This is a genomic window from Chitinimonas violaceus (assembly GCF_052601015.1).
In genome coordinates, this window is the sequence record NZ_JBQXDJ010000015.1 from 1 (window position 1) to 86537 (window position 86537).

An 86537-nucleotide genomic window follows, 5' to 3' on the forward strand; every position below is an offset into this window, starting at 1 on the left:
TATGTTGTATCGCGCGACGGGTTGCCGGTGTCGTTGTGGCGCTTCCATGTAGAACCTGTCCCATAGCTCATCCTTTCGTAGCTGGCTAAAGATTAGACCAGCATACTGTGGGACTAAACATCTAAGAGCAAAACATAACCGTATGCACCCCAATCGGCAAAGGTATGGGTACCTACAAGAAGGAAAAGATAGGAAGAATCAGGGCGCAACAGATAAACCTTAGAACCTGTTTATGATCTGTCGTGAGCAGCTATCAGCAGGACGCAGAGCAGCGCAGAAACCGGAATGTACTTGAGTACATGAGGATTTCGAGCAGCACATAAGCTCTGATCATGGCTGCGCAGCAAGATCTTAAACAGGTTCTTAATCGCCAAATACAAAACGCATCGATAAATCGATAGCTTGTATATCCTTGGTCAATTTGCCTATCGAAATCCGGTCCACACCGGTCTCGGCAATCGCACGCACCGTATGCATATCCACGCCACCACTGGCTTCCAAGGCAGCCCTGCCTGCACTACGGCGTACCGCTTCGGTCATATCAGCCAGGCTCATATTGTCGAGCAATACCGACTTTGCACCGGCACTCAGGGCTTGATCGAGCTCAGCCAGGTTTTCCACCTCAATCTGGATACTGACCCCTTCAGGCGCAAGTTTGAAAGCGGCGGACAATGCCTGGGAAATACCGCCCGCAGCCGCGATATGGTTTTCCTTGATCAGGATGCCATCGTAAAGACCAATACGCTGGTTCTCTCCTCCCCCGACCTTTACCGCATATTTCTGCGCCAGACGCAGGCACGGTAGGGTCTTACGGGTATCGTGGATCTTGGTATTGGTCCCTGCTACCGCTGCCACATAGCGGTGGGTCTCTGTCGCAACCGCAGACAGCATCTGCAGGAAGTTCAAACCACTACGTTCTGCCGTCAGTAACGCACGGGCAGGACCGGTGATTTCGCACAGCACCGTATTGGCTGCGACATACGTACCTTCATCGACCTTCCAATCAATGCTGACACTGGCATCGACCTGACGAAAACATTCCGTGAACCATGGTAAGCCACATACCACAGCATCCTCCCGTACCAATACAGTCGCACGCCCAGGGCGTTCGACAGGGATCAACATGGCTGTCCAGTCGGCACGGCCAATATCCTCGGCTAAGGACATAGCAACTTGTTGGGCAATCAGGTGGGGGGCAGGCAACATCATGAGGACCAGATGAATCAGGATGGAGCGGTGATTGTAACCCGGCTGATAACCTGTTTACGATCTTGCCGCGCAGCCGTGATCGGGGCTTATCTGCTGCTCGAAACCTCATGTACCCAGTACATTCCGGTTCCTTCGCTGCTCTGTTCCCCGCGGACAGCTACTCGCGACAGATCGTAAACAGGTTCTAGAAAACCGATTCACGCATCAAGCAAACATTGCATCCGCTTAATCCATGAAAATCATTGCCGCGCCCATCGCAGCTAATTAGCTGCTTATCTTGCCGGTACTATCAAGTATGGTGATGTCAATAAAGCGAGAACCACTATGGTTCGAATTGGTGAAATTGACTTTGAAACCGCCAAGATCATAGTCACTCATACCCTCCAGTGCATTGACAAGCTTGTCACGGGTCAACTCACGCCCAGCACGCTTAAGACCCTCCACTAATACGCGGGCTCCAATGTAGCCCTCCATGCTTGGGTAATCCACACTAGTGATGCCCGCAGCCTTCATGGTTTTCTTGTATTCCTGCGCGACTATCTTGATGGCGCTGTATGGCGACGGCACGACCTGAGTAACAATCACGCCTCGGGCATCATTTTTTAGTTCGTTCACCAAGGCTTCGGTACCGACAAAGCTGAGGTTATAGAATGGGCCGACTGAATTAAGCGCCCGTGCCGCTGTAATAAATGCTGCGCTGCTCTTGTAAGCAGATACGATGAAAACTGCATTCGCGGGCTTTTTAACAATCAATTCCTCTACCGCATTGGCCACGTCCACAGTATTGCGCTTCACCGTCGCCGTGGCACCGATCGTGAGCTTGTACTTTGCTGCAGCCTCCTGCATGGCTTTGAGCCCCGCAGCACCATAGGCATCGTCCTGGTAAAGGATATTGACTGTCTTCATACCCACATTGACGATGGACTTGGCAATAACGTCAGCCTCGTCACCGTAACTCGCGCGGACATTGAATATGTTCCGGTTGAATGGTGCGCGCAAACTAGCAGCACCGGTAAAGGGGGCAATAAATGGCGCACCGACTTCTTTTATCTTTGGCAGAGAGGCATTCGACGTCGGCGTACCTACATAACCCAGCAGCGCGAAAACCTGTTCCTTATCCAGCAGCTTTGCCGTATTGGCGACAGCACGGTCTGGCTCATAGCCATCATCCAGCGTCACCAAACGGATTTTCCGCCCGTTCACACCACCACGCTTGTTGATCTCGTTAAAGTAGGCATTCGCCCCTCGACTGACGCCTTTGCCCAACTCGGCAGCCGCACCACTCAACGCTGCCGACTGACCAATGACAATCTCACTGTCTGTCACCCCTACTTCCGCCTGCGCAAACATAGACAGAATGACCAGGCTCGTCCGCCATAAATGTCGCATCACTTAACGCTCCAGTAGACTTTGGTGTTACTGCATGACAGCAGGTTTTTCAACAGAAGACAAGCCGCCAGACCGGTAAGTTCGCTGCTAAGAAACGACTGAACGACAGAATCGAAAAGCTTAGCGTCACTCATCCGAACAGGTGCTACTGACTGGCCTTGAAGCCAAATTGCCGGCTCCAGGACTTACGCACTGCCAATTTCATACTTTCGCTCAGGGGCACATACCCAAGCTCGCTGGCAGCAGCATCTCCCTGTTTAAATGCAAAAAAGAGGAATGTAAATATGCGCTCGGCTTGTGCCGACTCTTTAGGGATCATGACAAAAGTCGCCGTCGCTAAAGGCCATCCGGCATAGGTATCGTTATCCGCCAGCACCAGGTAGAAATCAGGGTCGGGGGTGTAAACCAGCTTTTCCTCATTGAATTTTGACGTTGCCAGTATCGACTCAATGCCGACCTTTATAAATGCCCCAAAATGGTTCGGTAATTGGACAGCGTTAAGTTGATCCCGTACCACCCGACCAAAATCGACATAGGCTATTGAACCCAAGGTTTTCTTGAGCAGATCCACCACGCCGCTGGTACCCTTGGCTGTTAGCCCACCTGCCAATCCCTGCATCGTGCTGCCCACACCACGTGCTTTTTTCCAGGCAGCAGACCGACCGCTGAGGTAATAGGTAAACGCGAATGTCGTACCAGAGCTGTCCTCTCGCGAAATGGGTTTGATCGGCAGATCGGGCAGTTTGGCACCCACCACTTCGTTTATTTCAACAATCTGCTTGTCGTTCCAACGGGTGATCTGCCCTTGATAAATCTTGGAGAGCAATTCACCGTTGAGCTTAAGTGCACCGGCCGGTATGCCCGGTAGATTCACCACCGGCACGACAGCCCCCATCGCTACCGGGTACTGACGCAAACCCTTCTCTTCCAATTCAGTGCGCTTAATTGGTTCATCCGAAGCACCAAAATCCACCTGTTTCCCTAATAATCGCTTGATACCTTCGCCAGAACCCACAGCGTCATATCTGATTTCGGTGGCTCCATCCTGCTTTTGATAAAGCGCAGCCCATTTCTTATATAGCGGTTCTGCAAAAGTGGACCCCGCCCCCGACAACGGCGCCGCCATTAACGAGTAAGCGCTCATCCAACCTAGACAAAGAAGGAATACAGACTGCATTGATAGTATTCTCATAGCGGCTCAACTCCCTACATAATTGATTCAATATAAATGATAAGCGCTGAGAATATAAGGAACCATGCAACGCCGAGCGCTCAGTTCCTGTAATTACTGGTTTAAGGAGTAAAAAAACAGGTATCCCGCCACTGGCAACTGTTCACTTAGATCCAGAACAAATTCTTAATCAAGTAACTTGCTCTCTTGCACGGCGATACCCTCTCGGCAATGAAGAACTTCGGAATTATTACTTAAGTCCGTCAAATAGCATCCGCATCCATATAACGAGAACATTCCCATATAGAGTGACAGAAATTGGTAACGAGCAAACTACTAATAAACAACTACTTCGCTATTCAAACAATACCGCAGCCAGCACGCGCCTATCTTCTGCTACGAGGATATTAAAAGTGCGGCACAGAGCTGATACATCCATTGCATCAACGCCGATTTGCGCTTGCATCAACGTACGCGTTAAACGTGGATGAGGGAATTGCAAGCGGCTACCGGTACCAAGCAATACCATTTCTGGCTTATGTTCAAGCATAGATGCAAAGTCTTCTTCTTGCAGATCTGCAAAGCTTGTAGGCCGCCAGGGGAAGATCCCCGTCGGGAGCACCAACAGGCTGCCGTTCTGGCGCTGCTGGTTGACGCTGACGAAATCAGCGCCATAACCGGTAAAGACATTCAGATGGGTGGGCTTGTCCGCATGTAGTTTCATGGTAGTTCATTCGCTGATTCAAGCCGCCATTTTAACGCCCGGAACCAAGAATAAGCGTTACACGCAAAGCGAATATTGCACGGCAGGAATCTTTGCTACTATCGAACGCTCCCCCCACAACTTTCAGTAACACATATCCAAGATGCGCCCGGTAAAGAAATCGCAAAAGCTCGACAAGGTCTGTTATGAAATCCGTGGTCCCGCCATGGCCCGGGCAAAACAGATGGAAGACGAGGGCCAGCGCATCATCAAGCTCAATATCGGCAACCTTGCGGTATTTGGCTTTGAGCCGCCAGAAGAGCTGATCCACGATGTGATCGCCAACCTTCCGCATTCCGGCGGGTATACCGATTCGAAAGGTATCTTCCCTGCGCGCAAGGCCATCATGCATTACGCCCAGCAAAAGGGCATCAAGGGTGTCACCGTTGAAGACATCTACATTGGCAATGGTGTTTCGGAATTGATATTGCTGAGCATGAACGCCCTGCTCGACAATGGTGACGAAGTGCTGGTGCCCGCGCCGGATTACCCACTCTGGACAGCCGCGGTGGCGCTCTCAGGCGGTACGCCACGTCACTATACGTGTGACGAGGAAAATGAATGGCTGCCCAACCTCGACGATATTCGCGCGAAGATCACTGAAAACACCCGCGCCATCGTCGTCATCAACCCAAACAACCCGACCGGGGCGCTTTATCCGGACGAAGTATTGCAAGGTATCCTGCAGATCGCGCGTGAACACAGCCTGATCGTGTTCGCTGACGAAATCTACGACAAGATGCTTTACGACGGTCACCAGCACACCAGCATTGCCTCACTGGCTGAGGACGTGTTCTGCGTCACCTTCAACGGTCTGTCAAAAAACTATCGTGCTTGCGGCTATCGTTCTGGCTGGATGGTACTAAGCGGTGACAAGCGCCATGCGCAGGACTACATCGACGGTCTCAATATCGTCGCCTCGATGCGTCTGTGCGCCAATGTCCCCAGCCAACATGCCATTCAGACAGCCCTCGGTGGATATCAAAGCATTGAAGAACTGATCGGGCCAAATGGCAGGTTGACGCGCCAGCGTGATACGGCCTGGGCGCGGCTGACTGCCATACCTGGCGTCAGCTGTGTCAAACCCAAGGGAGCGCTTTATCTCTTCCCCAAGCTGGACCCGAAGGTATACCCGATCGCCGACGACCAGGCATTCATCACCGAGCTGCTGGAGGAAGAGCGGGTACTGCTCGTACAGGGAACAGGCTTCAACTGGCACTCACCCGATCATCTGCGGGTCGTGTTCCTGCCCCATATGGAAGAGCTCAACGAGGCGCTTGACCGGTTTGAACGGTTCCTGGCCAATTACCGGAAACGCCACGCTACCTAGAACCCATAGCAGGCAATGCGCTTGACCTGTTCACGATCTATCGCGAGCAGCGTGCTTAAGCTGTTGTCTACGGCGAAAATCATGAACAGGTCCCAGATCCATGCCCCAAATCATCGCTATCACCAACGACCAACACGAGATTATCGAGCCTGTTTGGCTGGCGCGTGCCGAAAACGTGCATCGTGAACTGCGCCCCCAGCTCGATGCCAACTATGCGGCGCAAATGGCCGCTATCTTTGCCGATGGCGCAGGGATGATTGTGGCGGTGGAAGAAGAAACGGTTGTTGGTGTAGCGGTATTTCGGCAGTATCGCAATACTTCTTGTGGTAACCAGTTCTATATTGATGATCTGGTCACCACTTCTCAGCGGCGCTCACAAGGTGTCGGCAAATTACTGCTGGACTGGCTAAAACAGAAAGCCGGTGATGGCGGCGCAAAAGTATTCAAGCTGGATTCCGGTACGCAACGCCAACAGGCGCACAAGTTCTACTTCCGTGAAGGGCTTGTGATCAGCTGCTTCAATTTCACCCAAAGTTTGTAAGGCTGTCTATGAAACCGATTCAAATTGGCTTATTGGGCTTTGGCACCGTCGGCTCTGGTGTTGCCAAGGTACTTGTCCGCAACGCCGAAGAAATTGGCCGTCGTGCCGGTCGCGCCATTGAAGTAAAGCGTGTTGCTGTGCGCAATATTGAAAAAGCCCGTGCGGCCGCGCCAGCTGCCGTCGTCGATGGCTTGACTTTCGGTAATGACATGCTGGCCGTGGTGAACGACCCAGAGATAGATATCGTTTGCGAGCTCATGGGTGGCACAACCCTGGCCAAAGACCTTGTATTACGCGCAATCGCTAATGGCAAACACGTTGTCACCGCCAACAAGGCGCTGCTGGCCATGCACGGCAACGAAATTTTCGCTGCAGCCCAAAAAGCTGGCGTAATGGTGATGTTCGAAGCCGCTGTCGCTGGCGGGATTCCCATTATCAAGGCTCTACGCGAAGGTTTAACGGCAAACCGTATCGAATGGCTAGCAGGCATCATCAACGGCACGTCGAATTTCATCCTGACCGAAATGCGAGACAAGGGCGCCGCGTTTGCCGATGTGCTGGCCCAGGCCCAAAAGCTTGGTTACGCCGAAGCCGATCCGACCTTCGATATCGGTGGACACGACGCGGCCCACAAGCTGACTATTCTGGCAGCGATCGCTTTCGGCATCCCAATGCAGTTCGACAAAGCCTACCTGGAAGGCATTTCTACACTCACGCGCGAGGACATCGCCTACGCCGAGGAGCTAGGTTACCGGATCAAGCTGCTGGGCGTCGCCAAACGTCGCCCGAATGGCATCGAATTGCGTGTCCACCCTACTCTGATTCCGGCCAAACGCATCATCGCCAATGTCGACGGCGTCATGAATGCCGTAGTTGTACAGGGTGATGCAGTTGGCCAAACCTTGTATTCCGGCCGGGGCGCAGGGTCCGAACCCACCGCTTCGGCTGTAGTTGCCGACTTGGTTGACGTCACCCGTCTCTTAACCGCCGACCCTGAGCACCGCGTACCTTATCTCGCCTTCCAGCCAGACCGCCTGGCCGACCTGCCTATCCTGCCGATCAGTGAAGTCGAGACATGCTACTACCTGCGCCTGAAAGCCCACGACCAACCTGGCGTCATGGCTGATGTGACGCGCATCCTGGCCGATGCCGGCATCTCGATCGATGCCATGATGCAAAAGGAACCCGCGGAGGATGAAAAGATCGTCGACATCATCATCCTGACGCACGTGGCGGTGGAGCGTAGCGTCGATACCGCAATCGATCGCATCGAAGACCTGAATACCATCGCAGGCCGCGTAACTAAACTACGCTTGGAAAATCTGGACAAGTAGAGGCGTTCCCATGCATTACATCAGTACCCGTGGCGGCATGGCCCCGCAAAACTTCTGCGACATCCTCGTAGGCGGCCTCGCACCTGATGGGGGCTTGGTTGTACCGGACGAATACCCACAAATCGATAGGTCAACGCTGGCAGGCTGGCGCTCGTTGACTTACCCCGAACTGGCATTTGAAATCGTTTCGCGTTTCGCCACCGATATCCCAATTGCAGATGTTAAGCGACTGGTCGAAGCCGCTTACACAGAGCAGGCTTTCGGTAGCAAAGCCATTACACCGCTGAGCGAACTGGAAGAAGGCCTGCACCTGCTGCATTTGTCCAATGGCCCTACCCTGGCGTTCAAAGATATTGCCATGCAGCTGCTTGGGCAACTGTTCGAATACGTGCTGGAAAAGCGTGGCGAAGCGGTAAACATTGTGGGCGCCACTTCAGGTGATACAGGATCGGCTGCCGAATACGCGATGCGTGGCAAGCGTGGTGTCAATGTCTTCATGCTGAGCCCGCATGGCCGGATGAGTCCGTTCCAACGGGCGCAGATGTTCAGCCTGCAGGATGCCAATATCCACAATGTCGCTATCGAAGGCACCTTCGATGACTGCCAGGACATTGTCAAAGCCATCAATAATGACGCTGCCTTCAAGCAAAAGTACAAGGTCAGCGCAGTCAATTCCATCAACTGGGGCCGTATCGTCGCCCAGGTGGTGTATTACTTCCATGCCTATCTGCACGCTGCCAAACAGATTGGGGATGAAGTCGACTTTGTGGTGCCATCAGGTAACTTCGGCAATATCTGTGCGGGCCATATCGCACGCCAGATGGGCCTGCCGGTTGGCAAACTGGTTGTGGCCACGAATGAAAACGACGTATTGGATGAATTCTTCAAGACAGGTCGTTACACCATACGTGGTGCCAAGGATACCCATGCCACCTCCAGCCCTTCGATGGATATTTCCAAGGCATCGAACCTGGAACGTTTTGTATTTGACCTGATCGACCGCGATAGCAAAGCACTGGCCAAGCTATGGAAAGAGGTCGACAGCACAGGCGGGTTCGACCTCGGCAAGACACCTTTCTTCGCCCGCATGGTGGGTGAATTCGGTTTCAGCTCGGGCAAGAGCACCCATGCCGATCGCATCGCCACTATCCGAACAGCGAAAGCAAAATGGAACGTGGTGCTCGACCCACATACGGCAGATGGCGTCAAAGTGGCATTGGAAGCGCGTCGCCCAGGTGTGCCCATGGTGACGTTGGAAACTGCGCTGCCCGCCAAATTCGAAGGCATCATCCTGGAAGCCCTAAACACCGTGCCGCCACGGCCAGCCCATTTGAGCAACCTGGAAAGCCTGCCGCAACGCAGCGAAGTGCTGCCGAACAATGCTGAAGCCGTTAAACGCTTTGTGGTGGATGCGTTGAACTGACCCAATGCATAGGCTGACTTGCAAGTAGACAAGCACAGCGCAACAAAAAAGCGTCCTATTTAGGGCGCCTTTTTGTTAACCACTCTGTTGTCACACCATTAACCTGTCTTGCCAGAAAACGCTTCCTGCATGGCTTTGTCACGTTTCGCCTGCGCAGATAGCATCAACCGGTTGGACACCACCACAAAGACGGTAACTACGACGATCACCACGGTTGCCAGTGCGTTCACTTCAGGCGTCGGCCCAATACGTACCGAAGAGAAGATCCACTGTGGCATGGTGGTGGAACCCGGTCCAGACAGGAAGGCAGTCAGTACATAGTCATCCAGGGACAACGTGAAACTGAGCAACCAACCTGACACCAAAGCCGGTGCGATCACCGGGATGGTGATCACGAAGAAGACCTTGAACGGGTGGCACCCGAGGTCCATTGCGGCATCCTCAAGCGATCGGTCCAACTCCTTCAGACGGGACTGCACCAGTACCGCCACATAGGCCATGCACAGCGTGGTATGACCTAGCCAGATCGTGACCATGCCGCGCTCGCCAAACGCCCAGCAGCCCATCCGACTCAACAGACCCAGAGGTTCATCTGCCGAGCAACCCAGACCGGACTGCAGCGAAACAAACAGCAGCAGCATGGACAAGCCTACAATCACCTCGGGCATCACCATAGGTGCGGATGTCAACCCAGCGAACAATGACTGACCTTTGAAACGGCCAAATCGCGCCAGTACAAAGCCCGCCAAAGTCCCCAGCACCACCGCCAGGGTTGCAGACAGGAAGGCGATCTTGAAGCTGAGCCCTGCGGCATGCAGCAGATCATCATTGCGGAACATCTCGCCATACCACTTTAACGAGAAGCCGCCCCACACGGTGACAAGCCGGGACTCATTGAATGAGAAGATGACGAGACTGGCGATAGGGATATAGAGGAAGCAGAACCCCACCAGCATGAACAAACGGTTCGCAATCGGCATTCTGGTCATGCTGCCTCCTGCTGCTTTTGTTCAAAGCGCTGGAACCACACGATCGGTGGAATCAACAACGCCAACATCACCACTGCAACGGCAGCTGCTTGCGGCCAATCGAGATTCGGGCCAAAGTCATCCATCAACTTGTTACCGATGAACACCACGTCACCGCCCCCCAACAACGCCGGAATCACGTATTCCCCCACCGCCGGAATGAACACCATCATGCAACCTGCGATGATGCCAGCCTTGGACAAAGGCAAGGTGATCTGGAAGAAAATGGTCCATTTATTGGCTCCCAGGTCAGCCGCCGCTTCAAACAGGCGGCCATCCAGCTTGGTGAGGTGGGCATACAGCGGCAAAATCATGAACGGCAGATAGTTGTAGACCATGCCCAGCAACACCGAGAACGGGGTGTAGAGCATCTGCAATGGCTCATCGATCAACCCCAAGGCCATCAGCATATTGTTGATGATGCCGTTATCTTTGAGAATGCCAATCCAGGCGTAGACCCGCAGCAGGAAGGACGTCCAGAACGGAATCATCACCAGCATCAACAGGGTATTACGGGTCGCCTCGTCCGCACGCGCAATGTTGTAGGCCAGCGGATAGCCAATCAACAACGTGCAGATCATGGTGAAGAAAGCCAGTTTGATAGCGTTCCAATAGGCGATCACATACTGGCTTTGCTCGGCAGCCTCACTCCAAGACTCCGTACCGAAGGACTTCACCTCATCCAGAATCGTGCTGTACTTGCCGGTGTTGAGCGTAACCGTGGTCTTGCTTTCCTCGTGGGTTACCAACGGCGTATAGGGCGGCTGGGCGATGTCGGGCTCGGCAAAACTGATCTTGAGCACGAAGAAAAAAGGCAACGCGAAGAAAAACAGCAGCCAGACGTAAGGAATGGCGATAACGCCGACCCGCCCTGCTGGCAAATATTTGCTCAGCCACTTCTTCATGATGTCAGCACCACGCCGGCATTATTGGACCACTTGACCACAACCTCATCACCCCAGGTGGCGGGCTTGGCGTCACCCCAATGGCTGGTCGGCACATTCGCCATCACCACGCGGCCCGAAGCCAGCTTGACGTGATAGACCGAATGCGACCCCAAATAAGCGATGTCGTGCACCTTGCCATCCACCCAGTTGTACTGGGCATTAGGTTTGTCGCGGCACAAGGTGACATCTTCGGGGCGGATCGAATACCAGACTATCATGCCTTCAGCACCGGTGATACCGTGGTCCACATAGATGCCGCGCTCAAGTGCCTGGCTTTCGATGACGATATGGTCAGGCTCATCCACTGCCAACCGGCCTTCAAAGATATTGGTCGAGCCAATAAATTCGGCGGTGAAGCGGCAGTTGGGGTATTCGTAGATCTCACGCGGGCCGCCAACCTGCATGAGCTTGCCTTCGGACATGATGGCGATACGGCTCGCCATGGTCATGGCTTCTTCCTGATCATGAGTCACCATGATGCAGGTCACACCCACTGTCTCAATCACATTCACAAGTTCAAACTGCGTCTGTACGCGCAGCTTCTTGTCCAACGCACCCAGGGGCTCATCCAACAACAATAGCTTCGGGCGTTTGGCCAGTGAACGTGCCAATGCCACACGCTGCTGTTGCCCGCCGGAAAGCTGGTGGGGTTTACGCCGTGCGTATTTCTTCATCTGCACCAGGTCAAGCATCTTGCCGACACGCTCAGCAATCTCATCACGGGGCAGCTTGTCCTGCTTCAAACCAAAGGCAATGTTTTGCTCTACCGTCATGTGCGGGAACAAAGCATAGCTTTGGAACATCATATTCACAGGCCTTACATAGGGCTGCAGGTCGGTAATGTCCTGGCCATCCAGGACGATGCGCCCCTCTGTGGGCTTTTCCATGCCAGCCAACATACGGAGCAAGGTGGACTTGCCGGAGCCGGAGCTTCCCAACAGTGCAAATATCTCGTTCTTCGGGATAACCAAGTCAACATCATCGACTGCGTAAAAGTCACCAAACTTCTTGGTAACGCCCTTAATTTCCAGGTAATTCTTCTTGCTTTCGTCGGCCTCGGCCGAGCTCGGTGTTACCGCCACGATAGAAACTCCATGCAGGTTCGATCATTGCCAAATCAAACGCGTATTTTGAAGCAAATAGGCGTTTGATTTGATAACGATTTAGCGAATTTTTGCAAAAAAAAGCCGACAAGGCTGTCGGCCAAGGACTGGACGGCTTATTTAGCCGCTTTGAACTGATTGAAATATCGGGTGATCAACTTCTGGGAAGCCGTATCAATCGGCTTCTTCGCCTGCAATTTGGCCAGACTTTCCTGGCTCATGAAAATCTTCGGGTCATCGGCGATCTTCTTGTCCACGAACGCAGCTGCTTTCAAATTTGGGTTGGCGTAGTTCACGTGGTTTGAAATCTCAGCCACCACCTTCGGGTCGAGAATGTGATTGATCCATTTGAAGGCGTTATCCACATTCTTGGCATCCTTCGGGATTGCCATGTTGTCGATCCAGAGCACGGTGCCTTTGCTGGGTACGATGTACTCGATCTTCTGCCCATTCTTGGCTTCCTCTGCCCGATCCTTGGCAATATAGGTATCACCATTGAATGACATCGCAACGCAGACGTCACCATTGGCCAGCAGGTCGATCGGGGAGGAATTAAAGACGCGTATATCCTTGCGTACCTTCTTTAATACTTCGGTGGCGGCTTTCAACTGCGCCTCAGAATGATCGTTGGCCTCTTTGCCCAAATAGATATTCACCATCGAATACACGTCGCTGCCAGTGTCCATGAATGAGATACCGCAGGACTTAAGCTTTTCGGTGTATTTAGGGTTGAAGATCAATTCCCATTCATCGGCTGGCATAGGCTCGCTACCCAGCGCCTTTTTGACCTTATCGACATTGATGCCAAACGCCGTGGTGCCCCACATATAGGGTACAAGGAACTTGTTACCAGGGTCCGCCACTTCTGCCTTCTTGAGGATTTCCGGGTTCAGGTTGGCATAATTGGGAATCTTGGATTTATTGATGGGCATAAAGATGCCCGACTGTATTTGCTTGGCGGCAAACTCAAGCGAAGGTACGACAAGATCGTAACCAGACTTACCCGTCATCAACTTCGCTTGCAATGTTTCATTGCTGTCGTAAACATCGTATTTAACCCGGACGCTATTCGCTTGTTCGAACGTGTGCAGGGTATCGACGCCAATGTAGTCGTTCCAGTTGTAAACATTCAGCTTGCCTGCGGCAGTGGCCTGAAGCGAGATAGCCATAAGCGCGGCGGTCAACCCTGTAACTGCAAACTGCTTCGTTGCCATCGAACCTCTCCTTATTGATTAAATTTGTTGGAAATTGCGCTTCTGACAACTGAAACATGAAGACACGATGCCTGTCATATCTTCTAATAAGCCCGCTGACGATCTGTCGTACGCAGGCCTCACAGCAGGCCAAACCTCCAAGACACCAGCATGCGTTTGCATGCTGGCTTGTTGCGCTTCAACAAGACGACGTTGAAAACGCCCCCGGAATGCTCATCGACTGCTTGGAAGCCTGCCTTCTAGAACGTTTTCGCCTTACCTCACCCTTTGAACTGGTTTCTAGATGCTCAGCCACGTTCAAACAGATTCCGTGATCCCATCAAGCCATGCCAAGATCACGAGCAGTCAGGCCAATGCAATGGGCAGCTTTCTCAACCAGCTCATCAATTTCTGTTTTGTTGATCACCAATGGTGGGCTCAACAACATGCGGTCCCCTGTCGCACGCATGATGAGATTGTTCTTAAAGCAGTAATCGCGACACTTCAAGCCGATTTCGCCACCATTTGCAAAACGTTTGCGGCTGGCCTTATCCTCGGTAAACTGAATACCTGCAACCAAGCCAGTACCCGCTATCTCTCCCACCAAGGGAGAACCTGCCAATGCATCGCGCAAAGCTTTCTGGAAGTAAGGCCCGGTCTCATTCTTGACCTTGTCGATGACGCCACCCTCACGCAGGATCTTGATATTTGCCACAGCAACGGCCGCTGCAACCGGATGGCCCGAATAAGTAAGGCCATGGTTAAAGTCACCAGCAGCAATCAGTGCATCCGCCACCTTCTTGCGAATCGCAACCACGCCCATAGGCACATAACCGCTGGTCAAACCCTTGGCCAAAGTCAGCGTATCCGGCTCAAAACCAAAATGCTGATGGGCAAACCATTCACCTGTACGACCAAAGCCGCCAATCACCTCATCTGCACACAACAGCACATCGTATTGGCGACAGATACGCTGAATTTCCGGCCAGTAGGTTTCCGGTGGGAAGATCACACCGCCAGCCCCCTGGAAGGGCTCACCAATAAAGGCCGCAACATTTTCCGCGCCCAGCTCCAGAATTTTGGCTTCAAGCTCACGGGCGCACTTCAGGCCGAATTCGGCTGGGGTCAGGTCCCCACCATCGCCAAACCAGTAAGGCTGGTTGATATGGACGATATTCGGCACCTGTGAAGGCATCTGCTCATGCATATAGTCCATGCCGCCCAACGAGCCGCCGGCAATGGTAGAGCCGTGATAGCCATTCTTGCGCGAGATGATGTAACGCTTCTTCGGCTGCCCTACCGCAGCCCAGTACTGATGCACCACACGTAAAACGGTGTCATTGCCTTCAGAACCGGAGTTGCAATAGAAGAAGTGTTCGAACCCTTCAGGCGTCACTTCGCTTAGCAATTTTGACAACTCGATCACCGGAGGATGAGTCGTCTTGAAGAAGGTGTTGTAAAACGGCAATTCGAGCATCTGCTTGTAGGCGACCTCGGCAATCTCACGCCGGCCATAGCCGATGTTCACACACCAAAGCCCAGCCATGCCGTCGATAATCTTATTGCCATCCGAATCCCACAGATAAACCCCCTCAGCCTTGGTAATCACACGGCTGCCCTGCTTATTCAACGAGCCCATGTCGCTGAATGGATGCAAATGGTGGGCAGCATCGAGCTGTTGCCATTCCTGGGTGCTGCGCGCAGCAAATACGCTGCCGCCAGCCTTGTGTGCCTCGGCATAGATAGCAGGGCGATTAACAAACACATTGCTCATGAAATTCTCCATACCAGCCGTTTATAGACAGCCAAGGATTGCTGAAATAATTGAAAAGCCTACGGCAGCTCGTTTAGAACCTGTTCGCGTCAGACAAGGCGGCATCCAAAAACCGATAACACAGCCCCGTTGCACCTTATTAATCCAGGCTGCTGCCTCTCCTGCATCGGAGTAAGGCTATCGAGATATGCCCAATGCGGCTTGGAAACCGGTTCCCCGGCGCGCTTTATACATTAAGCAGCAGGTGGCTGCGTTCCCATGAACTGATCACCCGGAAGAAGGTGTCGTACTCCTTCTCCTTCACAGCACAGAAGGCGTTCACGAAGTCTGCGCCAAAGACATCGGCGATATCGGCCGAGTCGCGCATGGCTTCGATGGCGTCTTCCAGATGCCGCGGTAGATCGTAGTCCAGGTCATACCCGCTTGTGCTCATAGGCTCTGTGGGTTTGAGTCCCTTGACCATGCCGAGATAACCACAGGCCAGGGTTGCCGCCATAGCGAGATAGGGATTCACATCCACCCCCGGTACGCGGTTTTCTATCCGACGGGCATCCGGGCTGGAGTTGGGTATGCGGATACCCACTGTCCGGTTGTCGTATCCCCACTGCAGATTGATCGGTGCTGCAGTAAAGCGCGACAGGCGACGATAGCTGTTCACAAAAGGCGCCATGATCGGCATCACCGCCGGCATATAGCGTTGCAACCCTGCGATATAGCTGAGGAAGAGTTCAGAAGGGCTTCCATCTGCATTGGAAAAAACATTGTTGCCCTGCCTGTCCACTACGCTCTGGTGAATATGCATGGCACTGCCCGGCTCTTCCTGCATCGGCTTGGCCATGAAAGTGGCGTAGATGTTGTGACGCAGCGCTGTCTCACGCACAACCCGTTTGAACAGGAAGACACGGTCGGCCAAGTCAAGCGCATCGCCATGGACGAAGTTGATCTCCATCTGGCCGGCGCCCACCTCATGAATCAACGTATCCACATCCAGGCGCATCGCGTCGCTGTATTCGTATACGTCTTCGAAGTAAGGGTCGAACTCGTTTACGGCATCGATGCTGTAGCTCATACGACCGGTTTCAGCGCGGCCAGTACGCCCGATTGGCGGTTTGAGCGGGATATCGGGGTCGATATTACGCTCGACGAGGTAGAACTCCAGCTCTGGGGCTACAACGGGCTTCCAGCCGCGGTCTTCAAACAGCTTCAATACCTTGCGCAGCACATAACGTGGTGAAATCTCCACGGGGCTGCCATCGAAATTCGCACAGTCATGAATCACCAGGGCTGTCGGATCTGGCGCCCAAGGCACCATACGCAACGTATTCAAGTCTGGCACACAGATAATGTCCGGATCAGTCGGACCCGTGATGTTGTCATCGTCAGGCCAGTCGCCTGTCACGGTCTGGATCAGCACCGCCTTGGGCAGACGCATATTGGCAGAGTTGAATTGGCTTTTAGGCAGAATCTTGCCACGCGCCACACCTGTCATATCAGGGACGACACACTCAACTTCGGTAATGCCATTTTCACGGAAAAAATCTTGGAACTGGTTCATAGCCATACTGTATTTCGCCGCACTGCGGCGAACCTCCGGTTGTGAACGAGCATAACAAGGTAGGAAAGCGCGACGAGGCGGATTCCTCGTCGATTTCCAACCTTGGGTCAGTCATTTGAGGCCTGTTATCTACCTTACCGAGCAACTGCAGCTAAACATGCATGTACTACCCAACAGTCCCTGGAGGGGAGATGCCGAACTAACGGCTGGTAGAAACAGACCTTCCGAACTAACGGCTCGCTTGATACCGCCGACAATCCTCACCAAACGCCTTGAACAGGCTGGTAGAGAGTGGATTGCTGGCGTATTGCCACTCGGGGTGCCATTGCACCGCAAGCGCAAAAGCTTTAGCGTCTTGCACAGAAAACGCTTCAACAAGTCCATCCGGCGCTATCGCCTCCGCCACAAGGCCCTCGCCCAAACGCTCGACCCCCTGGTTATGGATCGAATTGACCTGATATTCCTCCAACCCGCTGGTTCGATGAATCAGACCACCTTGGCTGAACCTGACCGGGTGTGCCGGTCCATACTGGACCTCCAAGCTGGCCGTACTGTCTTCGCGGTGGTCCATCATGCCCGGCGTTTCATGCACTTTTTGCAGCAGTGAACCGCCAAACACCACATTCATTTCCTGAAAACCGCGACAAATCGCAAACACCGGCATGCCGCGTGCAATAGCCGACTTCATCATTGGCATAGCGGTCTGATCACGCGCGGTATCCAGATACTGGCCTTCAGGCAATACGGGGCCGTTGTAACGCTTCGGGTCCACCATCGATGCACTGCCGGTAAACAATAAGCCATCAACAAGGTCGAGTATCGCTTCGGGGTCCTGTTGGTCCCCCAATGCAGGAACCAGCATCGCCAAGCAATCTGCCCCGCCTATCACCGCGGTAATGTATTTCTCACCCACGCAATGGAACGGGTGCAAACCCAGCTGCTTACGATCCGCCACCAGGGCGACCAGAGGTTTACGTTTCATGCTGTTGCTGCCTTTTTCTGCGTGCTCCAGGTCAAACCCCGGAGCACGGCACTACCTGCTGTTAGAATCAGCTCACGATCTTACTGCGCGGCTATGGCCAGGCCTAATGTACTGCGCTGCACCCTGTTGACCGCTGCTCGTGGCAGATCTCAAACAGATTCTTGGATCAGTCAGCCCAACAAGGCGTCAGCTGGTACATAGGCATAGCCCAGATCATTGGCCACGGCCTCGTAGGTGATCTTGCCATTGCATACATTCAGGCCATTTTTCAGATGCACATCGTCCCGCATTGCCTGTTGCCAGCCCTTGTTTGCAATCGCCACAGCATGCACCAATGTCGCATTGGTCAAGGCAATGGTCGACGTACGCGCCACCCCACCAGGCATGTTGGCTACGCAGTAGTGCGTCACACCATCCACAACATAGGTTGGTTCTTGATGCGTTGTCGCCCGGGAGGTTTCAAAACAGCCGCCCTGATCGATCGCCACATCCACCAGAACAGACCCGGGCTTCATCAGTTTCAACATCGCCTTGCTTACCAGCTTAGGCGCTGCTGCACCAGGAATCAGCACCGCACCGATCACCGCATCAGCCTGCTTGAGCTCGCTCTCGATCGCATCCTGGGTTGAGTAAAGAGTCTTGATCCGGCCGCCAAAGGTTTCATCGATTTCCTTGAGGCGCGGTAAAGACCGGTCAAGTATCGTCACATCGGCGCCAAACCCGGCTGCCATACGCGCCGCATGCGTACCCACGACGCCGCCGCCAATCACCGTAACGTGCCCTGGTGCCACACCTGGAACCCCACCCAGCAACACGCCAGACCCACCGGCAGACTTCTCGAGACAACGCGCCGCGGCCTGAATCGCCATCCGACCGGCGACTTCCGACATCGGCGCCAGAAGCGGTAACCCGCCACGGCTATCGGTAACCGTCTCATAAGCAATCGCCACACAACCGCTCTTCACCAAAGCAGCAGTCTGATCAGGATCGGGAGCGAGATGCAGATAGGTATATAAGATCTGTCCCGCGCGCAACATGGCGCATTCCACCGGCTGCGGTTCCTTGACCTTGATGATCATGTCCGCACGCTTGAAGATCTCTTCTGCAGTCGCGATGATCTGCGCCCCGGCAGCCACGTATTGGTCATCAGGGAAACCAATCGCCGTACCGGCATTGGCCTGCACAAGGATGTCGTGGCCATTACGCTTCAGCTCTTTGACGCCGGCAGGGGTCAAACCCACGCGGTACTCGTGATTCTTTATTTCTTTGGGTACGCCGATCAGCATGTTGTTGTCTCCGTTCTTATTTATATGTGCTCAAGGCACCATCCCCATCAGTCCGATGCGTCAAACATTCTCAACGCTTCATCTCGATACGATGTCAAACATATTAGACACCAGCCATTAAACACAGCACAAGAAAGATCGGTTGTGCGCCGCAATAACCCTAATATCAATGACTTCGTCCTAATCGTGTCTGCCAAAGGGCGTAAGGCTGTATAATTTCCGCTCACGCAAGTGTTCACAATTTTGGACACTTTCAACTATCGTGCCGCAAGGAAAATGTTATGACACTGGAAGTCAGTACCCGGCTCAAAATGGTTCGCGAAAAGCATGCGTTATCGCAGCGCGAACTGGCCAAGCGCGCTGGGGTGACAAACAGCACCATTTCATTGATCGAACAGAATCGGGTCAGCCCGTCGATCTCATCCTTGAAAAAGGTACTCGATGGCGTGCCAATGAGCTTGGCTGAGTTCTTTACGTTTGACATAGAAGAACCAGCCCGCCCCTCCCCATTTTTCGAACGTGACCAGATGCCGGATATCGGAGGGGAAGGTGTCAGCTTGTTTCTGGTGGGCCACGGTGTTCACAATCGACATATCACGATGCTGCGGGAAGTATATGAACCCGGTGCAGATACAGGTGCCGAGATGTTGAGCCATGCAGGTCAGGAAGTCGGTATGGTGATACGAGGTGAGATTGAATTGACTGTTGCCGAACAAACCCGCGTGTTGGTTTCTGGCGAAGGCTATTACTTTGACTCGACATTGCCGCATCGATTCCGCAACCGTGGCCAACAGCAAGCTGAGATCATCAGTGCCAGCCTGGTCAGCCCTACTAGTGCACCTGGTTTCTAGGTCTTATTGAAAATAAGGTTTATGCATTACCCGCTGGCCACCAAGGTCAGACGCTTCCCTTCCAGCCATACTTAAATAATTAACGCTTTGGAGAGCGCACTCATGCAACGCTTCGACAAACTATTTATCAACGGCGAATGGGTCCCCCCCCACGGCAGTGGCCACACCACCGTGTTTAACCCTGCGACAGAGGGAGAAGTCGCGCAGGTCTGCAATGCAGACCTGGACGACGTGAATGCCGCATTTGCCGCTGCACGTGCTGCTTTCCCAATCTGGTCCGCCACCAGTGCTGCTGAACGTGCAGACTGGATACGCAAACTGCATTCAGCACTGGAACGGCGTAAAGATGATCTCGCCATGGCGATTACCCAATCGATGGGCTGTCCACTGGAAATCGCCAAAATCATCCAGGTGAACTGCGTCAAAGCCCTCGAGAAATTTGCCGGCCGCGCCTATGAAATGGAAGTGGAGAAACGGATAAACAACTCGTTGGTGGTGCGGGAAGCGGTTGGTGTATGCGCCTTCATTACGCCATGGAACTACCCCCTGTACCAGTTGATCGGCAAGGTTGCGCCTGCGCTTGCCACAGGCTGTACCATGGTGCTCAAGCCCTCCTCTGTTACTCCCTTGCAAGACATCATTTTTGCCGAGGTGGTCGCAGAAATCGGCTTGCCTAAAGGCGTGTTCAATCTGCTTACTGGCAAAGGTGGCGTACTGGGTGATGCGATGGTGACCCACCCTGAAGCCGACATGGTTTCCTTTACCGGTTCCACCGCTACGGGGAAACGCATCCAACAATTGGCTGCAGACAGCATCAAGCGCGTTTGCCTGGAGTTGGGGGGAAAATCTCCCTTCATCATCACTGAAAATGCCCCGTTGGAGCAGGCTGTCAGCTTCGGTGTAAAAGATGTGATGATCAATACCGGCCAGACCTGCATCGCCCTGACCCGTATGCTGGTGCCTGCCAACAAGTATGAAGAAGCCACACAAATCGCCAAGAAGGTGGCTGAAAGCCTTAAGGTTGGCGATCCGCTAGCCAAAGACACCTACGTCGGGCCCATGAGTTCGATGAGCCAACGCGAAACCGTATTGAAATACATCCAGAAGGGCCTTGATGAAGGCGCCAAACTGGTCACTGGCGGCCTGGAACGGCCGAAAGGTCTAACTCATGGCGCCTATGTGAAGCCCACCATTTTCCGGGATGTGCACAACAAGATGACGATTGCCCAGGAAGAAATCTTCGGCCCCGTCATTTGCATGATTCCCTACAACACTATCGAAGAAGCCGTTTCCATCGCCAACGACAGCATCTACGGCCTGTCAAGCGGTGTCTGGGCCGGCACACAGGAAGAAGCCATCCGCATCGCCCGGCGAATTCGTGCTGGCGGCTGTTACGTGAATGGCGGCGACTTCAACTACGACGCCCCATTGGGTGGTTACAAACAGTCCGGTAACGGTCGTGAATGGGGTGAGTTTGGCATTCATGAGTTTTATGAGATCAAGTCTATGCAGCTGTAAGCATTACTTTTGCCATTCTAAAAAGCCGTTTTAAGTAGTGTTAGGCCTTGGCGATCACCAAGGCCTTTATTCAGTTAGGCATTCACTGTGCTGCACAATTGGAGCTACGGACCATTGAGTCAAATAGCCTCTACCTAATTCAGCTGATGGATACACGCCGAATGAGTTGGCGATACAGCGACGGCCACAGTCGCCCTATGGTGGCAGCCCAAATCTCCGCGCCTCCTACACAAAACTCAACTTGTTCCCCATCTAATCCACGCATAATCTGCGCCACACACTTATCTACCGGATATCCCTGGCGCGACAGTGCGTCCATCCGTCCTTGAGGGGTACCATCCGCAAGAAGGGCTGCAGACGGCAATGGTGTTTGGATAAAACCTGGGCAAACCAAGGTAACGCAGATACCTTCACGCCAAAGCTCGGCACGCAGAGAATCAAAAAAGCCATGAAGCGCATGCTTGGCCGCTGAATAAGCAGTCCGGCGTGGTGTCCCCACTTTGCCCATGACACTGCTGATGACAACAAAATGTCCTGCGCCACGAGCCAGCATTCCAGGGAGAACCGCCTTGGTCAGTGCTACTGGACCAAAGTAATTGATCTCCATCAAGGCGCGATCCACTTCTATCGGCGTTTCTCGCGCATAGCTTCGTTGCGCAACTCCGGCGTTATGAATCAGGGTATCGATGCGCCCAAATTTCGCTTCTACTTCAGCTACCGCCCCGCCGAAGTCCGCTGGTTTGGTCAAATCCAATGGCAAAACCATGGGCCGACTCATCCCGCTACAAGCCGTACAGACCCGTTCCAGTTCATTTATGCGTCTGGCAGACAATACCAATTGGGCACCACGTTTTGCCAATGCATGCGCGAGCCCTTCACCTATACCACTGGATGCACCAGTGATCCATACGACACGATTACGGTAGTCCATTGAAGAGAAGTGCAACCTAAATTTTGGAGAACTGACTTTTGCCAATGTAGCGAAGCTTCTTGCTTAGCCCAACCCAAGGAGATCATTGAAAGTTGCTGAGTCACCCACAAAGGGAAAACCCCAATTCAAAACAGGCCGATATTTTGTTGGCCAAACACGACAACACGGCATGTGAAGATTATCGACTCAATCATGGTGGCTTCTATACGGTCTCCCCCACACAGCACGCTAAAACCCAATATATCGCAGGCATTTCGCTAGCCAAGTTATCAGCAGCACGCCGCCTTTCCTACGCGACATCTACCGTACTTAATGCCAGCAGCCATATGTTTATTCAATCCTGATTGACGTCAGCGTAACTCAGGCGCTACAAACGGGCATGCGCAGCCTCTACGTCTGCCTTTACAACAAAATAAATGGAGCGAGACATGATCCCAACCGTAAAGCTACTGATCAATGGTGAGTTTGCAGAATCCCGTACCCGGCATTGGCAAGATGTCTACAACCCCGCTACACAGGAGATTCTTGCACGCGTGCCAATGTGTGGTCCGGATGAGGTAGCGCAAGCTGTATCTGCAGCCAAGGCAGCCTTTCCCATGTGGCGTGCCACACCGATTGCCGAAAGAGCCAGAGTTTTTCTGCGCTTACAGGCATTGATTCGCGAACAGATTGATCTGTTGGCCAATACCCTCACACGCGAGCAAGGAAAAACTTTGCTGGACGCAAAGGGGGATGTATTTCGTGGCTTGGAAGTAGTCGAACACGCTTGTTCCGTGGGCAGTTTACAGCTGGGTGAGTTCGCCGAAAACGTGGCGGGCGGTGTGGACACCTATACAATCCGGCAACCACTTGGTGTCTGCGCGGGTATTACCCCTTTCAACTTCCCGGCAATGATCCCCTTGTGGATGTTCCCGATGGCATGTGTAACCGGCAACACCTTTGTCCTTAAACCCAGCGAGCAAGATCCCTTGACGCCGATGATTCTGGCGGAACTTGCTCAGCAGGCTGGCTTACCACGCGGTGTGCTGAACGTGGTACATGGCGGTGTGGAAGCAGTCAATGCGTTGTGCGACCACCCTGATATCAAAGCCATTTCCTTTGTTGGCTCGGTAACTGCCGGCACCCATGTCTATCGGCGTGCCAGTGAACATGGAAAACGGGTGCAGGCCATGCTCGGCGCCAAGAATCATGCGGTCTTTCTGCCCGATGCCAATAAAGAACAAGCTCTTAATGCCTTGGTTGGTGCCGCATTCGGGGCAGCCGGCCAGCGTTGCATGGCTGCCTCTGTAGCTGTTCTGGTCGGCAAGGCACGCGATTGGATACCCGAAATTGTTTCGCGTGCACAAGCACTCAAAGTGGATGCTGGCCACAAAGCCGGTGCCGATCTTGGTCCCCTCATCAACCGTCAGGCCCTCGAACGTGTGGAAAAACTGGTTGGTCAAGGCATAGAGCAAGGTGCGAAGCTGGAACTGGATGGCCGCTATCCAAAGGTACCGGGTTACGAGCAGGGTAACTTTATCGGCCCTACCATTTTCTCAGGGGTCACTGCCAGCATGCATATCTACCAACAGGAAATCTTCGGGCCCGTATTGTGCATTGTGGAAGTCGATACGCTGGATGAGGCTATTGCCTTCGTCAATGCGAACCCATATGGAAATGGCACCGCGCTATTTACGCAAAGCGGAGCCGCAGCCAGACGCTTCCAACATGACATCGATGTAGGTCAGGTTGGCATCAATGTACCGATTCCCGTCCCCGTCCCCTTCTTCAGCTTCACCGGTTCACGCGGTTCCAAACTTGGCGACCTTGGCCCTTATGGCAAAGAAGTCGTCCGCTTTTACACTCAGACCAAAACAGTGACTTCACGATGGTTTGATGACCAAGTCACCGCTGGTCCCGTCAATACCACGATCACACTACACTGAGCTTTCACTAGCGCCTCTTCAAAGGCTGTGCCTGCGATGCTTATTACAGCTAAAGCCGGGTGTTTGAGACCACAAACCTCCTCACCCCGCTCTGGCCATATGGCCATACAGCTGCTTTCCAGCAACTTTTGGCCGTATCGCATAGATACGCTGGACAGTGAGCCGTTCTAATCAGTGGCTTACCAAGTACAAGTCCGCGCTCAAGCTGACTTAAAAAAATAATATGGAGACAAGCATGTCCGACATCACCTTCATTGGGCTTGGCCATATGGGCGCACCCATGGCTGCCAATCTACTCAAGGCCAATCTTCCACTGAAAGTCTTTGATCTGACCCCCGCAGCTATTCAAGCCGCCGTGCAGCTAGGGGCCAAAGCTACCCCCAATGCACTACATGCGGTAGTGAACGCCGAAGTCGTCATCAGCATGCTGCCGGCCAGTCAGCATGTCGAGGGGCTCTACCTTGGCGAGGGCCGACTAATCCAGGCTATACCGCCCGGTGCATTGGTACTGGAATGCTCAACCATCTCACCGGAAGTCGCACGCAAGGTCCATGCTGCTGCCAAAGCACGGGGTATCCAAATGCTTGACGCACCAGTATCCGGAGGGACTGCTGGAGCTGCTGCTGGTACACTCACTTTTATCGTGGGTGGGGAGAACACCACATTGGAAAGAGCAAGACCCATCCTCGAGAAAATGGGAAAGAACATCTTCCATGCCGGTGGCCCAGGAGCAGGCCAAGTAGCCAAGATTGCCAACAATATGCTGCTCGCGATTCATATGATAGGTACTGCAGAAGCACTCAACCTGGGTGTAGCCAATGGTCTCGATCCCAAAGTGCTCAGTGACATCATGAAAGTCAGTTCCGGCGGGAATTGGAGTTTGGAGAAATACAATCCCTGGCCTGGTGTCATGGATGATGTCCCTGCCAGCCGAGATTATCAGGGGGGCTTTGGCGTCGACTTAATGCTCAAAGACTTGGGCTTGGCCATGGAAGCCGCGCTAGCTACCCGTACCAGCACACCACTGGGGTCAATCGCACGCAACCTATATGCCCTGCATACTAGCCAAGGTAAGGGCACATTGGACTTTTCCAGTATCCAGCAGCTCTTCAAACGGCCGAGTCAAAACCCTGCATAACTACCAACCTAAGACAGCAATGTTCTTTCACAATAAAATAAAGCCGCCAAATTATTCAGCGGCTTTATTTTTTATGTATTTCAAAAAATACCAAGCTAGTTTTCCCATATACGCAGAAAATACTATGAAACTCTATTAAGCCATGCGGACATGCGAAACTTTACGCGTACAACGGCTTACACCATTGATCTTATCCAGATCAATCAGATCAGTGCTGAATCTAAATAGCAAGGGATCAGCTGGACTATTTTTCGGGACAACTAAACTACTCGAACCCAATACCAAACTATCCCTTTTTGAAAGGTATCGAACTTCTTTTTTACTCTGCTCTATCTTCTTGCCAACCACATTAATACAGGCATCAGCCTCTGCTTGATCCATAAGCATCTGTTTTTTATCCAACACAGAATGAGAATGTCCGCGCACATTACTCTTAGCACGTATTACATTCCATTCATTAGGCCTGGAACAATTTAGTCCCTCACCGGGGTTAGAGGTGCTATTCCATGTGTAAACATCAAATGCTGCCTTTTTGGGTAAGCCATCACCCTCACTAGAGTACTGCCCATTTATAGTTTGCTGTAGGCTAGGTATCAGTGAGTATACGGCGACACTGGCAGATGAACACAAGCCTATCAAGCATGTATAAAAGAAAAATTGATGTGGCTGCATTTTATAATTCTCAAAGAGTATCAATAGTCATCAAAAAGCAAACTACTTCGCAATACTTTCTCAGACCCAACAAGCTCTGAACAATTGCTTAAATATCTTAAAAATAATTTAATTAGAATTTACTTATTATTAAGGCCGTAAGTAAGCTTTAACAACTCTATTGCTACTAAGTATGCCACTTAAGAAAAGTAAACTAAATCAACTATTTTTCAAATCTTACTTGAATAAAAGTAAATCATCTCTAAGAGATGTATTTATTCACTTATCTATAAATGACTAACAATAATTTTTCAGACTCGATAGTAGGTAAAATAATGCGGAGGACCTAACTACATCTACAAAAAAGTTAGCACTTGTGCGTAAAATTAGTAACTCCCTATAACAAACCTTCGTATCAAAGCAGTATTTTTATAAGAATTAAGAGATTCAATAAAAACTGTCAGTCGCAAAAACTTATTTTTGCTAATTAACTAAGATATTCGCGTATAAGAAGCTTGATGGGTGCATCGAGTCATTTCACTATTCTCTTGCAGATCAATTAATTCAATGCTGACATTCAGAGAAGATGTATCTGTCTTCTCATACTGATCGGGCAATACTGCACTCAATCCAAATGTCGCCATATCCTTTTCTGAAAGAAACCAGAAATCTTTCGCTCTTGGCGCTACTCGTTGCCCAACCACAGTAATGCATGCATTCACACCCATTTTATCAAAGAGCGCTTTTTCTCTTAGCGCGTCAGCTTTAGCTTTTTCGAGCATTGTGTTTGCAACATGCTTCATATTCCATTCAGCACCTTGCTGGCAGTTCACTTTTCCATCTGGATCGTGCATAGCATTTGATGCACAGACGTTGTAATAATAATCTTTTGCTCTAGATACAGCTTTATCTAACAATTTTGCATAATAACTACCAGACATAGCAGAACCATGCCAAGCCACTATCGACCCTTTCGCTACCTCTCGCTTTCTACCTGCTGGAAATACATAATTTGCGCAAGAAGAGAAACACCCTTTACCGATCACCTTTACGTTTAATTTTTTTTCCAGGACCCATTCAGCCAGAGTCATACCATCGACAATATCTCCACCACTTGATTCGATATACAACCATGTGGCTTTATTTGGCATATTATTATACTTTTGTTTAAGCTCTGCTATGCCTCTAGGCGTAATTTGGTTCCGTACATAGCGAGCCTCCCCCATCGCTTCTTTTAATGTGGGTATAAATGTATAAGTAATAACATCTTCCTGATTTCCATTACTACAAGAAGTAAGTAAAGTTATCAGCAAGAAAAACAGCGCGAGTTTAGAAAATAACATAGATATGCTCAAAAAATATTAGGCATACGCTACTAATACCAAACTAGCATGCCTATCACAGGTAATTAAATTCAAGCTAACTAGAAAACTATTCAATACCAAGTCACTTTAGATTTATAACTAACAGGTACCCAAAAAAGCTTCGGCAGGTAAATAGAGCCACAAATAACCCTACTGAAGTTTTACTGGGTACCTTACTATCTATACAAATCAGAACTTGTACTGTACACCCGCAGAATAAGTGTCAATATGTTGGGAACGGCCTCCCGATGTAGCAATTTGGCTATAACCAGTTTTCATACGGTCATAGTCAACCCGAACTGCCAGATTCTTGTCCACTGCGTAACTGGCACCCAAGCCATAAGTCACACCATCATTGTTACTATTGTTATGCGCCCCCCATCCCAGCTTTCCGAATACCTCGATATCCGAGCTGACGGGCAAGATACCTACTGCACTGGCACGCAGATTCTTATTCGCCATGCTGGTATGACGGTTCTTCAAACCGGTATAAGCGCCTTCCACTGCCAGATTCTCCATAATGCGGTAGCCCACACCTGCACCAAGCCCATTACTAAGATTTTTGATACCTGCAGTCTCTCTGGCATGGGTCACTTGGCCGAATACGTACGTCCCAGTCGTAGCGTCAGCCATGGCCGGTGCAGCACTTAGGCCGGCAATCAATGCACTCAGCACAATGGTCTGTTTGGTCATGGTCATGATGAATTCCTTTACGTGAAGAAAAGAACCGAGCCTAAGCCCGTATGTCGCAGTACTTGCGGCACGGTTCACATTCTGCCGTTTGACCAAATCAAGATAAACAATCAAGTTTTCAACAAATAGTTCTATAATTTAGAACAATATGAGGGGAAGGCCTTACCATGGATCGTTTCCGTGCCATGCAAACCTTTGTTCGGGTTGCTGAACTGGGTAGCTTTGTCAGAGCAGCTGACACACTAGGGTTGTCCAAAGCATCTGTTTCACTGATTGTGTCGGAACTGGAACGCGAGCTAGGTGCGCGCCTTATACAAAGAACAACACGAAAGCTTTCGCTGACAGAAGCAGGGCAAACCTATCTGGCACGATGTCAGGACATCCTGGAGGCCGTAGTCGATGCAGAAAATCTACTTAGCGAGAAGCAGGACCAGGCTCGTGGCGTCTTACGCGCTTATGCCCCTCTGGGTTTCGCCCAACATCACTTGACCCCCGTTCTGCCTGCATACCGTGCGGCATTTCCTGATGTTGCAGTGGAATTGGTGCTTGGAACCCGATCGATCGATCTTGTAGAGGAAGGGTTTGATCTCGCCCTGATATTTGGTCACGAGAAAATGGCCAGCAGCCTGGTCGCACGCAAGCTGGCTTTCTCTGAAATGATTTTGTGCGCAGCACCCCAGTACCTTGCTAGGAGTGGCGTACCAGAGCGGCCTGCCGACTTAACGAAGCATGCCATTCTACAAAGCAATAACAACAAAAACCTGGATCGCCTTTTTCGTGGCGAAAACGAAGCCGTTGCCGTAACGTGGCCCACGCCTGCACTTAGCTGTAATGCATTGGAAGTACTACGTGCATGTGCACTGAATGGCATGGGAATCGCCCTACTACCCTCTTATGTAGCAAGCGAATCCCTGCGTGAAGGCACCCTCGTCAGGGTACTGCCAGAATGGCGAGCCGGCCAATTCGACCTTTATATGGTCTACCCCAGCCGTCGGTTCTTATCCGTTAAAGTCCGGGCAGCTGCGGACTTTATTATCGAACGCTTCCAAACCTTCGCTGCCGACCCTAGCCGGGACCCTTGGCTAAACTATCAGCCGCTGAAGTAACTGAGCTGCCTTGATCGCATTTCCAATAAGACAACTGTTCCATTGCCCATAATCGTGGCCAACACAGTGGAAGCATATCTGGCTCCAAGCGGCCCCTTACGGGGCCTTTAACCGGCACACTCGGTATCAGTCGCTTTTCAGAAGCCGCCATTAATGTTCAGAAAAATACGCGCTTTTTTGTTATCACCGTAACCTACGGCTAAATATGCAGGGCCAATACGCGTATCACTCCCAACAAACAATGCTAAGGACTGATGTGACTCCGATGAAGACCTAAGTTGATAGCCTCGTCGATAATCCTCGTTATCCCAAATGCGATACCTATCCCAGATTCTGGCACTCTCCAAGGATATTCCAATAAAACCCGCATTGCTAAACATGGAAGAAAACTTAACCAAATCCCGTGAAAGTCGAACTTGAGTGCGGATTATTCTTTGCCCACGAAGCTGATCGTCAGCGTAACCCGACAGGTTGAATAGCCCCCCCACTGAAGGCATTAAATCAACTTGCTCATCACTACTAATTGCACTACCACTCATACCTACCAGTAATGACCATTTACCAGCTCTAAAAGCCTGCTTCAAATCTAAATTAGCTAGGTAAAGCTTACTTCCAGTGCCAATATCATGCATTGAGCGAAATGCCTCGAGATGGGCATAGGTACCCGAACGTGGGTATTGTGCGCTATCCAGTTGGTCGTAACCAAGACTCAACCGTATTCCCCCATCATCTTGGGTATTCTTAATGCTCCTTGGATCAATACTAGAAGCTAAATCCGGGATCAAACGAGCTATTGTGAAACGCGACTTGGCACGTTCCACGCCCAGCCGGACTTCCCCCCAGCGCCCCCATGTGGAACCAATATCAAAACGGATAACCCGGCGCGTTTTTCGTATGCCAGCGATCTTGATTTCGTCGTCAGAATATAGAGGTATCGACCTGCTATTCACACTCCCATTCAATGCAATGAATAGTTCACTATTCAACGCAAGCGGTTGGTAGAACTCACTAACTATCCCCCGCTTTTCTCCAATCAAGACCCGGGTCTTCCAATCCGCACCTAGCGAATTCATCCACGTTCGCTTGTATTGGGCTGATAACAGAAACCCCGATTCATCTTCAAAGTCGGTACGCAATCCTAAGCCCAAGTCCAGATATCGAGGACCCCAAGGCTTTTCCCTGGCCGACAAACTGATTGCATGACCGTCCTGGGCAGGTACAAGGTGGTAATCAATCTGCTCGAAGTCGTCACGGCCATACACATAGTCAAGCCGCTGCTCCAGCGCATCTACATCCAGGGGCTTACCCAGCTTTACATCCAGCAACTCACGCAATATCTCGGGGTTAACAAAACGCGTCGGCTCAACATCCACAGATCGGATCAATCCAGGCTTGAATCGCCGTGAATCAATCTTGGTACGCCAAGCCGCATAGTCTTCCTCACTCATACTCAATGACTGCAACTTGGGTAACAGGTCACGCGCCGCGCGCTCACCAACCTGCTGTGCAGTTTCAACTTCTGTAAAACTGGAGGACGACATCGTGCCAAGACTGGGACGGATTAAGATATCCCGCTGGGTCAGCTTTCGGACCTGCTCATCCACATTACGCTGCGTCAATACCCGCATGGTCTGGTCGGAAATCGCCAGCACATCGCTCGCTTCTTTGCGGCTCAGCAAGGGCGAGCCAACATCCACCGCGATCACGACATCGCCACATACACCTCGTGCGACATCCACTGGCAGATTGCGTGCAATACCGCCATCAATCAACACACGGGTGTCCCGCTCCACGGGCGGAAACACACCCGGCACGGCCATGCTGGCGCGCATCGCTGCAGACAAGTCTCCGCGTGATAACACAACCATGTCCCCACCTTCCAGGTCGGCAGCGACAGCCCGATAGGGCATGGGCAGATCATCGAAGTATTCCACCGTTGCACCTTGCACGAGGCGCCGGATCAATAGATCCACCTTCTGGGTACCCAGTGCACTCTTGGGAAACAGCAATTGCCCGTTATCAGACAGACCCAACTGGAACCCTGCCAGCCCAACCCAATCATCCTGCTTATCGTGGTAACGACGTTGCGCCCGATTAGGCCGGTCATTCAATACATCGTCCCAGTCAATCGCTTTCACATCGGTGCTGATTTCACCCGCTGTCCGTCCCGTCGCATACAGACCGCCCACCAGCGCCCCCATACTGGTTCCCACCACACAATCGACTGGAATGCGTGCTTCTTCGAGTACTTTCAGTACACCAATATGCGCCAAACCCCGGGCGCCACCGCCCCCCAATACCAATGCAACACGAGGACGTTCAGGTTCCGCTGCGTCAGCGGCATGTACCGTCAAAAGCCCTACAAGAACAGCAAGACGAATAGAAAACAGCATTAAAAATTTCCGAATAAAAATATAGCAATGCGATCAGTTAAGAACCTGTTCACTAACTTACTGCGTAGCTGTCATCAGGGCTTATGCGCTGCTCGCAATCCTCATGTACCCAAGTACATTCCGATTCTGGCGCTGCGCTCACCCTGCTGACAGCTGCTCGTGACAGATCTTGAACAAGTTCTAGGATTTGTTATCGCTTATCACACTGCGGACTGTACCTCCGTCTTTAACCAGTCGATAAACACTTGAAGAACCGGACGATAGGGAGGTGGGCCAGCAGTAACGAGCCAATAAGACCAATGAGAGGGTAGGGTTAGTTCAAACAATTGTACTAACCGACCGGCAGCCAAGTCATTTTGAACCAACGAACGGCGCGCTAATCCGATCCCCTGCCCTTCTACCACCGCGTGTACCAAAAGCCCGGAGTCGTTGAAGATCAAGCCTTGATTGGGTTCTGGCCAGTCCAACCCAGCCAACTCAAACCATGGCCGCCAGGGCTCACCAACCGATCGTAACAAATTCCTGCCCGCAAGTTCTGCAGGTGCCGAAGGCAAGCCATTTGGCAAGTGTGGGCTCGCTACCACCAGGAAGTGTTCATCAAAAAAGTGCTCGGCATGCAAGCCAGGCCAGCTCCCGGTCCCCATCCTGATCGCCAAATCAATGCCACTTGGTCCACCAAGCTTTTCCAAGGTAGCCGATGGCTGTACCCAGAGCTCAACATCGGGGCGAGTCTGAATAAATCTCCCCAGCCTGGGAGTCAACCAACGCGCAGAAAAAGACGGCAAGGCAGTCAATGTAATTCGAGGCCGCTCATGCTCACGTTTGATATCAGCCAGCTCCTGCCCTACCCCTACAAGAAAACGGTTAAGACAGATAGCCAGGCGCTTACCCTCAGGTGTCAAGGTAAGCCGCCGTCCTTCGCGTACAAACAGCAGATAACCTAACTGGGCTTCGAGTGCTTTTATCTGGTGGCTGATTGCCCCCGGCGTAACAAACAGCTCTTCTGCAGCACGCACACCCGAACCCAAACGCGCCGCAGCTTCAAAAGCTCTTAATGCAGGTAAAGAAGGCAACCGCCCAGGCGAAGAAACCAGTGAGTCTATTTCAATCATTTGATGAAAAAGCGTCGATTGTGTGACTGCATACCCAGCTCCCAGAATCTTATCCGTCGAGAAGGGCCAAGCACATGTGGAATGAGCAAGAGGAACACTAAAAATGTTTAATAAGAATTTCATTAAATACGAACAATCGCTCCAACGCAATCAGCTGTATGCTTTGCATAGCAACCAATGCGTGTGCATAACATGCCGTAAGGGGGATGCATGGATTACCGAGGCGAATGGCATTGACATCATTTTGCTTACCAACGAACAGTACCAAACCCAGTGCAACGGCTTGGTTATCATTGAAGCACTGAGCGATGTACAGCTGCAGTTACAAACCATACCCACCAGAAGAACTTGGCTTGCACGCATGGGCAATGCCACGCAAAAGCGTCTGCGATACCTATTCCACGCAGCACCCCACTAGCCATTTTTTAGGTTGGCAAGTAGTGGTTTCGCTGTTTGCCTTCGGACAACAATGGCAAGGGCAGATGGACCTCTTGCAGGTAGTATCGGCCTGGAAGTCCCGTCAGTGGTTTAGCTAAAACCTTACTATCTGGTCGGTGAGATCGACAATTTCAAAGTCTCACCATTCGGCCGCAAAACCGGCAAAGGTAAATAGCACCGTCTTAAATTCGATTAGCCGTTGTGACTTGGATTTGCGTTCCGCAAACTCCCATAAACTGTACAAAAATCCGTATCAGGAGGCCGCCAACCGCGGGGATACGGTGCATCAGGACCAACATGTAGGCAATACATGAAGCCTGAGCACTGTGCCATCGGGGCTCACGACCGGGGTACGGCTTTGCCAACAGTTTTGGAAGGTCAGTAGACACTTGCTATGGCGAGCACTGCTTTACAGGATGAGAGAGTTAACTGGGCAGGAACCGGACTAGCGAGCATACCTGCTGGTTTCCACCCTTACGCTCATTCTGAAAGGATCTCATCACAACAAGGAGGCACTGTTCAATCTAACGGCTGCTTTGTAGCACGATCCCTTGCTTATGCTGAAACACACAGGAGTTAGCACGATGAGCGCCTACTTTGAGTTCGATAGCGCCCAAGCCCGTGATCGTGCCGATCACATCAGCCGTTATGATGACATGCTGGAAGCCGCAATCCTGCTTACCATTGCTTTGGTGCTGCTGATTGGCTTCTTATTCCATTAACCTCACCAACCTAAGAAACTAAACGACTCCACGCCAGGTTTGCCAGCTGGCGTGGATCAATTGTTCCTTTCACCCATTCCCTGCCATGATCCAATTACACTTTTATCCAAGCACTGCGAGTATGGCGCCTCACATCCTGCTCGAAGAACTGGCGGTACCCTTTGAATTGGTAAAGATAGATAAGGACAATGGCGCACTGAACTCTCCCCCATACCGCGCACTCAATCCGAACGGGCTGATACCCGTGCTGATTGATGGGGAGACAGTGCTCTATGAAACCGCTGCCATTTGCCTGCATTTGGCTGACACCCATCAAGCGGCAGGACTAGTCCCTCCATTAGGTAGCGCTGAACGAGCCCACTGCTACAAATGGTTGAGTTGGCTCTCCACCACACTGCAGCAAGCGCTTATCGTCTACTTTTACCCGGAGCGTTGGGCTGACGACGCAGATGCGATCAGCCAGGTCAAGCAGCGAGCCCAAAACAAGGTTTTGACCCTTCTTGAGCAAATCGACCAACAATTGGCGAATCATAGCCAGAACTGGCTGCTCGGTGCGCAATATAGCCTTGTCGACCCGTATGCCATGATGCTGTGTCGATGGACGCGCAATTTTGATGGTCTCAAGGCACGGGACTTCAGGCACATCGGTCCTTGGCTGCAACGCATACTGGCTCGGGCTGCTGTGCAAAAAGTGCTCGCCAGAGAGCAATTGGCGCAGCCCTGGGTATAAGCTTGGCATACAACTGCTTAGGCACCGGAATGAAGGCATCTCCTCAAAATCTGTTCAAAATCTCGCGGGCAAAAGCAAGACAAGGCGAACATCCGAGGAAGCCGAATTCACGCGTGGTAGATGTGTATTCCGAGGCTGTTTTTAACGCGGTATTGCTGACAAACAGCAGACTTTGAACAGGTTCTCATATGCAGCTCCTTGCCCATCGCGGCTATCACGCCGTTTGCCCCGAAAACACACTGGAAGCCTTTGCAGCTGCTTTACAGCTGGGTTTTGCCGGCATCGAAACCGATGTTCGGGTCAGTGCAGACAATGAAGCCATCCTGTTTCATAACAGGGTGTCAAAGGCGGGTGTACCGGTAGCGGCGCTGACCCGCAAGCAGCTATCGGAAAGCTGCGGTTATACCGTTCCCACGCTTGCGGAAGCCCTGCATGCATTCCCCAACACTTTATGGAATATCGAAATCAAAACGCCAGCTGCTGCCAGTTTGGCCTTGCCTATGCTCAGTCAGTACGAAGAAAGCCACCAGTTGCTGGTCACCTCTTTCCGTCATGAGATTGTGCTCGCCGCAGCAGAACAATTGACAGTGGATTGCGGCTTTCTCAACGCTCACCGCCCCGCCACTATCAATAGCTTGGTGCATACAGCCATGTACCATCACAATTTACGTACACTGGTGTGGGACTGTGAAATCGTGGACCCGGATATCCTGCGTCAAGCCAATACGCTCGGATTCCATAACGCGGTTTACGGTGCCAATACGCCCTACGAACACTCACTGATGCGTGAATTTGGTGTGCATACGTTGATTACCGACTTTCCCCAGCACATCGGGCTACTGAATGCCTGAAACCAGTGCATCCGAAAGGTGTTCATAAGCTCTTTTTATCCTGCAATATCTGTAACAGCCGCATATTGCTCCCACCAATTTGATTTACTGATACCTGCCCAAAAGGGCCCAACAAAAATTTCCCGTCGGTGGAACTGAAATAGGTCGGCGTAGTCCCTACATCGGCCCGGTCGATTCGGTTAGAATCGCCGTTTTCCCCTTCCCGTTCCACGGAATTTCACCATGTTGACAGGTAGTCTGGTTGCACTTGTGACCCCGATGTTCGAGGACGGCAGCCTCGATTTCGCGAGCCTTGCCAAGCTCGTCGAATTTCATGTCGAAGCCGGTACCGCCGGTATCGTCGCCGTTGGTACAACCGGTGAATCAGCCACCGTGGATGTGGAAGAGCACATTGCCATCGTGCGTAAGACGGTTGAGCTGGCACGGGGCAGGCTTAAGGTGATTGCTGGCACAGGCGCCAACTCCACCAGCGAAGCTATTGAACTGGCGAGCCTTTCCAAGGAAGCCGGAGCCGATATGACGCTCTCCGTGGTGCCCTATTACAACAAGCCCACCCAGGAAGGCATCTATCAGCATTACAAAGCCATCGCTGAAGCCGTGGCGATCCCTACCCTGCTTTACAATGTGCCCGGCCGTACTGTTGCTGACATGAGTAATGACACAGCGCTGCGCTTGGCCCAGATCCCCAATATCGTGGGGCTGAAAGACGCCACCGGCGATATTGGCCGCGCTGCAGACCTCTTTTTGCGCGCCCCGAAGCACTTTGCACTGTATTCCGGCGATGACACCACTGCCATTGCCTTCATGTTATTGGGTGGACATGGTGTGATCTCCGTTACTTCCAACGTCGCACCCAAGCTGATGAGTGAGTTGTGTGCGAGTGCATTGCGTGGCGATATTGCAGCAGCCCGGGCAGTTAATGACAAACTGCAAGGCCTGCACAAGCAGCTCTTCATTGAAGCCAACCCCATTCCAGCCAAGTGGGCAGTAAGCAAGCTGGGCCTGATGCCTGCGGGCATCCGCCTCCCGCTGACACCGTTGTCTCTGTCCGCCGAAGAACCCGTACGTGCAGCCATGCGACAAGCCGGCATTGCGATCTAATGGAAGCCGCAGCCCCTATGATTCGAACTACCCGTATTACAGCGTCCCTCGCACTGGTCACGTTGGCTGCAGGTTGCACCAACCTGCCATTCATTGGTGATGACACACCTCAAGCGCCCGAATACACCAAAGCACGCAGCGCTATTCAAACTCGTAAGTTGGAAGTCCCGCCAGACCTCGCTGCACCCAATGCAGCCAGTACCTATAGCATCCCTGGCATTACCCTGAGCGCTAACGGTAAACAGATCCTGGCTTCAGGCGCTGTGTTGCCTCAGTTCGACAAAGCCCATATGGAAAATGATGGTAATCAGCGCTGGCTGGTTGTAGCTGCCCCGGTTGACACAGTGTGGCCTCAGGTAAGGCAGTTCTGGCTGGACCAGGGTTACAAGCTGACTGTTGACAATCCCATTGCTGCCCTTTTGGAAACCAACTGGCAGGAAGAACAACCCAAGCTCCCCCTGGGTACCATTCGTTCTGCCCTTCAGCGCGGTATGAAGTCCTCATACAACAGCGGGATGGCTGACCAGTACCGAATGCGTCTGGAACGTGGTGCTGATGGCAAGAGTACTGAGATCTATATCGCCCATCGCCGCATGGAAGAGGTGTATATCGCCGCGGACAGAAGCGATACCCGCTGGACACCCCGTCCCAGCGACCCCGAGCGTGAAATCGCCAAGCTCAAGCAATTGCTGGTGCGTTTCGGTGTCGCTGCGGATGACGCTGACAAAGTCGTCGCGGCAAAACCAGCAGATCCTGCTACGTCAACCAGCACCAGTAACCGTGCTCAGCTGATTACACAAGCCGATGGCAAGCATGCCATCCAGGTGGAAGAAAGCTTCGATCGTGCTTGGCGACGCATTGGTCTGGCACTCGAACGTGCCGGTTACAATATCAACGACCGTGATCGTTCGCTCGGTATCTACTACATCAGCGCGGGTCAGATTCTCGCTGCCAAGGAAGAAGGTTTCTTCGACTGGATGGCCTTCTGGAAGAGCGACAAAAAGAAAGAAGAAAATCGGCCTCAATACCAGGCCATGGTAGCCAGCAAGGATGCCCAGACCATGGTGCAGGTCAGTGGCAAGGATGGCGCTGCCCTGACTGAAGCACAGACCAAAGCAGTGCTCGACCCGCTATTGGCCGAACTGCGTTAAGAACCCTTACGATCTTACTGCGCAGCTGTGATCAGGGCTTATGTGCTGCTCGAAATCCTCATGTACCAAAGTACATTCCGGTTTCTGCGCTGCGTTTCACCCCGCTGACAACTGCTCGTGACAGATCGTAAACCGGTTCTTACGCAAAGCAACACCACAGCCGCCCGAGCAATCCGGCGGCTGTTTTGTATTCCAGCCACCGACAACAACGCAACAAGACGATTGAAGCTTACCATGAATCCATTAAAACGACTTTTCAGCTACGCCAGCCGTTATCGGCGTGACTTCCGCCTCGCAACAACGTATTCGGTACTCAACAAATTCTTCGACATCCTGCCCGAGGTACTGATTGGGGTGGCCGTGGATGTGGTCGTCAAAGGAGAGGAAAGCTTTCTTGCAAAGAGTGTGCTGCAAGGACTAGGCATTACCGACACATGGCATCAGTTGCTATTTCTGGGGTTCATCAATGTCCTGATCTGGGGCGGCGAGTCCCTGTTTCAATATTTGTATGAAGTGAAGTGGCGGCAACTTGCACAGGACATTCAGCACGACTTGCGTCTTGATGCCTACCAGCATGTCCAGAAATTGGAGATGGCTTATTTCGAGAACCAGCGTACCGGCAATCTGATGTCCATCCTCAACGACGATGTGAACCAGATGGAACGCTTCGTCAATGGCGGCGCAAATCAGATCATCCAGGTGTTCTGCTCGTCCATCATGGTCAGTGCCGTGTTCTTTGCCTTGCAGCCAGGCGTGGCACTGATCTCGCTGATACCGGTACCTGTAATCCTGTTCGGTGCGTTCTGGTTCCAAAACCGGCTTGCCCCCCGCTACACAGAAGTGCGCGAAGCAGCAGGCGATGTTTCCGCCCGGCTCAATAACAATCTGCTGGGATTAGCTACCATCAAGAGCTTTGCTGCCGAAAGCTTTGAAGCAGCGCATATCGATGCAGCCAGTCGTAACTACCGCGCGGCCAACACACGCGCAATACGTATCAGCGCCGCCATCACCCCTGTCATTCGCATGGCCATTCTGAGCGGCTTTACCGCCACCCTCATCTATGGCGGGTGGCTGACTATTCATGGCGAGCTCGCAGTAGGTGCCTATTCCGTTCTGGTCTTTCTCACCCAGCGGCTTTTGTGGCCCCTCACCAGCCTTGCCGAAGTCGCCGATATGTACCAACGCTCAATGGCAGCGATCGACCGGACCATGAACCTGCTCGACACGCCGATCAATATTCCTTACGAGGGCCGTCACTTCCCAGCCAACGCAGCCAAAGGGGAGCTACGCTTCGAGCACGTCAACTTCAGCTATGGTGGACAACCAACCCTACAGGACATTGATCTACAGGTCCCAGCCGGGAAAACCGTGGCTTTTGTTGGCTCCACGGGCTCGGGTAAGTCCACGCTCATCAAGCTGTTGCTGCGTTTCTATACCGCGCAATCGGGCCGCATTCTGCTTGACGGTCATGTGATCGACGAGTTGAACCTGCAAGACCTGCGACGCACCATCGGCTATGTCGCACAAGACAGCTTCCTCACCGATGGCACAGTGGCGGAGAACATCGCTTATGGCGTCCCCAATGCCAGCGATGCCGGCATTGCCGCGGCAGCACAGTCAGCGGAAGCCACTGAGTTTATCGAGAAACTGCCGCTTGGCTTTGCCACACGCATCGGTGAGAGAGGCCAGAAACTATCGGGTGGCCAGCGTCAGCGGCTGGCTCTGGCACGCGCCATTCTGAAGAACCCACCCGTCCTGATCCTGGATGAAGCCACCAGTGCTGTGGATAACGAGACGGAAGCAGCAATCCAACGCAGTCTGGATGTCGTCAGCCGCAACCGCACCACACTCATCATTGCCCACCGGCTCTCCACAGTACGCCAGGCCGATTGTATTTATCTCCTGGAAGGAGGACGCATCGTCGAGGCGGGCACCCACGAACAGTTGCTGGAAAGAAACGGTGGCTATGCCTCACTGTGGCGTTTACAGACTGGAGAACGTGTAGAAGCATAGTTTTTGAGGGCCCTGGCGGCGCGACGGAATCGGCCTCTGCTACAGTTGCTAGAATCAACAAGATGCGAGGAGACAAGCATGACCAACTGGAAAGCCGTTCCCCAGGACACCAGCAGCTATCACTATGAAGGTGACAAGCTCTGGAAGAATTGGGAGCGTTTACACGCCGGCGACCAGGAACCCTGGCCGGAAGATGAGGCGAGCCAGGATGCATGGCGCGCCTACCACCGGGGTGATTTCCAGACTGCCGTCGCACTGGGTTTGAAAGCCGAAACCGCATCGGGCATGAACGCCGCCAATAAGGCGCAAAGCATCTACGCAACCTATCTCGTCGAGGATGAAGACGAGAAGATGGAGTTGTTTGAAGAGGTGGCGGAACGCGCCGATATTGCCGCCCAGGAGAACCCGAACAATATCAACGCCTACTACCAGCATGCTTATGCATTGGGGCGTTACAGCCAGACCATCTCCATCGCCAAAGCACTGGCGCAAGGGCTGGCTGGCAAGTGCAAAACCAGCCTCGACAAAACTCTGGCGCTGGCCCCGGAACACGCCGAAGCCCATGTTGCACTTGGAGCCTACCATGCCGAAATCATCGGCAAGGTGGGCAGCATGGTCGGTTCGCTGACTTATGGGGTTTCCAAGGAAGCTTCTGAATCCCATTATGAAAAGGCACTAGGGCTGACTCCACATTCGGCCATTGCCCATATTGAATATGCCAATGGCCTCTTGACCCTTTACGGAAACAAAAAGATCAAGGATGCCACCCGCCTGTACGAAAAAGCTGCTGCCTGTACCCAATGCGATGCAATGGAAGCGTTGGATGTGGCTTTTGCCAAAGCGGAGTTGAGCAACGACTAACGACGCATTTTTCCGCGACAGGTCATAGCACCATGAAACGGGCTGAAATACTGCAAGCATTACAAGCCACCATGCATGCGTATATTCAGCAGCAATGGCCTCAGCTGCTGAGCGAAGTAGCAGCTGAACTCATGGACCAGGCGGACCGGGCATCATCAACACATGATGCCCGGATCATGTTCGATGCCCGCGCCACCTGGCTGGCTTTCGATACCGAACTACGCAGTGCATGGCTGGCACATCTACAGCGTCTACTCGAACGCAGCCTGGTCACCGCCTTCCGGCGGGAAAAGCGCAGCTTCAATCAGGCGCCCCGGCACAACCTCAGTCTGCGTGACCTTGCCGAGATAGAACAGGAACTTGCCCTGGAGCGGCGAATTGCAAACTTTCGCAGTGCAGCCGGCAGAACGCTGACCGACCTCAATGCGCGGATCGCCAATCTCTACCATCAAACAGAAAGTACCGAGCGCGAAAACCCATTCCGCCCCTATGTGATTTGCGGCAGTCTGGCATTGGGTATCAGCGAACTGGACCTCTTGGAAGATGTCAGCGAAGTCTTGCAGAAAGCAGCGGCCCATTGCCTGAGCCGGCGGGTAATTGACCTTTATCAGCAACTCAATACACAGCTCGATAGTTACGGCATACCAGTGAAGCTGCCGGCACAGACCAGTAACAAGAACGAGAAAAAGGTCAGTAAACCACGCCGATCCCCCTTGCTTGACGCACCCTCTCCCACGCCGGTGATTCCTGCCGGCTTGGCTGAGCAAGCCCGACAACTTCCACGTACCGACCTGCTGATGCGCTGGATACAGATGAAAACCAGCCCTGATGCGGTCGACCTCCCACCTGAGACCAGTTCCCCACCCTACTGGCTGGATACCCAGGTCAACGCAGGCCAATTACTGCGGGAACTGTTCGGAACGTTCCCAGCAGGTCGTCAGAATGCACCGGCAAGCTTCACTACTTTCGCTGGCAGCACTGTGCTGGCAGGCAGTATTGCCGAGCTGGAATTGGAGGCCACAACACAATACAGCACTGAAAGCGGAGAAAGTGACGCATCACTCCGCAATCGCATTCTGGAAAACCGTGGGCGACTAAACAGCCAGGCACAGGACCCAAGCGAACGTATGGTAGTCGATGTCGTCGCGATGTTGTTCGAGTTCATGCTGCGTGATGGCAAAGTGCCTGGGTCGGTACGCAGCCAATTGGGACGGCTTCAATTCCAGCTGCTCAAGCTTGGCTTGTTTGATCCCAGTCTCTTTGCTGAACAACGCCATCCCGCCCGCCAGCTATTCAACCGTATCGGTTCCATTGCGGTAGGGTTGGGGGAAAAGGATGCGATAGCGATGGGTTTGACTGCTGAAATCCAGCGACTCATTGATATCGCCGTCGCTGCGCCAAGCAGCGACGCTGCATTATTCAATAACCTGCTGTCCCAGCTGGACCATTACCTTGCAGGCCCGCTCGCTGAACAAGATACACATATGGCGCGTGCTGCCGCTGCAATTACAGAAGCCGAGGGAAGAACCACCCACTACCTGCAGGCGGTCTCTGCCATGCGGGAGACCCTCGAAGGCATCGATCTGCCCACCCGCCTTCGAAACTTTCTGCTCGGCACCTGGCCTTTGGTCATCGAACATGTGGAGCGGGAAGATGCCAACAAGGCACATCAATGCCGGCGGATCGTTCCCAAATTAGTATGGAGTGTGCAGCCTAAAACCAGCAATGCCGAACGGATGCAGATGCTGAAAGCACTACCAGAACTCGTGAATCTGCTGGCAGGCAATCTTGCGTTGGCTCGCCTTAGCGATACAGCTCAACAGGACTTCATGGACTGGTTGGTGGAGGCACATGTCGAGGCGCTGAAGGAAGGTCACCATGACCCTTCCACGTCCCTTGCAGACATGGAAACGCATTTTGCTAACTATGCACAAGGGATGTGCACTTCATGCCCCACAGATTGTACTGAGTACGATACCCATTTTATCGCTGAAGCCGCTGCGGAATTCGATGAGTCTCTGGAACTGCTGGATCAACAATTCAGTGAATTGGTAGAGGATGACGACGAAGCCGCCATCGACTTGGCAGAGTCAGATGAACTGAAGGAAAAAGTACTCAAGCAGCTACGCACCGGTGTTGTGGTGGAAATTGCCTTTGGCGGCAGCTCACGCCGCGCCCGTCTTAATTGGATCAGTCCGAACGCTGCATGTCTATTGCTCACGATTTCCGACCTCGGAAAGCCTGCTGCACTAAGCGTACAGTTGTTCCGCCGGTTATTGGCGCTGGACCATGTACGCTTTATTGAAAGCGAGCCCTTGTTTGAACGAGCAGTGATCGCCCTGTTGCGCAATGTGGATGAGATGGAGCAGTGGTCGGAACAAGCCAATCTGACTTAAGACCTGTTTACGCCTCATCCGTAATTTGGATAGCAGCGCCATCCATTCACTTTTCAAAGAAAAATCGTCTTTCTGACGATGCAACCCCTCTCCCACATCCTCAATTGCTGACTCGACCACAACTCGCCAACACCTTGGTATAGCTTATCTACACAGGCTTTGGCCATTGAACTTGGTACGTATATCAACGCCAAACCCTGCTGAGATCGTAAAAAAACATCAATAAAAACAATTGAGTAAAAGCTGGAAATTCTTCGCAAATGTGAAAGTCGATGGGCTGGGTAGCCGTTAAGCTTTCTACATGTTTTCCCAAACCAGCAATCAGATATCAATTAATGTTTGGGATCTATTCATGCGCTGTCGCGAACAGCTGTAGATGAGGGCAACGCAGCCTATGCATCTCGTTACGGCTCTCGTAGCAAGGCTTTGAATGGATTCTGACTCTTGACTGTGCAACGCGGAGATTGGATGTCATGTTAATACCAATACCAGCTTTTTTTAACATCTCGAGAGCCAACATTGAAAGTACGGCTACTAACGCCCCTGACAGTGGACGCAGCAAGTTTTATGTTGCCGGCAATGCTCCGGCACCAAGAAAAATCGAGATCGAGGTGAAACAGACCTCGCAACCTATCGACATCATATCCAAGCTCAAACAACTCCTTGGTTTAGGGGAGCAGGCTCCCCCAAAGGTATCGTCGCACTCCTTACGTACACTGCTTGAGCTACAACGTTTCCAGATCGATTCAGCACAAAAAGCTTTGAACAACCTTGGTCTGGCTGCCAGCACCGATGCGTTGGCACTTGGCAGCCTGTCCAAACAGCTGGACGCTACCTCCCTCATACATCAGGACCGCGAGGCAACCAAGGCTGAGATGCGTAGAAGCAAGCATTTGGGCAAAGACCTGACCAACTTGATCGCGAATGCATTCAAACGTGAAGGCATTCCCACCAAAGAAGCAAAGCGGGAAGCCAAAGCTGCGTTTAGCCAAGCAAAGCTGGACATACTCAACGGCAAACAATGGGAAACTGTCGAAACCCGGTTCCAGCATGAGGGTCGTACTTATATCAGTACACAGATACCCGCAAGCCGGATGAAATTGGGTAACGACGATATCTTCCCCACAAGCTACGCAGGCAAAGGTGTGTGTTCGAGCTCAACAAAAGAGACGACACATGCGGCCAACCTATGGACTTCCGAGCTACGTACCGATGACGGAACCGTCTTATACAAAGGCATACGCCACGGCATCCTGTCGCCATATGGGCTGGATAATCGCCCTGCAGAGCGCCAGCAAGGCGCACAGAATCGTGCACGTGAGGTTGTGACCGCTGCACTGTTCTCAAAACTGTTCTCAAAACCGGAAACCTTACAACGGGCCTTGCAAGGTGAACCGGTGGACTTACACCTCACATCCACAGCATTGGTCACCCCAGGTTGGGGACGTGAAGGCAAGATGCTGCATGATCAGATCACCGCTTGGCGTGAACTTTCTTCACAGCCCCAGCCAATCAGCCTACAAGTACGTAATGAAGCGGGTGAACTATGCACCGTGAAAGTGAATTTGAAAGTGGCGGCGTTCAACTTCGGTGTCAATGAGCTCGCACTTAAGTCGAAATTTGGCCAAAAACAATCCGACGAGTACAACGCGGTCGCATTACGCCAACTACTGGGTAATGACCTGAGACCTGATGCCGAACCAGGTGGGTGGGTTGGCGAGTATTTGCGGAGCGATCCCCCGAACAAGGAACGTGTGCAGGAATTAGCACGCCAACTAAAGACAATCTGGGCAGAGAAGTCACATCACAAGGATGGGCACGAGCCATATAAAGCTGCAGAACGCGTTGCCAGCCTCACCTTTGAGATCGGCGCCGTACCCTGCTCGAACTGCAAGAGTGGTAAAGACAGAACCGGCATGCTTGACGCCGAACTGAAGCGTGGCGCAGTAACACACCACCAAGGACGTGGCTTGAGCCTGCCAGGTACTCGTCTTGACCAGACAAACCGCGAATTGATGCAAACAGTTCTTAAGCAGAGCGGTAATCTGGAGATACAAGCGTACAACACTGGTGCGCCAGGCAACAAAGTCATGAAGAACCTGGCCTTACCGATAATGAATCTGTCTTATAGAGAACGTATCGGTAGTTCAGATGCTTGGTTGCAAACACAGGGCCTTTCTGGCCTGGTCAAGTCATAAAGGACGAATTCATGGAAAATCTGCTGTTAAGCCTGTATGACACGCTGGGGCTGGAACTGGATGCTGAAGAACCGGTACTGTGGGTAGAGGAAGACCTCGCGGTTTACTTTGAGGAAACACCGCTGGGCCTGGAAATGATCTGCCCGTTGGGTGCACTGCCCAATGAGGTTGCCAAGTTGCAGCAACTGCTACAGCACAACTACGCCAGCCCGATCGTATTGGCAGCTGACGCAGACAATAGTCTGTTATTGGCTTTGCTACGTACAACAGACGAAAGTAGCGGGACAGACTTATTGGCCAAATTGGAATTGCTGATCAGTTCGGCCCATGAACTGCGGAAGATGCTAGGTTTATCAGGACCACAACAAACTACGCCTAGCGAACACTATACCGCCCTGCGTAATGAGTTTAAGAACAAACCCGGACTGGCTGGCATGCTGGCCTAAAGTGTCCGCATCTGCCCAATAAAAAGCCGCTAATAGCGGCTTTTTATTGGGCTTAGCAAATCTTAGAACCTGTTCAAAGTCTCGCGAGCTAAAGCAAGACAAGGCAAAAGCCCACGAAGAAGCGGGGTTTACATAGGGTAAATAATCATTCCGAGGATGTTTTCAACGCTGTATTGCTCACGCGCAGCATGCTTAGAACAGGTTCGTAGTATCAGATATGGGCACGAATGACTTCCGCCAACGTCTTCACACCTTCCTCGATACGTTCAGGCGAAGCATGGCTGAAGTTCAATCGCAGTTCGTTGGATACCCGCTCGTTGGCATAGAACGGCTTACCCGGCATAAAGGCAACCTTGCGTGCCAAGGCTGGCTCCAAAAGTGCATAGCTGTCGATATTCGCCTTTAGCTTGACCCAGAAAAACAAGCCTCCCGGTGGTACAGCCCAGTCCGCAATATCATGGAAGTGCTTGTCCAGCGCCTGGGCCATCAGATCCCGCTTTTGGTGGTAGAACTCACGAAGTCGGGCAATATGCGCCGAATAGTCAGTCGAGGTCAGCAGCTGATGCATCGCCCACTGGCCTTGTCTGTTGGTGTGCAGATCAGCCGCTTGCTTGAGCTTATAAAGATTCGGCATCAGGCTTGGATGGCAAGCCAGATAGGCCACGCGTAAACCTGGAATAGCCGTCTTGGAGAACGTACCGAAATGCACCCACGCCGCCTTTGTGAGGCGTGAACAGATAGGTGCACGATCACACTTATCGTAGACCAGCTCACGGTAAGGCTCGTCTTCCAATAGCACCACATTATGCTCGTCAAACAACTCGGCAACGCGTTGACGCGTCGCTTCGTCGTAACAAACACCCGACGGATTCTGGAAGGTGGGAATCAGATAAGCGAAGCGGGGCTTCTCCTCCTTCAGCTTACGCTCCAACTGCGCCATATCTGGTCCGTTGGGTGTCAACCCCACTTCCACAAACTTGGCGCCATATAGACTGAAGCACTGTACTGCTGCCAAAAAAGTCGGGGCCTCTACCACCACTGGTGTGCCAAGGTCGACAAACAACTTGGCTGTGAGGTCCAACCCTTGCTGTGACCCCGTCAGGATCAGAATGTCACCGGCTGTAACCGATACCCCATTCTTGCTCATCTCAGCCGCCACGGCTTCACGCAACCATAACTCACCTTCGCTCGGACCATACTGGCTCAGAGTGGCGGGTAAGCCTGTGAAATCAAGTGCTGGCATAGCTTGCGGAGCAGGCAAGCCCCCCGCGAAGGAAATCATGTCAGGCTGGTTGGCTACGGCAAGAATCTCGCGCACCAAGGAGCCTTGCAGACGGGAAATACGTTCAGAAAACATGGGGGGTACTCCAGCAGATCAGGCACGTACGGTGGCAAATAGTCGACATAAATACCAGATACAGCAGGCTATTGGTCGTGCTAACCGTACTGGTATTTGAATCTGTTTAAAGTCTGCTGCGCATCAACAATACGGCGGCGAAAACTCTTCGGATGCTCTAGCTCGCGACAGATCGGGAATCCAGCAGAACATCAAGCTCACGTACGACTCCAAACCAAGGCCATGGAGATCATAGGGCGGCCAAAACCATTGAGGTACAGACTCTGGTACCTTCAGGTCAGCCAGCCCTGTATTAAATGGCTATACCAGTGCCTGCATACGCAGTACCGCCAAGTGCAGCTCAGCAAGCTCCGGGTCGGGCGGGCCATCTACGGTATGCATCAATGTTGCCAGCACCAGCTTCTCAAACTCTGCATTGAAATAATCGATGATCGTCGCCGGGTCCGGTACCAGTTTTTTGTCCGTCATCACACCAAAATTCACCCTGTCGTTGTAACTGAGGATCGATACCCCCATGCCAATCTCACCCGATTGCGGTACCCAGAATTGAAGGTCCTGTACCTTGCTGCCTGCCAAATAAATCGGCTCGCGTGGTCCTGGTACGTTCGTCATCACCGCGGTGGACTTGGTGCTGAAGAATTCGATCGCGGGTTGCTCGATCATGTTCGGCAAAGAGCCCACCACACTGAGTAAGCCCAGGGTGATGATGGCATCGTACCCACCCTTGATGTCCTCCATGCGCCGCTTGACCTCGTAGACGCGTTCGATCGGATTGGCCACACCGATGGGTAAGGGCAGGAACACCAAACCAAAGTAATTGCCCAGCTTGTCGAGCTGATTTTCGGGCCGAAGATTGACTGGCACCGAGGCGCGAATCGTCAGGCCATCGACGGCTTCACCATGCTCAACCAAATAGGCACGCAAAGCCCCTGCGACACAGGAAAGCAGCACGTCGTTTATCGAGCAGTCGAGCGCCTTGCCCACATGTTTGACCTCCGACAACGGCAACGACTCGGACCAGGCAATGCGCTTGGTGGTGGAAAGCTGGCCTTTGAACTTGGTGCGCGGATCGGCTGCCATGGTTGCCATCCTGGCAATGCCTTGGCTTACCCCCACCCCGGCACTGGTGTACTCGGCAAGCTTGGTAGGGTTGGTCATCAGGCCATAGCCAGTACCCAATACCTTGGCGTAGCTCTTGAGCATACCGGCGTAAACTTTGGCCACCGGCCGATAAAGCCGCATGAAGGGATCATTCGGCTCGCGTTCATCCGCGAGAAACTGGGGCTTCTTGGGCTTGACGGTGTCACTGGCATGCTGCTGTTTGTCAGTCAAAGACAGCAGTACCTGAATCAAGGCGATGCCATCGCCAATGCAATGATGGATGCGTGCAACCAGCACACTACCCCCCTGGTAGTTCTCGACTACATAGAACTGCCAAAGTGGTTTGGAGAAATCCATGGGGATGGAAATCAGGTCGTTGACCATGGTCTCCAATTCGGCTTTGTTCGCCTTACCCGGTAGCGCTACCCGGCGCAAATGGTGGGCAATATCAAAGTCAGGGTCATCCTCCCACGCCGCATTCGCACCAGTACGGACTACTCGCTGTTTGAAGCGTCCGTATTTCAACAGCCGTGACTGCATCACCTGCTGCAGGCGTTTGTAATCGATATCCCCCTCGAAGAACATGATGCCCGTGATGACCATCAGATTGGTCGGTCTATCCATACGCAACCATGCTGTGTCAACTGCTGACATGGATTCGCGTTCGGAACCAAACAGATTCAACAACATATTTTCATTCCTAGCCCCAACCTGTGGTGGTTTTGCACGACCTATCGGTCGCTAGCTTGACGTTACGAATTGGGAATTATAGAACACACCCTCTTGCCAAGCGCCAGCACTGGTGCGGCTTACAGGCAAGTTGACCACTGCAGAATGCATCAATACAACGAGGAACACGCTCCATGACTTACTTCGTGACCGGCGCAACCGGTTTTATCGGCAACAACCTCGTTCAGACCCTTCTGAACAAACGCAAAGGCAAGGTATATGCGCTTGTACGCAAGGAATCCATGGAGAAGTTCGATAAGGTTAAGCAGCGCTGGGGCAAAGATGCCGAGCGTGTGATCCCGATCGTGGGCGAGTTAGGCAAACCCACCATGGGCATCGCCGAGCAGGATATCGCGAAGCTGAAGGGCAAGATCAAGCACTTCTTCCACTTGGCTGCGCTTTATGACTTAAAAGCCAGCGCCGAAGACCAAGTTGCCGCCAATGTGACCGGTACATGGCATGCCCTGGAATTCGCCGAAGCCATTGAGGCCGGTGTCTTTCACCATACCAGCTCCATTGCCGCAGCCGGCCTTTACGAAGGCGTGTTTTCCGAGGATATGTTCAAGGAAGCAGGCAAACTCAATCACCCCTACTTCCGAACCAAGCACGACTCGGAAGCACTGGTACGCGAAGAATACTCGCGTCCATGGCGGGTTTACCGGCCCGGCATCGTGGTTGGCAGCTCCAAAACCGGTGAAATCGACAAAATCGACGGTCCGTACTACTTTTTCAAAGTCTTGCAAAAGATGCGCAAGATCCTGCCGCCCTGGATGCCCGCCATCGGCATCGACGGAGGCCGCATCAATATGGTGCCAGTCGACTACGTTGTCGAAGCCATGGACTATCTTGCTCACCTGACTGGGCATAACGGCCAATGCTTCCATCTGACCGACCCGGATGCAAAACGCGTGGGGGAAGCCCTCGCCATCTTCGCCGAAGCGGCACATGCCCCTAAACTGACAGTACGGATCAACCCCTCGGTCTTTGGCTTCATACCAGCCATGGTGCGCCATGCACTGGCTTCGCTCACCCCTGTGCGCCGCGTGCGCAATGCGGTGTTGAAAGACCTGGGTTTACCACCCGATATCATGAACTTTGTTTCCTACCCGACCCGGTTCGACAGCCGCCAGACCCAAAAGCTGCTGGCAGGCACCGATATCAAGCTCCCACCGCTGGAAGACTACGCCTGGAAGCTATGGGACTACTGGGAACGCCACCTTGATCCCGATTTGTTCATCGACCGCACACTAAGCGGCGTATCGCGCGGTAAGCAGGTACTGATCACAGGGGGATCATCTGGCATCGGCCAAGCCACGGCAATCAAGCTGGCAGCAGCCGGTGCGCACGTCATCATCGTGGCACGGGACCTGGAGAAACTGGCTGCCACACAACGTGAGATCGAAGCCAACGGTGGCAAGTGCTCGATTCACAGCTGCGATCTGACCAATATCGAAGCCATTGATGAACTGGCACGCACCGTCCTGGAAACCTATAAGCATGTGGACGTGCTCATCAACAATGCGGGCCGCTCGATCCGCCGCGCCGTGGAGAACAGCTATGACCGGTTCCATGACTTTGAACGCACGATGCAGCTCAACTATTTCGGCAGTCTGCGCCTTACACTGGCGCTACTACCCGGCATGAGCGCACGCAAATCCGGCCAAGTCATCAATATTTCATCTATCGGGGTACTGACGAATTCTCCGCGATTTTCGGCTTATGTCGCCTCCAAGGCGGCGCTGGACGCATTTACCCGGTGTGCGGCAAGTGAATTCTCGGACCGTGGCATCTATTTCACCACGATCAACATGCCGCTGGTGCGCACACCCATGATTGCGCCAACCGATATCTACAAGAACATGCCCTTCATCATCGGCCCCGACGAAGCGGCCGATATGGTGGCGCAGGCGATTATCTATAAGCCGGTACGGGTCGCTTCAGGGCTGGGTATTTTTGGCCAAACCGTCCATGCATTGGCACCACGGGTAGCGCAAATCATCATGAACACAGCCTACCGGATGTTCCCAGACTCGTCCGCGGCCAAAGGAGACAAGGAGGCTGGCAAAGCCCCTGAGCTGAGCGCAGACCAACTGGCGTTCATGCAGATAATGAAGGGTATACATCTGTAACCGATACCCAAAGTCAGTTAACCAGCTCAAAGTTTGTCGAGCTAGAGCAAGACAAGGCAAAAACATCCAAGGAAGCAGAGTTTACAAGTGGTAAATGAGCATTCCGAGGATGTTTTCAACGCCGTATTGCTGGCGCGCAGCAGACTTTGAACAGGTTCTCAGGCAAAGTTTTCATTAAGGAACTTCCGAACCTCTGACTCAATACGTGGCTTAAGCGCAGTAAGCAGAAAACCTAACTTTGCTTCAACCAGAACCTCTCCTGGCACCACGCTGAGCTGACCAGTTACACCACTACGCTCGAAGTGCAATACATCGCCTTCCCAGCGGTAGGTCATACTGAATTCACGGCTCATCTCGTCCGCTACCTTTTCGGCCAGTTTACGGGCCTCTTCCTGCGGTTTGCTGTGCGGATAACGAATACTAATCGACATAATCGGACTCCAATTTCTTTTTTAATTGAACAGCTTGCCACATAGGCTGCTAGATAATCCCAAGTCTACCTTGTTGGCTTCGCAACCAATACAACCCCAACAAGTGGACACCGAACAACTTCCCGGTCAGCAGGGAAAATCTGCAAAAGGATTGGCTCCACCAGCATAGATACGGTCGAGCAACGCCATCTCTCGATCTCTGACTGTATTCAGAAAATATTCAGCCCCCTGCATATGTAGAAACGCGGCCACGCCTCGTTCCAAGAAGTCCTGCAGCTCTCCTAAACCCGCAAGATGTGCAGGACCACGTGCCAAACGTAACGCCAGCTGCACCATCGGTTTTTGCACCACGATGTCGAGCTCGCTGCCTAACTCATGGACAAGCCTGATCTGCTCACAACGCTGCACATAGTTATCACAACGCCGGTAGGCTTCTGCGTAGTGAACAGCGTCGATGGTCTGCACCTTCATCTCACTGAATAGCATCTCCAAGAGCTGATTATCGAGCATCTGGGTAAGCCGGTTCAGATGCATGGCGTCCTCAATTGCTCCCATTGCCCGTTTGGGCAGCAAGCTTCGCATCTTCCCCACGACCCGTTCGCTATCCGCGTCGCGCCGGGAAAAATCAGTCGGACCATAGATATCAGATAGGAAAAAGGTCGTTGCCAAGCCATAGCGTTCACTGCCCGCCAAATCAGCATAACTATGCGCCAACCGCCTCGCTTGCCAGTCGGCCAATAGGTAACGTTCACGGCTAAGCCCGCTCTGGGCAATGGTCTTACTCAGATTCTCGTCCATAGATGTCGTAAAAATGGGAAGGGCAAAAAAAGCACACGCAGATGCAATACAACAGTGAGAAGGCGCGCCAATCCATGTGGACATAGCCGACTGACACATTCCTGCAACGTAACTTTCATACAACAGTGTGGCTACACAACAAAATGACTTTGAAAAAGCCAAAGCAAAACTGGCACTTAGCGAAACAGGGCAACCATAATTCACTCAACGGTCGGACTGTTTCAGGTACTGCAAAACACCGTAAGACTGAGCAACTGTCCAAAAGAATTAGGGATACGACCCTCTTCCTTCAGTAATACACCGGGAGCCAGTAACCACTCTTAATTCATGCTGTAAAGGCTACCTGCCAAACAGCGCATTTTAATTCAGGTAGGTAGTGACTGGAGGCAATGGTCGTGCCTAACTGAGAAAAAGCGTACGGCTTCACCAACCGCTGGTCTGCAAATCGATACACAAACGCGAAGCATTGCACCCACGGATAGACAAACACCCTTTCACTTTCATTACCGAAGGAGCCCATCATGGCCAAGTCACTGAAGAAAGCTACTGAAGAAAAGCAATACGCCCATGTCATCCTGGAATCCGCCAATCAAATCTGGTTGGCCGGACTGGGTGCATTTGCCAAAGCGCAAGGTGAAGGCATAAAGGCGTTTGATCACTTGGTTGAAGCAGGCAAACAAGTCGAAGAAAAGAGCAAAAAAACAGCAGAGGAGAAAGTTGTGTCCGTAACCAGCAAAGCTACTGAAACCTGGGACAAGCTAGAACAAGTGTTCCAGGACCGTGTTGCCCGTGCATTGCATACGCTGGGCGTCCCAAGCAATAAGGACTTAGCTGACCTGAACAAGCGTATTGATGAATTGAACAAAAGCGTAAGTGAGCTGGTGAAGAAGCAAACCGCAAAACCTGTAGCCGCCGTCGCCGCAAAAGTAGAAGACAAGGCCGAAGCCAAGACCACGGCTAAAGCAGAAGCCAAGCCAGCAGCCAAAGCATAAGTAGGGCAAGTTCTAGGTGGGTTTACTGACCCACTGCCAACACGCTGTTTACATGTAGATCGGCAGTGGCTCAGTATGAAATTGTAAGAACCTGTTCAAATAAGATTATGAGCAGGTTTCCCCGATAGCGATTATTGGTCAGTGCGCCTTTGCTTGCGACTACCATACCTTGTTATATCAACCTTGCGGCTGTGGCCAGCCAAGCTAGGGTACTGTTATCCATCCCTGTATCCTCAGGAGTCGCTTCCCATGCCACGAGCCAAGCGCAAACGCTCTCAATCGTGTATCGGCCTGAATCTCGCAGCGGGCGGGCCCCTAGGCGCCATTTATGAAGTAGGCGCGCTGTGCGCATTAGAGGAAGCGCTACAAGGTATCGAGCTTACCGACCTTGATATTTATGTCGGCGTCAGCGCTGGTGGCTTTATTACAGCAGCCCTGGCCAATCAGATTACGCCGAGAGAAATGTATGAGATCTTCATCACGAATTGCTCGAAAACGATCCCCTTCGAGCCTAGTCAATTCCTACGACCAGCCTATCAAGAATATTTCGATCGGATCCTGACAGTTCCCGAACTACTGTTGGATGCCTTCTGGGCGTTCGTTACCCACCCACAAGAGGTAGGCCTGACTGGGGCTTTTATGCAGCTCGCGCATGCTATCCCTACAGGCATATTCGACAACAGTGAGATCGACCGCTTCCTTAGCCAGGTATTTACCAGCGGCGGTCGTACAAATGATTTCCGCGAGCTACGGCATAAGCTCTATATCGTCGCCACCGACCTTGATACCGGTTGCTCAGTAAAATTTGGTGGCGACGGTCATGACCATGTCCCCATCTCCAAAGCTGTACAGGCTTCTTCTGCTTTGCCAGGATTGTTTCCCCCGGTAGAAATAGACGGTAACCACTATGTGGATGGGGCGCTCAAGAAAACCCTGCACGCATCGATCAGCCTCGATGAAGCAGCTGACTTGGTGATCTGCATCAACCCTATCGTCCCTTTCGACGCCCGTGTCTCCCCTTCCTACCAGTCCAATACACGCGACAAACTTATGCGCGGTGGTTTACCAGTAGTGTTATCACAAACGTTCCGCTCCATCATTCACTCGCGCATGCGGGTAGGTATGCAACGCTACGCGAGTAGCTACGCAGATACAGATATCGTGTTGTTTGAACCCAGCCATGGGGACAAGGAAGTCTTTTATTCAAACGTCTTCAGTTACGCCGACCGTGAAAATATGTGTGAACACGCCTATCAGCACACGCGCGCAGACCTGCTTCAACGGGCGGACGAACTGGAACCGATTCTGGCACGACATGGCATTCAATTGGACAGATCGGTATTGCGCGAACCAAGCTGCTTATCCGATAAGGCACATGCACGCCATTTACGTAAACGCACCGTACAAGCAAAGCCCGACACCCCAATGAATCAACTCCACACCACATTGGATACGCTTGAGCAGTGGCTGCATACCATGCAGGCATAAATATATCGAGGATTCATCCAACTCGTTACAGCTTGATTGCCAAGCCGTAACGGGTACTCAGTCCTTGAAATGCGTCTCGATGAAATTCACATAACCCGCATGACGGGTTTCAAGCAAAGTAACCAATCGGTTCATATCACGCTTACGTAAAGCTTCCAGGTACTCATGCCGGCTTGGGAGCGGCAGCTGCTTACCATCCAACCGACGCATTACCTCTGCATAGTACCGGATTGCGCGCTTCAGATTGGTCTGGATCATCTCCAATAACAGCGGCCGTTGTGCCTTGGCTAGCAGCACTGCGTAGTAGTCAAAAATTTTGACCATAAAGTAAGCTGCATCGCTCGCCTGCGGCGACTCCAATTCATCGGTTAATGCCGCTAGTCGGGCGAGTTGTTCATCATCCAACGTGGGCAATGCCATTTGGAAAGCGAGTGGCTCGAGTACATTACGTATACCCACAATGTCAACGATCTCACTCTTCTTTGTCCGAGCCACAATAGCGCCACGGTAAGCGAAATATTCCACCAACCCTTCCACCTGCAGACGCTGCAACGCTTCGCGCAGAGGTATGGGACTTACCCCATAGCGGTTTGCTAGCTCAACCTGTTTTAATGGCTCCCCTGGTGCGAGATTGCCGTTGTAAATATCCCGTCGTATTGCCTGGACGATCTTGTCAACCAATGTACTCATCGAATTCGATAGCCGCTAGAAATCGGCCCGCCACAAGTGATTGAGAGCTTTTGATCTTAACAAATGCCAAAGGATGCTAAGACGACCCGACGTAAGGGATTACCCAAATTCAAGGAAGGAGTTATCCCGAACAACACACGTCATTAGCACGATGTCATCATCAAAAAGCGATCAGTGCCTTGCTGAGCCTACGTCTTAGGCTAACGACCTTTGAACCTACTTAGAGAAACTTTGTCACTTTTTCACAATCTCAGCCTACACAAGCTAAGTAAAAATCATGAAACTGACCAATTGCAGTGCAACATGCCTCGCGCATACGCTGTAAGCGAAGTAATATTGCACTTGTTTTGAGTCTTTCTGATTTCTTGGCCTGTCTATGCGAAGCGAAGGAGGAAACGCTCACAGACAGGACGGGAGTACCATTCGGCATAGGCGAACTGGATGGACATCATGACAGGATGATAGTCGCACACGCCGCGCGAGAAGCAATTATGAAAATTTTTGAGAAAATCTTTAATCCCCGCGACGTACGTCGCAAGCTTGGTCTGAACCAACAAGAGTTCTGGACCAAAATCGGTGTCACCCAAAGTGGTGGCTCACGCTACGAGAGTGGCAGAAACATGCCAAAACCCGTGCGCGAGCTGTTGCGTCTGGTGCATGTAGAGCAAGTTGATCTGAGTCGCGTTCGTCGCGAGGATTTCGAAATCATCGAATACCTCCGCGAGAACCATCCTGACCTGTATAAAAGCCTGCAGAAAGCAGTTAAGGCACAGGAACTGGAAAACAAAGACCAGCACCAAGACCAAGAAGCTGCCTGATCGGGTTCCGTGTTCGATCAATATCGATCGAGCATTGAAGGCCCATGTAAAACGCGCACCAAAGTGCGCGTTTTACATTGTGCATCGCCGCAAAGCCAGCAACTCAGAGACCCAGCACGTTCTACTACATAGGCGTGACGGGTTCGTGCGTGCATCGCAAGCTACCTTCGTTCTTATACGACGACAGCACATATGGGCATCGCTGCGCTACGCCAGATTAATTCACCGCCCGCGACACATCTGTGGCAGCAACTAAAGGCTCAATTTCACTGGCAACCCAAATGCTTCGATGCGGCCGGCTAACGCACGCATCCAATCATCCGGTGCCTTCGCTAAGCGTGGCGCTTCTGCTTGAGTAGAAGGCCGGGCAAGACCATAAAGCAACACACCTTCAGGCCGTGCGCCCCCCTCCATTGCTTCACGTAATAAATCAAGCCATGCCGTAATCTCTTGCTCGCTAGGCAAAGCTCCATCCACCATAAACATGCAGGTTTGCAACCAAGTGGGGCAATGTGTGGTGGCAGCTAGCAAATGACGTCTGACTTGAGCCGGCGTCAATGCAATCTGGTTAACGAAACTATGGTTGTCAATCGGAGCACGGTCGTATTTGAACCAAACCTCGCCATTCAACGCGCTTAATCGACCAAGCGCGCTTTGTATTGCCGGCTTATACAGCTGGCTGCCGTTGGTGATCAAAACAAACTTGATCTGCCCCAATAGCCCAAAGTGCCTCATCTGCCTTCCAACCAAGTCTACAACCTCACCGAACTGGCGACTGGAAGTGGGCTCTCCGTTACCCGACAAGGCAATATCATTAAGCCGCCTCACATCTTCGGGTACATTGCGCTGCATGAAATCGCCATGGACGATATCTTCAAGCATGGCGGCAAGTTCAGCCTCCAAGCATGCCAAATCCAACTTCGGCGCATTACCGCGGATCAGATCAGGGACTTGGCAATAGATACAACGCCAGTTGCAGGCATTGTTGGGATTAAGGTTGATACCTACCGACACGCCCCCCGCCCGCCGCGACACCACAGGATAAACATACTGAAAACCAAGAATATCGCGGCGATGATCGGTAACTGCCAGAGGGATCAGGGATTTGAGTTTGCTTTCAGGCACAAATTTCCACTTTGAAACAACTTATTTCTTACGTTTTATCGGAATGATGAGAACAGGTACGGGTGCATGCCGAACCACACCTTCCGCAACACTGCCCAGCAATAGATGATCCAACCCGGTCCAGCCGTGGGAACCCATCACCACAATGTCGGCAGGCCAATTGGTTGCATCCTCGATGATTGCGCTCGAAATCGTACCACCCCAGATTTCAATCAGCGACGTTTCAGCCTCTACGCCATTTTCCTTCATCAACACTGCGGCGCTTTCCAAAACCTTCCGGCCACCTTCGCGCAGATTACTTTGCAGTTCGCCCACATCGACAAACTCTGCGCCGCCCCAGGTAAACTGTGCCAAATCAATCACATGAACCAACCGGGTTTTGCCGTGTTGGTCGCAACAAAATCGGGTCACTTCTCTCAAGGCTTGACGAGAAGTTTCGCTGTCATCAACAGGAACCAGAATACGTTGGTACATGATGCATTCCTTTTTTCATATCGACGGAACCCTGCAATCCGGCAACAGCCTGAGTCTACTATAGCTGCCAGGTTGCCCAGCAGGTCCGGCGAGGCTTACACTGACCACAAATGAGCAGCCTACAACCACAATACATGGCACGCATCAAACTCGACTTACCTGAATACTTCCCATTTCGTACCGAAATATCAGTCGGTATTGGCCTCATCAATTATGGGGGCCACTTGGGAAATGACTCAGCACTGACGCTGGTTCATGAAGCGCGGTTGCGATTTTTGCAGTCGCTCGGTTTAACAGAGTTAAATATCGGCGGCCTTGGCATGATCCTTACCGACGCCGCACTGGTCTTCAAAGCTGAAGTATTTTGGGGAGAAACCTTGGTTGTTGAAGTCGCCAGCACCGAGTTCAATAAATATGGCTGCGATTTATTCTATAGGTTCCGTAAGCAAGCCGATAATCGCGACGCGCTGCACGCAAAGACAGGCATTTTGTTTTTTGATTTCACCACCCATAAACCGGCGAAGGTGCCGGTTGAATTTCTTAGCGCACTAGGCATGCAGGAGACTCCAATATGATGAAGAAATACCCCGCCAACAGTCCCGAAGCCATGGCTCGCCTGCTGGTGATGCTGATGATGAGCGACGGCAATATGGACCCACGTGAAATCGACAGCCTGGAAACCCTTCATATCTATGAAGCGCTTGGTATCACCCGTACTGGTTTTATCGAAGTGCTCCACGCTTACTGTAACGATTTGAGCGATGAAGCCGACGAAAATGGCAGCATCAAGCTTGTTGACCGGCAGCGTATCGACGACCTGCTGGATACGGTTACCGAGCCAAAGAAACAGCTGTTGGTTGCAACCCTTGCCCTCGATATGGCCAAGGCCGACAAGGTGATTTCTGAACCCGAGCTTGCTGTCTACAGCCGCATGCTGTCGCGCTGGCACCTGACTCTGGAAGATATTGAAGCGACTTACGCACGTTGATCGCTGGTCAAGAGTGCCGTATTAACCCTTAACAAGCTTGGGTACGCTCGGTTGAATGCGCCGCAGTGAAGACATGCGCGCTGCCTATCGTCGGTAGCTACACCTACCTTGGGCCAAAAGGCACGCAGCAGGCTTTGCCCAACCCATAGGCAGTTAAGATCGTGTTGTTTGTCCTCCTCACAAGAGAGGAATCAAACAACCGAGGTATTTCGCACCAAGTAGTCGCAGCTTCATGTATGCAGGTACACCCTGGAGTCCAGCGTTGTGCTCTACTCTACTGACGCCTGCTCGTAACGGATTGTGAACAAGCCTCAGGATCACGTTGCTTATCAAGCGCAACAAGCATTTGCTTGGTTAGAATCGAGCATTCGACGAGGATGCCCCTATGAACCAAGCCAACCAATTCACGAGTACTGATCACTACATTGCCACACCTGATCTTCTGTTGGCTGTCAATGCAGCCATCACCTTGCAGCGTCCGCTGTTGATCAAAGGTGAACCCGGTACCGGCAAAACCCTCCTTGCCGAAGAGGTTGCCCGTAATCTCAATGCGCCACTGATCAGCTGGCATATCAAGTCCACCACAAAAGCCCAACAAGGCTTATACGAATACGACGCAGTATCCCGTCTGCGGGATGGCCAGCTGGGTGATGAGCGCGTCAACAACATCAGCAACTACATCGTACGCGGCAAGCTATGGGAAGCCTTTGAAAGCGAGCAGCGCGCCATCCTGTTGATCGATGAGATCGACAAAGCCGATATTGAATTTCCCAATGACCTGCTGCGTGAATTGGACCGCATGGCTTTCGATGTCTATGAGACACGTCAAACGGTAACTGCCCGCCACCGGCCTATCATCATCATTACCAGCAACAACGAGAAAGAACTGCCGGATGCATTTCTGCGCCGGTGTTTCTTTCACTACATCCGCTTCCCCGACAAAGACACGATGCGCCAGATCGTTGCGGTGCACTTCCCCAAATTGCATGAGGAACTGCTGGCGGAGGCGCTTGAGCTGTTTTACGCCCTGCGCGACTTACCTGGGCTGAAGAAAAAGCCCTCAACATCGGAGTTGATCGACTGGATCAAGCTGCTATTGGCCGATCAAGTCCCACCTTCCGCGCTTAAGGCGGGAGAAGGCCTCCCTCCAATGTCGGGGGCATTACTAAAGAACGAACAGGATGTCAGCCTATTTGAACGGTTGATCAAGATGGTACGAGCACGTCAGGGGCACTAAGAGTCGCTAACAAAACCCTTCCGGTGTTGTTGCGCAAGCTTGCCGTACCTACGTACTGTCTATGCTTGCGCGGCTAGCCAGCATCGCTTCGCTGAGTTTTGTTAGAACCTGTCTAAAGTTTGCTGTGCGTCAGCAATACGGCGTTGAAGACACCCTCGGAATGCTCATTTACCATGCGTAAACTCCGCTTCCTCGGCTGTTTTCGCCTTGTCTTGCCCTAGCTCGCGAGACTTTAGACAGGTTCTTAGAACCTGTTCAAAGTCTCCGCAGAAGAAGAGTCAGAAAGGCAAACTGAATGAATTGCAAGCTGGTGTCGAGCTTGCGTTCACAGTTCTTCCACAATCGACGGCACTTCTCCAACCACGCAAAAGAACGCTCCACTATCCAACGCTTCGGCATCACCGCAAACCGATGCAGCTCACTACGCTTGGCTATTTGCACTGTCGCCCCCACGCAAGCTTGCACACCCTGAGCAAACGGCTGACCCGTATAACCACTATCTGCCAGCACACTCAACACGCGACTCAAGTCAGCATGGCTGCCTTTTAGTGCTTCCAATGCACCACTTCGATCGGTGACCTCTGCCGTCGTTACCGCAATCGCATGGGGCAAGCCCAGCGTATCAACAGCAATATGTCTTTTGATCCCTGATACCTTTTTGCCTGCGTCATAGCCCTTCTGTCCTGCTGTGTCCGTATTCTTCACACTTTGTGCGTCCACGATCAATAGCGACGGTGAGTCGTTGCGCCCCTGTTTCACGCGGGCCGCGCCAACCTGATTTTTTTAATGCCTGTGTCAGCAGGCTACCGTCCTTACGGGGTTCACTCCAGATGCTGAAGTAGGCGTGGACGGTACGCCACTTTGGAAACTCGCTGGGCAACATACGCCACTGGCAGCCGCTCTTGAGTAGATAGAGGACGGCACAAAATACGTCGTATAGGTCGACTCGGCGAGGACAGGTTTTCTTACGGGCACTTTCCAGCAGTGGGCGAATGGTTTCAAATTGTTCGCGACTGACGTCGCTGGGGTAAGCGGTTCTCATTGGGCAAGCATCGCCGGTTTGGGGCTAGATGAAAAGACTTTGAACAGGTTCTTAGAAGCTGTTCAAAGTCTCGCGAGCTAAAGCAAGACAAGGCGAAAACAACTGAGGAAGCGGAGTTTACATGAGGTAAATGAGCATTCCGAGGGCATTTTCAACGCCGTATTGCTGACGCGCAGTAGCCTTTGAACAGGTTCTTAGTCTTGGGCTAAAGCATGGCTTAGTCCAGTTCGTGTGTACCTTCCATTTATTCTCCAGGTCCCTTTCCTGGCAGGGCATCGCAATAGTAAGTCATGCGTTTGCGAGGATTCAGGTAGGCAAACACCTGCTGAGGCAGCTGAGCCGGCCGGATGCTTTTGACGATATTGAGTTCCTTCTCCTCTTCCAAATCCAGGATCACTGCCTCGTGCTTAGGGACGCTGGGGTCGTAGATGAGTACGGTCGGTTTAAGCGGCTTGCTTGAATTGACTGCCATGACGAGGCCCAATGCATTATTGGAGAGTTGTACCAGCGTTCCTGGTGGGTAAACACCCATGCACCGTATGAACAGCCCCAAAGGATGGCTTTCAAAACGGGCGCGCAGTTGCGAGAACATCAAGGCCAGCGCTTCGTATGGTGTAAGTGAATCCCGAGGGTTTGGCCTGTTGCATAGGTTGTCGTAGGTATTGACGATACAGATGATTTTGCTGAGCGGCAGGATGCCTTCACCTCGTAAACCATGTGGGTAACCACTGCCATCGACATGCTCGTGGTGCTGGAACACGATGGCGAGCGCTTCTGGCGAGAGATTGAGCTTTTTGCCGATGTCCAGCCCGTACTGGCTATGTTGCATCAACAGATCCTGTTCACTGGGCGTCAGCGGCTCTGTCTTCAGCTGTATCTTTTCGGGAATATCGACCTTACCGATATCGTGAAACAGTGCGCCCATGCCTAGTTCGGTCAGGGCTTCTCTTCCTAGCCCAAGCTGCTTGCCCAGCATCATCGCCAGTACTGCGACATTGAGTTGATGGTAGTAGACATCCTCATTCGCGATCTTGTCGTTCATGAGGTGAATGGCGATGTCCCGGTCGGTTAGCATGGAGCTGACCAAGTCGCCAATAAGTGCAGATGCTTCTTTCATTGACTCTTCAGGTCGGGCGAACAGATTGCGGGTGATCGCCTTCACAGCCCGGCTGGCGCCGACGAATTTTCGCTCACAGTCATTCAACGCATTGCGATGCTGGGTGAGCTTCTCAATACGTGCTTTCTTCGCTGCAATAGCAGCGAGTTGTTCAGGGCTGGGACCACTGGGCAGCGTGGTCGGGGCATCTGGTGGCGGTGGAAGCGGGACTACATCACTGCGCTTCGGGTCATAGCGAATACGTTCCAGGCCCAGGGAGCGTAGCGTGTCGATCTGGTCCTGACTTTTGATCTTGAACTGACTGAAGGTGAAGGGATGTGCCGTCCAGTCGAGTTCAAGACGGATATACAAGCCAACACAGAGTTGATCAGGACTGATGTAGTTCGATTGAGCCGGCGTCGTCATAAGTGGATACGCATCGGGGTAGTGAACCAGTCGGACGTGAAAACTTGTTTACGTTCTTAGCTGCGCAGCGATGGACAGGGCTTGTGTGTTGTTCAGAAGTCCTTATGCACCCAAGTACGTTTCGGCTCCTGTGCTTCACCCTGCTGCCTGTTGCTCGCGACAGATCGTGAACAGGTTCTTAGAATAGCAGCCGGGATGCCTTGTTCGCCTCCTCACTTTTATTCTGGATTGCACAATGTCGTCTGACACCAATACCGTTATCGCCGATACCCGCGCCTGGTTGGAAAAAGCCGTGATTGGCTTGAACCTTTGTCCCTTCGCCAAGGGGGTCTATATCAAGAATCAGGTCCGTTTTGTTGTGAGTGAGGCGACCACTCTCGACCAGCTGATGGATGACCTCGATAGGGAGCTGTTGTTATTGGCTGAGGTGGACCACAATGAGATTGACACCACATTGCTGATTCACCCGAAAGTACTGACGGATTTTCTCGATTTCAATGACTTCCTGGACGTGGCGGATGGTGTCGTGGTGGAACATGAGCTGGAAGGCATCCTGCAAGTGGCAAGTTTTCATCCAGATTACCAGTTCGCCGATACTAAGCCTGACGACATCAGCAATTACACCAACCGTGCGCCTTACCCCATCCTGCATTTGTTGCGGGAGGAGAGCCTGGACCGTGCAGTGGCTGCGTTCCCGGACGCTGCCGACATCTTTGAAAGGAATATCCAGACCATGCGCCAATTGGGGCATGCCGGATGGGTAGCATTAGGGTTGCCGCAGCAAAAAGCTTAATTGGTGTAAAAACATCAACCATAAAAATTTGTTTGCAAAGTCGCTTTTATTCGCGTAAAACACGCACCGCAGGCATTTCAAGTAGTAGGTTTCAGGCCGTTCTCTGTACCAAAAACGGTACGCCAATTCGCCACCTCCTTTGTTTGAGCGTCCGCATTTCATTTTTTTATTTCCAACAAGGAAAAGTATTATGGCAACCGGTACCGTTAAGTGGTTCAACGATTCCAAAGGCTTCGGCTTCATTACCCCTGACGAAGGTGGCGACGATCTGTTCGCGCACTTCTCGCAAATTCAATCCAACGGCTTCAAGTCGCTGCAAGAAAACCAAAAGGTTTCCTTCGATGTGACTACCGGCCCGAAGGGTAAGCAAGCTTCCAACATCAAGCCTGTCTAATCGACCCGCTTTTTGTAGCTTGTTATGAAAAAACCCGACTTCGGTCGGGTTTTTTATTGTCTGTAGCTCTGTAGTAGTTGCATCAAGGCTATGAAATGTAAAAGCCCCGCCAATACTTAGCGGGGCCAAAGCGGATTGATAAACTATTACTTAGGGCCTTTCTTCAATAATGCACCTAGCAGCCCCTTTGGTTGCTGAGCAACTTGTTGACCACCTGACTGCTTGCCAAAGCGGTCGGGGATATTGGTCTTGGCGAGTTTCTCGTTGATCTTCAAGCCGCGTAGTTTTTCCAGATCGGTTTTCTTCATAACTCACTCATTTAATGGTGACGACCAGTAGGCCGACGACCTACACCCGGCCCGCGACTATTGTGGTTACCTGCCTGCGACACAGGTTGGCGTGCTTGTGGCTTACCTTGTGATTGACGGCCCTCGCTAGCATTTCCTGCGGGCTTACGCGGTGGGCCACCTCTGCCTTGCCCCTGACGAGCGCCACCGCCTGATCGTTGCTGAATGGGTTCAGGCTTGATGCTGGGGTCTGGCTCAAAACCGGGTATGACCACTTTGGGCAACTCGCGCTTGATCAGCTTCTCAATATCGGCCAACAACTTCTTTTCATCCACGCACACCAGGGAGACCGCTTCGCCCTCAGCCCCGGCGCGGCCAGTACGGCCGATTCGATGGACATAATCTTCCGGTACATTGGGTAGTTCGAAGTTGACCACATGTGGGAGCTGATCGATATCGATACCGCGGGCAGCGATGTCGGTGGCAACCAGCACCTGCAGTGAACCATCTTTGAATTCACCCAGCGCACGGGTCCGCGCCCCCTGACTCTTATTGCCATGGATGGCCATGGCGCTGATGCCATCTTTAGCTAGCTGCTCGGCGAGCCGATTGGCGCCATGCTTGGTACGGGTGAAGACCAACACCTGGAACCAGTTGTGTTCCTGGATCAAATGCGCGAGCAACTGGCGTTTCTTATCGCGATCAACCGGATGTACCTTCTGCGCAATGGTATCGGCAGTGGCGTTACGCCGGGCAACTTCAATCAGTTCGGGTGACTTGAGGAGGCTGTCTGCCAATGCCTTGATTTCGTCGGAGAATGTGGCCGAGAACAGCAGGTTTTGCCGATCGCGTGGCAACAGCGCCAGGATCTTCTTGATGTCGCGAATAAAACCCATGTCCAGCATGCGGTCTGCTTCGTCGAGCACCAGGATTTCAATCTTTGACAAGTCCAACGTGCCTTGCTGGACATGATCAAGCAAACGCCCTGGTGTTGCGACGAGGATATCAACCCGGCTGCGCAGCTGTTTGATTTGCGGATTGATGCTGACGCCGCCGAACATGGTCATCGATGTCAGCTTGAGATACTTGCCATAGTTTTTCACTGACTCCTCGACCTGTGCGGCTAATTCGCGCGTTGGGGTCAGGATCAAGGCGCGTACAGGGGGACGCCCTTCAGAAGGTCCTTTGGCGGTACGATTCGATAGGCGGTGCAGGATGGGTAGGGTAAAGCCAGCGGTCTTGCCGGTGCCGGTTTGCGCGCCGGCTAACAAGTCACGCCCGGTCAGAACGGCGGGGATGGCTTGCAGTTGAATAGGGGTGGGCTCGGTGTAGCCGAGTTCGGCCACGGCACGGACGATATCGTCCGATAAGCCCAGAGAGGCGAAAGACATGCTGAAACTCCTGCGGGCATCGGCCCTGCTCATGAGAGCAGCAGTCTGTGGCGGATGACGGAACAAAAAAGCAGAAATGATAGTGGGCGCGAAGACTGGAGCACGCTCATGTCCGTCATTGTAACAGTATGTTGTGATCTGACCTTCCTGGCATTGGAACAATACTGTAAAATTAATGGGTTACGTTTCATTTCGTAACGAAAGCGCGGCGCCATCAGGGTGTCGTGGGCCGGAGCAGGCGAAGTTTCACATTAGCTATGTGCCTGTGGCCGGTGGTTGTCAGTCAAAATATGGCAAGGGTTGCAACCGCCCGCGTACAGCTACCGTTCTGGTTTTATCGCTAGCAACGGGATGCCGAAATTGAAGGGAGCGTTCAAATGGGTTGGCTTCTCTACCTATTCCGACGTTAAGTCGTCTTCTTCCTGCGTCAGCAGGGGTTCCGACAGAAAGCCGCGAGCATTGGCCCGCGGCTTTTTTTGTTGGAATGTGTTCAGTTTATTTCCTCGACAGGTTTTGCCACAGCAGTGGAATGTAGCTTGAAGCGCTTACTAAGCCAGACCAGGAAGTCATCCACATAAGTGAACACGACAGGGATGACCAATAGGCTCAACAGTGTCGAAGTCAACAGACCACCAATCACAGCAATCGCCATTGGCGAGCGGAAGCTTGGGTCTATGCCCAAGCCCATGGCAATCGGCAGCATGCCGGCAGCCATGGCGATGGTGGTCATCAGAATGGGGCGAGCTCGTTTATGGCAAGCGTCCAAGAGGGCATTCCAACGGTCCATGCCATGTTCGCGGCGTGCCATCACTGCATATTCAACCAACAGGATGGAGTTTTTGCTTACCACCCCCATCAGCATCAATAGCCCAATGATTGACGGCATCGAGAAGCTGTTGCCGGTAAGTAGCAAGGCGAGAAATGCGCCGCCAACACTGAGTGGCAGTGCCGCCAGGATGGTGGCCGGCTGCAGGAAGTCATGGAACAGCAATACCAGTACGACATAGATGCACATGACGCCGATCAGCATGGCCAAGCCAAAACTATTGAAGAGTTCGGCCATGTGTTCCGCATCGCCAGATACCTGCTGCTTTACATTAGCGGGTAGTGAACGCAACGAGGGTAATGCATCGGCTTCCTTCATTACTTCGCCCATATTGCGGCCATTCAATTCCACGTTGATGGTAATCTGGCGCAGACGGTCCTGTCGGTTGATCTGGCTAGGGCCGCTGCCTAGCTTGATATCGGCAACGCTACTGAGTGTGACTTCGCCTTTGGCGCCAGCCACACGGAGCTGGCCTATCGCATCCAGGTCTTGTTTGGCGCTGTCTGCCAGTCGTACCCGCAGATTCACTTGACGTTGCGGCAGGTTGAGTTTGCTTAGCGAAGCAGAAAAGTCGCCATAGGTGGCCATACGTACAGCGTCGGCCAACTGGGTACTGGTCACCCCCAGGTCTGCAGCGCGCGCATAGTCGGGTTTGATCTGTAACTCCGGTCTTTGCAAGCTTGCGCCTGAGGTTACCGCGCCGATCCCTTTCAAGCCGCGTAGTTCGCGCTCGACAGCTTTACTGGCAGTTTCCAATGCTGTTGCATCGTCACCGACAAGGGCGATTTGCAGTTTCTCGCTTGAATCATTGGTGCCGACGCTGACGCGTGCGCCAGCCAGCGGCTTGAGCGCAGCCCGGATCTCATTATCAATGGCTGATTGTTTGTAACTGCGCTCGCTCCGTGGTGTCAGTTTCAGGGTCAATGTGGTAGTACGTACATCGCTGTTATTGCCTGAATCCATGGGACTGCCAGTAGGGCTGGCAGAGCCAACCAAAGTAAAAACCTGTTTCACATCCGTGACCTTGGCAAGCAGCAGGCGCGCCTGCTCGGCTACCTCGCGGGTTTCGGCGAGGCGGCTGCCGGGAGCCAATTCGATACTGACCTGGGTACGGCTATCGTCATTGGCCGGTACAAACCCCGTAGGCAACAAGGGGATGAGACACAGCGAGCCGACAAAGAAACCCATTGCTGCGGCGGTTGTTGTCTTACGATGGGACAGACACCACTCAACCCAACCGAGGTAACGCACCATCAGCTTGCTTTTTTGTTCGTGCTTTTCACTGGGTTTGAGTAAGTAGGCAGCCATCATCGGGGTGAGCAGCCGAGCCACCAGCAGTGAAGCCAATACAGCTACTGCGGCTGTAATGCCGAATTGACGGAAGAACTTGCCGGGGATGCCGCCCATAAAGGCGGTAGGCAGGAACACAGCCACCAGGGTCAGCGTGGTTGCGATGACGGCAAGACCGATTTCATCCGCAGCTTCCCGTGCTGCCTGCAGGGGTGTCTTACCCATATTCAAGTGGCGGACAATGTTTTCCACTTCAACAATGGCATCGTCGACAAGAATGCCGATCACCAGCGCCAATGACAGGAGCGTCAGCACATTCAGGCTGAAGTCCAGGAAGTACATGGCGGCGAAGGTGGGAATGATGGACAAGGGAAGCGCAATGGCCGAGACGACAGTGGCGCGCCAGTCCTTTAGAAACCAGAACACCACCAATATGGCCAGCACTGCACCTTCCAGCAGCAGATGCATCGATCCTTCGTAATTATCTTCAATCGGCTGGACCGTGTTGTAGGCTTCAGCAATATGTACCAACGGATAGCGTTGCTTCAGCTGGGTAATCGTTTCGCGAACCGCCTTGGCAACCTCTACCTCGCTTGCCCCTTTGATGCGCATGATCTGAAAACTCAGCACCGGCTTGCCATCGAGCATGGCAAAGGTGGTGCGCTCGGCATGGGTGTCCTTTACGCTGGCCAACTGGTCCAGGCGAACATGGCGGCCATCGCCCAACGGAACCGGTAGCGCCGCGATTTCCGCCACCGAGCCCACTGCGCCCAGTGTACGTAACGACTGTGTCTGGCCCCCTAATCTGCCTTCGCCACCGGAGGCGTCTTTCTGCACAGCCTTGAGCTGATTGGCGACGGTGACCGCGTTGATACCCAAGCCACTGAGCTTGGCTTGATCCAATTCAATCAGTACCTCCCGGTTCACGCCACCGAGCCGGCTCAGCTTGCCGACCCCGGTAGCGGCCAGCATGGCCTTGTTGACCTCGTTGTCGATGAACCAGGACAGGGCTTCCTCATCCATGCGGTCTGATTGCACGGTGTAGGTAAGAATGGGTTCGCCCGTGGTGTTGATTTTGGAAACCGTGGGTGTCGCCATCTCTGCCGGTAGCTCAGACTTGATGGCATCAACGGCATTGCGCACCTTGTTCAGTGCTTCCTCGCTGTTTTTCTCCAGCTCGAACTGCACGGTGGTGTTGACCGACCCATCGGTGATGGTGGTATTGATGTGTTCCACCCCACCGAGTGAAGCGAGCTGATCTTCGATTTTTCGCGCCACCTCGGTTTCGAGCTGGGCGGGTGCTGCGCCTTCCAACGAGGCGCTGACCGTAACCGACGGTAGTTCGATATCCGGGAAGTTCTGTACGCCCAGTTTTTGAAGGCAGATCAGACCCATGACGGTCAAAACCACAAAGAGCAGGAGTGCAGGTACCGGTTTGCGTATTGCCCAGGCCGAGAAATTCATACTGCCTCCTTACTGGCAACGGCCAGCCGCACCGTATCGCCATCATTGAGGAAAGTGCCACCGCTACGAACGATACGGGTGTAGAGGGCCAAGCCGTGGGTGATTTCCGTTTGTGCACCCTGGCTGCGGCCGGTGCTGACTTTGTGTTGAATGACTTTTTGTTGCGCATCGATTTCGAACACATAGCTATGCCCATCGCGCACCGTAATGGCCGTCGTAGGCACCGTCAGGGTTTTGCGCTGCCCCAATTCAATCTGCCCCTGTGCATACATGCCGGCTCGTGCACTTGTCTGGCTGCCCAGATCCACATAAGCGATTGCAGTACGGGTCTCACTGGTCAGGGTGGGGGCCAAAAGGCGTACCTTCCCTTGAGCCGTCTCTCCATTGGGTAAGGTAATGGTTGCAGATTGCCCTGCTGTAAGTACCGCCATCTGCTGGGCGCTGACTTCGGCGCGCCATTCCAGCCGTCCTTGCCGCAGTAAGCGGAACAGCTCGCTGCCATTGACCACGCTGCCGAGCGTGGCTGTGCGGCTGGTGATGATGCCGTCATCCACTGCCACGATCCGGGTCTGAGCCAGTTTGATGCGGGCATTGCTGAGTGCCGCCTCGGCAGAGGCCAGATTCGCGTCGGCGATTTTCTCGGCAATCAGATACTGTTCTATCTGTTGGTTCGAGAGCGCACCACTGCCTTTCACTGCCTGACCACGCTGGGCGTTGTTCTGAGCCTGTAACCGATTGGCCTGTGCCAGGGCTACCGCAGCTTCGGCTTGGCGGACCTCGGCCTTGATCGTGTCATTGACCAGTTCAGCCAATAGCTGGCCACGTTTCACCTTGCTGCCGACATCGGTATGCAATGCAGCAATCCGCAGCCCATTGGTTTCGGCGCTGATACTGGCCTCCTGCCAAGCGGCCAATGCGCCATTAGCTTGCAGAGTTTGCGACCACATATTGAGTTCGGGTTGTACTACTTCCACAGTCAAGGCTGCATGGTCGGCAGCCGGTTTGGTACTGCTGGCCTGCACCGATGCAGGCTTGAGGAACAGCGTCATCCATCCCAAGCCAAGCAGGACGGCGGCACTGATGAGTCCCAGGCGTGTCTTCGATTTCATAGTGAAGTTCCGATAGTGGAGGAGGGGGCATCAGTGCCGGCTTGCCAGCCGCCGCCGAGTGCCTTGTAAAGGGCAATGCCGTACAACACGCGGTCACGTCGTACTGTGATCAGGCTTTGTTCCGCACCCAGTGCTTCGCGCCGTCTTTGTTCCAGGTTGAGTAGGCTGCTGCCGCCGGCCTGCCAAAGCTGCTCGCTGGCGGTGAAGTAGTGCCGATATCCCGCTGCACTGGTGGCGATGCTGGCCTCACGCTGGCTGGCGCTGTCCAGTCTCACCATGGCTTGTTCCACCTCCTGCACGGCTGTACGTACTGCCTGCTGGTAGGTGGCAAGGCTGCTGGCATAGTTGGCCTCAGCCTCACGGACCTTGGCCTTGCTGGCGCCACCATCGAACAGTGGCAGGTTCAGCGACGGTCCGAACGACCAGGGCGCGGTTTCCAAGCTTTTGCCATTGCTTTGGGTACGGGTCAGGGAAATCGAACCGAGCAGCGATAGTCGGGGGTAACGATTTGCTTCGGCCTGCCCGATTTGTGCGCTGGCGGCAGCAAGCTGGCGTTCTGTAGAAACCAGATCCGGCCGTTGGCTTAGCAGCTGTAAAGGGACGCTGGTGACGATAAGGTTGGCGGGCTGTGGCAGTACGGGCTCGTCTGCCGCCAGCTGTTTGCGTAAAGCGGGTTCCGTTATGCCGGTGAGTGTGACCAGGGACTTGATGCTCAGATCGCATTCGGCCTGCTGTTGGGTCAGCCCGGCTTTTGCATTGGCTACGCTGGCCTGTGCGAGCGAAGCATCGGCAGGTGGGGTCAGTCCGGCATCGACTGCGCTGACTGTGCTATGGGCGGTTTGCTCCAGCGAATGCAGGTTGTCCTGATAGGTGGTTGTCAGCAATTGGCAAGCGCGGTAGCGCACATATTCGCTGGCAACCTCGGCCGCCAGGGAAACACGTGCGTCATGCCAGCTGGCTTCTTTGGACTTGGTCGTGGCTTGGGCCGCTTCCTGGCTTCGCCGTACCGCGCCAAACAGGTCGATTTCCCAGCTTGCATCGAACATGCCTGACTTTGTGGTAGTGCTGTCTTGGTTCTCTGATTTCGAAGTACCGGCGCGGCTGATTTTGGCATTGGCGTTGAAACTGGGCAAAGCACTGGCGTCGCTTACACCTTGTTGGGCTCTGGCTGCCTGGATATTCGCCATTGCCTTGGCCAAATTAGGGCTGTCGGTTTCAGCACTACGCAATAGCGTGCTGAGTGTCGGGTCATTGAAGCTATGCCACCACTCAACCAGTGTTGTGGTGCTTCCACCGTGTGGCAACGCTGCCTGCCATTGTTCGGCCAGCTGGATCTGAGGAGAGTTGTAGTTGGGACCGACACTGGCGCAACCGGTGAGGAGCAAGCCTAACAGCAGGGTTGGGCTGACTTGGTAGACTGAGAAAGAGCCAAGTGGCGGCATGGTTATATACCTGGTAGTGGTGTAACCGTATGCTCGCTCCTGGACAGGTTAAGTGCCGTTAAGCCTTGGTAAAGATGCGTAAAGCTGGGGGAGTGATAAAGCTGTTTATGGCTGTTGTGCTAACGCAGCTATGTATATAGGCGCGGCAGCTTTACGCCACAACACCACAGGATTTCTACCAGTGGCGCTCTGTAAAGACGGGTAAAGATTGCAGGATAGTGGTGCTGGCACCGCTATCATGTTGCAAAGTTTATTTCCATTGGTCCCCCTCAATGACACGCGTCCTTTTGGTTGATGACGATGCCGAGCTTAGCGCCATGTTGGCGGAATACCTGGAGCAGGAAGGGTTTACCGCGCATGCCGTTTACGATGGCGAGGCTGGTGTGGCAGAGGCGCTTAGCGGCCGCTATGACATTGCGGTGCTGGATGTCATGATGCCGCGCATCAATGGTGTGGAGGCACTGCGGCGTATACGTGCAACCAGCCGTCTGCCAGTGCTGATGCTGACGGCGAGAGGGGATGATATCGATCGTATCCTTGGCCTGGAGCTGGGGGCAGATGATTATGTTCCCAAACCCTGTACGCCAAGGGAGTTGGTGGCCAGATTGCGCGCTATCCTGCGTCGTGGTTTGCCTACCGAGTCGGCCCAGTCCAGCAGCGATAGCATCTGTGTAGGTCCGTTGCAGTTATGGCCGGCACGCCTTATAGCGCATTGGCAGGATGAGCCATTGATGTTGACCGGTTCGGAATTCCGCTTGCTGGAAGTGCTGGCGCGTCAGGCCGGGACGGTAGTCAGCAAGGCAGCACTATGTGATGGTGGCTTGGGTCGGCCATTGGCGCGTTTTGATCGCAGTATTGATGTGCACATCAGCAGTATCCGGCAAAAGTTGGGTACGACGGCAGATGGCCGCCCCTGGATTCAGACGGTGCGCGGTCAGGGATATCTATTGGTCAAGGAGTAGATCCATATGCCGGTGTTAGCTTGGTCCTTTACAGATTGCCCCTAGGTATGGGGCGCCTTTTCTGGAAATTCTTCGCTGTTTTCTGGCTGGCATTGATGTTGACCATTGTGATGGTGATATTCATTGCCTGGTTGCTACGGTGGGTTGACCCACCCGAGCAGCGTAGCTTCGAAGCAGAACGACTGAGTTTGATGCTTCGAAGTACAGCCAATGTACTGGCACAGGGTGAGTCGGCTGGTGCCAAGGCGATGTTGCGGGATTGGCAGTCCCGCAAGCTCGAACCGACTATTTATGTACTTGGCCCGCTGGGGCAGGAGTTACTCGGCCGCAGTCTGCCCGCAGATGAGCTGGCCGCTTTGCCAAACAGGGCCCAACAGGTTGGCGATGCGATTCAGACAGTAATCACTTCCAATGGCCAGCGTTACTGGGTGTTCGCTCGGGAAGCGGAGATAACCGATTTTATGGCGGACGAAAGACCCAAGCCCCCATCCATCGTGGTGCCAATCGCGGTTTCTGCATTGGTGAGTCTTTTACTCAGTGCATGGCTGGCCTGGTACTTTTCCAAGCCGATACGCAGCTTAAGTTGGGCATTGCATACCGTTGCTGAGGGGAAGTTGGAAACGCGTGTGATGCCGCAAATTGGGCTGCGCCGTGATGAGATTGCCGACCTGGGGCGCGACTTCGACCGTATGGCCCATCAGCTGCAGCAGTTGGTGGGGGCGCAGAACCGGCTTTTGCATGATGTGTCGCATGAATTACGCTCACCTTTGGCGCGTTTGCAGGCGGCTATCGGACTGGCGCGCCAGCGGCCCGACAAAGTGGATGCCAGCCTGGAACGCATCGAACGTGAAGCAGTACGGCTTGATAGCCTGGTGGGCGAGTTGTTAACTCTGGCGCGATTGGAAGCGGGGTCGACAGAAATCAAACGGGAACGACTGGATTTGGTGGAGTTGATAGCCGCGATTGCCGATGATGCCCAATTCGAAGCCCGCTTGGCGGGGCGAGATGTTCAGCTGCAAGCGAGCGGTGAGTTTGTTGCCGAGGTGGGGGCGGAGTTGCTGCACCGCGCTTTTGAAAATGTCATCAGGAATGCCGTGAAATACACCGCGCCGGGTACCACGGTGGAGGTGACGGTAAGGACCGATGAGCAGGGATTACAGGTAGAGGTGGCAGACCGTGGGCCAGGTGTGGCCGAAGATGACTTGGTGCGGATTTTTGAACCGTTTCGCCGCTTGGCTGAAAGCCAGGGTGTGGCTGGCTTTGGTTTAGGGCTTGCTATCGCCCGCCGCGCTATCGAATCGCACGGCGGTGAAATCATTGCCAGCCCGAGAGAGGGCGGTGGGTTGTGTCTGAGGCTATGTCTACCGGTACAAATACGCTAGTAGCTCCTGTGGGGGCGTACTATCTGCAAACTGCTTATCAGTTTGGGTTCTCCAATTCGCCCGTCTCGGCCAGTTCGCGTATCCAGCGAATTGCATCGACATCGGTTTCCCGGTAGGCCTTCTTCACATATTCAGTGAAGTATGCATCGTTCGCTGTGGTATCCCCCGGGCTGGGTTCTGGCAAGGGTGTGTGGTAGCTGAAACGCACAAACAAAGAACCAGGCTCAGGCTCGTCTATCTGCATGGTAAAGCTGCCCCCGTGATGTTGATCACTGGGCGCAGTATCGAAATGCACGCGTTGCTCAATTTCCAGGGTGATGTGATCTTTGACAGTAAGATTCCCCAGCAGCATCTCGCGTTTGAGCCATCCCTCACCACGTTCCACTATCTTAACCGACACGACACCCACCAGGAATTCCGCAGGTTGTTCCACCCTGCGTATCAACCCTCGCCAAAGCTGTGCGCGGGTAAGCGGGGTCAATAGTGGGTCATTCGGGTCGTTGATCTGGATCAGGTGTTCGTAATGCACAGTATTCTGCCGGGCTAGGGTTATAGGCAGCAATTATACGCCTAGCTGCTTACTTGGCAGATGAACTCCTCAAAGCCTGTCACGATTGTGAGCAGGCTTTGTTACTAGCTGCTGAATGTTTATCAGTTTATGAGGGAAGCAGCTTGTTTTTGGCATTCTGTACAAAGCGCCAAGGCGCCGGTATCAGCATAGGCACTTGTTTTCTATAGGTCGCGTAGTCTGGGCCAATATGTTTCAGCAACTCTTTCTCTTCGTAATACACCCCGATGAAGATATAAGCCGACATACCTAATGCAAAGACAAAGTGCGTCACGGTCATATTGGGCGTGGACCAGAAGGCGAGTAGAAAGCCACTCATCAATGGGTGGCGCATCATGCGATAAAGTCCTCTGATGACAAAAGGCGTGGGATGGTAAGGCTTGCCTTGGAATTGCAGCCAGCCTTGGCGTAGTCCAAACAGTTCGGCGTGGCTTAATGTGAAGCTGGCGGCCAGAACCAAGGCCCATCCGCATAGAGAAAGAACGATGAGTAATGTGGACCAGGGTTGGGCTTCCACCAACCATACTTGGCCAGGCATCGGCTGCCATTGCAAACAGACAAGCAGCACAATCAAGGCGGAGAGTGCAACAAATAGGCTGCGCTCTATGGCTGGCGATACACCCATCCAGTCTTTGAACCGTTGCCGCGCCATTACGCTGTGTTGAATGCCAAATAGTGCCAATAAGCACAGGTTGATTGCCAAACTCTCAAGTAAAGAAGCGCTGATATCTGGATTAGCCATGATAGGCAGAAAGTGGTGATCGAGAAAAAGCCCTAGAGTAACCAGGGCTGCCCCGGTCATGGCATAGCTGATCAAGCTGAAAAGAAAAATTGCCCAGCGCTTCATGCTTTGCTCCAATTGTTTGGTGGGAAGCTGCACCGGTTTTTTATAATATTTGCCAAATCGACAATATCCGATGCATGTTTAAACCAGCAGCGCTAACTTAGCATGCAACAATTTGGAGGAACAAATAAATCAATGGTAGTAAATTAGATTATTACTTTAATTTGTGTTGGTTGGGGTGATGATTTCGATTTACCATCTTTACGCTGTATTCCGTGAATGCTTGTTTTTAAAGTACGAAATGTCTGGTTGGATTGAGATTGCAAGTAAACACAGTATATGGCGCTGAAAGGCAGTGGGTTTTCAATTTTTCTTAGTGTACCAGTCCGTATATATTTATTTAAGAGAATGAAAAACCGGATCGGTACAATATGTACTGATCCGGTTTGCTAAGTCGCTTCCAGATTGTACCGAGTTGAGTATTGGCTGCTAAATAAGCAGCCAATACTATCTTGTCTAGAGCGCAAGCTGATTCTTCAGTTCACTGATAGCCGCTTTGTTAAAGTGGATTTGCGGGTCGACTATTTCTGTTTCTTTGTTGAAATAAACTGAAACCTTATGCGTCTTGGTAAACCATGGCCGGGTCATCACTAGCTTGGCACCTGCTTTTAGATAGGTTGAATTGAATAACTGACTCTCAATATTTAGTGATGTAGGAAATTGGAGGTGCTAATGAATTTTGACACTATTTCTAATAGAGAATGAAAATACCCCGCGCTTTATTGCTAACGGGGTATTTGGTATCGGCAAAGATACAGTGGGGTGTGTAAGTGGGTGTACTTCTGAGACTGAAAACCACCAGCTACTTACCCTGATAACAGTTTGACTACTCAATTAGGGATTTGAGTTCAGCACATCTACTATCTCTTTGCAGGACCTCAAGATCATGAGAGGTTTTGTCCTGTTAGTTGCCTCTGTCTACGAGCATTCAGCAGATTTTCCAGCGTATAGAGCACCAGCGCAGACCAGATCAATGCGAAGCCGATCAGCTTCTCTGTTCCAAAAGGCTCATGCCAGAGGAACACCCCTAGACCCATTTGCAGGGTAGGGCCAATGTATTGAAGAAGCCCGAGTAGTGACATCGGGATTCGTCGTGCACCAGCTGCAAACAGGAGTAGGGGAATCGCTGTGATGGGCCCCGCAGCAATAAGTAGCCAGTGGGTTGCAACGTCGCCATTTACAAACCCACTCTGACCTTGAGCAATCAACCAGCTAAGCCACGCCATTGCAAATGGGGTGAGAAGAAGGGTTTCCAGCGATAGTCCCTCCAATGCACCAAGGGGGGCAGTTTTACGCAAGAGTCCATAAGTGCCAAAGGAGGCTGCTAACATGAGGCCAATCCAGGGCAATTGGCCTGCCTGTACTGTTAGCCACAATACGCCAGCTGCTGCGACGGCAATGGCACCCCACTGGGCTGGTCTTAGCCGCTCATGTAGCAAGAAATAGCCGAACATGACGTTGACCAGGGGGTTGATGAAGTAGCCCAGGCTCGCATCGACGACCCGACCTGCATTGACTGCCCAAATGTAGATAAACCAATTTACAGACAATACGCCGGCGCTTGCGACGAAACGTAGTATTACCTTGCGGTTACTCAGCGCGGGTTTGAGCCATTCCCAATGCTTCTTCACGGCCAGGATAATTGCCAGAAAGACGAGCGACCAAATCATGCGATGCAGCAGGATTTCGAGTGCCGGCACGTGTTTCAGCGCCTTCAGATACAGTGGCAGTAAACCCCAGATGAAGTAAGCAGCGCAGGCGTAAAGAATGCCAGTTTGCATAAGAATGCCCAAAGTAAATCAATGCATCATGATGCATTGATTTAGTGGATGTCACCCGAGACAGTAACCGGCACAGCTCCTTGGCTGTCCTGGTAAGTCGACTGGCACAATTGATAACCGGATAGGTAGAGGTGACAAACCGTCGATTGGAATGTCGCTATCCTCTGGATAGCGCTGTGGCAACTACACAATTATTTGTATACAGCTACTCCGTAGGGAGACAAAGGAATGCATTGTGAGCTGACGATTGCTGGGTGGGAGAGACTATAAAGAGAGTCTAGCCTTCCCGGAGTTTCTCCTATGTCTGCACCACGCCTTGCCCATGTATTGATTGGCCGCGACAGCGGTGTCTATAAGATGGCTTATCGTGAGTGGGGCGACCCTTGTAACTCTCGTGTGCTGCTATGTGTACATGGCTTGACGCGTAATGGGCGTGACTTCGAAGTGCTGGCGAAAGAAATGGCGCGAGATTTTCGAGTTGTGGCACCCGATGTGATAGGCCGTGGCGAAAGCGATTGGCTACGAGACCCTATGGGCTACCAGCTACCCTTATATGTCCAGGACATACTGGTATTGATTGCTCGGCTGAATGTGACGCAGCTTTACTGGTTTGGTACTTCGATGGGCGGTTTGATAGGCATGTTGCTGGCTGCAATGCCTGGATCGCCAATACGTAAATTGCTGCTCAACGATGTTGGCCCTGTTCTGTCTTCGGTGGCCTTGGCGCGAATCGGTGAGTATGTTGGCAAAGCGCCACCGTTTCCGACACGTGAAGCGGCAGAAGCTTACATCCGCGCGGTTTCAGCGCCATTTGGCCTGCATAGCGACGCGGAATGGGCCTTTTTGACCGATGTCATGCTGAAAGCAGATGGTGCTGGTTGGTGTTTGAATTATGATAATGGTATTGCTGCGCCTTTCCGCCAAACCATCAACGGCCAGGATATGGACCTCTGGTCTTATTACGACCGAATCGTCTGTCCTGTACTGCTAATCCGAGGCAATCAGTCTGACCTGCTCAGCGTTGAAGTGGCTTGTGCGATGAGTGAACGCGGCCCTCGCGCAAAATGGCTGGATTTTGATGGTGTAGGCCATGCCCCGACTTTCCAACATGCTGACCAGATTTCTGTGGCGGCCGATTTTTTCCGTGCCGCATAGCGACACTCAAAGTGAAGTATGTTTGATCGATTAGGGCCATTTGTATTGGCTGATTCTGCATTGAAAGCGGGCCGACAGCTGCTTGCTCAGTTGCCTGGCCTGCCGGTGATCGAGGCGCTTAAAAGACTACATGATGTTTTGGCGGAAGGACTGGCCGGTTCTCCTGACAGTGCAAGTGCCCGACGGTTGATTGAATTGTTGTCACCCGCGGCGCTAGCCTGCGCCGAGCAAGGGCTTACCGAGCTGGCAGTCAGCGAAGACAATCCAACCCGACGCACTTTGACTGGCCAGGGATTGGCGCGCCTGGCGGATCAGCTGGCCAATACTGCCTATGCAGAGGCGGTACGCGAGGTTGGTGCTATACGTCACGGCAACGGCCGCACTGCGGATTTGAGTGCGTTGGCTGCATGTTACTTTCACTGGCTTGGGCATGCGAGTACTGCACGTGCTTTGCTCGACCCTCGTGTAGCTGGCCAAAGTTGGGAGAAGGTATGCCAGTTGTATCTTGCTTTGGTGAAATACACTGTTTTACCCAAGATACCCGTACAAGCCGATAAAGAACCGTCCCAGCCATTGGCTTATCTCTTATTGGCAAGTGATGCTTTTCATTTATTGCAAGCACCAGAGGATGTTGCGGCGGTAGTAAGCGTGAGTCGTGCTTTGAGTAGTTCGGTCTGGCTGGCCACAGACTTTTTCCGCAGCACACCCTTGATTTTGACGCCAACTGCCATCGAGGCGCATCGCAGGGTTGGGTGGGAGAAGACAAGTAGTAAAGAGCGGGCATTGTGTTACGGTTTGGACGACTGTCAGCCTGTCTTGGAAGGTTTGGTGCCATCACTGGAGCCGGCGTTATACGAACTGTTGAAGGCAGCCTGGTTTACACGAGCTATTCGGGCACGCCGGCCGTCGATAGTTCGGCTGGGTACCGCTTCGTTGGTATTAGATTTTTTACGGGTTCGGAGTCTGCTGGGGCAAAAGCAGGCTCGGCGTCCAGCCAATGATCCCTTTCTGCATCTTGCGGAGCTACTGGATGCTGACGAAGGCGGTGTTGCTTTGCGTGTTACCCCTGAAGTGGCGGCGCAAGCGACCGGCGGCATGATGGCAATCGAGTTCAGCAATCATGGCTGGTGGCTGGCCAGAGTGACGCGCAGCCAAGCAGATGGTATGGGTGATGTTCTACTGGCGGGCAAATGGTTAGGGCGGAAAGCAGAGCCGGTGCGGGTAGATGTGGCCGGGCAGACGTACCAGGCATTGTACTTACCCTCTGCCAGCGACAACCGTTATAAGGCCGCACTGCTATTTGATAGCCCGTTACCGAGTGGAACGCGTACCTTGCTGGTGGACCTGGGCCAGGGTGAGCAAACAGTAAAACTTACCTCGGCAGAGCGGTTGGGCAAACAACTTCTGCGCTACCGTATCAGCATACGCAAATAGGTACCTATGGATTTGCACGTTTGGCCAATTCATTAGCCTTGAATTTGGCTACCTGATCACCTTGGCGAGCGGCAGCGGAATACCACTTCAGTGCGTTGATAAGGTCAATGGCTACGCCATCGCCGTGCTCCAACATTGAGGCAATGAGGTATTGTGCGGCGACATCACCACCCTCCGCTGCCTTTTCATACCAATATGCAGACCGTTGGAAGTCCTTGGATACACCTCGCCCGAGAAAATACTGTGTTGCCAAGCTTACCTGTGCCTGGGTATGGCCTTTTTCGGCGGCGACTTGAAACCAATGGCTGGCCAATGACTGTGACTTTTCCATGCCATTGCCGTATTCATATGCCAGGCCCATGGCATAGGCGGCACTGACTAGCCCGGCTTTGGCCGCTTTCTCAAGCCATGATTGCCAGTCAGTTGAGTTTTCATGACCTTCGCCTTGTTTAAGCATCATGGCGTAATTGAATTGCGCCAGGGCGTCGCCACGCTCTGCCAGGGTTTTGTATTGAGTAAAAGCTTTTTCATACTGCCCAGCTGTATAGGCTGCATAAGCGTCGTCAATATCGGCTGCAAAACTGATAGGGCCGATGAGCAGTGAGGTAAGCAGGATAGAACGCACGATAATCTCCTTGAGAAGCTTGTCCAAGGTTTGCCGCACTTCAAACGACTCTTCAGAAGGTGTATTGATGCCTGATAATCAAACCTACTTACGATTTGTCACGAGCAGCTGTCAGTAGGGTGCAGAGCAACACATCAGCGCTGATCACCGTTGCGCAGTAAAGTCGTAACCAGGTTCTGAGGAACGATAAATAGTATTGTGTACCTCTGCGGCCACTTTGGCAGGATGAAAATATGGTGGCTTATTCTGGTTATCCCAAAGCTATATGTAGATGCCAGTACATCGCGTTACTGCTTGCAGTCTAAATATTCCCTGGAGTTCTGTGTTAGTAGTTGAGTATGTGGGGAATGCGGGCGTAAAAAAGCCGCCCATTGTTGAGAGCGGCTTTTTTATACAGTACTTAGATAGGTTCGCTATCTAGCCTAGACTGGTGCTTAGTCGAAATCACGGCCATTCGGGAAGGAAGGGCGGTTGCCACGTTTGGCTGTACCAGTACGGGCATCGCCACGACCACCAAAGCGGTTATTGCTGGCAGTGTTGCCATTACCATGGGAACGGGTGGTATTGCCGTTCTTGCGGTTACCGTTTTCAAATGGGCTATGTAACGTCAGACGTGGTTGTTCCGCGTATAGGCTGGGATCGGTTTCTAAACCTTTGAAATTTCCTTGGCGCGGTTTACGTTCAAAGCTGTTGCCATTATTAGGGGCAGCCTGGCGATCACCATAGCTCCGACGTTCACCTTGTGGTTTGCGATCTACCTGGGCAGTGCGGTCGCTGTTATAAGCGGGGCGTTCACCAAAGCTTGCGCGGTCGCCAGCAGGTTTCCGGTCACCATAGCTCTTACGTTCACCATATGGCTTACGGTCTTCGAAACGGTTTTGGCGATTACCATCACGCCCACCGCCGAAGCCTCGCTTGTCACCAAATCGACTACCACCATTACTGGGGCGTGGTTCAAAACGCGCCTTCAGGCCTTCAAATTCCACGGCGTTGATCTTGCGGCCAATGAATTTTTCGATACGGCGCAGGGCAGGCACTTCATGCTTGGCGGCAAACGAAATGGCAACACCTTCGCGACCTGCACGGCCGGTACGACCAATGCGGTGCACGTAGTCTTCAGCAAATTTCGGTAAGTCGAAGTTCACAACGTGGGTGATGCCTGCGACGTCGATACCGCGGGCGGCCACATCTGTGGCCACGAGCACATCGACTTCACCTTTCTTGAGGCGCGCCAACGTACGGGTACGCTCACGTTGTGGCATGTCACCGTGTAACGCCGCAGCTTTTCTGCCCTGACCAAGAAGACGGTCCGCCAGGTCGCCGGCATCCAGTTTAGTTGCGATGAAGATGATGGCTTGGCCAACAGTTTCATCGGCCAAAACATGATCAAGCAATTTGGTTTTATGGGTGATGTCGTCGGCGTAGTGCAGTTTTTCAACAATCTGTTCCTGACGACGTGCCGGCGCTGCAATCTCGATGCGCTCAGGATTGCTCAGTAATGATTGCGCGATAGTGGCGATATCGCCATCGAGTGTCGCCGAGAACAACGCGGTGACACGCTCTTTAGGCAGCTTGGTGGCGATATGTGCAATATCGTCACGGAAACCCAGGTCCAGCATGCGGTCGGCTTCATCGAGAACCAGCATTTCAAGCCGGGATAGATCAATGCGACCACGTTCGATCAGGTCAATCAGGCGACCAGGTGTCGCAACAAGAATTTCGACTGGGCTCGACAGAAGCTTGATTTGCAGGGGGTAGGGCATACCACCGACTACGCTGACCACCTTGGCGTGGCGAATCTGTTTACCGTAGGTCTCGGCAGCCGTCTTGATTTGAGCAGCAAGTTCACGGGTCGGCGATAGAACAAGAATACGTGGACCTTTGCCGGGCTTCTCGGATTTTTCAGTAAGAAAATTGAGGGCGGGCAGCATAAAGGCAGCAGTCTTACCTGTACCTGTTGCAGCAGAGGCCATCACATCACGGCGCGCCATCAGGGCAGGAATCGCGGCAGCTTGGATTGGTGTGGGCTGGGTGTAGCCCGAAGTAACCAGAGTATCAAGGATAGGCTGAGCGAGGCCGAGATCGGCAAATGTGACTTGAGTCAAAGCGATTTCCTAAGTAGGTGCGCTCCCCTGTGAGGGGTAAGGGAAGCACGGACGAAGCCGAACATGCGCGCCAAGCTGTATGAGCCCCTGAATAATTTGGGCCGGTAGAATAGACAATAAACTACCTAACGCAGCGAGCGAGGGATTCGTATTTACAATGCCTGTTATAGGCAACAAAGCTGGGATCGACAGAGGCCGGAATTACGGCAGTCTTGCGGATCGGCAGCGCCAACATCGACGCTAACCGAAATGGCGCCAAGTACCATTGAAACTACTGCAGCGCGGAGGTCAGGGACGATGATTCGTAGGGACAGAGCCCGACGAAGCGCCGCATTATCCTGAAAACAAAAGAAAAAATCAATCACTTTGTGCGGTGCAGTAGTTTTGGCATGCTAAAATCGGTGGTTTACAGCATTTCAGAACTGACAGGTTTTCTCAATCATGAGCCGCGCATTACGCAATATCGCCATCATCGCCCACGTTGACCATGGTAAAACCACCTTGGTTGACCAACTGCTGCGCCAATCTGGCACCTTCCGCGACAACCAGCAAGTCGACGAACGCGTGATGGATAGTAACGATCTTGAAAAAGAGCGTGGCATCACGATTCTGGCCAAGAATACTGCTATCGATTACGAAGGTACGCACATCAATATCGTTGATACCCCGGGCCACGCAGACTTTGGCGGCGAGGTGGAGCGTGTGCTGGGTATGGTGGACGGTGTGCTGTTGCTAGTGGATGCTGTTGAAGGCCCGATGCCACAGACCCGATTTGTGACAAAGAAAGCATTGGCACTGGGCCTGCGCCCTATCGTCGTAATCAACAAGGTGGATCGTCCTGGTGCGCGCCCTGACTGGGTGGTGGATCAGACGTTTGATCTGTTCGACAAGCTTGGCGCTACAGATGAGCAACTCGATTTCCCGATCATCTATGCCTCTGGCCTCAATGGTTTTGCCAAGATGACGCTGGCTGAAGAAGCCTCTGATATGCGTGCCCTGTTTGAAACCGTACTCAAGCATGTGCCTACGCCACCTGGCAGCCCAGATGCACCGCTGCAGCTTCAGCTGGCTGCATTGGATTATTCGACCTATACCGGCCGCTTGGGCGTTGGTCGTGTGTTAAACGGCCGTATCAAACCTGGCCAGCAGGTTGTGGTAATGAACCATGATGTGCAGGTTGCTGCCGGCCGTATTAATCAGGTGCTGGGTTTCCAGGGGCTGGACCGTATCCCGGTGGAGAATGCAGAAGCCGGCGATATCATCATTGTCTCTGGCCTGGAAGATATTGGTATTGGCGTAACCATCTGTGACAAAGAGGCGCCCGTGGGTCTGCCTATGTTGATGGTCGATGAGCCGACATTGACGATGGACTTTATGGTCAACTCTTCACCGTTGGCCGGGACTGAAGGCAAGTTTGTGACGTCGCGTCAGATTCGTGACCGGTTGACCAAAGAGCTGCTGACCAACGTGGCGTTGCGTGTGGAAGATACAGGCGATGCTGATGTGTTCCGTGTATCTGGTCGTGGCGAACTTCATCTGACTATTCTGCTGGAAAACATGCGCCGTGAAGGTTTCGAGATGGCCGTGGCTAAGCCGCGCGTGGTCTACAAGGAAATCAACGGTGAGAAGTGCGAACCGTATGAGAACTTGACCATCGATTTGGAAGATGAACATCAAGGCGGCATCATGGAAGAGATTGGTCGTCGCCGTGGCGAGTTGACCAATATGGAGTCGGATGGCCAAGGGCGTACCCGGCTTGAATACCGTATTCCCGCGCGTGGTTTGATCGGCTTCCAGTCGGACTTTATGACCATGACCCGTGGAACCGGTTTGATGAGCCACGTGTTTGATGACTACGGCCCTGTGAAGGCGGATTTGCCTGGCCGTCATAATGGTGTGCTGATTTCGCAGGAAAACGGCGAAGCAGTGGCTTACGCCTTGTGGAACCTGGAAGATCGCGGTCGTATGTTTGTCAACCCAGGTGACAAGCTGTACGAAGGCATGATTATTGGTATCCATAGCCGTGATAACGATTTGATCGTTAACCCAATTAAGGGCAAGAAGCTGACCAACGTACGTGCTTCGGGCACGGATGAAGCTGTGCGTCTAACTCCCCCAATTAAGCTGACGTTGGAGTCGGCTGTGGAGTTCATTGACGATGATGAACTGGTTGAAATTACGCCAGTAAGCATTCGCATTCGTAAGCGCCATTTGAATGAGCACGATCGCAAGCGGGCGATGCGTGCTTCTGAAGGCTAAGTCCAGTTGGTTAAGCGGTAAAAAAAACGGCAGCTATGAGCTGCCGTTTTTGTTTGAGGTTTATCTTCTGGATCAAGGGTGTGCTAGCGGAAAGTGAGATCGTAAAAACGGCGCAACATGATCACTTAGCAGTTTATGGGTGCGTGTTGTTGGATGGAGGACGTCCCAGAATACAAAGGTATCTGGATTTTTGCATTCTGGTCGTGTTTGATGATTGGTTAGGTACAGCGTGCTGACGTGAGCACCGTTGATGTTAAGGCAGGGAAGGGTGGTATTAGTCATGCCATAGGCACTAGGGTTATTCAGTAAGTCATTGAACAACGAGTAGCTATCGAATAGTTGAATATTCAATCCCCCGCCATTTTGAACCTTCAGATCTGAAATCATTTCAATAAGCTTGCTATTGTAGCTTAATACCTGAGCTGCTATGTCAGGGGCTCCTTTGCCTTGGAAAACGGGTGTGCGTGACAGATCCGGTAGATTAAGCAAGAGAATGTTCCGAGCACCAGAATTAATCAGATTTTGTAATCCGATCTTCTGTTCATTAATCGCATGCTCGACAGTACGATGGTAATTAATAAAATCATTACCACCGATCAGTACGGTGAATAGCGTATTCTCTGGTCTATATGCGGGTGCTTCTTGCATATATACCTTCCAAGATTGTACTTGCTCAGCAAGACCTGGAATGACGAACTCTTCTCTATCAGATCCAGCCCCGCCAACAGCCCAATTGTACATAGGCAGCTTCAATTCTTTAGCTAGATACTCTACCCAAACAGGTCCATTGCTGAAATGACCACGGTACCAACTCTTCTTATTTGGTAGTCTCCACTCTGAATTGTTGAACATATTCATCGTGTCAGACAAGCTGTCACCGAATACGATAATTTTATTGATCCGATTGGATTGGCTGGTGCTATCTATGCTCCATATCGAATAGTTGAATGAATACTTGTTGTTGGCTGCTGCCAACATGGTGACTTCCGGATTGAGTCCTTGGCGGCGGAGTGTTTGCTCGCAGACAGTGTTGAGTTCAGCTTGTGTGATGTCACTGTAAAACATATTTCCCGTTATGCTGGAAATACTGGACCACCAATAGCCGCTCACCCGGTAATAGTCATTGCTTACTGGATCGGTAGCCCATACATAGTCGGTAGTTGGCATGAGGCGGTTACCCGTGAGGTAGTAGCAGCGTAAATAGGTGTAAGTATTACTTTTTTGAGTATTAGCTGAGCGCTTTATAGCAGCATCTAGCGCTGCGCTTGAATTTAAGTCTGGGCTATGAAGCGGAAGATATTGCTCCAGTTTATGGTCTGGTTGAATACTCTTTGTGCTCATTTCTTCTGCATGAGCCCATGAAATCAGAATAGCGAAACTGAGCAATATTCTTATAGACATAACGCTTCCTTGAATTGAATGAATTCTTGAAGTCATTGTTAGCGGTGCTCCCCGTTGTGAAGCGCTTTAACTTCACGGGCCAACAAGACTTGATGCGATGCTAAGGAAGTTATATGTATTTGAATACGTAGTTGTTTCACTAAAGTGAAAACTTTGTATATAAAACGATAATTATTCTTTGTTTTTCTTTAGGCCAAAATAGGGGTGAGTAAAATGGGCGAAAACAGCCGAAGAAGCGGCATTTACGGGTAGGAATTGGGCATTCCAAGGATGTCTTCAACGCAGTATTGCTGACGCGCAGCAGACTTTAGACAAGTTCTAACAAAAAGTACCAGTCAGCGTTAGCTGACTGGTACTAGGTCATGTGCGCCCAGCATGGGCGCACTCCTGCGGGTGGAAGTCCCGCCGTAAGTTGATCACAGCGAACGAAGTGAAGCGCAACTGCGTGAGGGCGACCGAGCGTGGGAAGGAAGCGTGGATCGTAAAC

Annotated in this window: 72 protein-coding genes and 1 pseudogene; 35 read left to right on the forward strand and 38 right to left on the reverse strand. The window is 52.5% G+C overall.

Annotated features, from left to right (window positions below):
- Positions 1 to 363: 363 nt before the first annotated feature.
- From nadC to ACUHMQ_RS07335, 4 genes are all read right to left on the reverse strand, one after another.
- Positions 364 to 1209, reverse strand: a complete 846-nt coding sequence (nadC, locus tag ACUHMQ_RS07320) for a carboxylating nicotinate-nucleotide diphosphorylase (protein WP_445294799.1) — start codon at positions 1207 to 1209, stop codon at positions 364 to 366.
- A 264-nt stretch (positions 1210 to 1473) separates the two neighbouring features.
- The gene (locus tag ACUHMQ_RS07325) at positions 1474 to 2598 is read right to left on the reverse strand and encodes an ABC transporter substrate-binding protein (protein ID WP_445294870.1); all 1125 of its coding nucleotides are present in this window, start codon (positions 2596 to 2598) and stop codon (positions 1474 to 1476) included.
- A gap of 145 nt (positions 2599 to 2743) precedes the next feature.
- Complete coding sequence (gene pstS, locus ACUHMQ_RS07330) at positions 2744 to 3790, reverse strand: phosphate ABC transporter substrate-binding protein PstS (protein WP_445294800.1); 1047 nt, start codon at positions 3788 to 3790, stop codon at positions 2744 to 2746.
- 334 nt (positions 3791 to 4124) lie between these two features.
- Positions 4125 to 4493, reverse strand: a complete 369-nt coding sequence (locus ACUHMQ_RS07335; protein ID WP_445294801.1) for an Mth938-like domain-containing protein — start codon at positions 4491 to 4493, stop codon at positions 4125 to 4127.
- Between the two features lie 142 nt (positions 4494 to 4635).
- Between ACUHMQ_RS07335 and ACUHMQ_RS07340 the strand changes: the two genes are divergently transcribed.
- The 4 genes from ACUHMQ_RS07340 (at position 4636) to thrC (ending at position 9160) form a co-directional block, all read left to right on the forward strand.
- Complete coding sequence (locus tag ACUHMQ_RS07340) at positions 4636 to 5862, forward strand: pyridoxal phosphate-dependent aminotransferase (protein ID WP_445294802.1); 1227 nt, start codon at positions 4636 to 4638, stop codon at positions 5860 to 5862.
- Positions 5863 to 5962: 100 nt separating this feature from the next.
- Positions 5963 to 6403 (forward strand): GNAT family N-acetyltransferase, encoded by a 441-nt coding sequence (locus tag ACUHMQ_RS07345; protein WP_445294803.1) that lies wholly within the window; start codon positions 5963 to 5965, stop codon positions 6401 to 6403.
- Between the two features lie 8 nt (positions 6404 to 6411).
- Entirely contained in the window at positions 6412 to 7737 is a 1326-nt protein-coding gene (locus ACUHMQ_RS07350; protein ID WP_445294804.1) for a homoserine dehydrogenase, read from the forward strand.
- Positions 7738 to 7747: 10 nt separating this feature from the next.
- On the forward strand, positions 7748 to 9160 hold the full coding sequence (gene thrC, locus ACUHMQ_RS07355) for a threonine synthase (RefSeq protein WP_445294805.1): 1413 nt from the start codon (positions 7748 to 7750) through the stop codon (positions 9158 to 9160).
- Between the two features lie 98 nt (positions 9161 to 9258).
- Here thrC and ACUHMQ_RS07360 read toward each other — a convergent pair whose 3' ends face one another.
- The 8 genes from ACUHMQ_RS07360 to ald all read right to left on the reverse strand — a co-directional run bounded on the left by ACUHMQ_RS07360 (position 9259) and on the right by ald (position 19028).
- Positions 9259 to 10149 (reverse strand): ABC transporter permease subunit, encoded by an 891-nt coding sequence (locus ACUHMQ_RS07360; RefSeq protein WP_445294806.1) that lies wholly within the window; start codon positions 10147 to 10149, stop codon positions 9259 to 9261.
- On the reverse strand, positions 10146 to 11093 hold the full coding sequence (locus ACUHMQ_RS07365) for an ABC transporter permease subunit (protein ID WP_445294807.1): 948 nt from the start codon (positions 11091 to 11093) through the stop codon (positions 10146 to 10148). Before ACUHMQ_RS07365 ends, ACUHMQ_RS07360 begins: the two co-directional genes overlap by 4 nt.
- Positions 11090 to 12217: an ABC transporter ATP-binding protein gene (locus tag ACUHMQ_RS07370; protein ID WP_445294808.1), complete on the reverse strand. Its 1128-nt coding sequence runs from the start codon at positions 12215 to 12217 to the stop codon at positions 11090 to 11092. Before ACUHMQ_RS07370 ends, ACUHMQ_RS07365 begins: the two co-directional genes overlap by 4 nt.
- 137 nt (positions 12218 to 12354) lie before the next feature.
- Entirely contained in the window at positions 12355 to 13452 is a 1098-nt protein-coding gene (locus tag ACUHMQ_RS07375; protein ID WP_445294809.1) for a polyamine ABC transporter substrate-binding protein, read from the reverse strand.
- A gap of 319 nt (positions 13453 to 13771) precedes the next feature.
- Entirely contained in the window at positions 13772 to 15205 is a 1434-nt protein-coding gene (locus tag ACUHMQ_RS07380) for an aspartate aminotransferase family protein (RefSeq protein ID WP_445294810.1), read from the reverse strand.
- 226 nt (positions 15206 to 15431) lie between these two features.
- Complete coding sequence (locus tag ACUHMQ_RS07385; protein ID WP_445294811.1) at positions 15432 to 16760, reverse strand: glutamine synthetase family protein; 1329 nt, start codon at positions 16758 to 16760, stop codon at positions 15432 to 15434.
- A gap of 229 nt (positions 16761 to 16989) precedes the next feature.
- Positions 16990 to 17742, reverse strand: coding sequence for a gamma-glutamyl-gamma-aminobutyrate hydrolase family protein (locus ACUHMQ_RS07390; RefSeq protein ID WP_445294812.1), 753 nt, complete (start codon positions 17740 to 17742; stop codon positions 16990 to 16992).
- Between the two features lie 170 nt (positions 17743 to 17912).
- On the reverse strand, positions 17913 to 19028 hold the full coding sequence (ald, locus tag ACUHMQ_RS07395) for an alanine dehydrogenase (protein ID WP_445294813.1): 1116 nt from the start codon (positions 19026 to 19028) through the stop codon (positions 17913 to 17915).
- A gap of 281 nt (positions 19029 to 19309) precedes the next feature.
- Here ald and ACUHMQ_RS07400 point away from each other — a divergent pair, with 281 nt between their 5' ends.
- Entirely contained in the window at positions 19310 to 19879 is a 570-nt protein-coding gene (locus ACUHMQ_RS07400) for a cupin domain-containing protein (RefSeq protein WP_445294814.1), read from the forward strand.
- Positions 19880 to 19981: 102 nt separating this feature from the next.
- Positions 19982 to 21397 carry an aldehyde dehydrogenase family protein gene (locus tag ACUHMQ_RS07405; RefSeq protein ID WP_445294815.1) on the forward strand — a complete coding sequence of 472 codons (1416 nt, stop codon included), beginning with the start codon at positions 19982 to 19984 and terminating at the stop codon, positions 21395 to 21397.
- A 139-nt stretch (positions 21398 to 21536) separates the two neighbouring features.
- Here ACUHMQ_RS07405 and ACUHMQ_RS07410 read toward each other — a convergent pair whose 3' ends face one another.
- Entirely contained in the window at positions 21537 to 22328 is a 792-nt protein-coding gene (locus ACUHMQ_RS07410) for an SDR family oxidoreductase (RefSeq protein WP_445294816.1), read from the reverse strand.
- Between the two features lie 92 nt (positions 22329 to 22420).
- On the opposite strand from ACUHMQ_RS07410, the gene ACUHMQ_RS07415 reads away from it, so the two are divergent.
- From ACUHMQ_RS07415 to mmsB, 3 genes are all read left to right on the forward strand, one after another.
- Positions 22421 to 22672, forward strand: coding sequence for a hypothetical protein (locus ACUHMQ_RS07415; RefSeq protein ID WP_445294817.1), 252 nt, complete (start codon positions 22421 to 22423; stop codon positions 22670 to 22672).
- 84 nt (positions 22673 to 22756) lie between these two features.
- Positions 22757 to 24253 carry a CoA-acylating methylmalonate-semialdehyde dehydrogenase gene (locus ACUHMQ_RS07420; protein WP_445294818.1) on the forward strand — a complete coding sequence of 499 codons (1497 nt, stop codon included), beginning with the start codon at positions 22757 to 22759 and terminating at the stop codon, positions 24251 to 24253.
- A gap of 235 nt (positions 24254 to 24488) precedes the next feature.
- Positions 24489 to 25391 carry a 3-hydroxyisobutyrate dehydrogenase gene (gene mmsB / locus ACUHMQ_RS07425; RefSeq protein WP_445294819.1) on the forward strand — a complete coding sequence of 301 codons (903 nt, stop codon included), beginning with the start codon at positions 24489 to 24491 and terminating at the stop codon, positions 25389 to 25391.
- Positions 25392 to 25526: 135 nt separating this feature from the next.
- On the opposite strand, the gene ACUHMQ_RS07430 is transcribed toward mmsB, so the two are convergent.
- From ACUHMQ_RS07430 to ACUHMQ_RS07440, 3 genes are all read right to left on the reverse strand, one after another.
- A complete protein-coding gene (locus tag ACUHMQ_RS07430; RefSeq protein ID WP_445294820.1) occupies positions 25527 to 26063 on the reverse strand; it encodes a hypothetical protein in 537 nt (178 codons plus the stop codon).
- A 470-nt stretch (positions 26064 to 26533) separates the two neighbouring features.
- Positions 26534 to 27385 (reverse strand): ATP-dependent Clp protease proteolytic subunit, encoded by an 852-nt coding sequence (locus ACUHMQ_RS07435; protein ID WP_445294821.1) that lies wholly within the window; start codon positions 27383 to 27385, stop codon positions 26534 to 26536.
- 210 nt (positions 27386 to 27595) lie between these two features.
- Positions 27596 to 28105, reverse strand: coding sequence for an outer membrane beta-barrel protein (locus ACUHMQ_RS07440; RefSeq protein WP_445294822.1), 510 nt, complete (start codon positions 28103 to 28105; stop codon positions 27596 to 27598).
- 161 nt (positions 28106 to 28266) lie between these two features.
- On the opposite strand from ACUHMQ_RS07440, the gene ACUHMQ_RS07445 reads away from it, so the two are divergent.
- Positions 28267 to 29205: a LysR family transcriptional regulator gene (locus tag ACUHMQ_RS07445; RefSeq protein ID WP_445294823.1), complete on the forward strand. Its 939-nt coding sequence runs from the start codon at positions 28267 to 28269 to the stop codon at positions 29203 to 29205.
- A 137-nt stretch (positions 29206 to 29342) separates the two neighbouring features.
- Here ACUHMQ_RS07445 and ACUHMQ_RS07450 read toward each other — a convergent pair whose 3' ends face one another.
- Positions 29343 to 31598, reverse strand: a complete 2256-nt coding sequence (locus ACUHMQ_RS07450; protein ID WP_445294824.1) for a patatin-like phospholipase family protein — start codon at positions 31596 to 31598, stop codon at positions 29343 to 29345.
- A 200-nt stretch (positions 31599 to 31798) separates the two neighbouring features.
- Positions 31799 to 32710: a transcriptional regulator GcvA gene (gene gcvA / locus ACUHMQ_RS07455; RefSeq protein ID WP_445294825.1), complete on the reverse strand. Its 912-nt coding sequence runs from the start codon at positions 32708 to 32710 to the stop codon at positions 31799 to 31801.
- Between the two features lie 103 nt (positions 32711 to 32813).
- On the opposite strand from gcvA, the gene ACUHMQ_RS07460 reads away from it, so the two are divergent.
- The 11 genes from ACUHMQ_RS07460 (at position 32814) to ACUHMQ_RS07510 (ending at position 45617) form a co-directional block, all read left to right on the forward strand.
- Positions 32814 to 33128, forward strand: a complete 315-nt coding sequence (locus ACUHMQ_RS07460; protein ID WP_445294826.1) for a DUF2917 domain-containing protein — start codon at positions 32814 to 32816, stop codon at positions 33126 to 33128.
- 604 nt (positions 33129 to 33732) lie between these two features.
- Positions 33733 to 33870, forward strand: coding sequence for a hypothetical protein (locus tag ACUHMQ_RS07465; protein ID WP_445294827.1), 138 nt, complete (start codon positions 33733 to 33735; stop codon positions 33868 to 33870).
- Between the two features lie 85 nt (positions 33871 to 33955).
- On the forward strand, positions 33956 to 34600 hold the full coding sequence (locus ACUHMQ_RS07470; protein ID WP_445294828.1) for a glutathione S-transferase family protein: 645 nt from the start codon (positions 33956 to 33958) through the stop codon (positions 34598 to 34600).
- A 188-nt stretch (positions 34601 to 34788) separates the two neighbouring features.
- Entirely contained in the window at positions 34789 to 35451 is a 663-nt protein-coding gene (locus tag ACUHMQ_RS07475; protein ID WP_445294829.1) for a glycerophosphodiester phosphodiesterase, read from the forward strand.
- A gap of 222 nt (positions 35452 to 35673) precedes the next feature.
- Positions 35674 to 36552 carry a 4-hydroxy-tetrahydrodipicolinate synthase gene (dapA, locus tag ACUHMQ_RS07480; RefSeq protein WP_445294830.1) on the forward strand — a complete coding sequence of 293 codons (879 nt, stop codon included), beginning with the start codon at positions 35674 to 35676 and terminating at the stop codon, positions 36550 to 36552.
- 17 nt (positions 36553 to 36569) lie between these two features.
- A complete protein-coding gene (bamC, locus tag ACUHMQ_RS07485) occupies positions 36570 to 37703 on the forward strand; it encodes an NlpB/DapX family lipoprotein (RefSeq protein ID WP_445294831.1) in 1134 nt (377 codons plus the stop codon).
- A 234-nt stretch (positions 37704 to 37937) separates the two neighbouring features.
- Positions 37938 to 39716 (forward strand): ABC transporter ATP-binding protein, encoded by a 1779-nt coding sequence (locus ACUHMQ_RS07490; protein WP_445294832.1) that lies wholly within the window; start codon positions 37938 to 37940, stop codon positions 39714 to 39716.
- 78 nt (positions 39717 to 39794) lie between these two features.
- Complete coding sequence (locus ACUHMQ_RS07495) at positions 39795 to 40577, forward strand: tetratricopeptide repeat protein (RefSeq protein WP_445294833.1); 783 nt, start codon at positions 39795 to 39797, stop codon at positions 40575 to 40577.
- A 32-nt stretch (positions 40578 to 40609) separates the two neighbouring features.
- Positions 40610 to 42973, forward strand: coding sequence for a DUF1631 family protein (locus tag ACUHMQ_RS07500; RefSeq protein ID WP_445294834.1), 2364 nt, complete (start codon positions 40610 to 40612; stop codon positions 42971 to 42973).
- A gap of 611 nt (positions 42974 to 43584) precedes the next feature.
- Positions 43585 to 45171, forward strand: a complete 1587-nt coding sequence (locus ACUHMQ_RS07505; RefSeq protein WP_445294835.1) for a type III secretion system effector inositol phosphate phosphatase — start codon at positions 43585 to 43587, stop codon at positions 45169 to 45171.
- 11 nt (positions 45172 to 45182) lie between these two features.
- Positions 45183 to 45617, forward strand: coding sequence for a CesT family type III secretion system chaperone (locus tag ACUHMQ_RS07510; RefSeq protein WP_445294836.1), 435 nt, complete (start codon positions 45183 to 45185; stop codon positions 45615 to 45617).
- A gap of 211 nt (positions 45618 to 45828) precedes the next feature.
- On the opposite strand, the gene ACUHMQ_RS07515 is transcribed toward ACUHMQ_RS07510, so the two are convergent.
- Together ACUHMQ_RS07515 and ACUHMQ_RS07520 are read right to left on the reverse strand one after the other, a co-directional pair.
- Positions 45829 to 46974 carry an aminotransferase-like domain-containing protein gene (locus ACUHMQ_RS07515; RefSeq protein WP_445294837.1) on the reverse strand — a complete coding sequence of 382 codons (1146 nt, stop codon included), beginning with the start codon at positions 46972 to 46974 and terminating at the stop codon, positions 45829 to 45831.
- Between the two features lie 300 nt (positions 46975 to 47274).
- A complete protein-coding gene (locus ACUHMQ_RS07520; protein WP_445294838.1) occupies positions 47275 to 48765 on the reverse strand; it encodes a WS/DGAT/MGAT family O-acyltransferase in 1491 nt (496 codons plus the stop codon).
- A gap of 173 nt (positions 48766 to 48938) precedes the next feature.
- Here ACUHMQ_RS07520 and ACUHMQ_RS07525 point away from each other — a divergent pair, with 173 nt between their 5' ends.
- The gene (locus ACUHMQ_RS07525) at positions 48939 to 50933 is read left to right on the forward strand and encodes an SDR family oxidoreductase (protein WP_445294839.1); all 1995 of its coding nucleotides are present in this window, start codon (positions 48939 to 48941) and stop codon (positions 50931 to 50933) included.
- A 158-nt stretch (positions 50934 to 51091) separates the two neighbouring features.
- On the opposite strand, the gene ACUHMQ_RS07530 is transcribed toward ACUHMQ_RS07525, so the two are convergent.
- Both ACUHMQ_RS07530 and ACUHMQ_RS07535 read right to left on the reverse strand, forming a co-directional pair.
- Entirely contained in the window at positions 51092 to 51364 is a 273-nt protein-coding gene (locus ACUHMQ_RS07530) for a polyhydroxyalkanoic acid system family protein (protein WP_445294840.1), read from the reverse strand.
- A gap of 126 nt (positions 51365 to 51490) precedes the next feature.
- A complete protein-coding gene (locus ACUHMQ_RS07535) occupies positions 51491 to 52162 on the reverse strand; it encodes a DUF8198 family protein (RefSeq protein WP_445294841.1) in 672 nt (223 codons plus the stop codon).
- Positions 52163 to 52683: 521 nt separating this feature from the next.
- Between ACUHMQ_RS07535 and ACUHMQ_RS07540 the strand changes: the two genes are divergently transcribed.
- Positions 52684 to 53154: a phasin family protein gene (locus tag ACUHMQ_RS07540; RefSeq protein WP_445294842.1), complete on the forward strand. Its 471-nt coding sequence runs from the start codon at positions 52684 to 52686 to the stop codon at positions 53152 to 53154.
- 249 nt (positions 53155 to 53403) lie between these two features.
- Positions 53404 to 54642, forward strand: coding sequence for a patatin-like phospholipase family protein (locus ACUHMQ_RS07545; RefSeq protein ID WP_445294843.1), 1239 nt, complete (start codon positions 53404 to 53406; stop codon positions 54640 to 54642).
- A gap of 57 nt (positions 54643 to 54699) precedes the next feature.
- Here the strand turns inward: ACUHMQ_RS07545 and ACUHMQ_RS07550 are convergent, their stop codons facing one another.
- Positions 54700 to 55332: a GntR family transcriptional regulator gene (locus ACUHMQ_RS07550; RefSeq protein ID WP_445294844.1), complete on the reverse strand. Its 633-nt coding sequence runs from the start codon at positions 55330 to 55332 to the stop codon at positions 54700 to 54702.
- A 491-nt stretch (positions 55333 to 55823) separates the two neighbouring features.
- Here ACUHMQ_RS07550 and ACUHMQ_RS07555 point away from each other — a divergent pair, with 491 nt between their 5' ends.
- Entirely contained in the window at positions 55824 to 56150 is a 327-nt protein-coding gene (locus ACUHMQ_RS07555; RefSeq protein ID WP_445294845.1) for a helix-turn-helix domain-containing protein, read from the forward strand.
- 252 nt (positions 56151 to 56402) lie between these two features.
- On the opposite strand, the gene ACUHMQ_RS07560 is transcribed toward ACUHMQ_RS07555, so the two are convergent.
- Together ACUHMQ_RS07560 and ACUHMQ_RS07565 are read right to left on the reverse strand one after the other, a co-directional pair.
- On the reverse strand, positions 56403 to 57275 hold the full coding sequence (locus tag ACUHMQ_RS07560; protein WP_445294846.1) for a radical SAM protein: 873 nt from the start codon (positions 57273 to 57275) through the stop codon (positions 56403 to 56405).
- 21 nt (positions 57276 to 57296) lie between these two features.
- Entirely contained in the window at positions 57297 to 57749 is a 453-nt protein-coding gene (locus tag ACUHMQ_RS07565; RefSeq protein ID WP_445294847.1) for a universal stress protein, read from the reverse strand.
- A gap of 134 nt (positions 57750 to 57883) precedes the next feature.
- On the opposite strand from ACUHMQ_RS07565, the gene ACUHMQ_RS07570 reads away from it, so the two are divergent.
- From ACUHMQ_RS07570 to ACUHMQ_RS07580, 3 genes are all read left to right on the forward strand, one after another.
- Positions 57884 to 58324: an acyl-CoA thioesterase gene (locus ACUHMQ_RS07570; RefSeq protein WP_445294848.1), complete on the forward strand. Its 441-nt coding sequence runs from the start codon at positions 57884 to 57886 to the stop codon at positions 58322 to 58324.
- A complete protein-coding gene (locus ACUHMQ_RS07575) occupies positions 58321 to 58737 on the forward strand; it encodes a hypothetical protein (RefSeq protein ID WP_445294849.1) in 417 nt (138 codons plus the stop codon). The genes ACUHMQ_RS07570 and ACUHMQ_RS07575 overlap by 4 nt, the downstream gene beginning before the upstream one ends.
- Before the next feature lie 385 nt (positions 58738 to 59122).
- Positions 59123 to 59974, forward strand: coding sequence for an AAA family ATPase (locus tag ACUHMQ_RS07580; RefSeq protein WP_445294850.1), 852 nt, complete (start codon positions 59123 to 59125; stop codon positions 59972 to 59974).
- Between the two features lie 255 nt (positions 59975 to 60229).
- Here ACUHMQ_RS07580 and ACUHMQ_RS07585 read toward each other — a convergent pair.
- Positions 60230 to 61016 (reverse strand): IS5 family transposase gene (locus ACUHMQ_RS07585; RefSeq protein WP_445294851.1). Its coding sequence is split into 2 segments (ribosomal slippage): positions 60230 to 60758 and positions 60757 to 61016, totalling 789 coding nucleotides; the frame shifts between segments, so codons are not numbered across the junction.
- 244 nt (positions 61017 to 61260) lie between these two features.
- The gene (locus tag ACUHMQ_RS07590; RefSeq protein WP_445294852.1) at positions 61261 to 62538 is read right to left on the reverse strand and encodes a cyclic di-GMP phosphodiesterase; all 1278 of its coding nucleotides are present in this window, start codon (positions 62536 to 62538) and stop codon (positions 61261 to 61263) included.
- Positions 62539 to 62773: 235 nt separating this feature from the next.
- On the opposite strand from ACUHMQ_RS07590, the gene ACUHMQ_RS07595 reads away from it, so the two are divergent.
- Positions 62774 to 63331 carry a DUF1415 domain-containing protein gene (locus ACUHMQ_RS07595; protein WP_445294853.1) on the forward strand — a complete coding sequence of 186 codons (558 nt, stop codon included), beginning with the start codon at positions 62774 to 62776 and terminating at the stop codon, positions 63329 to 63331.
- Positions 63332 to 63521: 190 nt separating this feature from the next.
- Complete coding sequence (locus ACUHMQ_RS07600) at positions 63522 to 63725, forward strand: cold-shock protein (protein WP_072427494.1); 204 nt, start codon at positions 63522 to 63524, stop codon at positions 63723 to 63725.
- A gap of 146 nt (positions 63726 to 63871) precedes the next feature.
- Here the strand turns inward: ACUHMQ_RS07600 and ACUHMQ_RS07605 are convergent, their stop codons facing one another.
- The 5 genes from ACUHMQ_RS07605 to ACUHMQ_RS07625 all read right to left on the reverse strand — a co-directional run bounded on the left by ACUHMQ_RS07605 (position 63872) and on the right by ACUHMQ_RS07625 (position 71534).
- Positions 63872 to 64033, reverse strand: coding sequence for a hypothetical protein (locus tag ACUHMQ_RS07605; protein ID WP_445294854.1), 162 nt, complete (start codon positions 64031 to 64033; stop codon positions 63872 to 63874).
- A gap of 11 nt (positions 64034 to 64044) precedes the next feature.
- Complete coding sequence (locus ACUHMQ_RS07610) at positions 64045 to 65403, reverse strand: DEAD/DEAH box helicase (protein WP_445294855.1); 1359 nt, start codon at positions 65401 to 65403, stop codon at positions 64045 to 64047.
- 490 nt (positions 65404 to 65893) lie between these two features.
- Positions 65894 to 68983: an efflux RND transporter permease subunit gene (locus ACUHMQ_RS07615; protein WP_445294856.1), complete on the reverse strand. Its 3090-nt coding sequence runs from the start codon at positions 68981 to 68983 to the stop codon at positions 65894 to 65896.
- Positions 68980 to 70092, reverse strand: coding sequence for an efflux RND transporter periplasmic adaptor subunit (locus ACUHMQ_RS07620; RefSeq protein ID WP_445294857.1), 1113 nt, complete (start codon positions 70090 to 70092; stop codon positions 68980 to 68982). Before ACUHMQ_RS07620 ends, ACUHMQ_RS07615 begins: the two co-directional genes overlap by 4 nt.
- Positions 70089 to 71534, reverse strand: coding sequence for an efflux transporter outer membrane subunit (locus ACUHMQ_RS07625; RefSeq protein WP_445294858.1), 1446 nt, complete (start codon positions 71532 to 71534; stop codon positions 70089 to 70091). The genes ACUHMQ_RS07620 and ACUHMQ_RS07625 overlap by 4 nt, the downstream gene beginning before the upstream one ends.
- A gap of 272 nt (positions 71535 to 71806) precedes the next feature.
- On the opposite strand from ACUHMQ_RS07625, the gene ACUHMQ_RS07630 reads away from it, so the two are divergent.
- Together ACUHMQ_RS07630 and ACUHMQ_RS07635 are read left to right on the forward strand one after the other, a co-directional pair.
- The gene (locus ACUHMQ_RS07630) at positions 71807 to 72496 is read left to right on the forward strand and encodes a response regulator (protein WP_445294859.1); all 690 of its coding nucleotides are present in this window, start codon (positions 71807 to 71809) and stop codon (positions 72494 to 72496) included.
- 47 nt (positions 72497 to 72543) lie between these two features.
- Positions 72544 to 73878 (forward strand): HAMP domain-containing sensor histidine kinase, encoded by a 1335-nt coding sequence (locus tag ACUHMQ_RS07635; RefSeq protein ID WP_445294860.1) that lies wholly within the window; start codon positions 72544 to 72546, stop codon positions 73876 to 73878.
- A 37-nt stretch (positions 73879 to 73915) separates the two neighbouring features.
- On the opposite strand, the gene ACUHMQ_RS07640 is transcribed toward ACUHMQ_RS07635, so the two are convergent.
- The 3 genes from ACUHMQ_RS07640 to rarD all read right to left on the reverse strand — a co-directional run bounded on the left by ACUHMQ_RS07640 (position 73916) and on the right by rarD (position 77071).
- Entirely contained in the window at positions 73916 to 74440 is a 525-nt protein-coding gene (locus ACUHMQ_RS07640; RefSeq protein ID WP_445294861.1) for an SRPBCC family protein, read from the reverse strand.
- A gap of 94 nt (positions 74441 to 74534) precedes the next feature.
- Positions 74535 to 75293, reverse strand: coding sequence for a methyltransferase family protein (locus ACUHMQ_RS07645; protein ID WP_445294862.1), 759 nt, complete (start codon positions 75291 to 75293; stop codon positions 74535 to 74537).
- An 881-nt stretch (positions 75294 to 76174) separates the two neighbouring features.
- Positions 76175 to 77071, reverse strand: a complete 897-nt coding sequence (rarD, locus tag ACUHMQ_RS07650; protein WP_445294863.1) for an EamA family transporter RarD — start codon at positions 77069 to 77071, stop codon at positions 76175 to 76177.
- A 300-nt stretch (positions 77072 to 77371) separates the two neighbouring features.
- On the opposite strand from rarD, the gene ACUHMQ_RS07655 reads away from it, so the two are divergent.
- On the forward strand, positions 77372 to 78226 hold the full coding sequence (locus ACUHMQ_RS07655) for an alpha/beta fold hydrolase (RefSeq protein WP_445294864.1): 855 nt from the start codon (positions 77372 to 77374) through the stop codon (positions 78224 to 78226).
- Between the two features lie 18 nt (positions 78227 to 78244).
- The gene (locus ACUHMQ_RS07660; protein ID WP_445294865.1) at positions 78245 to 79660 is read left to right on the forward strand and encodes a hypothetical protein; all 1416 of its coding nucleotides are present in this window, start codon (positions 78245 to 78247) and stop codon (positions 79658 to 79660) included.
- A gap of 4 nt (positions 79661 to 79664) precedes the next feature.
- On the opposite strand, the gene ACUHMQ_RS07665 is transcribed toward ACUHMQ_RS07660, so the two are convergent.
- Positions 79665 to 80285, reverse strand: a complete 621-nt coding sequence (locus ACUHMQ_RS07665) for a tetratricopeptide repeat protein (RefSeq protein ID WP_445294866.1) — start codon at positions 80283 to 80285, stop codon at positions 79665 to 79667.
- Between the two features lie 713 nt (positions 80286 to 80998).
- Positions 80999 to 82390: pseudogene (locus tag ACUHMQ_RS07670) on the reverse strand (DEAD/DEAH box helicase); the annotation flags it as partial.
- Between the two features lie 441 nt (positions 82391 to 82831).
- On the opposite strand from ACUHMQ_RS07670, the gene typA reads away from it, so the two are divergent.
- A complete protein-coding gene (gene typA / locus ACUHMQ_RS07675; RefSeq protein WP_445294868.1) occupies positions 82832 to 84649 on the forward strand; it encodes a translational GTPase TypA in 1818 nt (605 codons plus the stop codon).
- Positions 84650 to 84721: 72 nt separating this feature from the next.
- Here the strand turns inward: typA and ACUHMQ_RS07680 are convergent, their stop codons facing one another.
- On the reverse strand, positions 84722 to 86050 hold the full coding sequence (locus tag ACUHMQ_RS07680; protein WP_445294869.1) for an SGNH/GDSL hydrolase family protein: 1329 nt from the start codon (positions 86048 to 86050) through the stop codon (positions 84722 to 84724).
- Positions 86051 to 86537: the final 487 nt, after the last annotated feature.

Excerpts from the sequence above, each read along its gene's own strand:
- ACUHMQ_RS07375 (WP_445294809.1), bottom strand. The coding sequence starts at position 13,452 with ATGGCAACGAAGCAGTTTGCAGTTACAGGGTTGACCGCCGCGCTTATG.
- ACUHMQ_RS07460 (WP_445294826.1), top strand. The coding sequence starts at position 32,814 with ATGTTTAATAAGAATTTCATTAAATACGAACAATCGCTCCAACGCAAT.
- ACUHMQ_RS07570 (WP_445294848.1), top strand. The coding sequence starts at position 57,884 with ATGGCACGCATCAAACTCGACTTACCTGAATACTTCCCATTTCGTACC.
- ACUHMQ_RS07465 (WP_445294827.1), top strand. The coding sequence starts at position 33,733 with ATGAGCGCCTACTTTGAGTTCGATAGCGCCCAAGCCCGTGATCGTGCC.
- ACUHMQ_RS07635 (WP_445294860.1), top strand. The coding sequence starts at position 72,544 with ATGGGGCGCCTTTTCTGGAAATTCTTCGCTGTTTTCTGGCTGGCATTG.
- ACUHMQ_RS07620 (WP_445294857.1), bottom strand. The coding sequence starts at position 70,092 with ATGAAATCGAAGACACGCCTGGGACTCATCAGTGCCGCCGTCCTGCTT.
- ACUHMQ_RS07440 (WP_445294822.1), bottom strand. The coding sequence starts at position 28,105 with ATGACCATGACCAAACAGACCATTGTGCTGAGTGCATTGATTGCCGGC.
- gcvA (WP_445294825.1), bottom strand. The coding sequence starts at position 32,710 with ATGATTGAAATAGACTCACTGGTTTCTTCGCCTGGGCGGTTGCCTTCT.
- ACUHMQ_RS07520 (WP_445294838.1), bottom strand. The coding sequence starts at position 48,765 with ATGTTGTTGAATCTGTTTGGTTCCGAACGCGAATCCATGTCAGCAGTT.
- ACUHMQ_RS07595 (WP_445294853.1), top strand. The coding sequence starts at position 62,774 with ATGTCGTCTGACACCAATACCGTTATCGCCGATACCCGCGCCTGGTTG.
- ACUHMQ_RS07390 (WP_445294812.1), bottom strand. The coding sequence starts at position 17,742 with ATGAAACGTAAACCTCTGGTCGCCCTGGTGGCGGATCGTAAGCAGCTG.
- ACUHMQ_RS07340 (WP_445294802.1), top strand. The coding sequence starts at position 4,636 with ATGCGCCCGGTAAAGAAATCGCAAAAGCTCGACAAGGTCTGTTATGAA.
- ACUHMQ_RS07400 (WP_445294814.1), top strand. The coding sequence starts at position 19,310 with ATGACACTGGAAGTCAGTACCCGGCTCAAAATGGTTCGCGAAAAGCAT.
- typA (WP_445294868.1), top strand. The coding sequence starts at position 82,832 with ATGAGCCGCGCATTACGCAATATCGCCATCATCGCCCACGTTGACCAT.
- ACUHMQ_RS07470 (WP_445294828.1), top strand. The coding sequence starts at position 33,956 with ATGATCCAATTACACTTTTATCCAAGCACTGCGAGTATGGCGCCTCAC.
- ACUHMQ_RS07540 (WP_445294842.1), top strand. The coding sequence starts at position 52,684 with ATGGCCAAGTCACTGAAGAAAGCTACTGAAGAAAAGCAATACGCCCAT.
- ACUHMQ_RS07515 (WP_445294837.1), bottom strand. The coding sequence starts at position 46,974 with ATGTTTTCTGAACGTATTTCCCGTCTGCAAGGCTCCTTGGTGCGCGAG.
- ACUHMQ_RS07655 (WP_445294864.1), top strand. The coding sequence starts at position 77,372 with ATGTCTGCACCACGCCTTGCCCATGTATTGATTGGCCGCGACAGCGGT.
- ACUHMQ_RS07550 (WP_445294844.1), bottom strand. The coding sequence starts at position 55,332 with ATGAGTACATTGGTTGACAAGATCGTCCAGGCAATACGACGGGATATT.
- ACUHMQ_RS07360 (WP_445294806.1), bottom strand. The coding sequence starts at position 10,149 with ATGACCAGAATGCCGATTGCGAACCGTTTGTTCATGCTGGTGGGGTTC.
- ACUHMQ_RS07345 (WP_445294803.1), top strand. The coding sequence starts at position 5,963 with ATGCCCCAAATCATCGCTATCACCAACGACCAACACGAGATTATCGAG.
- ACUHMQ_RS07630 (WP_445294859.1), top strand. The coding sequence starts at position 71,807 with ATGACACGCGTCCTTTTGGTTGATGACGATGCCGAGCTTAGCGCCATG.
- ACUHMQ_RS07625 (WP_445294858.1), bottom strand. The coding sequence starts at position 71,534 with ATGCCGCCACTTGGCTCTTTCTCAGTCTACCAAGTCAGCCCAACCCTG.
- ACUHMQ_RS07410 (WP_445294816.1), bottom strand. The coding sequence starts at position 22,328 with ATGGACTACCGTAATCGTGTCGTATGGATCACTGGTGCATCCAGTGGT.
- ACUHMQ_RS07490 (WP_445294832.1), top strand. The coding sequence starts at position 37,938 with ATGAATCCATTAAAACGACTTTTCAGCTACGCCAGCCGTTATCGGCGT.
- ACUHMQ_RS07420 (WP_445294818.1), top strand. The coding sequence starts at position 22,757 with ATGATCCCAACCGTAAAGCTACTGATCAATGGTGAGTTTGCAGAATCC.
- dapA (WP_445294830.1), top strand. The coding sequence starts at position 35,674 with ATGTTGACAGGTAGTCTGGTTGCACTTGTGACCCCGATGTTCGAGGAC.
- ACUHMQ_RS07545 (WP_445294843.1), top strand. The coding sequence starts at position 53,404 with ATGCCACGAGCCAAGCGCAAACGCTCTCAATCGTGTATCGGCCTGAAT.
- ACUHMQ_RS07475 (WP_445294829.1), top strand. The coding sequence starts at position 34,789 with ATGCAGCTCCTTGCCCATCGCGGCTATCACGCCGTTTGCCCCGAAAAC.
- ACUHMQ_RS07645 (WP_445294862.1), bottom strand. The coding sequence starts at position 75,293 with ATGAAGCGCTGGGCAATTTTTCTTTTCAGCTTGATCAGCTATGCCATG.
- ACUHMQ_RS07500 (WP_445294834.1), top strand. The coding sequence starts at position 40,610 with ATGAAACGGGCTGAAATACTGCAAGCATTACAAGCCACCATGCATGCG.
- bamC (WP_445294831.1), top strand. The coding sequence starts at position 36,570 with ATGATTCGAACTACCCGTATTACAGCGTCCCTCGCACTGGTCACGTTG.
- ACUHMQ_RS07380 (WP_445294810.1), bottom strand. The coding sequence starts at position 15,205 with ATGAGCAATGTGTTTGTTAATCGCCCTGCTATCTATGCCGAGGCACAC.
- ACUHMQ_RS07535 (WP_445294841.1), bottom strand. The coding sequence starts at position 52,162 with ATGGACGAGAATCTGAGTAAGACCATTGCCCAGAGCGGGCTTAGCCGT.
- ald (WP_445294813.1), bottom strand. The coding sequence starts at position 19,028 with ATGCTGATCGGCGTACCCAAAGAAATAAAGAATCACGAGTACCGCGTG.
- ACUHMQ_RS07610 (WP_445294855.1), bottom strand. The coding sequence starts at position 65,403 with ATGTCTTTCGCCTCTCTGGGCTTATCGGACGATATCGTCCGTGCCGTG.
- ACUHMQ_RS07615 (WP_445294856.1), bottom strand. The coding sequence starts at position 68,983 with ATGAATTTCTCGGCCTGGGCAATACGCAAACCGGTACCTGCACTCCTG.
- ACUHMQ_RS07605 (WP_445294854.1), bottom strand. The coding sequence starts at position 64,033 with ATGAAGAAAACCGATCTGGAAAAACTACGCGGCTTGAAGATCAACGAG.
- ACUHMQ_RS07575 (WP_445294849.1), top strand. The coding sequence starts at position 58,321 with ATGATGAAGAAATACCCCGCCAACAGTCCCGAAGCCATGGCTCGCCTG.
- ACUHMQ_RS07435 (WP_445294821.1), bottom strand. The coding sequence starts at position 27,385 with ATGTTATTTTCTAAACTCGCGCTGTTTTTCTTGCTGATAACTTTACTT.
- ACUHMQ_RS07385 (WP_445294811.1), bottom strand. The coding sequence starts at position 16,760 with ATGAACCAGTTCCAAGATTTTTTCCGTGAAAATGGCATTACCGAAGTT.
- mmsB (WP_445294819.1), top strand. The coding sequence starts at position 24,489 with ATGTCCGACATCACCTTCATTGGGCTTGGCCATATGGGCGCACCCATG.
- nadC (WP_445294799.1), bottom strand. The coding sequence starts at position 1,209 with ATGATGTTGCCTGCCCCCCACCTGATTGCCCAACAAGTTGCTATGTCC.
- ACUHMQ_RS07405 (WP_445294815.1), top strand. The coding sequence starts at position 19,982 with ATGCAACGCTTCGACAAACTATTTATCAACGGCGAATGGGTCCCCCCC.
- ACUHMQ_RS07325 (WP_445294870.1), bottom strand. The coding sequence starts at position 2,598 with ATGCGACATTTATGGCGGACGAGCCTGGTCATTCTGTCTATGTTTGCG.
- ACUHMQ_RS07510 (WP_445294836.1), top strand. The coding sequence starts at position 45,183 with ATGGAAAATCTGCTGTTAAGCCTGTATGACACGCTGGGGCTGGAACTG.
- ACUHMQ_RS07495 (WP_445294833.1), top strand. The coding sequence starts at position 39,795 with ATGACCAACTGGAAAGCCGTTCCCCAGGACACCAGCAGCTATCACTAT.
- ACUHMQ_RS07525 (WP_445294839.1), top strand. The coding sequence starts at position 48,939 with ATGACTTACTTCGTGACCGGCGCAACCGGTTTTATCGGCAACAACCTC.
- ACUHMQ_RS07555 (WP_445294845.1), top strand. The coding sequence starts at position 55,824 with ATGAAAATTTTTGAGAAAATCTTTAATCCCCGCGACGTACGTCGCAAG.
- rarD (WP_445294863.1), bottom strand. The coding sequence starts at position 77,071 with ATGCAAACTGGCATTCTTTACGCCTGCGCTGCTTACTTCATCTGGGGT.
- pstS (WP_445294800.1), bottom strand. The coding sequence starts at position 3,790 with ATGAGAATACTATCAATGCAGTCTGTATTCCTTCTTTGTCTAGGTTGG.
- ACUHMQ_RS07430 (WP_445294820.1), bottom strand. The coding sequence starts at position 26,063 with ATGCAGCCACATCAATTTTTCTTTTATACATGCTTGATAGGCTTGTGT.
- thrC (WP_445294805.1), top strand. The coding sequence starts at position 7,748 with ATGCATTACATCAGTACCCGTGGCGGCATGGCCCCGCAAAACTTCTGC.
- ACUHMQ_RS07350 (WP_445294804.1), top strand. The coding sequence starts at position 6,412 with ATGAAACCGATTCAAATTGGCTTATTGGGCTTTGGCACCGTCGGCTCT.
- ACUHMQ_RS07565 (WP_445294847.1), bottom strand. The coding sequence starts at position 57,749 with ATGTACCAACGTATTCTGGTTCCTGTTGATGACAGCGAAACTTCTCGT.
- ACUHMQ_RS07580 (WP_445294850.1), top strand. The coding sequence starts at position 59,123 with ATGAACCAAGCCAACCAATTCACGAGTACTGATCACTACATTGCCACA.
- ACUHMQ_RS07365 (WP_445294807.1), bottom strand. The coding sequence starts at position 11,093 with ATGAAGAAGTGGCTGAGCAAATATTTGCCAGCAGGGCGGGTCGGCGTT.
- ACUHMQ_RS07335 (WP_445294801.1), bottom strand. The coding sequence starts at position 4,493 with ATGAAACTACATGCGGACAAGCCCACCCATCTGAATGTCTTTACCGGT.
- ACUHMQ_RS07600 (WP_072427494.1), top strand. The coding sequence starts at position 63,522 with ATGGCAACCGGTACCGTTAAGTGGTTCAACGATTCCAAAGGCTTCGGC.
- ACUHMQ_RS07445 (WP_445294823.1), top strand. The coding sequence starts at position 28,267 with ATGGATCGTTTCCGTGCCATGCAAACCTTTGTTCGGGTTGCTGAACTG.
- ACUHMQ_RS07680 (WP_445294869.1), bottom strand. The coding sequence starts at position 86,050 with ATGTCTATAAGAATATTGCTCAGTTTCGCTATTCTGATTTCATGGGCT.
- ACUHMQ_RS07590 (WP_445294852.1), bottom strand. The coding sequence starts at position 62,538 with ATGACGACGCCGGCTCAATCGAACTACATCAGTCCTGATCAACTCTGT.
- ACUHMQ_RS07530 (WP_445294840.1), bottom strand. The coding sequence starts at position 51,364 with ATGTCGATTAGTATTCGTTATCCGCACAGCAAACCGCAGGAAGAGGCC.
- ACUHMQ_RS07660 (WP_445294865.1), top strand. The coding sequence starts at position 78,245 with ATGTTTGATCGATTAGGGCCATTTGTATTGGCTGATTCTGCATTGAAA.
- ACUHMQ_RS07450 (WP_445294824.1), bottom strand. The coding sequence starts at position 31,598 with ATGCTGTTTTCTATTCGTCTTGCTGTTCTTGTAGGGCTTTTGACGGTA.